This is a genomic window from Planotetraspora sp. A-T 1434 (assembly GCF_025420585.1).
Lineage (GTDB): Bacteria > Actinomycetota > Actinomycetes > Streptosporangiales > Streptosporangiaceae > JAOEGB01.
Window position 1 is genome coordinate 1 of record NZ_JAOEGB010000006.1, and the last position, 110,330, is coordinate 110,330.

118 protein-coding genes, 2 tRNA genes and 5 pseudogenes (1 of these 125 running past the window's edge) are annotated in these 110,330 nt (G+C 69.8%); 65 read left to right on the top strand and 60 right to left on the bottom strand.

What is annotated here, in order from left to right; translation table 11 throughout:
• On the top strand, window positions 1–1,050 hold a 1,050-nt coding region (locus tag N5079_RS09430), incomplete at its 5' end, for an integrase core domain-containing protein (protein ID WP_261583219.1).
• A gap of 36 nt (window positions 1,051–1,086) precedes the next feature.
• Here the strand turns inward: N5079_RS09430 and N5079_RS09435 are convergent.
• A tRNA-Ser gene (locus tag N5079_RS09435) sits at window positions 1,087–1,174 on the bottom strand.
• Between the two features lie 30 nt (window positions 1,175–1,204).
• Here N5079_RS09435 and N5079_RS09440 point away from each other — a divergent pair.
• Window positions 1,205–1,456: a hypothetical protein gene (locus N5079_RS09440; RefSeq protein WP_261583220.1), complete on the top strand. Its 252-nt coding sequence runs from the start codon at window positions 1,205–1,207 to the stop codon at window positions 1,454–1,456.
• Window positions 1,457–1,758: 302 nt separating this feature from the next.
• Here N5079_RS09440 and N5079_RS09445 read toward each other — a convergent pair.
• Window positions 1,759–1,832, bottom strand: a tRNA-Pro gene (locus tag N5079_RS09445).
• Between the two features lie 88 nt (window positions 1,833–1,920).
• Here N5079_RS09445 and N5079_RS09450 point away from each other — a divergent pair.
• Window positions 1,921–2,367, top strand: a complete 447-nt coding sequence (locus tag N5079_RS09450; RefSeq protein WP_261583221.1) for a hypothetical protein — start codon at window positions 1,921–1,923, stop codon at window positions 2,365–2,367.
• Window positions 2,368–2,425: 58 nt separating this feature from the next.
• Here the strand turns inward: N5079_RS09450 and N5079_RS09455 are convergent, their stop codons facing one another.
• Window positions 2,426–2,761 (bottom strand): DUF6458 family protein, encoded by a 336-nt coding sequence (locus N5079_RS09455; RefSeq protein ID WP_261583222.1) that lies wholly within the window; start codon window positions 2,759–2,761, stop codon window positions 2,426–2,428.
• 121 nt (window positions 2,762–2,882) lie between these two features.
• On the opposite strand from N5079_RS09455, the gene N5079_RS09460 reads away from it, so the two are divergent.
• The 4 genes from N5079_RS09460 (at window position 2,883) to N5079_RS09475 (ending at window position 5,414) form a co-directional block, all read left to right on the top strand.
• On the top strand, window positions 2,883–3,476 hold the full coding sequence (locus N5079_RS09460; RefSeq protein WP_261583223.1) for a hypothetical protein: 594 nt from the start codon (window positions 2,883–2,885) through the stop codon (window positions 3,474–3,476).
• Window positions 3,476–4,675: a hypothetical protein gene (locus tag N5079_RS09465; protein WP_261583224.1), complete on the top strand. Its 1,200-nt coding sequence runs from the start codon at window positions 3,476–3,478 to the stop codon at window positions 4,673–4,675. The genes N5079_RS09460 and N5079_RS09465 overlap by 1 nt, the downstream gene beginning before the upstream one ends.
• Before the next feature lie 7 nt (window positions 4,676–4,682).
• On the top strand, window positions 4,683–4,874 hold the full coding sequence (locus N5079_RS09470; RefSeq protein WP_261583225.1) for a hypothetical protein: 192 nt from the start codon (window positions 4,683–4,685) through the stop codon (window positions 4,872–4,874).
• A gap of 120 nt (window positions 4,875–4,994) precedes the next feature.
• A complete protein-coding gene (locus N5079_RS09475) occupies window positions 4,995–5,414 on the top strand; it encodes a CBS domain-containing protein (RefSeq protein WP_261583226.1) in 420 nt (139 codons plus the stop codon).
• A gap of 264 nt (window positions 5,415–5,678) precedes the next feature.
• Here N5079_RS09475 and N5079_RS09480 read toward each other — a convergent pair whose 3' ends face one another.
• The 3 genes from N5079_RS09480 to N5079_RS09490 all read right to left on the bottom strand — a co-directional run bounded on the left by N5079_RS09480 (window position 5,679) and on the right by N5079_RS09490 (window position 8,311).
• On the bottom strand, window positions 5,679–6,977 hold the full coding sequence (locus N5079_RS09480; RefSeq protein WP_261583227.1) for an NAD(P)/FAD-dependent oxidoreductase: 1,299 nt from the start codon (window positions 6,975–6,977) through the stop codon (window positions 5,679–5,681).
• An 18-nt stretch (window positions 6,978–6,995) separates the two neighbouring features.
• Window positions 6,996–7,409: an ATP-binding protein gene (locus N5079_RS09485; RefSeq protein ID WP_261583228.1), complete on the bottom strand. Its 414-nt coding sequence runs from the start codon at window positions 7,407–7,409 to the stop codon at window positions 6,996–6,998.
• Between the two features lie 122 nt (window positions 7,410–7,531).
• On the bottom strand, window positions 7,532–8,311 hold the full coding sequence (locus N5079_RS09490) for a SigB/SigF/SigG family RNA polymerase sigma factor (protein ID WP_261583229.1): 780 nt from the start codon (window positions 8,309–8,311) through the stop codon (window positions 7,532–7,534).
• Between the two features lie 185 nt (window positions 8,312–8,496).
• Between N5079_RS09490 and N5079_RS09495 the strand changes: the two genes are divergently transcribed.
• Window positions 8,497–8,853, top strand: coding sequence for an STAS domain-containing protein (locus N5079_RS09495; protein WP_261583230.1), 357 nt, complete (start codon window positions 8,497–8,499; stop codon window positions 8,851–8,853).
• Window positions 8,854–8,913: 60 nt separating this feature from the next.
• On the opposite strand, the gene N5079_RS09500 is transcribed toward N5079_RS09495, so the two are convergent.
• Complete coding sequence (locus N5079_RS09500) at window positions 8,914–9,621, bottom strand: GAF and ANTAR domain-containing protein (RefSeq protein WP_261583231.1); 708 nt, start codon at window positions 9,619–9,621, stop codon at window positions 8,914–8,916.
• Between the two features lie 98 nt (window positions 9,622–9,719).
• Between N5079_RS09500 and N5079_RS09505 the strand changes: the two genes are divergently transcribed.
• The 5 genes from N5079_RS09505 to N5079_RS09525 all read left to right on the top strand — a co-directional run bounded on the left by N5079_RS09505 (window position 9,720) and on the right by N5079_RS09525 (window position 15,831).
• Window positions 9,720–11,525: a SpoIIE family protein phosphatase gene (locus N5079_RS09505; RefSeq protein ID WP_261583232.1), complete on the top strand. Its 1,806-nt coding sequence runs from the start codon at window positions 9,720–9,722 to the stop codon at window positions 11,523–11,525.
• A 100-nt stretch (window positions 11,526–11,625) separates the two neighbouring features.
• Window positions 11,626–12,420, top strand: a complete 795-nt coding sequence (locus N5079_RS09510; RefSeq protein ID WP_261583233.1) for an MEDS domain-containing protein — start codon at window positions 11,626–11,628, stop codon at window positions 12,418–12,420.
• The gene (locus N5079_RS09515) at window positions 12,417–13,346 is read left to right on the top strand and encodes an MEDS domain-containing protein (RefSeq protein WP_261583234.1); all 930 of its coding nucleotides are present in this window, start codon (window positions 12,417–12,419) and stop codon (window positions 13,344–13,346) included. The genes N5079_RS09510 and N5079_RS09515 overlap by 4 nt, the downstream gene beginning before the upstream one ends.
• A gap of 111 nt (window positions 13,347–13,457) precedes the next feature.
• Window positions 13,458–14,504, top strand: coding sequence for a glycosyltransferase (locus tag N5079_RS09520; protein ID WP_261583235.1), 1,047 nt, complete (start codon window positions 13,458–13,460; stop codon window positions 14,502–14,504).
• A gap of 109 nt (window positions 14,505–14,613) precedes the next feature.
• Entirely contained in the window at window positions 14,614–15,831 is a 1,218-nt protein-coding gene (locus N5079_RS09525; RefSeq protein WP_261583236.1) for a glycoside hydrolase family 16 protein, read from the top strand.
• Here N5079_RS09525 and N5079_RS09530 read toward each other — a convergent pair.
• A complete protein-coding gene (locus tag N5079_RS09530; RefSeq protein ID WP_261583237.1) occupies window positions 15,785–16,966 on the bottom strand; it encodes a PucR family transcriptional regulator in 1,182 nt (393 codons plus the stop codon). The two genes, N5079_RS09525 and N5079_RS09530, sit on opposite strands and share 47 nt — an antisense overlap.
• Window positions 16,967–17,050: 84 nt before the next feature.
• On the opposite strand from N5079_RS09530, the gene N5079_RS09535 reads away from it, so the two are divergent.
• Window positions 17,051–17,962 (top strand): proline dehydrogenase family protein, encoded by a 912-nt coding sequence (locus tag N5079_RS09535; protein WP_261583238.1) that lies wholly within the window; start codon window positions 17,051–17,053, stop codon window positions 17,960–17,962.
• Window positions 17,963–19,588, top strand: coding sequence for an L-glutamate gamma-semialdehyde dehydrogenase (gene pruA / locus N5079_RS09540; RefSeq protein WP_261583239.1), 1,626 nt, complete (start codon window positions 17,963–17,965; stop codon window positions 19,586–19,588).
• Between the two features lie 207 nt (window positions 19,589–19,795).
• Here the strand turns inward: pruA and N5079_RS09545 are convergent, their stop codons facing one another.
• Window positions 19,796–20,242, bottom strand: coding sequence for a type II toxin-antitoxin system VapC family toxin (locus tag N5079_RS09545; RefSeq protein ID WP_261583240.1), 447 nt, complete (start codon window positions 20,240–20,242; stop codon window positions 19,796–19,798).
• Between N5079_RS09545 and N5079_RS09550 the strand changes: the two genes are divergently transcribed.
• Complete coding sequence (locus N5079_RS09550) at window positions 20,241–21,641, top strand: IS30 family transposase (RefSeq protein ID WP_261583241.1); 1,401 nt, start codon at window positions 20,241–20,243, stop codon at window positions 21,639–21,641. The two genes, N5079_RS09545 and N5079_RS09550, sit on opposite strands and share 2 nt — an antisense overlap.
• Before the next feature lie 36 nt (window positions 21,642–21,677).
• On the opposite strand, the gene N5079_RS09555 is transcribed toward N5079_RS09550, so the two are convergent.
• Complete coding sequence (locus N5079_RS09555; protein WP_261583242.1) at window positions 21,678–21,920, bottom strand: hypothetical protein; 243 nt, start codon at window positions 21,918–21,920, stop codon at window positions 21,678–21,680.
• Between the two features lie 236 nt (window positions 21,921–22,156).
• Between N5079_RS09555 and N5079_RS09560 the strand changes: the two genes are divergently transcribed.
• The 3 genes from N5079_RS09560 to N5079_RS35485 all read left to right on the top strand — a co-directional run bounded on the left by N5079_RS09560 (window position 22,157) and on the right by N5079_RS35485 (window position 22,756).
• Window positions 22,157–22,315 (top strand): hypothetical protein, encoded by a 159-nt coding sequence (locus tag N5079_RS09560; RefSeq protein WP_261583243.1) that lies wholly within the window; start codon window positions 22,157–22,159, stop codon window positions 22,313–22,315.
• Window positions 22,312–22,488: a hypothetical protein gene (locus N5079_RS09565; protein WP_261583244.1), complete on the top strand. Its 177-nt coding sequence runs from the start codon at window positions 22,312–22,314 to the stop codon at window positions 22,486–22,488. Before N5079_RS09560 ends, N5079_RS09565 begins: the two co-directional genes overlap by 4 nt.
• A gap of 118 nt (window positions 22,489–22,606) precedes the next feature.
• Window positions 22,607–22,756, top strand: a complete 150-nt coding sequence (locus N5079_RS35485; protein ID WP_410007761.1) for a type II toxin-antitoxin system RelE family toxin — start codon at window positions 22,607–22,609, stop codon at window positions 22,754–22,756.
• 95 nt (window positions 22,757–22,851) lie between these two features.
• Here the strand turns inward: N5079_RS35485 and N5079_RS09570 are convergent, their stop codons facing one another.
• The gene (locus N5079_RS09570) at window positions 22,852–23,721 is read right to left on the bottom strand and encodes an LLM class flavin-dependent oxidoreductase (RefSeq protein WP_261583245.1); all 870 of its coding nucleotides are present in this window, start codon (window positions 23,719–23,721) and stop codon (window positions 22,852–22,854) included.
• Window positions 23,722–23,729: 8 nt separating this feature from the next.
• Window positions 23,730–23,900 carry a hypothetical protein gene (locus N5079_RS09575; RefSeq protein ID WP_261583246.1) on the bottom strand — a complete coding sequence of 57 codons (171 nt, stop codon included), beginning with the start codon at window positions 23,898–23,900 and terminating at the stop codon, window positions 23,730–23,732.
• A gap of 120 nt (window positions 23,901–24,020) precedes the next feature.
• Here N5079_RS09575 and N5079_RS09580 point away from each other — a divergent pair, with 120 nt between their 5' ends.
• The gene (locus tag N5079_RS09580; protein WP_261583247.1) at window positions 24,021–24,641 is read left to right on the top strand and encodes a TetR/AcrR family transcriptional regulator; all 621 of its coding nucleotides are present in this window, start codon (window positions 24,021–24,023) and stop codon (window positions 24,639–24,641) included.
• Between the two features lie 128 nt (window positions 24,642–24,769).
• Here the strand turns inward: N5079_RS09580 and N5079_RS09585 are convergent, their stop codons facing one another.
• Window positions 24,770–25,183 (bottom strand): type II toxin-antitoxin system VapC family toxin, encoded by a 414-nt coding sequence (locus N5079_RS09585; protein ID WP_261583248.1) that lies wholly within the window; start codon window positions 25,181–25,183, stop codon window positions 24,770–24,772.
• The gene (locus tag N5079_RS09590) at window positions 25,180–25,404 is read right to left on the bottom strand and encodes a FitA-like ribbon-helix-helix domain-containing protein (protein WP_261583249.1); all 225 of its coding nucleotides are present in this window, start codon (window positions 25,402–25,404) and stop codon (window positions 25,180–25,182) included. The genes N5079_RS09585 and N5079_RS09590 overlap by 4 nt, the downstream gene beginning before the upstream one ends.
• Before the next feature lie 194 nt (window positions 25,405–25,598).
• Between N5079_RS09590 and N5079_RS09595 the strand changes: the two genes are divergently transcribed.
• Both N5079_RS09595 and N5079_RS09600 read left to right on the top strand, forming a co-directional pair.
• A complete protein-coding gene (locus N5079_RS09595) occupies window positions 25,599–26,180 on the top strand; it encodes an RNA polymerase sigma factor (RefSeq protein WP_261583250.1) in 582 nt (193 codons plus the stop codon).
• On the top strand, window positions 26,177–26,860 hold the full coding sequence (locus tag N5079_RS09600; protein WP_261583251.1) for a hypothetical protein: 684 nt from the start codon (window positions 26,177–26,179) through the stop codon (window positions 26,858–26,860). Before N5079_RS09595 ends, N5079_RS09600 begins: the two co-directional genes overlap by 4 nt.
• A gap of 100 nt (window positions 26,861–26,960) precedes the next feature.
• Here N5079_RS09600 and N5079_RS09605 read toward each other — a convergent pair whose 3' ends face one another.
• Window positions 26,961–27,932: an NAD(P)-dependent alcohol dehydrogenase gene (locus tag N5079_RS09605; protein ID WP_261583252.1), complete on the bottom strand. Its 972-nt coding sequence runs from the start codon at window positions 27,930–27,932 to the stop codon at window positions 26,961–26,963.
• Entirely contained in the window at window positions 27,929–28,201 is a 273-nt protein-coding gene (locus N5079_RS09610) for a helix-turn-helix transcriptional regulator (protein WP_410007762.1), read from the bottom strand. The genes N5079_RS09605 and N5079_RS09610 overlap by 4 nt, the downstream gene beginning before the upstream one ends.
• 264 nt (window positions 28,202–28,465) lie before the next feature.
• On the opposite strand from N5079_RS09610, the gene N5079_RS09615 reads away from it, so the two are divergent.
• On the top strand, window positions 28,466–29,560 hold the full coding sequence (locus tag N5079_RS09615) for a hypothetical protein (RefSeq protein ID WP_261583254.1): 1,095 nt from the start codon (window positions 28,466–28,468) through the stop codon (window positions 29,558–29,560).
• Between the two features lie 137 nt (window positions 29,561–29,697).
• Here the strand turns inward: N5079_RS09615 and N5079_RS09620 are convergent, their stop codons facing one another.
• From N5079_RS09620 to N5079_RS09630, 3 genes are all read right to left on the bottom strand, one after another.
• Window positions 29,698–30,030: a putative quinol monooxygenase gene (locus N5079_RS09620; RefSeq protein ID WP_261583255.1), complete on the bottom strand. Its 333-nt coding sequence runs from the start codon at window positions 30,028–30,030 to the stop codon at window positions 29,698–29,700.
• A gap of 117 nt (window positions 30,031–30,147) precedes the next feature.
• Complete coding sequence (locus N5079_RS09625) at window positions 30,148–31,011, bottom strand: LLM class F420-dependent oxidoreductase (RefSeq protein ID WP_261583256.1); 864 nt, start codon at window positions 31,009–31,011, stop codon at window positions 30,148–30,150.
• Window positions 31,012–31,264: 253 nt separating this feature from the next.
• Entirely contained in the window at window positions 31,265–31,690 is a 426-nt protein-coding gene (locus N5079_RS09630) for a PPOX class F420-dependent oxidoreductase (protein WP_261583257.1), read from the bottom strand.
• Window positions 31,691–31,707: 17 nt separating this feature from the next.
• On the opposite strand from N5079_RS09630, the gene N5079_RS35490 reads away from it, so the two are divergent.
• Window positions 31,708–31,824 (top strand): twin-arginine translocation signal domain-containing protein, encoded by a 117-nt coding sequence (locus N5079_RS35490; protein WP_410007768.1) that lies wholly within the window; start codon window positions 31,708–31,710, stop codon window positions 31,822–31,824.
• A 185-nt stretch (window positions 31,825–32,009) separates the two neighbouring features.
• On the opposite strand, the pseudogene N5079_RS35495 reads toward N5079_RS35490, so the two are convergent.
• The 4 genes and pseudogenes from N5079_RS35495 to N5079_RS09650 all read right to left on the bottom strand — a co-directional run.
• Window positions 32,010–32,447: pseudogene (locus N5079_RS35495) on the bottom strand (lysophospholipid acyltransferase family protein); the annotation flags it as partial.
• Between the two features lie 298 nt (window positions 32,448–32,745).
• Window positions 32,746–34,503: a thiamine pyrophosphate-binding protein gene (locus N5079_RS09640; protein WP_261583259.1), complete on the bottom strand. Its 1,758-nt coding sequence runs from the start codon at window positions 34,501–34,503 to the stop codon at window positions 32,746–32,748.
• Window positions 34,500–35,273 (bottom strand): cyclase family protein, encoded by a 774-nt coding sequence (locus tag N5079_RS09645; RefSeq protein WP_261583260.1) that lies wholly within the window; start codon window positions 35,271–35,273, stop codon window positions 34,500–34,502. The genes N5079_RS09640 and N5079_RS09645 overlap by 4 nt, the downstream gene beginning before the upstream one ends.
• Window positions 35,274–36,204: 931 nt before the next feature.
• Window positions 36,205–36,825: a hypothetical protein gene (locus tag N5079_RS09650; RefSeq protein ID WP_261583261.1), complete on the bottom strand. Its 621-nt coding sequence runs from the start codon at window positions 36,823–36,825 to the stop codon at window positions 36,205–36,207.
• Between the two features lie 115 nt (window positions 36,826–36,940).
• On the opposite strand from N5079_RS09650, the gene dhaK reads away from it, so the two are divergent.
• From dhaK to dhaM, 3 genes are read left to right on the top strand one after another with little or no spacing between them, the layout of a single operon-like run.
• Window positions 36,941–37,933 (top strand): dihydroxyacetone kinase subunit DhaK, encoded by a 993-nt coding sequence (gene dhaK / locus N5079_RS09655; protein ID WP_261583262.1) that lies wholly within the window; start codon window positions 36,941–36,943, stop codon window positions 37,931–37,933.
• Window positions 37,930–38,580 carry a dihydroxyacetone kinase subunit DhaL gene (gene dhaL / locus N5079_RS09660; protein WP_261583263.1) on the top strand — a complete coding sequence of 217 codons (651 nt, stop codon included), beginning with the start codon at window positions 37,930–37,932 and terminating at the stop codon, window positions 38,578–38,580. Before dhaK ends, dhaL begins: the two co-directional genes overlap by 4 nt.
• Window positions 38,581–38,594: 14 nt before the next feature.
• Window positions 38,595–38,969, top strand: a complete 375-nt coding sequence (gene dhaM, locus N5079_RS09665) for a dihydroxyacetone kinase phosphoryl donor subunit DhaM (protein ID WP_261583264.1) — start codon at window positions 38,595–38,597, stop codon at window positions 38,967–38,969.
• A 134-nt stretch (window positions 38,970–39,103) separates the two neighbouring features.
• Here the strand turns inward: dhaM and N5079_RS09670 are convergent, their stop codons facing one another.
• Window positions 39,104–39,355 carry a Smr/MutS family protein gene (locus N5079_RS09670; RefSeq protein ID WP_203880454.1) on the bottom strand — a complete coding sequence of 84 codons (252 nt, stop codon included), beginning with the start codon at window positions 39,353–39,355 and terminating at the stop codon, window positions 39,104–39,106.
• 237 nt (window positions 39,356–39,592) lie between these two features.
• Here N5079_RS09670 and N5079_RS35335 point away from each other — a divergent pair, with 237 nt between their 5' ends.
• Window positions 39,593–42,925 carry a S8 family serine peptidase gene (locus tag N5079_RS35335; protein ID WP_315967808.1) on the top strand — a complete coding sequence of 1,111 codons (3,333 nt, stop codon included), beginning with the start codon at window positions 39,593–39,595 and terminating at the stop codon, window positions 42,923–42,925.
• A gap of 169 nt (window positions 42,926–43,094) precedes the next feature.
• Here N5079_RS35335 and N5079_RS09685 read toward each other — a convergent pair whose 3' ends face one another.
• On the bottom strand, window positions 43,095–43,523 hold the full coding sequence (locus N5079_RS09685) for a CBS domain-containing protein (RefSeq protein ID WP_261583265.1): 429 nt from the start codon (window positions 43,521–43,523) through the stop codon (window positions 43,095–43,097).
• A gap of 313 nt (window positions 43,524–43,836) precedes the next feature.
• On the opposite strand from N5079_RS09685, the gene N5079_RS09690 reads away from it, so the two are divergent.
• From N5079_RS09690 to N5079_RS09735, 10 genes are all read left to right on the top strand, one after another.
• Window positions 43,837–44,658, top strand: coding sequence for an MlaE family ABC transporter permease (locus tag N5079_RS09690; protein ID WP_261583266.1), 822 nt, complete (start codon window positions 43,837–43,839; stop codon window positions 44,656–44,658).
• Window positions 44,658–45,521, top strand: a complete 864-nt coding sequence (locus N5079_RS09695; protein WP_261583267.1) for an ABC transporter permease — start codon at window positions 44,658–44,660, stop codon at window positions 45,519–45,521. Before N5079_RS09690 ends, N5079_RS09695 begins: the two co-directional genes overlap by 1 nt.
• Window positions 45,518–46,570 (top strand): MlaD family protein, encoded by a 1,053-nt coding sequence (locus N5079_RS09700; protein ID WP_261583268.1) that lies wholly within the window; start codon window positions 45,518–45,520, stop codon window positions 46,568–46,570. The genes N5079_RS09695 and N5079_RS09700 overlap by 4 nt, the downstream gene beginning before the upstream one ends.
• Before the next feature lie 73 nt (window positions 46,571–46,643).
• Entirely contained in the window at window positions 46,644–47,675 is a 1,032-nt protein-coding gene (locus N5079_RS09705; protein WP_261583269.1) for an MCE family protein, read from the top strand.
• Complete coding sequence (locus tag N5079_RS09710; protein ID WP_261583270.1) at window positions 47,676–48,689, top strand: MlaD family protein; 1,014 nt, start codon at window positions 47,676–47,678, stop codon at window positions 48,687–48,689.
• A 6-nt stretch (window positions 48,690–48,695) separates the two neighbouring features.
• Complete coding sequence (locus N5079_RS09715) at window positions 48,696–49,808, top strand: MCE family protein (protein WP_261583271.1); 1,113 nt, start codon at window positions 48,696–48,698, stop codon at window positions 49,806–49,808.
• A complete protein-coding gene (locus tag N5079_RS09720; protein ID WP_261583272.1) occupies window positions 49,805–50,968 on the top strand; it encodes an MCE family protein in 1,164 nt (387 codons plus the stop codon). The genes N5079_RS09715 and N5079_RS09720 overlap by 4 nt, the downstream gene beginning before the upstream one ends.
• 7 nt (window positions 50,969–50,975) lie before the next feature.
• Window positions 50,976–52,121, top strand: a complete 1,146-nt coding sequence (locus tag N5079_RS09725; protein WP_261583273.1) for an MCE family protein — start codon at window positions 50,976–50,978, stop codon at window positions 52,119–52,121.
• Complete coding sequence (locus N5079_RS09730) at window positions 52,118–52,735, top strand: hypothetical protein (protein WP_261583274.1); 618 nt, start codon at window positions 52,118–52,120, stop codon at window positions 52,733–52,735. The genes N5079_RS09725 and N5079_RS09730 overlap by 4 nt, the downstream gene beginning before the upstream one ends.
• Before the next feature lie 60 nt (window positions 52,736–52,795).
• A complete protein-coding gene (locus tag N5079_RS09735) occupies window positions 52,796–53,443 on the top strand; it encodes a 4'-phosphopantetheinyl transferase family protein (protein WP_261583275.1) in 648 nt (215 codons plus the stop codon).
• Here N5079_RS09735 and N5079_RS09740 read toward each other — a convergent pair.
• Window positions 53,423–54,376: a cation diffusion facilitator family transporter gene (locus N5079_RS09740; protein ID WP_261583276.1), complete on the bottom strand. Its 954-nt coding sequence runs from the start codon at window positions 54,374–54,376 to the stop codon at window positions 53,423–53,425. The two genes, N5079_RS09735 and N5079_RS09740, sit on opposite strands and share 21 nt — an antisense overlap.
• Window positions 54,377–54,424: 48 nt before the next feature.
• Between N5079_RS09740 and N5079_RS09745 the strand changes: the two genes are divergently transcribed.
• The 5 genes from N5079_RS09745 to N5079_RS09765 all read left to right on the top strand — a co-directional run bounded on the left by N5079_RS09745 (window position 54,425) and on the right by N5079_RS09765 (window position 59,686).
• A complete protein-coding gene (locus N5079_RS09745; RefSeq protein WP_261583277.1) occupies window positions 54,425–54,892 on the top strand; it encodes a MarR family winged helix-turn-helix transcriptional regulator in 468 nt (155 codons plus the stop codon).
• 83 nt (window positions 54,893–54,975) lie between these two features.
• Window positions 54,976–55,623 (top strand): LppX_LprAFG lipoprotein, encoded by a 648-nt coding sequence (locus N5079_RS09750; RefSeq protein WP_261583278.1) that lies wholly within the window; start codon window positions 54,976–54,978, stop codon window positions 55,621–55,623.
• Window positions 55,620–57,146 carry an MFS transporter gene (locus N5079_RS09755; RefSeq protein ID WP_261583279.1) on the top strand — a complete coding sequence of 509 codons (1,527 nt, stop codon included), beginning with the start codon at window positions 55,620–55,622 and terminating at the stop codon, window positions 57,144–57,146. Before N5079_RS09750 ends, N5079_RS09755 begins: the two co-directional genes overlap by 4 nt.
• A gap of 171 nt (window positions 57,147–57,317) precedes the next feature.
• Window positions 57,318–57,782, top strand: a complete 465-nt coding sequence (locus N5079_RS09760) for a DUF6220 domain-containing protein (RefSeq protein WP_261583280.1) — start codon at window positions 57,318–57,320, stop codon at window positions 57,780–57,782.
• Window positions 57,779–59,686, top strand: coding sequence for a multicopper oxidase family protein (locus N5079_RS09765; RefSeq protein WP_261583281.1), 1,908 nt, complete (start codon window positions 57,779–57,781; stop codon window positions 59,684–59,686). The genes N5079_RS09760 and N5079_RS09765 overlap by 4 nt, the downstream gene beginning before the upstream one ends.
• 41 nt (window positions 59,687–59,727) lie before the next feature.
• Here N5079_RS09765 and N5079_RS09770 read toward each other — a convergent pair whose 3' ends face one another.
• From N5079_RS09770 to N5079_RS09790, 5 genes are all read right to left on the bottom strand, one after another.
• Window positions 59,728–60,375, bottom strand: coding sequence for a response regulator (locus tag N5079_RS09770; protein WP_261583282.1), 648 nt, complete (start codon window positions 60,373–60,375; stop codon window positions 59,728–59,730).
• Complete coding sequence (locus tag N5079_RS09775) at window positions 60,366–61,616, bottom strand: sensor histidine kinase (protein ID WP_261583283.1); 1,251 nt, start codon at window positions 61,614–61,616, stop codon at window positions 60,366–60,368. Before N5079_RS09775 ends, N5079_RS09770 begins: the two co-directional genes overlap by 10 nt.
• 95 nt (window positions 61,617–61,711) lie before the next feature.
• Window positions 61,712–63,136, bottom strand: a complete 1,425-nt coding sequence (gene der / locus N5079_RS09780) for a ribosome biogenesis GTPase Der (protein WP_261583284.1) — start codon at window positions 63,134–63,136, stop codon at window positions 61,712–61,714.
• Window positions 63,137–63,163: 27 nt separating this feature from the next.
• Window positions 63,164–63,832, bottom strand: coding sequence for a (d)CMP kinase (gene cmk, locus N5079_RS09785; RefSeq protein ID WP_261583285.1), 669 nt, complete (start codon window positions 63,830–63,832; stop codon window positions 63,164–63,166).
• 88 nt (window positions 63,833–63,920) lie between these two features.
• Entirely contained in the window at window positions 63,921–64,190 is a 270-nt protein-coding gene (locus N5079_RS09790; protein WP_261583286.1) for a hypothetical protein, read from the bottom strand.
• A 221-nt stretch (window positions 64,191–64,411) separates the two neighbouring features.
• Here N5079_RS09790 and N5079_RS09795 point away from each other — a divergent pair, with 221 nt between their 5' ends.
• A complete protein-coding gene (locus tag N5079_RS09795; protein WP_261583287.1) occupies window positions 64,412–65,431 on the top strand; it encodes a TIGR03617 family F420-dependent LLM class oxidoreductase in 1,020 nt (339 codons plus the stop codon).
• Window positions 65,432–65,505: 74 nt separating this feature from the next.
• Here N5079_RS09795 and N5079_RS09800 read toward each other — a convergent pair whose 3' ends face one another.
• From N5079_RS09800 to N5079_RS09805, 3 genes and pseudogenes are all read right to left on the bottom strand, one after another.
• On the bottom strand, window positions 65,506–65,784 hold the full coding sequence (locus tag N5079_RS09800; protein ID WP_261583480.1) for an MMPL family transporter: 279 nt from the start codon (window positions 65,782–65,784) through the stop codon (window positions 65,506–65,508).
• A gap of 19 nt (window positions 65,785–65,803) precedes the next feature.
• Window positions 65,804–65,968 (bottom strand): annotated as a pseudogene (locus N5079_RS35500) (MMPL family transporter); the annotation flags it as partial.
• Window positions 65,969–65,994: 26 nt separating this feature from the next.
• Window positions 65,995–66,741, bottom strand: a complete 747-nt coding sequence (locus N5079_RS09805) for an MMPL family transporter (RefSeq protein ID WP_315967809.1) — start codon at window positions 66,739–66,741, stop codon at window positions 65,995–65,997.
• On the opposite strand from N5079_RS09805, the gene N5079_RS09810 reads away from it, so the two are divergent.
• Window positions 66,684–66,863 (top strand): hypothetical protein, encoded by a 180-nt coding sequence (locus tag N5079_RS09810; RefSeq protein ID WP_261583289.1) that lies wholly within the window; start codon window positions 66,684–66,686, stop codon window positions 66,861–66,863. The two genes, N5079_RS09805 and N5079_RS09810, sit on opposite strands and share 58 nt — an antisense overlap.
• Window positions 66,864–66,865: 2 nt before the next feature.
• Here N5079_RS09810 and N5079_RS35505 read toward each other — a convergent pair.
• From N5079_RS35505 to N5079_RS09840, 7 genes and pseudogenes are all read right to left on the bottom strand, one after another.
• Window positions 66,866–67,360: pseudogene (locus tag N5079_RS35505) on the bottom strand (substrate-binding domain-containing protein); the annotation flags it as partial.
• Window positions 67,361–67,373: 13 nt separating this feature from the next.
• Entirely contained in the window at window positions 67,374–67,541 is a 168-nt protein-coding gene (locus tag N5079_RS09815; RefSeq protein WP_261583290.1) for a hypothetical protein, read from the bottom strand.
• Window positions 67,538–69,127 carry a PQQ-binding-like beta-propeller repeat protein gene (locus N5079_RS09820; protein ID WP_261583291.1) on the bottom strand — a complete coding sequence of 530 codons (1,590 nt, stop codon included), beginning with the start codon at window positions 69,125–69,127 and terminating at the stop codon, window positions 67,538–67,540. The genes N5079_RS09815 and N5079_RS09820 overlap by 4 nt, the downstream gene beginning before the upstream one ends.
• Before the next feature lie 11 nt (window positions 69,128–69,138).
• Window positions 69,139–69,645 (bottom strand): ester cyclase, encoded by a 507-nt coding sequence (locus tag N5079_RS09825; protein WP_261583292.1) that lies wholly within the window; start codon window positions 69,643–69,645, stop codon window positions 69,139–69,141.
• Window positions 69,646–69,680: 35 nt separating this feature from the next.
• Window positions 69,681–70,385: an SDR family oxidoreductase gene (locus N5079_RS09830; protein WP_261583293.1), complete on the bottom strand. Its 705-nt coding sequence runs from the start codon at window positions 70,383–70,385 to the stop codon at window positions 69,681–69,683.
• Window positions 70,382–71,032 carry an HAD family hydrolase gene (locus tag N5079_RS09835; protein WP_261583294.1) on the bottom strand — a complete coding sequence of 217 codons (651 nt, stop codon included), beginning with the start codon at window positions 71,030–71,032 and terminating at the stop codon, window positions 70,382–70,384. The genes N5079_RS09830 and N5079_RS09835 overlap by 4 nt, the downstream gene beginning before the upstream one ends.
• Window positions 71,025–72,164: an AfsA-related hotdog domain-containing protein gene (locus tag N5079_RS09840; protein WP_261583481.1), complete on the bottom strand. Its 1,140-nt coding sequence runs from the start codon at window positions 72,162–72,164 to the stop codon at window positions 71,025–71,027. Before N5079_RS09840 ends, N5079_RS09835 begins: the two co-directional genes overlap by 8 nt.
• 180 nt (window positions 72,165–72,344) lie before the next feature.
• Between N5079_RS09840 and N5079_RS09845 the strand changes: the two genes are divergently transcribed.
• The 5 genes from N5079_RS09845 to N5079_RS09865 are packed head-to-tail and all read left to right on the top strand — an operon-like array spanning window position 72,345 to window position 75,789.
• Entirely contained in the window at window positions 72,345–72,593 is a 249-nt protein-coding gene (locus N5079_RS09845; protein ID WP_261583295.1) for an acyl carrier protein, read from the top strand.
• Complete coding sequence (locus tag N5079_RS09850) at window positions 72,586–73,803, top strand: beta-ketoacyl-[acyl-carrier-protein] synthase family protein (RefSeq protein ID WP_261583296.1); 1,218 nt, start codon at window positions 72,586–72,588, stop codon at window positions 73,801–73,803. The genes N5079_RS09845 and N5079_RS09850 overlap by 8 nt, the downstream gene beginning before the upstream one ends.
• The gene (locus tag N5079_RS09855; protein ID WP_261583297.1) at window positions 73,800–74,909 is read left to right on the top strand and encodes a beta-ketoacyl synthase N-terminal-like domain-containing protein; all 1,110 of its coding nucleotides are present in this window, start codon (window positions 73,800–73,802) and stop codon (window positions 74,907–74,909) included. Before N5079_RS09850 ends, N5079_RS09855 begins: the two co-directional genes overlap by 4 nt.
• Window positions 74,900–75,352 (top strand): MaoC family dehydratase N-terminal domain-containing protein, encoded by a 453-nt coding sequence (locus tag N5079_RS09860; RefSeq protein WP_261583298.1) that lies wholly within the window; start codon window positions 74,900–74,902, stop codon window positions 75,350–75,352. The genes N5079_RS09855 and N5079_RS09860 overlap by 10 nt, the downstream gene beginning before the upstream one ends.
• The gene (locus N5079_RS09865; protein WP_261583299.1) at window positions 75,349–75,789 is read left to right on the top strand and encodes a MaoC/PaaZ C-terminal domain-containing protein; all 441 of its coding nucleotides are present in this window, start codon (window positions 75,349–75,351) and stop codon (window positions 75,787–75,789) included. Before N5079_RS09860 ends, N5079_RS09865 begins: the two co-directional genes overlap by 4 nt.
• Window positions 75,790–75,796: 7 nt before the next feature.
• Here the strand turns inward: N5079_RS09865 and N5079_RS09870 are convergent, their stop codons facing one another.
• Window positions 75,797–76,555 carry an AfsR/SARP family transcriptional regulator gene (locus N5079_RS09870; protein ID WP_261583300.1) on the bottom strand — a complete coding sequence of 253 codons (759 nt, stop codon included), beginning with the start codon at window positions 76,553–76,555 and terminating at the stop codon, window positions 75,797–75,799.
• Between the two features lie 191 nt (window positions 76,556–76,746).
• Between N5079_RS09870 and N5079_RS09875 the strand changes: the two genes are divergently transcribed.
• Window positions 76,747–77,151, top strand: coding sequence for a MaoC family dehydratase N-terminal domain-containing protein (locus N5079_RS09875; protein ID WP_261583301.1), 405 nt, complete (start codon window positions 76,747–76,749; stop codon window positions 77,149–77,151).
• Entirely contained in the window at window positions 77,144–77,566 is a 423-nt protein-coding gene (locus N5079_RS09880; protein WP_261583302.1) for a MaoC/PaaZ C-terminal domain-containing protein, read from the top strand. The genes N5079_RS09875 and N5079_RS09880 overlap by 8 nt, the downstream gene beginning before the upstream one ends.
• Before the next feature lie 106 nt (window positions 77,567–77,672).
• Here the strand turns inward: N5079_RS09880 and N5079_RS09885 are convergent, their stop codons facing one another.
• Complete coding sequence (locus tag N5079_RS09885) at window positions 77,673–78,329, bottom strand: MerR family transcriptional regulator (protein ID WP_261583303.1); 657 nt, start codon at window positions 78,327–78,329, stop codon at window positions 77,673–77,675.
• A gap of 65 nt (window positions 78,330–78,394) precedes the next feature.
• Entirely contained in the window at window positions 78,395–79,816 is a 1,422-nt protein-coding gene (locus tag N5079_RS09890; protein WP_261583304.1) for an MFS transporter, read from the bottom strand.
• 105 nt (window positions 79,817–79,921) lie between these two features.
• Between N5079_RS09890 and N5079_RS09895 the strand changes: the two genes are divergently transcribed.
• Window positions 79,922–82,066 carry an MMPL family transporter gene (locus N5079_RS09895; RefSeq protein WP_261583305.1) on the top strand — a complete coding sequence of 715 codons (2,145 nt, stop codon included), beginning with the start codon at window positions 79,922–79,924 and terminating at the stop codon, window positions 82,064–82,066.
• 360 nt (window positions 82,067–82,426) lie between these two features.
• Complete coding sequence (locus N5079_RS09900) at window positions 82,427–83,380, top strand: hypothetical protein (protein WP_261583306.1); 954 nt, start codon at window positions 82,427–82,429, stop codon at window positions 83,378–83,380.
• Between the two features lie 94 nt (window positions 83,381–83,474).
• Here N5079_RS09900 and N5079_RS09905 read toward each other — a convergent pair.
• The 3 genes and pseudogenes from N5079_RS09905 to N5079_RS09915 form a co-directional block, all read right to left on the bottom strand.
• A pseudogene (locus N5079_RS09905) lies at window positions 83,475–84,791 on the bottom strand (biotin/lipoyl-containing protein); the annotation flags it as partial.
• Between the two features lie 13 nt (window positions 84,792–84,804).
• Window positions 84,805–84,990, bottom strand: coding sequence for an acyl-CoA carboxylase epsilon subunit (locus N5079_RS09910; protein WP_261583307.1), 186 nt, complete (start codon window positions 84,988–84,990; stop codon window positions 84,805–84,807).
• Window positions 84,987–86,502, bottom strand: a pseudogene (locus tag N5079_RS09915) (acyl-CoA carboxylase subunit beta). The gene N5079_RS09910 and the pseudogene N5079_RS09915 overlap by 4 nt, the downstream one beginning before the upstream one ends.
• Window positions 86,503–87,415: 913 nt before the next feature.
• Here N5079_RS09915 and N5079_RS09920 point away from each other — a divergent pair.
• From N5079_RS09920 to N5079_RS09945, 6 genes are all read left to right on the top strand, one after another.
• Complete coding sequence (locus N5079_RS09920) at window positions 87,416–88,471, top strand: lactonase family protein (RefSeq protein WP_261583308.1); 1,056 nt, start codon at window positions 87,416–87,418, stop codon at window positions 88,469–88,471.
• Window positions 88,472–89,015: 544 nt separating this feature from the next.
• Window positions 89,016–90,044, top strand: coding sequence for an aldo/keto reductase (locus tag N5079_RS09925; RefSeq protein WP_261583309.1), 1,029 nt, complete (start codon window positions 89,016–89,018; stop codon window positions 90,042–90,044).
• A 353-nt stretch (window positions 90,045–90,397) separates the two neighbouring features.
• Window positions 90,398–91,354: a sensor histidine kinase gene (locus tag N5079_RS09930; protein WP_261583310.1), complete on the top strand. Its 957-nt coding sequence runs from the start codon at window positions 90,398–90,400 to the stop codon at window positions 91,352–91,354.
• The gene (locus tag N5079_RS09935; protein WP_261583311.1) at window positions 91,344–92,066 is read left to right on the top strand and encodes a response regulator; all 723 of its coding nucleotides are present in this window, start codon (window positions 91,344–91,346) and stop codon (window positions 92,064–92,066) included. Before N5079_RS09930 ends, N5079_RS09935 begins: the two co-directional genes overlap by 11 nt.
• A 25-nt stretch (window positions 92,067–92,091) precedes the next feature.
• The gene (locus N5079_RS09940) at window positions 92,092–92,511 is read left to right on the top strand and encodes a hypothetical protein (RefSeq protein ID WP_261583312.1); all 420 of its coding nucleotides are present in this window, start codon (window positions 92,092–92,094) and stop codon (window positions 92,509–92,511) included.
• Entirely contained in the window at window positions 92,508–92,978 is a 471-nt protein-coding gene (locus tag N5079_RS09945; RefSeq protein ID WP_261583313.1) for an ABA4-like family protein, read from the top strand. Before N5079_RS09940 ends, N5079_RS09945 begins: the two co-directional genes overlap by 4 nt.
• A 59-nt stretch (window positions 92,979–93,037) precedes the next feature.
• On the opposite strand, the gene N5079_RS09950 is transcribed toward N5079_RS09945, so the two are convergent.
• The 10 genes from N5079_RS09950 to N5079_RS09995 form a co-directional block, all read right to left on the bottom strand.
• Window positions 93,038–94,126 (bottom strand): carbohydrate-binding protein, encoded by a 1,089-nt coding sequence (locus N5079_RS09950; protein ID WP_261583314.1) that lies wholly within the window; start codon window positions 94,124–94,126, stop codon window positions 93,038–93,040.
• 207 nt (window positions 94,127–94,333) lie between these two features.
• Window positions 94,334–95,428: a prephenate dehydrogenase gene (locus N5079_RS09955; protein ID WP_261583315.1), complete on the bottom strand. Its 1,095-nt coding sequence runs from the start codon at window positions 95,426–95,428 to the stop codon at window positions 94,334–94,336.
• 115 nt (window positions 95,429–95,543) lie between these two features.
• Window positions 95,544–95,903 carry a chorismate mutase gene (gene aroH, locus N5079_RS09960; RefSeq protein WP_261583316.1) on the bottom strand — a complete coding sequence of 120 codons (360 nt, stop codon included), beginning with the start codon at window positions 95,901–95,903 and terminating at the stop codon, window positions 95,544–95,546.
• Between the two features lie 110 nt (window positions 95,904–96,013).
• Window positions 96,014–97,999: a pseudouridine synthase gene (locus N5079_RS09965; protein WP_261583317.1), complete on the bottom strand. Its 1,986-nt coding sequence runs from the start codon at window positions 97,997–97,999 to the stop codon at window positions 96,014–96,016.
• Window positions 97,996–98,631: an SMC-Scp complex subunit ScpB gene (scpB, locus tag N5079_RS09970; RefSeq protein ID WP_261583318.1), complete on the bottom strand. Its 636-nt coding sequence runs from the start codon at window positions 98,629–98,631 to the stop codon at window positions 97,996–97,998. The genes N5079_RS09965 and scpB overlap by 4 nt, the downstream gene beginning before the upstream one ends.
• Window positions 98,632–98,685: 54 nt before the next feature.
• A complete protein-coding gene (locus N5079_RS09975; RefSeq protein WP_261583319.1) occupies window positions 98,686–99,621 on the bottom strand; it encodes a segregation and condensation protein A in 936 nt (311 codons plus the stop codon).
• A 29-nt stretch (window positions 99,622–99,650) separates the two neighbouring features.
• Window positions 99,651–100,544: a ParA family protein gene (locus N5079_RS09980; RefSeq protein WP_410007763.1), complete on the bottom strand. Its 894-nt coding sequence runs from the start codon at window positions 100,542–100,544 to the stop codon at window positions 99,651–99,653.
• A 110-nt stretch (window positions 100,545–100,654) separates the two neighbouring features.
• A complete protein-coding gene (locus tag N5079_RS09985; RefSeq protein WP_410007769.1) occupies window positions 100,655–101,599 on the bottom strand; it encodes a site-specific tyrosine recombinase XerD in 945 nt (314 codons plus the stop codon).
• 17 nt (window positions 101,600–101,616) lie between these two features.
• Window positions 101,617–102,228 (bottom strand): NUDIX domain-containing protein, encoded by a 612-nt coding sequence (locus N5079_RS09990; RefSeq protein WP_261583321.1) that lies wholly within the window; start codon window positions 102,226–102,228, stop codon window positions 101,617–101,619.
• A complete protein-coding gene (locus N5079_RS09995; protein ID WP_315967810.1) occupies window positions 102,225–103,910 on the bottom strand; it encodes a CTP synthase in 1,686 nt (561 codons plus the stop codon). The genes N5079_RS09990 and N5079_RS09995 overlap by 4 nt, the downstream gene beginning before the upstream one ends.
• Before the next feature lie 154 nt (window positions 103,911–104,064).
• Here N5079_RS09995 and N5079_RS10000 point away from each other — a divergent pair, with 154 nt between their 5' ends.
• From N5079_RS10000 to N5079_RS10020, 5 genes are all read left to right on the top strand, one after another.
• Complete coding sequence (locus N5079_RS10000) at window positions 104,065–104,715, top strand: acyltransferase (protein ID WP_261583322.1); 651 nt, start codon at window positions 104,065–104,067, stop codon at window positions 104,713–104,715.
• A 293-nt stretch (window positions 104,716–105,008) separates the two neighbouring features.
• Complete coding sequence (locus N5079_RS10005) at window positions 105,009–105,212, top strand: cellulose-binding domain-containing protein (protein WP_261583484.1); 204 nt, start codon at window positions 105,009–105,011, stop codon at window positions 105,210–105,212.
• Between the two features lie 8 nt (window positions 105,213–105,220).
• Entirely contained in the window at window positions 105,221–106,324 is a 1,104-nt protein-coding gene (locus N5079_RS10010) for a cellulose-binding domain-containing protein (protein ID WP_261583323.1), read from the top strand.
• A gap of 16 nt (window positions 106,325–106,340) precedes the next feature.
• Window positions 106,341–106,946: a DUF4126 domain-containing protein gene (locus tag N5079_RS10015; protein ID WP_261583324.1), complete on the top strand. Its 606-nt coding sequence runs from the start codon at window positions 106,341–106,343 to the stop codon at window positions 106,944–106,946.
• 76 nt (window positions 106,947–107,022) lie between these two features.
• The gene (locus N5079_RS10020) at window positions 107,023–107,601 is read left to right on the top strand and encodes a Uma2 family endonuclease (RefSeq protein ID WP_261583325.1); all 579 of its coding nucleotides are present in this window, start codon (window positions 107,023–107,025) and stop codon (window positions 107,599–107,601) included.
• Here N5079_RS10020 and N5079_RS10025 read toward each other — a convergent pair.
• The 3 genes from N5079_RS10025 to uvrB form a co-directional block, all read right to left on the bottom strand.
• Window positions 107,591–108,181, bottom strand: a complete 591-nt coding sequence (locus N5079_RS10025) for a hypothetical protein (protein ID WP_261583326.1) — start codon at window positions 108,179–108,181, stop codon at window positions 107,591–107,593. The genes N5079_RS10020 and N5079_RS10025 overlap by 11 nt on opposite strands.
• A gap of 17 nt (window positions 108,182–108,198) precedes the next feature.
• On the bottom strand, window positions 108,199–108,408 hold the full coding sequence (locus tag N5079_RS10030; protein WP_261583327.1) for a hypothetical protein: 210 nt from the start codon (window positions 108,406–108,408) through the stop codon (window positions 108,199–108,201).
• A 63-nt stretch (window positions 108,409–108,471) separates the two neighbouring features.
• Window positions 108,472–110,330: the 3' portion of an excinuclease ABC subunit UvrB gene (gene uvrB / locus N5079_RS10035; protein WP_261583328.1), read on the bottom strand. Its footprint extends 253 nt past the window's final position; the window shows 1,859 of its 2,112 coding nt (coding positions 254–2,112); the start codon falls outside the window, past its right edge — the gene reads right to left on this strand; the stop codon is at window positions 108,472–108,474.

The following is a 110,330-nucleotide window of genomic DNA, read 5'->3' on the forward strand; positions in this document are numbered from 1 at the left end:
GCGTTAGAGCCCCGATCCCGGCGACCGAAGATCTCACCCACCGCGATCGACGCCGCCACCGTCGAACTGATCGTCCGCCTCCGCAAGGAACTGTCCGGCCAGGGCCTGGACGCCGGGCCGGACACGATCGCCTGGCACCTTCGCCACCACCACCGGCAAACGGTGTCGCGAGCCACGATCAGCCGCTACCTGACCCGGGCCGGCCTGGTCACCCCCGAGCCGAAGAAACGACCGCGATCCTCCTACATCCGCTTCCAAGCCGAGCAGCCAAACGAGACTTGGCAGGCCGACTTCACCCACTACCGGCTCGCCGACGGCACCGACACCGAGATCCTCACATGGCTGGATGACCACTCCCGCTACGCCCTGCACGTGACCGCTTGGCCCCGCGTCACCGGCCCGATCGTGCGCGACACCTTCCGCCACGCGGTGGCCGCCCACGGCGTGCCCGCCTCCACCCTCACCGACAACGGCATGGTCTTCACCACCCGCCTGGCCGGCGGCCGCGGCGGGCGCAACGCCTTCGAACACGAACTGCGCCGCCTGCACGTGACCCAGAAGAACTCCACCCCCAACCACCCCACCACCTGCGGCAAGGTCGAACGCTTCCAGCAGACCATGAAGAAATGGCTGGCCGCGCAAGCCACCCAGCCGACCTCCGTCTCCGACCTGCAGGCCCTCCTCGAGACCTTCGTCGAGCTCTACAACCACCGCCGCCCGCACCGATCGTTGCCCCACCGCGCCACCCCCGCTGCGGTCTACCACAACCGGCCCAAGGCGCTGCCAGCCGGCAGCCGCGACAGCGACACCCACACCAGGGTCCGACACGACCGCGTCGACCACACCGGCGTCGTCACCCTCCGTGTGAACGGTCGGCTCCACCACATCGGCATCGGACGAACCCACGCCCGAACCCACGTCATCCTTCTCGTCGACGATCTCCACGTCCGCATCGTCGCCGCCACCACCGGAGAACTCCTCCGCGAGCTGATCATCGACCCCACACGCGACTACCAACCCCAGTACACAAAGAAACCCCCGAACCCGTAGGTTCGAGGGTTTCCGATGTCTTGCGACATCACAGAGCGGAGAGCGTGGGATTCGAACCCACGAGACCGGTCACCCGGCCTAGCGGTTTTCAAGAACGCTACGGTTGCGCGCTCCCCCGGTCTCCTTCGCTAACGCGGAACGACCCGATGGATCCATGCACCCGCATCAGCGGGACCTCCAGCCCGCCAAAGTACCCCGCGACTCCTTCGGCTGGCGCGGCCACCGCGTCGAGCAGACCATGAGCGTCAATGGCAAACGCGCCTCCGTCAGCACCCTGCTCCTCCTGCAACGCGGCCCCATCGTGCTCGCCCTGAACTACACCAACTACACGCCCACGACGCCCGAACAGACCCTGCGCGCCTACAACATGACCATTCTCCGCAAAATCCTCGCCCACCCTGCCTGATCACAAGCGCTGGACTTGCCTATCTGCTGGCGCACCACCTGACGAACCCTGGTCCCGAATGATCCACTTCGTGCCTGACGGGGCCGTCAGACGGGCGCCTTTACGCTGTAGATCTCTAATTCGTTTGAACACGGCCCGCACGACCACCCCAGGGAGCGGCGAATACGGTGACACGCTGGACAGACATGTGTCACCCGACGGCACCCAGCGGGAGGGCGACCTTTGATGACACCTGGGTGACACAAGAGAAAAGCCACAGTATCCGATCTTGGATACTGTGGCTCCGACCTGCGAAAACGCGGTCGGGACGACAGGATTTGAACCTGCGACCCCTTGACCCCCAGTCAAGTGCGCTACCAAGCTGCGCTACGTCCCGTTTCCCGGCTGGCCGGGCTTCACCAACCTTAGCGCAGTTTCGGGCCCGGTGCGTACACGGTTACCCCTCCGCGCCTAAGCTTTGGATCATGGGAAGGAAGCCTCGGGTCGATCAAGAGGAGCTCGGCCGCCTGACCGCCGAAGGATGGTCCAATGCCCAGCTGGCCGCGCACTTCGGCGTGACCGAATCCGGGATCCTTCAGGCCAAGCGGGCGGCGGGCCTGTCGAAGCAGATGACGGATCACAGCCGGGCCCTGCCCTGGAAGCTCAGGCGTGAGCACGGCCAGACCGGCCCGGCCACGAACCTCCGCAACCTCTCCGCCGTGGCGCAGGGCCGTACGATCACGAAAGAGAAGCTCAACACCGCCATCCGGTGGGCGGGCCGCCTGGTCGACAACAGCCTCGACATCACCTATGACCCTGATCAGGGCTTCCGGGAGGTTCCGGCTGAGGGGGCCTCACATGTCGCCCGGGTGCTCGCCGAGGCACGGGAGGCCCTCGGCCTCACCGACGGCCCTCAAGATCCCCCCGAATAGCCTTCCGATCCGCTCAACGGCCACGACCTACCGGTCCAAGCCCGAAGACAAGCGGGCGTCAGACGTCCTCGCGGCGAATGGGCGTGGTCTCCTCGCGGACGTGCACGTGCCGTTCGTTCGGGTGCACGGTCGTGTGCGACTCGGTCTCCTGGACATGGACATGCGGCTCGGCGGACGGGTCCACCGTGTACATAATGTCCGGTTCGATGGTCTCGACCGTGTCCTCGGCATGCGGACGGCGCGTGTAGAGGCCTGTCAGCAGCGCGCCCGCGACACCGACGGCCATCAGGATCCAGCCGATCATCTGCAGGTCGATTCCGGGAATGTCCCACTTCACAGCGAAGGCGAGGACTGCGCCGATCGCGATGAAGGCGAGACTGGCTCCGAAGCCCATGGTTACCTCCTGTGATGGTAATGACGGCCCCTACCCGTCAAACCGCTGATTACGCAGGCGTGAAGGGTGCTTTCGAGGGCAGTGCGAATGAACAACGCACATTCACCCCTGGGAGGCAGATATGTCCGCCGCAGCATGGGTGGTCGTCGTCATAGCCGCATTGGTGGTCATCCTGGCGATCGGCTACTTCGTCACGACTCAGAATCGCCGGCGTCACCTGCAGGAGCGCTTCGGGCCGGAGTACGACCGGACGGTGGAGGAGAGGGAGAGCCGCCGGGAGGCCGAGCAGGAGCTTCTCGCCCGTGAGGAGCGTCACGCCAAGCTCGACATCCGGCCGCTCGACCCCGAGACGCGGGAGACCTACGCGAAGAAGTGGACGGAGGTCCAGGAGCGGTTCGTCGACGCGCCGGGTTTCGCCGTCACCGAGGCCGACGCCCTGGTCAGCGCAGTCATGGCCGAGCGCGGATATCCCACGGACGAGTTCGAGCAGCGCCTGAGCGACCTGTCTGTGGCCCACGCCGCCACGCTCGACCACTATCGCCAGGCCCACGACATCAGCAGCCGCGCCGCCCGGCAGGACGCCAGCACCGAGGAGCTCCGCCAGGCGATGGTCCACTACCGCGCGCTCTTCCAGGAGTTGCTCGGCGAGACGGCCGGCGACCCCGGGAACGACCGGCACGCCGCACGCTCCACGGCCGAGGAGGCTGACCTCTGATGAAGAACAACCCTTATGACAACCGGTACGGCACGACCGAGCAGCCGACGCCGGAGACGCCCGAGCCTCTGGAGGAGGAGGCCCGCAGGGAGGAGGCCCTGGCCGGCAGCCGGCACGACGCGCACGAGGGCCCGGGCCCGGTCTACTCCGCCGGAGGCGCCGACCTGGACGACTCCCGCTACACCGGCGAGTCCGGCTACGCCGACGGCAGGGAGGACACCCGAAACGCCGAGTCCGACTCCCCCGGCACCTGGGTCGCCGGCAGCGGCGTCACCGCCCACACCGCCGACAGCCGGACCTCGCAGACCGCGGAACACACCGCCGACAGCCGGACCTCGAGCCGGACCTCGGAAGCCGCGGAAGACACGGCCGACATAGAGGACACTGCCGACACCGCCGACGGCCGTACGGTAGACCGTCGCTCCGGCGACGGAGCGTACGTCTCGGAGGCTCCGGGCGACCGGACCTTCGACGCCGGCACGGTTGAATCGGTCTCCGCCGACCGGACCTTCGACGCCGGCACGGTTGAATCGGTCTCCGCCGACCGGACCTTCGACGCCGAGGCGGTTGAATCGGTCCCCGCCCCACGGACTGGGGACAGTCCCGCGGCCCGCGAGTCGCTGGAGCCGGTGGACGCCCGCGACGACGTGCTCGCGCCGGATCTGGACGGGCGTACGGCCACGCAGCCGAAGGATGTCGAGTCCCCCAGCGCCGAATCAATAGCCGGCTCCACGGGACCCGGCGCCGAATCCACGACTGGCACAACGCGGCCCGACGCTGAACCAACGGCCGGCTCCACGCGCCCCGGCGCTGACCCGGCGACCGGAACCACACGGTCCGATGCCGAATCGACGACCGGCGACACGATCACCGGCGTCGAATCGACCGCCGCCCCCGGCATCGACGCCGAGACGGCGTCCAGCGAGAGCCTGGCCGCCGCTGAGGCCGCGCCCGCCATCGACTTCGACAGGCGGTGGCACGAGATCAAGGCGGGTTTCGTGGACGACCCGCGGAGCTCCGTCGAGCAGGCCGACGCGCTCGTCGAGGAGGCGGTGGCGGTCTTCACCACCCGCCGCCAGGCCCTGCTGGACCGGTGGAAGAACCGTGACCACAACGACAGCGACCACAACGACACGGAGGCGCTGCGGCTCGCCCTGCGCGACTACTACGCCCTCCTCCTTCAGCTGACCGGAAAGTGAGGCATCCATGCTCGCCATCGCCGCTGCGATCGTCTTCGGCATCGCCTTCCTGCTCGACCTGCTCAACGCCAGCATCGGCATCGGGCTGACCGCGCTGATCGCGCTCGGGCTGTGCCTGCTGGCACTGCACCAGGCCGGCATCGGCACGGCCGGTGTGAACTCGTGGCGCGGCAACTGGCGTGGCCGCGCCCGCCGCTGACCTCCTTGAGGCGGACCGGGTCGAAGACCCCAAAGCCTCTCGCCACAAGCCAGCCGATCCCCGCCGATCCCCCGCCGATCCCCGCCGATCCCCGCCGATCCCTACGCCAAGGAGAGCCACATGTCGCAGAGAGTCGAAGAGATCATGACTCCGGTCCCCGTCGCGCTGCCGGAGGAGGCTCCGATCGTCAAAGCCGCCAAGCTGATGCGCGACCAGGGCATCGGCGATGTCCTGGTGGTCAGGGGCGACCAGTTGTGCGGCCTGGTGACCGACCGGGACATCGTCGTCCGGGCGGTCGCCGAGGCGCGCGACGTCAGCGCCACCCCTGTCGGGACGCTGTGCACGTCCGAGCTGATCACGGTCACCCCTGACCAGGACGCCGACGAGGTGATCCGCCTCATGCGCCAGAAGGCCGTGCGGCGAGTCCCGGTCGTCGCCGATGGCCGTCCCATCGGCATCGTCACCCTCGGAGACATGGCGCTGGAGCGGGACCCCGCCTCCGCCCTGTCCGACATCTCCGCCGCTTCCCCGAACAGCTGAGCCGTACGGCCGGCCGTGATCGGGCGGACCGGAAGAAGCCGACCGTAAGAAAGGGGCGACCGGAAGAGGCCAATCGTAGGAAACGCGACCGTGGTGAACGCGACCGCCGACACGCCGGGACCCGCACCACGACCGTCGCGTGCGGCACCTGCGACGGGACGAAGACGAAGCCGCCGATGAGAGCCGCCCATGAGACACGAGCAAGCCGCGTGACCCTGGAGCCCGGGTCACGCGGCATCTCGCTAGGGAGGACGGAAAGCCTGATCACATCCGGGCGGCGAGCTTGAACTCCTCGCGCGGGCGCTGCAGGGCGCCCAGCGACACGATCTCCCTGGGGAAGAACAGCCCGAGGGTCCAGTCCATCAGGATGCGGGTCTTCTTGTTGACGGTCGGCATCCGGGTCAGGTGGTAGGTCCGGTGCATGAACCAGGCGGGGAACCCGCGCAGCTCACGGCCGTAGATCTGCGCCACTCCCTTGTAGAGCCCGAGGCTGGCCACCGATCCGGCGTTCTTGTGCCGGTACGGCTCTCGCGTGCCGCCCCTGATGGTCGCCAGGAGGTTGTCGGCCAGCCGCCTGGCCTGCCGTACGGCATGCTGGGCGTTGGGCGGGCACATCTCGCCCGGCCTGGTGAGGTCGGGGACGGCGGCCGCGTCCCCCGCGGTGAAGGCGAAGGGCGCCCCCTCGATCTGCAGGAACGCGTTGGCCTTGACCCGGCTCCTGTCGTCCAGGGGCAGGTCTCCGGCCTTGACGAGCGGGTTCGGCTTGACGCCCGCCGTCCACACGAGCGTCTCGGCGTCGAACTCGTCACCGTCGTCGAGCACGATGTGCCCGCCCTCCATCGACTTCAGGCGGGTGCCGGTGCGAACCTCGATGCCGCGTCTGCGCAGCTCCTGGGCGGTCCACCGGCCCATGTCGGCCCCGACCTCCGGCAGGATGCGGTCGGTGGCCTCGACGAGGATCCAGCGCATGTCCTCCCGGCGGAGACCCTCGAAGAACTTGAGGGCGTCGCTGGCCATGTCCTCCAGCTCGGCGAGCGCCTCGACGCCGGCGTATCCCCCGCCGACGAAGACGAAGGTCAGCGCCCGGCGCCGGACCTCCTCGACCGGGGTGGAGGCGGCGATGTCGAGCTTGCCGAGCACGTGGTTGCGGAGGTGGATGGCCTCCTCGACGGTCTTGAAGCCGATGCCGTGCTCGGCCAGCCCGGGAATCGGGAGGAGCCGGGACACCGAGCCGGGGGCGAAGACCAGGTAGTCGTAGTCGATCGTGAGGTCGGGGCCCTCATGGGGCTGGAACTCGGCCTTGCGGTCGGCCAGGCGCACGGAGGTGACCCGCCCGCTGAGGATCTGACACGAGGGCAGGACCCGCCTGAGCGGGACGACCACGTGGCGCGCCTCGATGTTCCCGGCGGCGGCCTCTGGGAGGAACGGCTGGTAGGTCATGTAGGAGTCGTAGTCGGCGACGGTGATGCGGGCCTCGCCGCGGTGGAGCTTGCGCTGCAGGCGGAGAGCCGTGTACATGCCGACGTACCCGCCGCCGACGATCAGGATCCGTGGGACAGCCATGGGTGTCCCCTACCCGGTCTAAACCAGGAAACGCATGGTGACTGTCGTCCCATTGGCCCCGGTTCGCGCGTCGAGGTCCGCGCTCAGCAGCCGGGCCACCCACAGCCCCATTCCGCTGGTGGCGTTCTCCCTCGGCGGTGTGTGCCCGGGAGTCCCCTCCGGATGCCACTGCCTGCCATCGTCGTGGACCTCGACCACGAGGGCCTCACCGTCGTCCCATATGCGCAGCCGCGCCTTGGTGGAACCGTGGGTCACGGCGTTCGTGGCGACCTCGTTGAGCGCCACGAGGAAGTCCCCGACGGCGTCCTCGCTCATGCCGCGCCGGCGTGCCTGGGCAGCGGCGAACTCCCGCACGTCGGGCAGATCGGCTAAGGAGAAGGTCAGGTCCTTGGCCGTCTCTGCGACGGGCGGCGGAACGCCGTCTTCATTCACCCGGTAACGCCTCCCACCGGATATCGCTCAGCCGTACGACCTGGAGGGTCGCGGCATACGGACGAAGATACCCCGGGGCACCGCCGCCGTGGCGGCGGTGCCCCGGGCACCGCTGTGCGCCGTCATCCCGCGACGAGCTCGGAACGCAGCTGGTCGAGGGTCTTGCGGAGGATCCGCGAGACGTGCATCTGAGATATGTCGAACTCCGCGGCGATCTCGGCCTGGGTCATGTTGCCATAGAACCGCAGCAGAAGGATGTTCTTCTCCCGCTCGGGGAGAAGGTCGATGAGGGGCTTCACGGCCTCGCGGTCCACGAGGGTGGCCAGTGCGTCGTCCTCATCGGGGAGGACGTCGCCGAGCGCGGCCGCGTCGTCGTCCGCGCCCAGCGGCGCGTCGAGGGAGAGCGTGCTGTACGCCGCGGAGGCGTCCATGGTGAGCAGCATGTCCTCTTCGGAGATGCGCATCTTCTTCGCGAGCTCGGCGACCGTGGGGAACCGGCCGAGCTCCTGGGTCATGTCGGCGACGAGCCGGTTCAGCTCGGAGCGCCGCTCCTGGTAGAGGCGGGGCACCCGGACGGCCCAGGTGCGGTCGCGGAAGTGCCGCTTGACCTCGCCCGTCATGGTGACCATCGCGTAGCCGCGGAAGCTGTGCCCCAGGCTGGGGTCGAAGCCGTTGATGGCCTTCATCAGACCCACGTAGGCGGCCTGGAGAAGGTCCTCCATGGGCTCGCCCCGGTTGAGGTACCGCCTGGCGATGTCCCTCGCCATGGGGCGGTGCATCTCGACGATCATTTCGCGGAGGCGTTCCCGCCGCTCCTCGGACAGGCCGTCCTCGGCCAGCTCGGCCAGAAGTTCCTCGGCGGTCGGATTGCTGATGGTCGCTACTCGGACCTCGGCAGCCATCTGCGCAGTCCCCTCGTATTTCTTGCGAGGCGCCGACGGCCGGGGGTCACCCACGCAGAAGGCATGCCTCGCTACAGTATCGAGACGAGGCCCTCTGCTGGACCTCTGGTTCAGTATATTGCCCCAAAATCGGGAGTATCACCACCCCTTCGGCACCAGTAATGTTGCCGCAGAGGAGGCGCGAGGTGTCTAACAACGGTCTGTTGTCCCTGAGCTCCACCACGGCCGGTGGCATCGTGGTGGTCCATATCGACGGCATTCTCGACGCCACGACTCGGGAGCAGTTCTCGGACTACCTGGACACGGTGGCGGAGGACCACGGCCCGGACATGATCCTCGACCTGGGCAAGGTCACGTTCATGGACTCCCGGGCACTCGGCCTTATCGTGCACCACTGGCAGCGCTCCACCACCGCCGGCGGTAACTTCGCGCTGGTCTCCGTGCAGTATCCGAGCTCCAAGGTGATGTGGGTGACCGGCCTGTCGCAGCGCCTGCCGCTCTTCGACACCCTCGACGAGGCGCTCGCGGCCTTCACCGCGTGAACAGCCGCCCAGCGTGAACAGCCGCTCGCCGCCTTCGCCGCGTAAAACAGTCCGCAGCCGCTACGGCGTGGCGCCCCCGTGCTTCTGCTGGTGCTCGGTCACGAGCAGCCTGGCCAGGTCGGCGACCTTGACCTGGTGGTGCTGGGACACCCTTCTGAGCTCCTCGAACGCCGCCTCGGCCGAGCATCCGCTCTTCGACATGATGATGCCCTTGGCCTGGTCGATGACCGACCGCCCGGCGAGCGCCTCCTGCATCTGGGCGGCCCCCGTGAGGACGTCGTCGTACTCCCAGATGTTCGCCAGGGCCACCGTGATCTGCTCGCGGAGCAGGCCCATCAGCGACTCCCCGTCTGTGAACACGCCGGGCCGCACGCCGTACAGGCCGACGATCACGACCGCGTGGTCCACCTCGATCGGCAGGACGAGCACCGACCGCACGCCGTGCCGTACGGCCGTCGCCGCGTAGCGGGGCCAGCGGGGGTCGCGCATGACGTCGGGGACGGCGACCTGCCGCCCGGAGGACAGCGCCTCCCTGGACGGGCCCTCGCGGAGGTCGCGCTCGCGGTCGGTCAGCGCGATGAGCTCGCTGTGGGAGGCCGCGAGCAGGACCCGTTCCTCCATCCACAGCTCGGCGGTCCCGCCCGCGCAGCCCGGCACGCCGTGCGCGACGGCCTCGGTGATGCCACGAAGGACGCTCTCGCAGGATGTTCCCTCGGTCACACGCCCCAGAGCGGCGAGGTCACGCGCGAGGATGGATGTTGTCTCCATGGTAGAAAGACCATTCCCATAGTTTCCGTGTTAATCCGGGCTGGATCGATTACATCCGGTCTTTGGCGTAGCGTCTACGTCGTGAGAGGGGGGCAGCGTTGGCCGACATAGCCGAGCTTGAGCGCGCGCTGAGCGGGCTCGCCGACCGCATCGCCACCCTACGGGACAAACCCGAGCCGGGTGCCGCCCTGCGCGAGCTGGAGGCGGCGGAGGAGCTGCTCAGGAGCGCGCTGGGCGAGCTGGTGCGCGGCCGCAGACGCAAGGACGGCGGCAACCAGAGGGAGCAGAAGCTCCTGCGGCAGGTCTTCCGCGCGCTCCCGGTGCCGGTGATCATCATGGACACGGGCGGCACGGTCCGGCGGATCAACAACGAGACCACGCGCCTCCTCGGCAGCCCCGCGGGCTACCTCATCGGCCGGGCCTTCCCGCTGCTGATCGACGTGGCCAGCCGGGCGGCGTTCCGCTCACACCTGACGGCCGTCCTGCGCAGCGAGGAGAGCGCGGCGTTCCAGACCCGCCTGGCCCACCAGGGCCGGACGCACACGGTCCGGCTGGTCCTCAGCAGGCTGCGCATGCCGGGCGAGCCGCAGGAGATGATCGCGGCGGTCGCGCTGCCCACGGAGGTGCAGCTCCTGGAGGCCCCCGATCCCGGCGGAGCCCCCGACGAGTCGGTGATCATGGCGGCGGCCCGGCGGCATGAGCTGCTCTCCCGGCTGACCAGGCTCCTGCTCGACGAGGAGAGCCTGCGCGAGCCGGTGGCGCTCATACGGGCCGCCCGCCTGCTCGCCGCGGAGACGGCCGACTGGGTGGTCGCCGACGTGATCAGGGACGGGGTCCTCCACCGGGCGACCGTCATCGGCCCCAGCGACCAGCCGATCACCCGCCTACAGCGGGCCATGGAGACGATGCCCCCGGCCGCCGCGCCGATCGTCGGCCAGGTCCTCGCCACGCAGAGCGGCATCGTGCACGAGATGCTGTCCGACGACTCGCTGCTGGGCGGCGACGTGCTGCAGGCCATGCGGGCCGGCTCGCTGCTCAGCGTGCCCATCCGCACCGACGACGAGGTCCGCGGCGTCCTCACGCTGGTACGGCTGCGCGACCGGCCGCCGTTCGGCCTGGCGGACCTCGGCCTCCTCGAGGAGATCGGCCTCCACCTGGGGCTGGCCATGCGGGCGCAGCGCAGCTTCCAGCGGAGGGCGCACGCCGCCGACACGTTGCAGACGGGCGTCCTCCCCCGCACGTTGCCGGACATCCCGGGCTTCGAGACGGCGGCGATCTACCACCCCGGGTCGGGGCTGCGGGCGATCGGCGGCGAGTTCTACGACGTGTTCCCGGTGAAGAACGGCTGGGGCTTCATGATCGGCAGCGCGGCCGGCAGGGGCGAGGAGGCCGCCGCCGTCACCGCGATGGTCCGCAACGGGCTGCGCGTGCTCAGCGTCTACGAGAGCGATCCGGGTGAGGCTCTGCGCAAGGTCAACGACGCGCTCGTCGCGCAGAACACGGGGCTGTTCGTGATGGCCGCCGCTGGCTTCGTGCGCGGCCGCAAGGTACGGCTGGCCTCCGCCGGGCACCACCCCGCGGCGTTGCTCCAGCCCGACGGCGGCGTCCGGTTCTCCGATGGCGGCGGCGTCCCCCTCGGGTTCGAGGAGGGCTCGGTGCCCGCCACGGAGGAGCTGACCCTGGCCGCCGGGGAGACCCTCGTCCTCTACTCCGACGGCCTGGTCGGCTCACAGAGCGCCGCCGGGGAGAACTACGGCGAGGACCGGCTCACCGAGGTCCTCGCCCGCTGCGTGGGCCAGCCGCCCGCCGGTGTGGTGAAGGCGATCGAGGAGGACCACCGGGCGTTCTGCGGCGCCCACGTCGTCGACGAGATCACCGTGCTGACCCTGCGACGGTCGCGATGACGATCGGGCAGAGCAGGGCGGTGACGTGGGATTTGCCGCCGGACTCGCTCGGATGGTGCACTTGGCTGTTGTGAAGATGCGGCCAGGAGACCATCGCTCGGTGACCTACTCGGACGAGGCCGAGCTCGAGCCGGTGCTCGCCCCTTTCGTTTCCGAAGGGCTGGCGGGATCCGACAAGGTCCTCTACTTCACCGACGTCACCCATCCGGCCATCGTGACCGGGCTGCTGCGGGCGTGGGGCGTCGGCCCCGACGCGTACATCGCGGACGGGCGGCTCGACGTGCGCCAGATGGAGACGACGGACCCCGATCTGCTGGTGGACCAGCTCGCCGACGCCGCCCGGCAGGCGCGGGCCCAGGGCTACCGGGCTCTGCGCGTCACCGGCGAGATGAGCTGGGCCGTCCGCGAGGGCACGGCCAGGCTGGCCGCCTACGAGACCAAGGTCCAGACCCTGTTCGACACCGGCCTCGCAATGGGGATCTGCCAATACGACCGGCGGCTCTTCCAGCCAGTCGTTTTGGCCGAATTACAGCGGATACATCAGGGAAGAGACATGGACCTGGAGTTCGACGGCGCGCTTCTGCGCATCCGGCGAACCGTCCATCCGCCCGGCATCCGCGTGGAAGGCGAAGTGGACGCGAACACGCTCGGAGAGCTGAACAAGGCACTCGCGTCGGCGGTGCTCCGACAGCCGGGCGACGTCCACGTGGACCTGGGCGAGGTCTCCTTCATCGATCTTTCCGGCCTGCGGGCGCTCGTCGACACCGCGGCCAGGATCGGCGACGGCCGGTCCCTCGTGCTGGACCCCGTTCCCGAGCACGTCCTCCAACTGATCAAGCTGATCGGCTGGGACGGCACACCCGGTTTGAGATTGCGTGGGGGCGATCCCCGATGAGCGAAATGATCCATCAGGCCAGTCTGTACGGCTCGGACGCGGAGTTCCTCGAGATGGCCGTGCCGTTCATCCGGGACGGCCTGGCGAACGGCGAGCCGGTCATGGTGACGACGACGTCGGGCAACCTCGAGCTTCTCGGCGAGGCCCTGGGCGACGACGCCAGGCACGTCGACTATGCCGAGACGGCATATTTCGGCCGAAGGACGGCGCAGCGGGCCACGGCGTTCCTCCGCTACTGGCAGCGCTACGCCGACCACAAGCGGGTGCGGATCCTCGCGGAGCCCGTCTGGTCGGGGAAGTCGGCCCGGGACGTGCTCGCGTGGAAGCGGATGGAGTCGGGCCTCAACCTGATCCTCGCCGGGACCGGCGTCTGGATGATCTGCCCGTACGACACCCGCACGGTCGGCGCCGACGTCGCCCGGGACGCCATGCGGACCCACCCGTCGCTGAGCTCGGACGGCAGGCAGATAGAGCCGTCACCGACCTACGCCGACCCGGTGGACTTCATCGGCCAGTGCGACGCGGCGCCGCTGCCCGAGGCCCCGCGGGGCTGCCTCACCGTAGCGATCGACGACCTGCAGGACGTGCGCCGCCTCGTGGCCGAGGAGGGGCGCCGGCGTGGCCTGACCGGCGAGCGGGCGACCATGCTGGCCGTGGCCGTCCACGAGGCGAGCCGCTACCTGGGCGTGCCGCTCAGTGCCCGCATCTGGGAGAGGTTCGGCGCTCTCGTCTGCGACCTGCGAGGACAGCGCGGCCCGATCTCCGACCCCCTTGCCGGGTTCCGGCCGCCGGGTCCGGAGGAGCGGCAGGAGGACGGCCTCTGGCTGGCCCGGCAGGTCTGCGAGTACGTCGACATCCGGTCGGACGACTCCGGCTGCACGATCAGGCTCCAGGCGGCCACGTCACGCCTGCAAGAGAGCGCATGATTTTCCCGATTAGGTGTTTAGCGGGAATCAGACTAAGGTAAACAGCATCATAGATCGTGCCTAAGACGCAGGCACACCCTTTCAAGCCTTTCCGTCTTGAGGTGTGCTGCCATGGATATCGCGATCGTTTCCGCTCACGAGCTGACCCCTGACACCCCGGCCATCGCGCGCGAACTGGCTCGGGGCCACCGGGTGACTGTCTACACGCGTTCCAAGGCCAAGGGGACCTCCGTCGAGCATGTCCCGGCCGGGCCCGACATGGAGCTCTCCGAGAGCGACCTTCTGCCCTACATCTCCGACTTCAGCGCGGGGCTGCGGCGGCGGTGGGCGAAGAACCGCCCCGACATCATCCACGCGCACTCGTGGACCAGCGGCCTCGCCGCCATCGCCGGCTCCGAGGGGCTCGGCGTTCCGGTCACCCAGACCTTCCACGCGCACGACACCGAGACGCCCGCGCCGGTCCGGCGGCTGGAGTGCGCGATCGGCCGCCGCGCCCGCGCCGTGATCGCCACCTGCGCGGACGAGGAGTCCGAGCTGATCCGGATGGGCGTCCCCCGGCGCAACATCTCCGTCGTCCCCCACGGGGTCGACATCGAGCGGTTCCGCCGCCAGGGCCCGGCGTTCCCCCGCGGGGAGCGGCCGCGCCTCCTCCACGTCGGGCACATCGGGGCCGCCAGCGCGGTGGACGCGCTGCTCACCGTCCCGGAGGCCGAGCTGGTGATCGCGGGCGGCGACGACCTCAGCATCGAGCGGCTGCGCGTCCGCGCCAAGGACCGCGGCGTGGCCGACCGGGTCGAACTGCTGGGCATGGTGCCCCACACGGCGATGCCGAAGCTCATGCGCAGCGCCGACCTCGTGCTGACGCTCCCGCCGGCCGTTCCGACCGGCACGGCGGCGCTGGAGGCCATGGCCTGCGGCATCCCGGTGATCGCCTCGGCCGCCGGAGCCCACCTCGACTCGGTCGTGGACGGCGTGACCGGCTTCCTGATCCGGCCGGACCGGCCGGCCGAGCTGTCCGTGCGGATCCGCCAGCTCCTGGGCGACCCGACGCTGCGCACGGCGATCGGCTACGCCGCCGCCGACCGCGCCCGCTCCCGCTACTCGGTGGAGCGCATCAGCATGGAGCTCCTCCGGGTCTACGAGAAGACCTGTGCCTGAGCGGACGGTCCTTAACGGGGTTACGGATGCGGAATTGGCGCGATTCCGTTATAGAAGTTAAATGACGTGATTTGATGCGTTCATGTCACTTCATGGACCTGGTTTAGCGGTGGCGGCGGCGATGATCATCGCCGCCGCCACCGCGTGTGCGGGCGGGGATTCCACGAAGGTCTTCACCGCCGCCGGCGAATCCGCCGCCGACGTGTCCTCCACCTCCGGCGGGGCGGCGGTGACGGCCACACTTACGGCCACAGTCACGGCGACGGTCACCGCCACGGTTCCGGCGGCGGCCCCGGCCACCCCGTTCAAGCGGCGGGTGACGCCGACGCCCCGGCCGACACCCCCGCCGGCCCACCGGCCGGCACCGCCGGCGCTGACCCTGGCCAAGCCCGCGAAACCGAAGCCCCGCGATGTGACCATGATTCCGCCGGAGCCCGCTCCGGACGACGGCTACACGCTCGCGGACCAGCCGTCCGCCAAGGAGGGAACCGTCGTCCCCGAGCAGCAGGGCGGCGGCGCCTACGGCACGCAGCCGCCGAGCCCGTCCGGCGCCGCCGGCTCGACGGGACGGCCGGGTTCCTCGGGCTCGTCAGGCGGCGCCAACGGTTCCACCGGCTGGGGCGGCGCCAACGATTCCGGTGGCTCTGGTGGCTCCGGTGGCTCGGGTGGCTCCACGACGGGGGCCGGATGGGGCAGCCCCATCCTGGTCGAGGACTTCAACGGCACGCAGATCGACCACGGCAAGTGGGGCGTCTACAACTCCCCCAGCGCGCGGACGAACCCCCGAACCTCGCAGGCGACCAGCGTCGGCGGCGGCATGCTGCGTCTCACCGACGGCTTCTACGGCGGCCGGGACATGTCGGGCGGCGTCTCCAGCTCGCTGAACCAGATGTACGGCCGGTGGGAGGTCCGCTTCAGGACCGAGCGGGGCGCCGGGTATTCCCCCGTCGTGCTGCTGTGGGGCGAGGAGCGCAAGGCGGAGTTCGCCGAGATCAACATCGCGGAGATCGGCGACCCGACCCGCCAGAAGGCCGGCATCTTCGTCCACGTGGGCCACCAGACCGTGGCGCAGAGCGTGATGCGGGCCGACTTCACCCAGTGGCACACCGTGGCCGTGGACTGGCTGCCCGACCGGCTGACGTTCTGGCTCGACGGCAGCCCGGTCTGGAACTACACCGGTCCCCGGATCCCCGGGAACCAGACCATGGGCCTGACGCTGCAGAACGACATCGTGTGCACCCAGTGGGCGCCGTGCCGCGACGCCACCACCCCCGACGCGGTCACGATGTACGTCGACTGGGTGCGGATCTACCGGGCTCCCCGGTGAGGGTGGCCGCCTTCAGGGACAGGTGAAGGAGCAGGCGGTCGCCGCCGTCGGCGAGGTCGAGCCCGGTGAGGTGCTCGGCCTTGCCCAGCCGGTAGTAGAGCGTCTGGCGGTGGACGCCGAGCCGGGTGGCCGTCTCCTGGGCGTGGCCGGCGTGGTCCAGGTACGCCTCGACCGTGCCGGCCAGCTCACCTCCGGCGATCGACAGCGGAGCCGACTCGGCCGCCAGCTCGGCCAGGTCGCGGGGCGACAGCTTGGCGAGCAGGCGGTAGACGCCAAGCTCGGGCCAGCTTGCGACGGGGGCGTGCCGTTCTACGTGCTCGGCGACCCGAAGGGCCACCAGCGCCTCCCGCCAGCTCTCCCACGCCTCCTCCGGGTCGTCGCGGGGTCCCCCGATTCCGGCGGCCCTGCCGTACAGGTCGTGCAGCCGTCCGGCGACCTCGGCGGCCTGCGGCGCGGGGGCGAGCACGGCGACGAGCGGCTCGTCGGGGCTGGGGTCGGTGAGCACGCCGCGCGGGAGCGTCCAGGGCGCGCCCGCGCGGTCCGGCGAGGTCCGTACGGCTATCGCCGCCACGGGGGCCTCGGCCGTCACGCCGGCGGCGGCCCGGATGCCGGGGTCGGCGGAGAAGAAGTCGCGGAGCCGGGCGTGCCGGCCGCGCGCCTCCCGTGCCAGGCGCGCCGCCGCGCGGGCCACCAGCGGCGCCACCGCGGCCAGCCGTTCGTCGGTCAGCCCCTTCGAGCCGGCGGAGCCGGAGTCGACGGAACCGGAGTCGCCAGGGCCCGCGCCAGGAGAGCCCGCGTCCGTTGGACCCGCGTCCGCTGAGCGCGAGTCCGCGGGGCCCGCGTCCAGCACCCAGAGGTAGCCGTAGTTGACCCCGCCGTGCCGCAGCGGCACGCACACCCGGCCGAGCATGCCCGGCAGACCGGGGATGCGGACCGGCCCGGCCGCCGTGGCGATGCCGTACGCCTCGAAATAGGCGCGCACCTCGTCGGTGGCCCGCCTGCGGAGGATCGACTCCTGCCGGACCGTGTCGATGGTGCCGCTCTGCGCGCCGTACGCCAGGAGGTTGAACGAGCGGTCCTCGATCGTGACCGACGCGTCGAGCAGCCGGGCGATCTCGTCGGCGATGTCCTGCATGCGGTCCATTGTTGTACATCTGTATGAAAACGCTGTGGCGGATGTCCGTGGACCAGCCGTGAGCTGCGGATTTAGCCTGTTGACATGCTCGGTTCACTGCTTCTCGCGGGCTCTCGGAGCCCGCTCGCCCGGAAGGCCGTCTCAGGGTTCCCGCTCACGCGCGGGGTCGTCGACCGGTTCGTCGCCGGGGAGTCCACCGCGGACGCCGTCGCCGCCACCCGCCGCCTGACCGGCTCGGGGCTGGCCGTGACGATCGACCACCTCGGCGAGGAGGTCCGCGACGCGGGGGCCGCGATCGGCACGGCGAAGGCGTACGTGACCCTGCTGGACGCGCTCCGGCCGCTCGGGCTGGGCCGCCGCGCCGAGGTGTCGGTGAAGCTCTCGGCCGTAGGGCAGGCGCTCGACGGCGCCATGGCGCTCGAACACGCCCGGCAGATCTGCTCGGCCGCCCGCGACTGCGGCTCCACCGTCACGCTGGACATGGAGGACCACACCACGGTCGACTCCACGCTGGAGATCCTCCGCGCGCTGCGCGAGGACTTCCCCGAGACCGGCGTCGCGATCCAGGCCTACCTCTTCCGCAGTGAGGCCGACTGCCGTGATCTCGCCGGGTCGCGGGTGCGCCTGGTCAAGGGGGCCTACCGCGAGCCCGCCTCGGTCGCCCACCAGAGCAAGACCGAGGTGGACAAGGCGTACGTCCGGTGCCTGCGCGTTCTCATGGCGGGCACGGGATATCCCATGGTGGCCACCCACGACGACCGGCTGATCGCCATCACGGAGCTGCTCGCGGACCGCAACGACCGCGAGCGGGACAGCTACGAGTACCAGATGCTCTACGGCATCCGGACCGACAAGCAGGAGGCGCTCGCCGGCGCCGGGTCGCGGGTCCGGGTCTACGTCCCCTACGGCGACGACTGGTACGGCTATTTCATGCGCCGCCTCGCCGAGCGCCCGGCCAACGTCGCCTTCTTCCTGCGTTCTCTGAGGGGTAAGTAAATGGATGCGATCACGAACGTCCCGGTGCCGGCGAACGAGCCGGTGTACGGCTACGCGCCCGGCAGTGCCGAGCGCTCCGCCCTGGAGAACCGGATCAAGGAGCTCCAGGGCGCCCAGCTCGACCTCACGATGACGGTCGGCGGCGAGCGGCGGATGGCGGGCGGCGCCCCCATCGACGTCGTCCAGCCGCACAACCACGCCTCGGTGCTCGGCCGGATGGCCGACGCCACCGCCGCCGACGTGCGGGCCGCGATCGACGCCTCCCTTAAGGCCGCCCCCGCCTGGCGGGCGCTGCCGTTCGAGGAGCGGGCGGCGATCTTCCTCAAGGCGGCCGACCTGCTGAGCGGCCCGTGGCGGGCCACTCTCAACGCCGCCACGGTCCTCGGGCAGTCGAAGTCGGCCCAGCAGGCCGAGATCGACGCGGCCTGCGAGCTGATCGACTTCCTGCGGTTCAACGTGTCGTACGGCCGGCAGCTGCTGAACGAGCAGCCCGTGTCGTCTCCCGGCGTGTGGAACCGCATGGAATATCGGCCGCTGGAGGGCTTCGTGCTCGCCATCACGCCATTCAACTTCACCGCCATCGCCGGAAATCTGCCGACTTCTGCGGCTTTGATGGGAAATGTCGTCGTATGGAAGCCGTCGCCGACGCAGCAGTTCGCGGCGCACTTCACGATGCGGCTGCTTGAGGCGGCCGGGCTGCCGCCGGGCGTCATCAACATGGTGACGGGCAACGGCGCCGCCGTCTCCGAGGTGGCGCTGGCGCATCCGGAGCTGGCGGGCATCCACTTCACCGGCTCCACGGCCACCTTCCAGCACCTGTGGCGCACGGTCGGCGAGAACATCGCCGGATACCGGGGCTACCCGAGGATCGTCGGCGAGACCGGGGGCAAGGACTTCGTGGTCGCCCATCCCTCGGCTTCCGCCGAGGTGCTGACGACGGCCCTGGTCCGGGGCGCGTTCGAGTATCAGGGCCAGAAGTGCTCGGCGGCCTCCCGGGCGTACGTGCCGAGGTCGCTCTGGGCGCGCATGCGGGACGACTTCGTCTCCGTGGCCGAGTCGCTTACGGTCGGCGACGTGGCGGCCGACCTGTCCACCTTCATGGGCGCCGTAATCGACGAGCGGGCGTTCGCCAAGCACAGGAAGGCCATCGACCGGGCCCGCTCGACCGGCTCCATCAACGTGCTCACCGGGTCGTACGACGACTCGACCGGATATTTCGTGAAGCCGACCATCCTGGAGTGCTCCGACCCCACGGACGAGGTCTTCGTGAAGGAGTACTTCGGCCCCATCCTCGCGGTCCACGTCTACGACGACTCGTCGTACGACGCGGTCCTCGACCAGATGGAGAGTGTCACGCCGTACGCGCTGACCGGCTCGGTCATCGCCCAGGACCGGTACGCCATCACGGCCGCCGCGGAACGGCTGCGCTTCGCGGCGGGCAACTTCTACATCAACGACAAGCCCACCGGGGCGGTGGTCGGCCAGCAGCCGTTCGGCGGCGCCCGGGCCTCCGGGACCAACGATAAGGCGGGGTCGATCTTCAACCTGATCCGCTGGGTCAACGCCCGCACTATCAAGGAGACCTTCGTCCCGCCCACCGACCACCGCTACCCCCACATGGGCTGACACCCCGCAGACGGGATGGCAGCAGCCGGATTTGAAGGACCTCGGCTACAAATAGCCTCCCGCCAAAAAGTAGCCGGACAATCGCGACGCCCCAGAACTCCTATTCGGGTTCCGGGGTGTCGGCCTCGACCTCGAATTGGTGGCACCCAGGTCCTTCCTGGCGAGTAGGAGTCCTGGGTCCAGGCTTGGTGACCGTCCTCGGCGGGTCTAGAGAGCCCGGGGAAGAAGCGTCAGCGCGGGAACATGACACGGCCGGATCACCGTGAAGTGTCGCCGGTCCACGGTCGCCACCTGATGAACTCCCAACCGTTCCGCGAGCGCCACCACCGACGCGTCCACCAGCCCCAGGCGAAGGTCGGCATACGTGCGCACCAATTCCGATGCCCGCCACAGATCAGCTGGGAGCAGTTCCGTCATCTCCAGCTCTCCCTCGGCCATCGACTCCAGGAACGCCGCCTCGGCCTTGGCCCCCAGATGCTTCTCAACGTGCCAGGAGGTCTCGGTCAGCACGGTGGTCGGCACCAGCAACCGGCCGCGAAGCATCGTCAACAGCCGAGCCGACTTCTCATGATGCGCATCCGACCGGTCGATGGCGGCATACAAGGCGGATTCAACCGATCGTCGCAACACTCCGTCCCTGGAGGTGTTGTGCATGGGCCTGGGCAACAAGCAGCGGGCTGTCCGGTTGTATCGCGGTCAGATTCCGTCACCGGGGCGGCCAACGGTCGCCTGGCGACAGGACCGCATCCGGTTCTGGCAAGCGATCGATCGAGGGTTGACTTCGGAGGACGCCGCAGCGGAGATCGGCGTGTCGCCAGCGGTCGGGACGCGCTGGTTTCGCCAGGCTGGCGGGGTGAATCCACGCCTTGCCCCGACCGTGTCGGGCCGCTACCTGTCGTTCGCCGAGCGGGAAGAGATCGCCTTGTGCCGCGCCCGGAAGGCCGGCGTGCGCGAGATCGCCCGGCGCCTGGGACGGTCGCCGTCGACGATCTCCCGCGAACTGCGGCGCAACGCCTCGACGCGGACGTATGACGTGGAATACCGGGCGACGGTCGCACAATGGCATGCCGAGCGCCGGGCTCGGCGGCCGAAGACCGCCAAACTGGCGGCTAACCAGCAACTGCGCGAGTACGTGCAGGAGCGGCTGGCCGGACAGGTCCGCCACCCGGACGGCACGCCGGTCGCGGGACCACAGACGGCACCCTGGAGGGGACGCAACAAACCCCGGCGGCAGGACCGTCGCTGGGCGAGATCCTGGAGTCCCGAACAGATCGCCCATCGGCTGAAGGCCGACTTTCCCGTGGATGACACCATGCGGATCTCGCACGAGGCTATCTACCAGGCCCTGTTCATCCAGGGGCGAGGAGCGCTCAAGCGGGAACTGGTCGCCTGCCTGCGCACCGGGCGGGCCCTGCGGGTCCCGCGCGCACGCACCCGGCGCAAGAACGGCGGCCACGTGACGCCTGAAGTTCTGATCAGCGAGCGGCCCGCCGAGGCCGACGACCGCGCGGTCCCGGGCCACTGGGAAGGTGATCTCATCATCGGCACCGGTCGCTCAGCGATCGGCACCCTGGTGGAACGTACGACCCGATTCACCCTGCTGTTGCACCTGCCACGGATGGAGGGCTACGGCGTTCAGGAGCGGGTGAAGAACGGTCCGGCATTGGCCGGCCGCGGCGCCGAGGCCGTGCGGGACGCGATCACCAAGGAGATCACCGGGTTGCCCGGACAGCTACTCCGCTCGCTGACCTGGGACCGGGGCACAGAACTGGCCCAGCACGCGCAGCTGCGCATCGACACCGGCGTGCAGGTCTATTTCGCCGACCCGCACAGCCCCTGGCAGCGAGGCACCAACGAAAACACGAACGGACTGCTGCGCCAGTACTTCCCCAAAGGCACCGACCTGTCTCGATGGAGCGCCGAGGACTTGGCGGCCGTGGCGTTCACGCTCAACACCAGGCCCCGAAAGACTCTCGGATGGAAGACACCGGCCGAAGCCTTCAGCGAGCATCTGACCTTGCTGATGAGCAGCAGTGTTGCGACGACCGATTGAGCCCAAGCAACACACCGGTGTCAATAAGGGTGACCGTCACAAGAGACGATCCAACCCCTCCCGGAGGATTTCGTCATGCCGTTCGGACACATCCGAGCGCCCAGAGGAACCGAGCCCGATGAACGAAAGGTCCCGGCCGTCGATCTCATCCTCGGCGGCGTCGACAAACCTGGCCAGCTCAGGATCGGACTCCACCAGCAGCCGCAACCGGCGCACCCCCGCAGGGGGCAGCAGGTCCACGAGATGATGCATCTCCTCGTAGTCATGGGCAGCCGTCATACCCGCCAGTGTACGTACACCGCACCCTAAGACCGCGAGGCACCGTGCCCCCGATTATCGGCGGACATTTAGGGAAATCCCACCCCGCGCGCCATCGAGACGAGAAACGCCGCCTCGGCCCTGCCACCGAGATTCTTCTCCGCATGCCAGGAGGTTTCGACCAGCACAGTGGCCGGCACGAGCAACCGGCCGGGACAGGACGCGTGAGAGAGCAACCGAGCCGACACTGCGTGATGATGGCCCAGGATCTGGCCGACATTCCGGCCAAATTAATAGCACTCATGGAGACAATCCCGATCAGCGAAGCGAAGGATCGGCTGACCGAGTTGGCCGACCGGGCCGCCCGGGAGCACGACCACTCACGCTCACCCGGAATGGACGACCACACGCCGTGATCGTGTCTGTGGCCGAGTGGGAGTCTTTTCAGGAGACTCTGGAGCTTCTCGCCGATTCAGAGATGCGCGCTGATCTGGTCGAGGCCGCAGCCGCCGAGGCACGAGGCGACGTGACCACCGAGGAGGAGATGGCCCCCGTCATGGCTGCCCGCCTCGGCAAGGCGAGCGCGTGAGCGACCGCTACACCGTCCTACTCGCCCCTCCGGCCCGACGCGCCCTTACTTCGGGTTTGCCCGAAGGCGTGGCCGCAGCGGCCTGGGAACTCATCAGCGGTGCGATCGCCCAGGAGCCATGGCGGGTAGGCAAGCCCCGCAAGAGCCGTACGAGGGGCTGTATGTCGCCCGTCGCAGGACCTATCGCCTGGTCTACCGCATTGACGAGGACAAACGTACCGTGACGATCCAAACCATCAAGCACCGGCGAGACACCAACCACCCATAACGGCTGATGGGTTGCTTTCGCCATGCGATGACCGCCGTCCGATCGTTCAGCCGCTGGCAGTTGGCGAAGTTCCGGCTTCCCGGTATTCGCGGCCCTCAGGCCAGGAGATGCCCCGCGAGTTCATGCCACTGGCGTGTCGGCGGTGTCCCGGGCGTGGCCGTGAGGACGTAGAGGCTTACATGGTCGGCCCCGGCCTCGATGTGTTCTTCGACCCGGTGCGCGATGTCGTCAGCGCTCCCGCGAACTATGAGCGCGTTGACAAGCCGCTCATCCAGTGAATCGACCTCCTCGAATCCGAGGTCGTGCAACAGCGCGCTCCGGTTGGGCAGCAGTGCGGCGGCATAGGAGCGGGCCAGGTCGGCGGAGTTCGACCGGCCCTGGTCCAGGATCACCAGCTGAGTGACCGCCAGCAAGGCGCCCGGCCCCAGCACAGCCCTGGCGTTCTTGGTGTGTTCGACCGGCATGCCCAGGGGGTTTGCACCCCATGCCAGTTCACCCGCGAGCTTGACCATTTCGGTGTCCAGCGCCACGAGCAACCGGCGCGGCACACCCGATAGCCGTGGCGGCCCGAACGGGGCCGCATCCATCGCTTCCAAATAGCGCCGCATGGTCGCCACCGGTACGCCGAAGTCGTGGCCGCGAACGTCTTCGGCGAGGCTGGGATGACTCTCCCAGAGTCCCAGGAGAAACCGTCCCGGAAAGGCCTCGTCCAAGGTACGTTGCGCGGCCGCGGTCGTCACGGCGTCCCGCGCGTAGATGTCGGCGGTGCCGGCGGCCACCACGATCCGGCGGGTGGCCGACAGCAGGATCCCGGCCTGCGCCATGGCCTCTCGCCCTGTCGTCTCGGGGAACCACAGCGTTCCGTAGCCACCGTCCTCGATCACCGCCACGGCCTCGCGGACTGCGGCCATGGGGTAGCTGTCGAGGTCGCCCGCCCAGATCCCGATGCGCCCGATGTCGGGCACGTGGCCGCTCACACGTCTCGCTTGGGAGCACGCTGAGCGGTCAGGTCGTCACCGGCCAGCTCGATCGCCCGCCCGATCCAGTCCTGCGGCCGGGCGAACGCCGGAGCGATGAAGGCTTCGACGTCATCGACGGCCACGATGTGCCGAGGCGCGACCACGATGGTCTTTCCCCTGTCCACGTCTCTCCTGAAGTTCAGGCGTGTGCGGCGGACCCATCCGATTAACTGGGGTGGCCCTCCGGTTCTTCGCGGTTACGATATGGAGGACCACCCCAATTCCGCAAGCCCACTGGAGCTCCAGTGCCTCGAGACAGCGCTACACCGGTTTCAGCCGGACGGCCGCTACGCGCCGACGCGCGCCGCAACTATGACCGGATCCTCGCTGCGGCGGGGGCGGCCATGGCACAGCACGGAGCCGAGGCGTCCCTGGAGGAGATCGCCCGACACGCGGGAGTCGGCTCGGCCACCCTGCACCGGCACTTCCCCTCCCGCCGAATGCTGCTGGAGGCCGTCTTCCGAGACCGGGTGAAGGCCCTGTGCGCGAAGGCACGCGATCTGGCCGCCGCACCTGATCCTGGGCCTGCGCTGGACATTTGGCTGCGCGCCGTCGGCGCACACGCCACCTCCAACCGGGGGCTGGCCGCGGCACTGATGCTCGGCGCCCGTGACGGCGACCCGAAGCTGGGCGTCACCTGCCACACGATGATCGTGGATGCCGGCGACCGGCTACTGGGTCGCGCCCGCCAGGCACACGCCGTACGCTCCGACGTCGCCATCACCGATCTGCTCAAACTCGTCAGCGCCATCTCGCTGGCCACCGAGAACGAGCCCGGTGGCGCGACCGAGACTGACCGGCTGCTCACACTCGCCCTCGACGGCGTAAGGCCTCAGCAAGGAACCGGTGCCCGCAGCAGGCGATGAGATCGCATCTGTCATGCGGGACCGCCGTGCAGCCCACCGCTACCCCCACATGGCTGACATACCGCACGTCCCGGGGTTCGCTAACGAACCCCGGGGCGCCGGCATCGCGGCTCCTGACGGCCTTTCGTCTAGGTCAAGGGGGGTGGGTAGCGGTGGATCTCCGCTCGGTGCCCTGTCGCGCCGGCGAATTTCGCGTCGTCGGTGAGCAGGGGCACCCCCAGCATTTCGGCGAGCGCAACATACATGCCGTCATAGGCGGTGAGGTTGTTCCGAAGCTCCAGCACGCGCGACTGCAAGGGGAGCATCCGATGCCGAATGATTTTGAGCTCGGCATAGCGCTCCAGCATGACACGGGCCCGCGCCTCGGAGATGCGCACCCCCGGCTTGCTGGTGATCACATGTCCGCGCACCACCGAAGCGACCTCGACATCGATCAACGCCGGAGCGTGCAGCTTCCGGGCCAGCCTCTGGCGGAGAAGATCGTCGCCTTTCACGTTCGCCAGCAGACGGAAAACGATCGAGGCGTCGACGACCAGACTCACCGGCGGCCCTCACGCATCGTCTCGCGAACGAAGTCGGGGTCGTACGGCACGGGCTCATCCGCGGCGATCTTCGCCATCACCTCATCCAGCGTGGGGGTGGCCGCCTCCTCATTCAGAAGGTCACGCACATAGGCCGTCAACGACTTGCCTTCGCGCTCGGCCCGAGCCTTCAGGGTCCGCTCAGTGGCGTCAGGGACATCCCGGATCTGCATGGTTCCCATGCAAGCACATTAGCATGCAAACCGCATGCAGCTCCCAGCCGCCGGGCTTCTCTCGCCGTCTCGCCCAGGCGTTGATCGCCGCAAGTGCGGGATCGTCCGTCATGCGCTCCCCCTGAGACCGGAACGGTCCTTGTAACGGTGGGTGAGGCTTCGTCCAAGTAGGGGTGTGTCCAGACCCGTGGCAAGGAGCGCTGATGCGCCCTAAACAGACGAGCCCGAAACAGACCAGCCTGGCGGACGTCGTCCGCGATCCCGAGGCGTTCGAAGCCTTCTACCGGCGTCACTTCGACGACGTGACCCGCTTCCTGGCCAGGCGGGTGGCCGACCCGCACACCGTGGCCGATCTCACCGCCGAGGTGTTCCTCGCCGTCCTCGACTCGGCGCACACCTACCGGGCGGGGCGTGGCAGCGAGACCGCCTGGCTGTACGGCGTGGCGCGCAACACCCTCCACGCCGAATGGCGGCGCTCGGCCAGGGAGTCGCGCGCGACCAGCCGGATGGCGGGGCATCGCCCGCTCGAGCCCGACGACGTGGTGCGCCTGGAGGACCGGATCGACGCCGAGGCACCGGCCCGCCGCGCCCTTGAGGCCATGGCCGAGCTGCCGGAGAGCGAACGCGCGCTGCTGGAGTTGGTGGCCGTCGACGGCCTCAGTCCCGCCGAGGCCGCCGCCGCGCTCGGCATTCGGCAGGGCACCGCCCGGGTCAGGCTTCACCGCGCCCGGCGCTTCATCCAGCAGGTTCCCGGTGTCGTGCCGGTGATGGGAGGAACAAAATGAACAGCACTTTCGAGGACCGGCTGCTCGCGGAGCTCAAGGCGGAGATCGCGGCACGGGCGGCACAGGGGCGCGCCCCGGCCGCGCGCCGGTTGACCGGCCGGCGGTTCCTGGCCGTGGCCGGAGTGGTCGCGGTCGCCGCGGGCACAGCGGTCGCCGCGCCCATGGTGATCGGGTCGCAGACCCGGGCCTACGCGGTGACGAAGAACGCGGACGGGTCGATCAACCTCTGGCTCAACGAGTTCAGGGATCCGCGGCAGGTCGAGAGGGACCTGGCAGAGCTGGGTGTGCGGGCCGACATCACCTACCTGTCGCTGGGCAAGCGGTGCGGGAACGCCCGCGCCCCCTTCGTGGCGGGCGATCACACCCCCACGACTCCAGAGGAACTGGCGAGCAAGGACCCGGCCGTCCAGGCGAGGATACGGAAGAGGGCGGAGAAAACGGCTTCCGCCAAAGCCATCCGCCCGGAGAACGGCATCACGATCTATCCCCGATACATCAAGCCCGGCCAGATCGTCCTCATCGAGGTGATGGAGAACCCGGTGGAGCCGACCGTGAAGCACCCGGGGGTCGCTTGGCAGTTCAGCGGCCGCCTGACGGACGGCCCGGTCGGACCCTGCCAGATCGTCGACGACCCCTCGGCGTTCGACATCGGAACCGGCACGCCACCAGCCGGCAGCTGATCCCCCGTGCCGTACGGATTCCGTGTGCCGTACGGCTCCGCGGGCCGTACGGCACGGCCGGACGCCGACGGCGAGGCCCGCGGGCCTGTGATGAGGGGCATCACACGGTGATGACGACCTTGCCGCGTGCGTGGCCGTTCCGCAGGTGCCGGACGGCGTCGGGGACCTCTTTCAAGGGGTACGTCCTGTCGATGACCGGCGTCACCTTGCCGGCCTCGATGAGCTCCCTCAGGAGCCGCAGGTCCTCCTTGGGCTGCGTCGCGAACAGCCCGCGCAGGTCGTGGCTCACGAGCGGCGACAGCATGAGCGCCTTGAGCAGGCGATCGGTGCCTCCGAACCACCGTCCTCCCCCTTCACCGCCGACGATGACGAGAGTCCCCCGGGGGGTGAGGGCACGCCGGAGGTGGGACAGCGAACGGCTGCCCGCGGTGTCGAGGATGAGGTCGTAGCGGCGCGCCCCGTCCGCGAAGTCGTCGCGCGTGTAGTCGATCACGTCGTCCGCGCCGATCGATCGGACCAGGTCCGCCTTACCCGTGCCGCACACTCCGGTGACCTCCGCGCCGAACGCCTTGGCCAGCTGCACCGCGAACGTTCCCACGCCCCCCGCCGCACCGATGATCAGGACCTTCTGTCCCGGCCGCACCCGTCCCTGGTCGCGAAGGCCCTGGAGGGCGGTGCAGGCGGATATGGGGACGGCAGCCGCCTGCTCGAAGGTGAGGTTCGCCGGCTTCGGCGCGAACCTCTCCTCGTGAGCACACGCGTACTCGGCGAAGGAGCCGTCGCAGGTGCCGAACACCTCGTCTCCCGGCCGGAACCGGGTCACGTTGGCGCCGACCGCCTCGACGCGCCCCGCGACGTCGGTGCCCCGGACGCGGACGTTGGGCGCGCGGAGCCCGTAGCCGAAGGCGCGGACGAGGTACGGCAGGCCGGTCATGAGGTGCCAGACGCTCGGATCGACGCCGGCCGCGTCCACCCGCACGAGCAGGTCGTTCTCCCCGGCCACCGGCTTGTCGACGTCCCTGAGCTCCAGGACGTCCGCTGAGCCGTACCTGTCTTGGACGATCGCCTTCATGGCGTCTCCTCTTCACTGTCCGGGTACTGGAACACGTCGTCGAGCGGGACCTTGAAGACCCGGGCGATCTGAAACGCCATTTCAAGGGAGGGCGAGTAGCGGCCCTGCTCGATGGCGATGACGGTCTGGCGGGTCACGCCGATGCGGTCCGCCAGATCCGCCTGCGTCATCTCCCCGTGCGCGAATCGGAGGGATCGGATGCTGTTCGTGACCCTGGTCGGCTTCACCACGGCAGTCCCCGGAGGTTGTCCGCGGCAGCGCGGCGTCACCCGCTTCTGATGTCGATGCGGCGTGGCGTACGGTCACCACTCTCACCGAGCTGCCCTCACTGCTCCGCGAAGCGGTGGGGAGGTGAACCCTGTGAACCGTATGGACGCTGTGAACCTATGAACGGTGTGACGCTGTGAACGGTGTGACGCTGTGAACCCTGTGGACCCTCTCAGCTCATCTCAGCTTCGCCACAGCATCTCCCACATAAATTGCGGAACATGAGGACGCGCCGCGTATCACGGAACCGCTCCGATGGTCCGATCATGACTGAAATCGCACGTACGGCGAACGTGTCACCACCTGGATGGCGGCGTCGGCGGTCGTCGTGGACCGGGTACGCGGCCTTCGGCTGGGCGGCGCTGTACGGAGGGTTCGGCCTGGTCTCGGCGCTGACCGGAACCGCGGTGTTCTACCGCGCCGCGGAGCCGCTGCCGGTCGGCCTGAACTGGGCCGTCGTGGCCGTGGCCGTCCTGGCGGCGATGGCGGCCCTGGCCACCGTACGGCCCTGGGGCCGGCGGATTCCCCGGCCGGTCGTTTCCGTCACGCTGGCCGGGCTGTGCGTGTTGAGCGGCGCGGCCGCGTTCGGCCTGCTGATGGACATGATCACTTTCGCCTTCAATCAGACCGTCGACAGTGAGATGGCGTTCGCCAACCGGGTGCTCGCGGCGGTTGGCGTGGTGCTGCTCATCGCCACGGCCCGCTCCCACCGTTCCTCCGCGTACGGCACCTGCCCGCGGTGCGGCGCCGTACATACCTCCTCCATCACACGGAGCAGGCCGGAGCCCACGCACGCTCCGCGGCGCGTCCGCGCACTGGCCTATGTGGGCGCCGTGGCGTTCCTGCCGTACGCGGCCATGAAGATGACGTGGGCGCTGGGCGGGACCTTCGCCGGTGTCAGCGGAGCACAGATGCTGGCGATAGCCGGGCGCAACGGCGCCTCGGGGGTGTGGCTCACCCTGGCACATTTGGGCATCGACGCCACGGTGCTGCTGGCCGCGCTCGGGGTGTTCCTCATCCTTGGTCTGGTACGGCCGTGGGGGCAGGTGTTCCCTCGGTGGACGCTCGCCCTGCGCGGCAGGCGGGTGCCGCGCTGGCTGCCGCTCACCCCCGCGCTGATCGGTGCCGCGACGCTCGCACCCTACGGAGCGGCCGGAACAGCCTACGCCGCGCTCGGCACGGCAGGTGTGGTGACCGTCTCCCGGGGGGACTTCCCCACTTCGGGAGACGCCCTGCTGGTGACCTGGTTCGGGGTCGGCGCCTTCGCCGCGTACGGCATCGCACTGGGCGCGGCTGCCTGGTCCTACCTGCGCCGCACCCAGCCGGTCTGCGTGAACACCAGAGCGGAGGTCCCGTCATGAAACACGTGGTCCGGTTGCGCTCGACGGTCAGCCGAGCCCGCCGGGGATCGGCGGACAGGTCGGGGGCTCGGGGACATGTCAGGCGGAGCCTTCCATACGGCGAGCCGGCCCGCGATCAGCGGCGCGTCGCCCGAGGGTCAGCCCCGCTCGGGGACGGCCATCTCGCCGAGGAGGGACCAGTCGTCCTGCGGAATCGTCATGTTGACGATGCGAGGCGTCTCGGCGAGGTGAGGCGGAAGGGTCCGCTGCGCCTTCTTGAAGTGCTCGGACTGGACGTGCGCCGCCCCGGCGTCCCCGTCCCTGAAAGCCTCGACCAGCACGTACTCGGCCGGGTCGTCGACGCTGCGGGACCAGTCGAACCAGAGGCAGCCGGGCTCGGCACGCGTCGCCTCGGTGAACTCACCGGCGATCTCGGGCCACCGGTCGGCGTCCTCCGGCAGCACCCGGAACTTCGCGGTAATGAAAATCATGAGATCTCTCTCGACGAATCAGCGGATACGCACCAACGATGCTAGTGACTCACCGATGAGCGCCTTCCCCGGAGGGATGGTCCGCGCCGATCGGCCCATGACCGCGAGGCGGGCTGGTCAGAGGGCGGCCACCGCGGGGATGACCTCGGCGCCCACCGTCTCCAGCGGCGTCAGCCGGTGGGCGTCCTTGACTTGGCCCAGCGCCTCGCTGAAGCCCAACTCGGCCAGGTGTCCCAGGTCGTCGACGATCTTCTGGGTGCCCTGGCCGACGTCGTACACGTAATAGACGGTCTTGACGATCTCGTCGTAGTCGCGGCCCTCGGCCTCGCAGTGGGCGCGCAGCACGTCGAGCTTCCTGGCCAGGTCGGGACCGGGGAACAGGTTGCACGCCTGCGCGTACCGCGCGACGAGGCGGAGGGTCTTCTTCTCCCCGCCGCCCCCGATCATGATCGGCGGATGCGGCCGGGACAGCGGCTGCGGCCGGTTCAGCGGGCGTTCCAGCTGATAGTGCCTGCCGTTGTAGGGGGTCTCGTCGCCCGCCCACATGCGCAGGCAGATCTGGACGGTCTCCTCCAGCCGCTCGAACCGCTCGGCGACCGGCGGGAAGGGGAACCCCAGCCCGCGGGACTCCTCGTCGTTCCACGCCGCGCCGACGCCGAGCCATGCCCGTCCGCCGGAAAGCACGTCGAGAGTAGAAATGATCTTGGCGAGGAGCCCGGGCTGACGATAAACGGTCCCGGTGACAAGCGTGAGCAGCTTGGCCCTGGACGTGTGGGCGGCCAGGTAGCCCAGGGTGGTGTACGCCTCCAGCATGTCGTTCTCCGGCGGGCCCACCACCCCGATCTGGAAGAAGTGGTCCATCACCGCGACCGTGGCGAAGCCGGCGTCGTCCGCCGCCTTCGCGATCGCCGCCAGATCGGCGCCGAGCGTCGCCGGCCCGCCGGGATACGTGAAATCAGGGATCTGCAGTCCGACCTTCATGAGAACCACCTCCGGGGGCGACGTTCATACCATTACATACTTACACGGAAACGCCCCCAAGTGGATCACGTCCCGAAGATCTCCCGCACGGCGGGCCGGCTTTCGGCTCGGCAGTAGACGGGGATGACGCCGATGAGGATATCGCGCGATGTCACGGCCCCTCCGGCGAGGGGAATCCGCGACCAGCGACCCTGCCGCCGTGTCGCGGAACCTCTGCACGTTCTACCCGTTCGTCTCAGGCGGAGACGTCGCGTCAGGCGGAGATCTCCCGCAGGGCGACGACATGATTCACGCGGAGCCGTACGAGCCACTCGCCGGGCACGCCGTTGCGCTCGCCGAACTCGGCGGCGCGGTCCTCCCCCATGTACCTGCCGCCGATCGCGGTGGCCCATTTGAGCAGCTCGTCGAGCTCGGACGACAGCGTGACCGTGCCCTCGATCATGACGTAGGAGTACGGCGGGAGCTGGTCGTCGACGCACAGGGTGGCCCGTGGGTCGCGCGCGAGCGCCTTGGCCTTGACGCTGGTCTCCCCCGTGTTGAACACCACGTCGTCGCCGTCGAGGACGAACCAGATCGGGGTCACGTGCGGCCTGCCGTCGGCCCGGGTGACCCCGAGCTTGCCCGTCCGCGTCCCCGCCATCACGAACTCGCGCCACTCGGCGTCGGTCATCCGTTCCATGGATCCAACGCTACGCGGTGGATCGGCGGGGCTTCCTCGCGGCGGCATCGAGTGCGGCGGCCTCTTCGGGCGTGGGGGCGGTCCCGCCGAGGTGGGCGGGCTGCCACCAGACCCCCTGCGAGGCCTCCGGGTAGTCTCGCTGCGCCCGGTCGAGGAGCTCCGCCATCCGCCGCCGCAGTTCCGTGGTGAGCGCGGCGATGTCGTCGCCCGGCTCCGGGTGCATGTGCTCGCCGATCAGGATGGTGATCGGCACATGCCGCTGGGTCAGCCTGCGCGGCCGTCCCTTGGTCCAGAGCCGCTGGCCGCCCCAGAGCGCGACGGGGATCAGAGGAACCCCGGCCTCGGCGGCCATCCGGATGGGGCCGCTCTTGATGTCCTTGACCGTGAAGGACCGGCTGATCGTGGCCTCGGCGAAGTTGCCGACGATCTCGCCCGACTTGAGAGCTTTCACCGCGGCGCCGAAGGCTCCCGCTCCCGCCGACCTGTCGACGGGGATGTGGTGCATGCCCCGCATCAGCGGCCCGGCGACCGGGTTGGCGAAGACCTCCTTCTTCGCCATGAACCGCACGAGACGCCCCGCGGGCCGCGCGGCGAAGCCGGCGAAGATGAAGTCGAGATAGCTGACATGGTTGCTCACCATGACCGCGCCACCCGTCCGCGGAACGCGTTCGGAGCCTTCGATGTGGAACTTGAGGTCCAGCAGCTTGAAGGCGGCCAGGGCGGTCCAGATGACCGGCGGGTACACGATCTCAGCCATGCCTGAAACCGTAACCTACGACCCAGTAACTTGCCCCCCACCCCGGGGCGTGATCATGCACACCTTCCCGAGTAACGGGTCCTGGCAGCCACAACCCCGCTCGTGATCATGCAAAGATTCCTCGCCACCCGGCCTGATCTGCTGCAACACGGTTCACGATCATGCATATGCCGTACTGCATGATCACGAATGCCCTCACGGCTGATCAGGGCTTGTGAGGAGGAATCTGCGCATGATCACGGAGTCCATGGCCCCTGCTTGACCAGCGTCTCCAGGAACCTGTGCATGATCACGGGGATCAGTGGCCTCGGAAGGCCTCCTCCAGCCACCATGAGGCGTGATCGGCGGTCACCTTGGCGTGGACGACGAGCGGCCTGTCGCGCGGGCCTTTCAGCCACTCGGCGACCCCCACCAGATCGCCTGTCTGCCGTACGGTCACCGCCTCGCAGCCGAAGCCGCGGGCGATCTCCGCGATGTCCACCGGCGCGAAGGTCACGGTCTCCAGCGGAAACCCGTCCGGCCCGAAGTGATGGACCTCGGCCCCATAGGCTTCATCGTCGTAGACCACGACCACCATGGGGATGCCCAGCCGTACGAGCGTCTCCAGCTCCGCGACGCTCATGAGCGCTCCGCCGTCGCCGAGGGCGGCCACCGGCAGGCGGTCCGGCCGGGCGAGGCCGGCGCCGATCGCGCTGGCCAGCCCGAGGCCGATGGACTGGAACGCCTGCGTGAAGCAGAACGACCCCTCGTCCGGCACCGACAGGAACATCGCCGGATATCCCATGTAATTGCCGGAGTCGACGGCGACGAGCCGTTCCTCCGGAAGCAGGTCGTCCAACTCGATCGAGAGCGTCCGCGGGTCGATCCGCCCGTTCCCGCTCCTGTCGTCGTACGGAACGTCCCGCCAGCGCGCCTCCCGCGCGATCCGTTCCGCGAGCTCCGGGCTCCGGTAACCGCGGCTCACCGCGTCATCGGAGTCAGGGAAGTCACCGGAGGCCCCCAGTGCGGCATGCACAGCCCGCGCGGTTTCCCGTACGTCGCCAACGACGCCGAGATCGGCCGGGCGGTTGGCGCCGATGGCGTCGGGATCGAGGTCCACCTGGACGACCTTGGTGTCCGGCCCGATCAGCCTGCCGTGCCGGGTGGTCCACATGGTGAGGGAGCAGCCCCAGGCGACGATGACGTCCGCTTCGCGGATCAGCTCCGCCGTCAGCGGCGACGAGAACCCGCCGCTCACGTCCAGGTCCCAGTGGCTGCCACGGAAGAGGCCCCTCATGACCGCCGATGTCGCCAGCAGGGCGCCCACCCGGCCGGCGAGGTCCTCCAGCTCGTGGCGGGCGCCCCTGGCCCCTCGCCCGGCCACGAACACGGGCCGCTCGGCCGCCGCCAGCAGCTCTCCGAGCCGGCCCACGGCCTCGGACGGCGAAGCGGGCGCGGCCGGCTCCTCCCCGGGGTCCTGGTCACTCGGGAAGGTGAGGCCCCACGGGGTGGCCGCCAACCGGCTCGCCGCCTCCTGGTGCCCGCGCCCGCGACCGGCCCGAAGTTCCTGTACGGCATGAGCGACCTCGTCGGGCAGGACCTCGGCCTGAACGTCTAGGGGCAGGTTGAGCAGCACGGTCCGGCGTCCCAGCAGCGCGGCGAGGAACGCCATCACCGTGTCGTCCACCACGGTCTCCGCGGAGGACACCCGGGCCCCGTGCGCGCCCACCGCCGACGCGAGAGCGGCCTGGTCGATCCGGAAGTTGGACCGCGGAGCGGTCGCCTCAGGGGCGAGCACGATCAGAGGGGTGCGGCTCTTGGCCGCCTCGGTGATGCCGGTCAGCGCGTTGGTGAGGCCGGGCCCCTGGTGGACGCTGAGCACGGCGACGGTGCCGCTCATCCGGGCGTAGGCGTCGGCCATCGTCGCCGCTCCGCCCTCGTGCCGGGCGGCGACGTACCGCACGCCGTGCTCGACGAGGGAGTTGGTGACGTGGAAGTTGCCGCTGCCGACGACGCCGAACGCCGCCCGGACGCCTAAGGAGGCGAGGACCGCGCCGACGGCCTCGGCGACGTTCACCGCTCCACCAGGGCGAGAACGCGGGCCGGGCTGCCCGAGCCGCCGACGATCGGCAGCGGGCCGGCGACGACGACCGACCCCGTGGGCGGCAGCCGGTCGAGGTTGCGGAGCTGGGTCAGGCCGTACTTACCCGCGCCGAGGAGGAACGAGTGGCAGGGAAAGGCCGGGTCGAACGAGTGCGCCGCCCCGGCGTCGGTCCCGACGGTCTCGACGCCGATGCCGGCGATCGGCGTCTGCTCAGCGAGGTAACGCGCACATTCGACCGAGATGCCGGGCGTGTGCGGGCCGGTGTCGTCGGCGTTCAGGAACTCGGCCTGGTCGTGGGCGCGGGAGTCCCAGCCGGTGCGGAAGAGCAGCCAGCCGCCCTCCGGCAGCGGGCCGTGCTCCTTCTCCCATGCGGTGACGTGGTCGATCTCAAGCAGGAAGTCGGGATTCTGTTTCGCTTGTTCGGTGAAGTCGAGCACCACCGCGGGTCCGATGAGCTTGGCGGCGGGGACCTGCGACACGTCCTCCCCGTCCCGCGCTGTCACCCAGTGGATCGGCGCGTCGAAGTGGGTGCCGGTGTGCTCTCCGGTCGAGATGTTGTTCCAGTACCACGCGGGGCCGCGGTCGTCGTACCGGCTGATCTCCTGGAGCGTGAACGGCACGGTCTGCCCGAACTGTTCGGGCAGCAGCAGGATCGGTGTCGTCTCGCTCAACGGCGCGGTCAGATCGAGCACCTCGATCCCCCCACTCCGGATGCCCTCCACCAGATCCCGCAACACCGACATGCGCGCCTCCAATCGTCTCCTGAACGCCCAAATCCTCCTACACCCCAGTGTCGAACGCCAGATCAGCCACGCTTCACAGTGCTGCGAATCCCATGAGGATCGCTCAGATCACGCCGCCGCGCCTGGCACAGCCCGCTTAAGTAGCCTGATCCGCCAAGGAGATATCGGCGACACGGACCGAAGCGACTTCGGGATTGTCGCAGAGGGATACGACATCCTTGGGCCACGCGCTGATAACCAACCCGGCATGGAGTTTTCCGGCAAGTCAAATTAGACGGCTCTAACCCATTCCAGAATCATAGATCAGCCACCTATCCGACGTCTTGTTCCGTCCAAGGTAGTAGCCCCAAGCTTGGCGTCCACTCGTCATTTCAGGGGAGTCTTGCTGTCGTTGCAGGTCGAATTTGACGCCCACGTAGACAACATCGCGAAATCTCCCGTGCGGGTCCGAATCCTTGAACACTCCGGTAACGATCACCGCTCGCACATGGTTCCACTCGCACAGAACACGGGCGGCCCCCGTTTGCTCCCGCCGCGCGAACGCGGGAGTGGAAACGGCGCTCATCTTCTCCGCGTCGTGGGCGTCGACTGCCGTCAAGTAAGCTACAACGGTCTTCGCGGGACGCTCCGCCGAAGTCGGAATTCGTACGTTCGAGGACGACTCAGAACAGTCCTTATCGTTCCCGCACCCTGCGACGCCGAGAATAAATACGAGAACCACTGCCATCCCGATTCGCCTAAAACGCAATGATCACCTCCACGGTGGGCCCTACCCTCGGACGGATTCAGCCGCACGAGGGCAGGGCACGGGCATGCTGTTGCTTGAAGCTGTTCGCCGTCGAGAGGTTGAGGGTAAGCTTCTCGACCGGAATGGCGACGGCATGCGAGCTTGCAGTGGAACACCATCACAACCGTGCGGTGTGCGGGCGGATCAGAGAACGCGTCCCGATCGGGCATCGCTCGCATACTGCTTAAGAGACGGGCTGATTTCCGGCCGGGCGCGTAAGAAGCCGTCGATGATGGCCTCGGTCTCGTCCGGGTAGTTCAGATGCCAGTGCCCCAGCCCGTGGAGACCGCTTTCGACGCAGGCGACGTTGTCACTGCCGAGGGTTTCGCGCATCACGTCGAGCAGGACGGAGTCAATTTCGCGGGACTCCGGCCGGTCCGGTCTTCCCCAGGTGGGGAAGACGTCCCACCACATGTAGCAGATGCTGTTGAGCGGCTCGTCGCCCGAGCGCCCCTGCCTGCCGTTGCTCAACACCTTCTGGCAGAGCGGCGCGAACAGTTGCCTATACAGCTGACGGATGGACTCGGCGCACCGGACCCTCAGCGACTCGTCCACCCCTTCGTTATAGAGCTCATGAAGCATGTCGCATTCACCGACCAGGAACCACAGCCCGGCGTTTATCTGCGCCGTCGAATACTTCTCGGTGAGCCGTCCAGCCGACGAGAACAGTTCCGTCAGCCCGCGAACGACGTCGAGAGGGCCGACATCATCGGCGTCCCCATCCTTGACGACGAGCACACGATGCGCCCACTGATCGAAATCCATCGCGACCTCATATGTCCGTTCCGGCCCCGTCGCTTGATCTTCCCAGCTGCCCGGGATTGCCGTATGGCAGATAGGGGCAGAAGTTGTCCTTAAGACCGATAAGGACGGCGGGGTCATGAAGAAGCTCATCAACGGCGTCGACACGGTGGTCATCGACGCGCTGCGCGGCATGGCGGCGGCGCACCCCTCGCTCCGGGTGGACCTCGACAACAAGGTGATCTTCCGGAGGGACGCCCCGCGCCGGGGCAAGGTCGGGCTGGTCTCCGGCGGAGGGTCCGGCCACGAGCCGCTGCACGGAGGTTTCGTCGGGTACGGCATGCTCGATGCCGCGTGTCCCGGGGAGGTCTTCACCTCGCCCGTCCCCGACCAGGTGATCGAGGCCAGCAAGGGAGTGGACGGCGGAGCCGGAGTGCTCCACATCGTCAAGAACTACACCGGCGACGTGCTCAACTTCGAGATGGCGGCCGAACTCTGCGCCGACGAGAGCATCGAGGTAGCGAGCGTGCTGGTCAACGACGACGTCGCCGTGCGGGACTCCCTCTACACCGCCGGTCGCCGGGGCACCGGCGCGACGCTGTTCGTCGAGAAGATCGCCGGGGCCCTCGCGGAGACCGGGGCGCCCCTGGCCGACGTCGCCCGGATCGGCCGGGAGGTCAACGAGCGCAGCCGGTCCTTCGGGGTCGCCCTCACGCCCTGCACCGTCCCCGCCGCCGGCAAGCCGACCTTCGAGCTGGGCGACACCGAGATCGAGCTCGGCATCGGCATCCACGGCGAGCCCGGACGCACGCGCACGTCGCACCGCGACGCACGCGAGATCGTACGGCTGGCCATGGACGCCATCTACGACGACCTTCCTTTGTCCGGCGAGACGCTCGTCCTGGTCAACGGGATGGGCGGCACTCCCCTCATGGAGCTGTACATCCTGTTCGCCGAGGTCTCCGCGTACCTCCACGAGAAGGGCGCGACAGCCGTACGCAGCCTGGTCGGAAACTACGTGACCAGTCTGGACATGCAGGGCTTCTCGGTCACGGTGTGCCGGTTGACCGACGAGCTCACCCGGCTCTGGGACGCGCCGGTGGAGACCCCCGGGCTCCGCTGGGGCCGATGACGACCGCCCACGAGGAGCCGCTGGTGGACACACCGTTCTTCCTGGCCTGGATCGAGGAGATGGCGACAGCCGTACAGGTCGAGCGCGACCGGCTCACCGAGCTCGACGCCGCGATCGGCGACGCCGACCACGGCGCGAACGTGGACCGCGGCTTCACGGCGGTACGGCAGGCGCTCGCGGACGGGCCGCCGGAGACGCCCCGAGCCGTGCTCGTGCTGGCCGGATCCACGCTGATCCGCAAGGTCGGCGGTGCTTCCGGCCCCTTGTACGGCACGGCCTTCCGGCAGATGGGACGAACGTTGCGCGACGCTCCCGAGGTGACCCTGGCCGAGCTGGCCGTGGCGTTCGACGCGGCGCTGGCCGGGGTTCAGAAGCTCGGCGGGGCCGCCGAGGGCGACAAGACCATGGTGGACGCGCTCGCCCCCGCCGTCCGGGCCCTGGCGCGGGCCGTACAGGACGGGTCGAAACCGGAGGACGCGATGGCCGCAGCGGCGGAAGCGGCGGCCGAGGGCGCGCGGGCGACGGTGCCGCTCCAGGCGCGGAAGGGGCGGGCCAGCTATCTGGGGCCGCGCAGCATCGGGCACGAGGATCCCGGCGCCGCCTCGACAGCACTGATCTTCGCGGCGCTGCGCAAGGCGGCCGGATAACGGGGAGCCAGGAGATGGTGGGAATCGTTCTGCTCTCTCACAGCGCCGGGCTGGCCGAGGAGGTGGTGGCTCTCGCCAGGCAGATCGCGGGCGCCGACGTGCCGGTCGCGGCGGCGGGTGGCACGGAGGACGGCGGCCTCGGGACGAGCCTGGACAAGGTCGGCGCAGCCGTCGAAAGCGTAGACCAGGGGGAAGGAGTCGTCCTCATCCCCGACCTCGGCAGCTCGGTGCTGACGGCCCGGCTGCTCGAGGAGCCGGGCTCAGTGATGATCGCGGATGTGCCGTTCGTCGAGGGTGCGATCGCCGCGGCGGTGGCGGCCGGAGGCGGCGCGTCCCTGGCAGCCGTCCTCGACGCGGCCGAAGAGGCCCGGACTTTCCGCAAGCTCTGACCAGCCGGCGTGCGGTCTCCCAAGGCGGTGAGTCGGTCACATCATGAGGGTGATCAAACACCCCCGTGCATGATCACAACCCTTCCCCCGCTTCCCTCTTCCCCGACCCTTCCCTTCGCTTCGTCCCTCTTCTCCTACCAGCGGAAGTAGACGAACAGGCGGCCGTGGTTCTTGGCGTCCTTGTCGATCCGGTGGTAGAGCGCCTTGATCTCCTTCTGCTCAAGAAAGCGGAGCACCTTTTTCTTGAGCTGGCCCGAGCCCTTGCCCGGGATTATCTCCACCTGGGTGGCCTTCTTCTGGACGGCCTCCTGGATGATGCCGCGCAGCGCCCGGTCGATCTCGCCGCCCTTGTTGTAGATGTCGTGGAGATCCAATTTGAGCTTCACGGACACGAGTCTAGAGCCCGCTCCCAACACAAAGCAGATGCCAAATCAACATAAAAGGCGATCTAGCTTTGAAAATGATCGTTAGTTAGACTCCCTGTCAGGTTCGGCCACCCGCACGGGTGGCCGTTCGCACGTCGCCCAAAGGGGGAGGGGCCGTACCTCCCATGCCAACTGGGCGGCACGACTTCTCCCTGCCCTGCGGGCGGCGGGTCCTCACCCGGTCTCCAGGGAGGTGTCGTGTCAAGGAAGCCCCCGCCTACCTACTTACGCACGGGCGCGGTCATCGCCGGTCTCGGCCTCATAACCGCGATGGTCCCCGCGGGATCCGCCGCCGCGGACCCGACCCCCACGCCGTCGCGGTCGTGGAACGCTACAGCGGTCACCGGCGCCGAGCGCGTCCAGGGCGCGAAGTCCCCGAGCGGTCAGCTCGCCAAGAGCGACGAGGCTCTGCTGAAGTCGCAGTCGGCGGCTCCGGCGAGCGTCGTGGTGAAGCTCGACTACGACTCGCTCGCCGCGTACAAGGGCGGCCTGCCCGGCCTGCCGGGCACGAGCCCGTCGGTCACCGGCAGGTCACTCGACGTCAAGAGCGCGGACGCCGCCAAATACACCAAGCACATCGAGGGCATCGAGAACACCTTCCTCAGCGAGCTGAGCAAGAAGGTCGCCGGGGCCAAGGTCGGGCAGAAGCTCCGCACGGTCTACGGCGGCGTGGCCCTCACCCTCCCCGCGAACAAGGCGGCCGACCTGCTCAAGCTGCCGGGCGTGGCCGCCGTCCAGGAGGACAAGAGGGAGCAGCCCCTCACCGACTCCAGCCCCGAGTTCATCGGCGCGGACACGATCTACAACCAGCTCGGCGGCGCGAATTCCTCGGGCAAGGGCGTCATCGTCGGCATTCTCGACTCGGGCGTGTGGCCGGAGCACCCGTCGTTCGCCGACCCGGGAACGCTGCCGGCTCCCCCGGCGAAGGCCGACGGCACCCCGCGGACCTGTAACTTCGGCGACAACCCTCTCACGCAGGCGAGCGACGTCTTCGCCTGCAACCACAAGCTGATCTCCGGCCAGCCGTTCCTCGCGACGTACAACGCGCTGGTGGGCGGCGAGACGTACCCCGACAGCGCCCGTGACTCCAACGGCCACGGCACGCACACCGCGAGCACGTCGGCGGGCGGCCCGGTGGAGCACGCCAACCCGCTCGGCATCGACCGCGGCGCGATCCACGGCATCGCGCCGGCCGCGCACGTCGCCGTCTACAAGGTCTGCGGCGCGGAGGGCTGCTACCAGTCCGACTCGGCCGCCGCGGTGGCGCAGGCCATCGCCGACGGAGTACGGGTGATCAACTTCTCGATCTCGGGCGGCTCGGACCCCTACAGCGACCCGGTCGAGCTGGCCTTCCTCGACGCGTACGCGGCGGGCGTGTTCGTCTCGGCCTCCGCGGGCAACTCGGGTCCCGGCGCGGGGACGACCGACCACCGCAGCCCGTGGGTGACCACGGTGGCCGCCTCCACCCAGTCTCGGACGTTCCAGTCGACGATCACGCTCACCGGCGGGCCGTCCATCAAGGGCGCGTCGATCACGCAGGGGATCTCCTCGCCGCTTCCCGTGGTGCTCGCGTCGGCTCCGCCGTACAACGACGCGCTGTGCGTCAGCACGCCGCCGGCGGGGCTGTTCACCGGCAAGATCGTCGCCTGCCGGCGCGGCCCGAACCGGGTGCTCAAGGGCGCCCAGGTCAAGAAGGGCGGCGCCGCGGGCATGATCCTTTACAACTCGACGGCGGCGGACATCATGACCGACAACCACTGGCTGCCGGCCGTGCACATCGACAAGCCGGAGACCGACGTCCTGCTGAGCTGGCTCAGCTCCCACCCGGGCGCGACGGCCACCTTCACCCAGGGCGAGAAGGCCACCTGGCAGGGCGACGTGATGACCACGTTCTCCTCGCGGGGACCGGGGGGCGACTTCCTCAAGCCTGACGTGACCGCGCCGGGCCTGCACATCCTCGCGGGCCAGACCCCCACTCCCGAGGCGGAGGTGGACGGTCCTCCGGGCAACCTGTTCCAGGCGATCGCGGGCACCTCGATGTCGTCGCCGCACGTCGCGGGCGCCGGCGCGCTGGTGTTCGCGCTGCACCCCGACTGGACTCCCGGCCAGGTGAAGTCGGCCCTGGAGACCACCGCGGTCACCAAGGTGACCAAGCCGGACCGGACCACGCCGGCCGACCCGTTCGACCTGGGCGGCGGCCGCATCGACCTGTCCAAGGCCGGTGACGCGGGCCTGACCCTCGACGAGACCGCGGCGAACTTCCTCGCCTCGGCCGCCGACCCGCTGAACCGGATCGACCTCAACGTGCCTTCGGTGAACGCGCCCACCATGCCGGGTGTGATCACCGCCAAGCGCACGCTGGTGAACGCGACCGGCAAGACGCTCACCTACTCCGCGTCGGGCACCACCGTCAGCGGGGCGAGCATCACCGTGCTGCCGCCGCTGTTCAGCGTGAAGCCCGGCAAGAGCGTCAAGGTCACCATCGTGATCGCCGCGCCGGACCTGCCCGACGGGCAGTACTTCGGCCAGGTGAACTTCAAGCAGATCGGCGGCACCAGGGAACAGCACCTCCCGGTGGCGTTCTTCCGTCAGGAGGGCGCGGTCCCGATCGACCAGACCTGCGCGCCGAGCACCATCCCCCTGAACACAGCGGAGTCCACCTGCACCGTGTCCGTCCAGAACAACACGCTGGAGAACTCCGAGGTCACCGCCGTCAGCACGCTCAACTCCAAGCTGCGGCTCACCGGTGTCACCGGAGCCACCCAGATCGGCTCGCAGATCGTTACGGCCAAGACGACCCTCGCGGCCAGACAACCGGACAAGCCGGGCATCGCGCCCGGCGAGAACCCCGCCGGCGGCTGGCTGTCACTCGCGGACTTCGGCATCGCGCCGCAGCCCATCGGTGACGAGGAGGCGCTGAACTTCAACGTCCCGGCGTACGTCTTCGCCGGCAAGACCTACAACAGGATCGGCATCGTCTCCAACGGCTACACGGTCGCGGGCGGCACCAACGGCTCGGCGGACATCGCGTTCGCGCCGCAGACGCTCCCCGACCAGGCGCCGCCGAACGGCGTGCTCGCGTCGTACTGGACCGACCTCAACGGCACCGGCGCGCCCGGCGTCTACGTCGGAACCCTCAGCGACGGGACCAACCGGTGGCTGGTCGTCGAGTGGCACGTCAACCTGTACGGCACGAGCGACCTCAAGATCTTCCAGCAGTGGATCGGGCTCAACGGCACCGAGGACATCACCTACGCCTACGACCCCGCCCACCTGCCGGGTGACCCCGGAGCGGCCTACGGCCTGACCGTGGGCGCCGAGAACGCCGAAGGCAACGCGGGCGGCCAGATCAGCGGTCCGCCCACGCAGGACTACCGGATCACCAGCACGCCGGGCGCCCCCGGCGGCACGCTCACCTACTCCTTCAAGGCGAAGGGCGTGTCCAAGGGCACCGGAACGGTCACGACCGGCACCTCCACCCCGCAGGTGAGAGGCATCACGGTCGAGGTCGACAAGATCACCGTCCAGTAGCGAAAGACAGGCGGGGCCCGGCGGATCGTCCGCCGGGCCCCCTGCGTCTGTCACCTCTGTCCGTGACCCCGGGCGGCGGAGTCCAGTCCGTCACCACTGCCCGTCACGCTCTGGCGGCCACCTCTGCCCGTCGCACTCGGGCGGCCACCTCTGCGGGTTACCTCTGCCGCTACCTCCTGAGGTAGCCGACGAGGGCGTCCTTCTCGGTTTCCAGCTCCTCGATGGCGACCTTCACGACGTCACCGATGCTCACGATGCCCGCGAGCCTGCCGTCCCGCACGACCGGGACGTGCCGCACGCGGTGATTGGTCATGGTGCGACGAAGCTCGTCCACGTTCGCGTCTGGACCGCAGGTACGGACCTCCGACGTCATGATGGACGACACCGGCTGGGTGAGAATGTCGGCCCCGCGCTCGTGCAGCCGCCGTACTATGTCACGTTCGGAGACGATTCCCGCGATGGTCACGCCGTCCTCCGACACCACCACCGCACCGATGTTGAGCTTGGCCAGCGTGGCCAGTAGTTCGGTGACCGTGGCATCAGGGGGGACCGTCGCCACACTGGTTCCCTTAGCCTGCAAGATCGAGCCGATGAGCAATCGACACCGCCTTTCCGGGGCTCCGGGGGGCGAACCCCGTCTCTCGCTCCGGCCGTACGGCGGGAGCGGCAAAGCCTGTTTTCCCAGGCAACAGTGCTTGCCCAACCCCGTCAAGTCCCCTGACCCAGGGCATGGAAAATATCACCCTTCCCTTGTCCGGAGCCCTGGCCGTCAACCGGCTCTCCCTTGATGGCCTTTGAACCGATATGCACTCTCCGTATCGTGTCCGTCGCACACAGTTTGCCAAAAGCGCCGACTTACTGGACAACACGTCAGTAAGGTGACTGCTTCATAGGCGACCTATGGGGTGGTCATGACGACACGGACGGCAACCGGCAGGACGGGCGGCAGGGCGGGCGGCAGGGCGGGCGGCAGGGCGGGCGGCCTCCTGTGGGTCGGCGACGTCTTCGTCCTCGCGCTGGAGGGATTCCGCCGCACCTGGGACGTCCGGAGCTGGTTCTGGGAGTTCGCCGAGCAGTGCTGGTTCCTGACCAGGGTCACGAGCGTCCCCGTCCTGCTGGTCTCGCTGCCGCTGGGCGCGACCGTCGCTCTCCAGGTGGGGGACCTCGCCTGGCAGCTCGGCGCCTCCTCCGTCACCGGGCAGGCCGTCTTCACCGGCACGGTCCGGGAGGTCGCCCCGATGGCGTCCGCGCTCCTCATCGCGGGAGCGGGCGGATCCGCGATGACGTCCGACATCGGGGCCAGGCACATCCGCGACGAACTGGCCGCGATGGAGGTCATGGCCGTCAACCCGATCCACCGGCTGGTCACCCCCCGGCTCTGGGCGTCCAGCACGGTCGCCGTCCTGCTGGTCCCGCTCGTCATCCTCGCGGCGGCCGCCGGCGGCTACTTCTTCAACGTCGTCGTCCAGGGCGTGACCCCGGGGGCGTACTTCGACGGCGCCACGCGGCTGCTCGTCCTGAGCGACCTGCTGGTCACGCTGTTCAAGGCGTGGGTCTTCGGGTTCGCCGCCGCGATCGTCTCCTGCCACATGGGCATGACCTGCGACACCAGCCCGGTCGGCGTGGGCCGCGCGGTCAACAGGGCGACCGTCCTGACGTTCCTGCTGGTCTTCACGCTGAACTATGTGATCTCGACCGTCTACTTCCTCGCCTACCCGCCGAGGGGGGTCTGATGGCGACGGTCCCCGGCGCGGAGACCGGGCCCGGTCCGTCCCGGCTGCCGCGCGAACTGCTCGAACGGCTGGCATCGCCGGCCGGCTGGACGCTGTTCGCGGGGAAGGTCGTGTTCTACAGCGCCCGCGACATCGTGCTGCGACTCAGGTTCCCCAAGGTCGTGCTCCGCCAGATCAGCGACGTGGTCGTCGGCGTCGGGGCCACGATCGTCGGCGGCGGCATGGTGCTCGTGGTCTTCACGATGGCCTTCTTCGTCGGCGCGACCGTCGGCCTCCAGGGCTACCAGGGCCTCCAGGCGATCGGGGCCGAGTCGTTCATGGGCCTGGTGAGCAGCTTCGCCAACGTCCGCGAGATCACGCCCATCATCGCCGCGACCGCGCTGGCGGCCCAGGTCGGCTCCGCGTACACCGCCGAGCTGGGCGCGATGCGGATCTCCGAGGAGATCGACGCTCTTGAGGTGATGGGGATCGACGCCTTCACCTATCTCGTCTGCACCCGGGTGGTCGCGGCGCTGGCGGCACTGATCCCGATCTACCTGATCGCCCTGTTCGCCAGTTTCTTCGCGACCCGTTTCATGTGCGTGGAGGTCTTCGGCATGGCCCCGGGCGGCTACGACTACTACTTCCACCTCTACCTGCCGGTGATCGACATCGTCTACAGCGTGACCAAGGTGGCGGTCTTCGCGTTCGCGGTGGTCGTCATCCACTGCTATCACGGGTTCCACGCCACCGGCGGGCCCGTGGGCGTGGGACTCGCGGCCGGTCGGGCCATCCGGCAGTCGATCATCACGATCGTCGTGCTGAACCTACTGCTCTCCACCCTGTTCTGGGGGAACGGCGGAAGCGTGAGGCTGACCGGATGACCGGCGGCCACCCCTCTCCCGGTGTACGGCTCGGCGTACGGCTCGGTGTGGCCGTCCTCACCGTCGCCGCGGTCGCCGCCGCCGGGGCCCTCGTCGTACGGAAGGTCACGGGCGCCGAGGGCGTCCGCTACACGGCCGAGTTCGGCCATGCCGGGCAGGGGCTGGACACCTCCTCCCCCGTCAAGATCCGCGGCGTCACCGTCGGCGGCGTGACCTCGGTCGACCTCGACGACAGGGGACGCGCGGTGCTGACCCTGCGCGTGGATCCCGGCGTCCGCGTGCCGGACTCGGCCGCCGCCTCGATCGAGCCGTCGTCGGTTTTCGGCCCCAAGTTCGTCAACCTCATCCCCGGTGGTCACGAGGGCTCCGGGCCGTACCTGCCGGATGGCGCGGCGATCACCAGGACCGAGGATCCCGCGGACCTGTCCGACTCGTTCGGCGACGCCTACAGCGCGCTGAGCGCGGTGAACCCACAGGAGGTGGCCGTCATCGCGCACACGCTCGGCCGCGGGCTCGACGGGAAGGGCGGCGAGCTGCGTGACCTGGTTGGCAACGCCGGGACGGTCCTGGACGTGGCCTACCGGCACAGGACGGACGCCGCGAAGTTCCTCCATGACGCGGGCGATCTCAGCACGGCCCTGGCGTCGAAGGGCGGCGACATCGTCGGGATCGCGGCCGACACGAACGCGGTGACGCCGGACCTGGTCGCCCGTGCCGATGAGGTCCGGGCGATTCTCGCCGAGCTGGACTCCATCTCGAGCTTGACGGCGCACGGTCTGAAGAAGCACGGCGGCGACCTCAGGGCGGCGGTCAGTTCGGGAGAGCGGGCCGTCCGCGTCGTCTACGACCAGCTCGGCATCGCCGGGGACGGCGTGCGCGGCCTGACGAGGTTGCTCGCCACGCTGAACCGGCTGATCGCGGCCCCCGGCCCGGACGGGACGAGGCAGCTCGGGGTCGAGGCGTACGTTCTCACCGATCCCTGTCAGCTCCTCGCCGGCCTCTGCGACCCGGGAGGGCCCTCCCCGCGAGACGAGGTGAGCGGCCGATGAGGCACCGGAGCGAACCGGGCGAGCGAGCGGCGCGCCGGACGTCCCCACACCCGCGAGACGAGGTGAGCGACCGATGAGGCGACGCGCGCTGGGGTGGTTCGCGGTGTTCGCCCTCGTCACGGCTGGGCTGCTCGGCCTGATCGGCGCACGCATCGCCCGCCTTCAGACCGGGCCGGTCTACCGGCTGGTGGCCGTGTTCGACGACGTGTCGGGGCTGCGCGAGGGCGACCAGGTGAAGATCGCCGGAGCTCCCGTGGGGCAGGTCGAGACGATCAAGGTCCTGGACGGCCGAGCCGAGGTCACGATGGCGGTCGAGCGGGCCGTCAGGGTCCCATCGGACAGCGAGGCCGCCGTGCGGTGGCGCGACGCGATCGGCCAGCGGGTCGTCTACCTGCTGCCCGGCACCGCGACCGGCCATCTGACGGACGGCGCGCGGATCACTCACACCGCCTCGGTCGTGGACATCGGCCGGCTGGTGCAGGACCTCGGCCCGCTGACCCGCAGCCTCGACCCCGGCCAGATCAACCGGCTCCTCACCGCCGCCGGTCAGGCGCTCGACGGCAACGAGAGGAACATCCCCCGGCTCGTCGCGGGCCTCGACGACGTCACCGCCACGATCGTCGAGCGGAAGAAGGTCATCGAGCGGATGCTCGGCGACTACGCCACCGTCACCGGCGTCGTCGCGCGCCGCGACAGGCAGATCGGCCGGCTGGTCCGCAATCTTGTGACCCTGAGCGACGCCTTCGCCGCTAACCAGAAGGCCGTCGACGACGCGCTGGTGGAGCTGTCCGCGACGGTCCACACCTCGGACCTCGTTCTCGGGTCCAACGCGGAGCAACTCGGCACGGTGATCGACCACCTCGGCGGGCTCACCGGCGGCCTGCGGCGGCACGTGGCCGACATCCGGTCGGCCATGACGAGGCTCCAGCCGCTCCTCGCCCGCGCCTACGCGACGACGAGCCGGGGACGGTTCGTCACCACGGCCGTTCCCTGCGTGGCGCTCGGGCCGCCGCCCTGCCCGTACGGCATGAGCACTCCGCCGCCGCTGCGCGGAAGCGCCAGGCTGACGGGCGCCGGCCTGCGCGCGCTCATGGTGGGTGAGTGAATGGCGCTCAAGTCGTTCCGCGACCGCGACAGGGTCGCCGTCGGCCTGGTCTCGCTCGGGGTCTTCGCCGCGATCCTGGCGGGAACCTTCCTCGTCGGCACACTGGGCGTCTTCGAGGGCGGCTACCGCATGTCGGGCGTCTTCGCCGACTCTGGTGGCCTGAAGGCGGGCAACGACGTGCGCGTCGCGGGTGTGGTCGTCGGCAGAGTGACCGAGGTCCGGCCGGACTACTCTCGCGGCGTCGTGGTGGTGACCTGGAAGGTGGATGACGGCGTCCACCTGGGGCGGCGAACCCGCGCGGAGATCACCCTGTCGAACCTGCTCGGTGGCCGCTACGTCAGGCTCAGCGGCCCGGCCGCCCCGCCGTACCTCGACCGGCTTCCGGAGTCGGGGCGCGTGGTGCCGCTGGAGCGGACCGGCACGCCGGTGCTGGTCACGGACGCGCTCAAGGACGCCACGGGGGTGGTGCGGCGGCTCGACACCAAGGCCGTGGACCGGCTCCTCGACGAGCTCGCCCGGATCGGACCGGGCAGGAAGGGCCGGATGACCCGGCTGCTCGCCGACATCGGCGAGCTGTCCGGCGTCATCAGCCGGAGCCGGCCGGAGCTGCGGAGGCTCATCGGCAACGGCACCAAGATCATGGATCTGGTCCGGCGCAAGGACAAGGAGCTGGGCCGGCTCGTCGACTCCATCCAGATCATGCTGGCCGAGCTGCGGCGGCGCCGCGGCGAGCTGCGCACCCTGCTGGGCGGCGGCAGCGATCTCGTGGCCCGCATGTCGGCTCTCATCGACAGGCACGAAAAGAGCCTGCTGGCGGTGATCGACGACGTGAGCGCGATCGGCGGCACGCTGGAACAGGGGGACGAAGACCTCAACGCCACGCTCGCGTGGGTCGGCCCGGCGTTCTCCGGCCTGTCCGGCATCGGCGGCCACGGCCCGTGGATCGAGGCCGTCACCACCGGCCTCGGGCCGATCGACCCCGGGGTCCTCGGCGGCCTCAGAGACGGCAGGTGAGCCGCGATGAACGCCAAAGGACCGCGACCCGCCGACACCGCGCCCGAGCGGCCGGTGAAGCGGAGACATCCGGTCAACCTGGGGATTGCGGCGGCCCTCGTCCTCGTGCTGCTGACCGGCGGGTGTTCGATTCTCCGGCTCACGGTCGTGTCCCGGGACGCGGGGCCGTACCGGGTCGTGGCCTATTTCGCGGCGGCGCCGTCCCTCTACGAGCAGGCCAAGGTGAAGGTCCTGGGAGTCGACGCGGGACGCGTCGACCGGATCCGGGTGGAGGGCCGGCGGGTCAGGGTCGAGATGACCGTGATCGGCGAGGTGCCGCTGCCGCCGGGCGTCAAGGCGGCGATCGCGCCGCAGAACACGCTGGGTGAGCGGAGCGTCGTCCTCTACCCGCCGTGGAAGCCGGGCGAGGCGAGGCTGAGGCCGGGCGCGATCATCCCCCTGGAGCGTACGGACCTCCCGGTGGAGATCGACGACGCGCTGGCCGCGTTCACGAAACTGACCGACGCGCTCGACCCCGGCAGGGTGGGCGCTGTGGCGGGTGACCTCGCCACGAGCCTCGACGGCCGGGGCAGGGAGATCAACCGGGCGCTGTCCGGCACCGCCGAACTGACCAGAACCCTCTCCGGGCAGGACGAGGAGCTCATCGAACTGGCCGCCGGGCTGCGCGACCTGGCGGCGTCCCTCAACCGCAGGGAGGGCCAGGTCCGTACGGCGATCGACGGGTTCGCCGGGGCCGCCGCGACGCTGGCCGAGGAGCGCGTGCGGATCCGGCGCTTCATCAGGGGACTCGCCGCCTTCGTGCGGAAGGGCGACGTGCTGGTCCAGGCCTACCAGGAGCGCCTGCCGGGCGGAGTCGCCTCGGTGGCCGAGCTGATCCTGACGTTGAAGGCCGACAGCGAGTCGGTCTCCCGGGCGATCTCCAGCGCGTCCCGCTTCGCCGACGTGGTGATCGACTCCTGGGACCGGACGAACCACCTGATGAAGATCCGCGTGGCGCTGAGCCCGATGACACGTGCGTGGCTGCGGCCGCTCTTCGACACGCTCGTCCTGCCGGGGAGGCTCGGCGAGGCGCGCTGCCTTCCCGGCCCGCTCGCCAACTGCGACAGGAGCACCCGATGAGGCCGCCCCTCACGCTGGCCGCCGCACTGCTGACGGCGGCGTGCTCGATCCAGACCGCGGGATCGATCCAGACTGCGGGCGCGCCGATGGGCGGCCACACGCTCAGCGCGACCTTCGACGACGTCCAGAGCCTGGTCGCGGGGCACGGCGTGCGGGTGTCGGGCGTGCCGATCGGCACGGTGACCGATGTCCGCCTCGACGGGTACCGGGCCAGGGTCACCATGTCGGTCCAGCGGAGGATGCCCGAAGGCACGACCGCGACCGTCGCCAAGACGTCGATCCTCGGCGAGAACTACGTCGCGCTCGACCCGCCGCCCGGCCGCGATCTGGCCACGGGGCCGTTCCTCGCCGATGGAGCGACGATCACGAGGACCTCCGTCCGGCCCGATATCGAGCAGGTGACCCAGAAGGCCGGGCCGCTGATCGACGCCCTCGGCGCGCAGGACGTCAACGCGATCCTTTCGGCCGCGTCCACCGCCTTCGGCGGGAAGGGCCGGGACCTCAACCGGCTGATCAGCCGGACGACCGAGGTGACCGCGAGCTACTCCGCCGCCCGGCACGACCTCGCCCGGACGATCGACGGGCTCGGCAGGCTGGGCCACGACCTGGCCAAGGGCGGCGGGGAGCTCGACCGGCTGCCCGGCACGCTGGAGCGGGCCACCGCGCGGCTCGCCCACGGCCGCCACCACATCAAGAAGACGATCGTGGCGCTGACCGGGCTCGCCCGCACGGGCAACGCGCTCTTCCACCCGCGTCACGCGGCGCGATTGCGGACGCTCCTGACCCGGCTCGACGCCGTGACGACCGCCATGCTGCGCGGCAGGGCGGACCTCAAGGAACTCGTGGCCGAGCTGCGGAAGTGGATCGACGCGCCGCCTGTCACCGCGAACGGCCGGCTGCTCGTCTACCTCTGGCTGAGGGGCCTCGCCGGGCCCGCCGCGCTCACCGGCCCGCTCGCGGACAAGCCGCGGAACACCGGGCTCCTCGGGGACACCCCGCTGCCGAACACCGGGCTCCTCGGGGACACCCCGCTGCGGATCACCGGACCCGGCGGCTTCGCGCTGCTCCTGCGGCCCCCGACCGAACCACCCAGTGAGCGGCCCAGTGAGCGGCCCAGTGAGCGGCAGGGCAAGCAGCAGGGCAGGGTGAGCGGGCGGTGAGCGGCCGATGAAGCCCCGCATCGCGGTCAACCTGGCGTTCTTCGCGCTGCTGGGCGTCGTCATGACGGTCTGGGCGTTCACCAGTGTCATCGAGCTGGACGCGCTGACCCGGCCCTACCGGGTGAGCGCCGAGTTCACCTCCTCCCCCGGCCTCGTCCCCGGGTTCGACGTGGCCTACCTCGGCGTCCGCGTGGGCAAGATCGGCGATGTACGGCTCGCGCCAGGCGAGATCGTGACGGGTCTCGACATCGACCGGGACGTCCGCCTGCCGCGCGACGTCACGGCCGAGGTCAGGCGGAAGTCCGCCGTCGGCGAGCCGTACGTCGAGCTGTCGCCCCCGGCCTCGGGGGCCGGCGGGGGGACGCTGGCGGCGGGCGACGTGATCCCGCTGAGCAGGACGTCGGTGCCGCCCGGCTACCGGAGGCTCTTCGACGGCGTGGGCAGGCTGCTCAGGGCGGTGCCGCCGGAGGACGCCCACACGATCGTCCACGAGCTGGCCACCGGGCTCGACGGCCGGGAGGGCTCCGTCCGGGACGTCATCGACGACGCCCACGACCTGACCGGGACCCTCGCCCGGAGCTCCGGCCTGCTCGACGACCTCTCGGCACAGCTCACCCGGCTGACCGGCACGCTCGCGAGCAAGCGGGGCGAGCTCGCCACGGGCCTCGCCGACCTGCACGAGGTGACCGCGTCGCTGCGGCGGTCGCGGGAGGACCTGAACGCGTTCCTCGACCGAGCTCCGGGCACGCTCCGGCGGATCGACCGCCTCCTCCGCGCCTCGCGGCCGGGGCTGTCCTGCGCCCTCACCGCGCTGGGGACGCACAACGGAATCGTCTTCACCAGGCGGAACGAGCGGTACATCCGCCATGTCCTCGGCGTCGTGCCGACCGCGCTCGCGCTGATGGACGACGTCGGCGACGTCCGCCCCGAGGGCACGTACGCCAGGGCCGCGTTCATCTTCAGCGTGCCCGGCGGGCCCCGGGAGCCGGAGGAATACCGGCGGCCCATCCGCCCGCCCGCCGTCCCTCCGCTCCGCCACTGCCCCGAGCCCCAGTCCCCGAAGCCCTCGAGTCCCCAAAACCCCCGAGTCCCCAAAACCCCCGAGTCCCCGAAACCCCCAGTCCCCGAAGCCCCGAGGAGGCGAGAACCATGACGACGAAGCTCCCTGAAGAGACCGCCGCGCCGGAGACGTCCCGTACGGCGACTTCCTGGCGGGCCAGGGCGATCGGGGCGCTGACCGCGCTGGCGCTGGCCGGGGCCGTGACGGCCGGGGTGCTGGAGTGGCGGCGGGCCGGAGCCCTGCAGGAGGAGGGGACGACGCGGCGGGAGGTGGCCACGGCGGCGAGCGCCTTCGGGCGGGCCCTGCTCAGCTACGACCACGCTGACCTGCAGGTCGCCCGCGACCGGGTGCTCGGGCTGGCGGGTGAGGACTTCGCCAAGACCTATGACGAGGCGTTCACCGGCGGGCTCGAGGGAGTGATCAGCAAGCTCAGGGCGACGGCCGTCGCGTCGGTGCGCGACGTTTACGTCGGTGAGATCGACGGGTCGCGGGCCAGGGCGATCGCGGTGTTCGACTCCCAGGTGACGAGCGACACGGGCACCCGGCGGATGCTCGGCACCTACCTGGAGATGAAGCTGGTGCGGAGCAGGGGCAGGTGGCTGGTCGACGACGTCAACGCGGTGGGCGCGGCCAGTGAGACCCTGACCAAGCCCGACGGCACGGTGGTCCCCTCGGGTCCGGGGGCCTCGCCGGAGCAGGGCCGGTAATCGGCCGTTCCCATGCCGCCAGTTCACCCGGTCGTCACATAGGTCCCATAGGGTGATCAGGTGCGCCCCCCACTGGCCGTGGCCGGCTACACCGACGAAGTGCTCGACGTCGTCGGAGGCACGCTCACCGAGGCGGAGCGCACCCGCGCGGAACGGTTCACCCGCAAGCAGGACCGCCTCGACTTCGTCGCGGCCCACCTGCTCGTACGGCACTGCGCGGCCGAGATCCTGGGCACCCGGGCCTGCATGCTCACGGTCGTCCAGCGGTGCGATCGCTGCGGCCAGGCCCACGGGCGGCCGTGGCTGGCCGAGGAGCCCGAGCTGTCGATCAGCCTGGCCCACACGTCCGGATACGTGTGCGCGGCCGCGGGCCCCGGCAGGATCGGCGTGGACGCCGAGCACGCGACGGGCGGCCCTGCGGACGAGAACCTCGCCGCGCTCGCGCTGACACCGGCCGAGTCGGCGCTGGTGGGGCGGGACAACCGCAAGCTCATCCGGCAGTGGGTGCGCAAGGAGGCGCTGGTGAAGCGCGGGGAGCTGGCCCTCGACCGGCTTCGGGACGTGGACCTGTCCGGGCTTCCCGTCGATGACCTCCCGTCCGGGAGCCTTGAATGGGAGGGGCGCCACCTGCTCGAATGGACGGCGGGCACGGTGATCGCCACCGCGATCACGGACGAGCCCGCGAAGCTACGCCTGCTGGGGGGCTGACCGGCCGGGCGTCGGGTCGAGGAACACCTGCCTGATCTCCGGGAACCGCTCGGTCAGGCACCGCTCCAACTGGTCGGAGGCCAGCTCCAGCCGCTCGCCGGTGGTCTCGTCCAGAAAGTCGATCTTGGCCGCGACCATGATCTGGTTGGGCCCGATCATCAGCGTCACGAGCTCGACCACCGCCTCGACCTCCGGCTGCGCCACGAGCACGGCCCGGATCTCCTCCTGCAGCATCGCGGGGGCCGCCTGACCGATGAGGAGCGAGGCGTTGGTCCTGATGAGGACGAGCGCCACCACGAGCAGCAGCAGGCCGATGGCGATCGACGCGATCCCGTCCCAGACGGACGAGCCGGTGAGCTGCGCCGTCCCGAGACCGGCGCCCGCGATCGCGATGCCGACCAGCGCGGCGATGTCCTCGTAGATGACCGCCTTGAGCATGGTGTCGGCCGTCCGCCTGAGCAGCCGCCCGGAGCTCACCTGCCACCGGCCGGCCTCCTTGCGGAGCTGCGACAGGCCCTTCCACAGGGAGACCGACTCGATGGCGAAGGACACGGCGAGCACGATGTAGGAGATCCCGATGTCGCCCAGGTCCTCGCCATGAGTGATCGTGTGCCACCCGTGCGTGAGCGAGAAGCCGGCGCCGCCCACCAGGGTGAACCCGGCCGCGACGATGGCCCACAGATAGCTGGCCGAGCCGTGCCCCAGCGGGTGCCGCCGGTCGGCGGGGCGCTCGCCGTGCCGGATCGCGGTGAAGAGCAGCACCTCGGTGATGGTGTCCGCGGCCGAGTGGGCGGCCTCGGAGAGCATCGACGACGACCCGCTGATGAGGCCGGCGACCAGCTTCGCCAGCGCGATGGCGAGGTTGGCCGCGCCCGCCACCAGAACCGTGCCGAGACTCTCGCCGTTCCCGTTCCCGTTCCCGTTCTCGCCCATCGCCACTCCGTCCGCTCTGCCCGGCCCCTGCGATCTTATGCTTTGCACATGGAAGACCCCCGCTGGCTCAGCCCGCAGGAGCAGCGCGCGTGGCGCGCTCACCTCGCCGCCCACCGGCTGCTGTCCCACCAGCTCGACCGGGAGCTGCAGGAGTTCGGGCTGTCACTCAGCGACTACGAGATCCTCGTCAACCTATCCGAGAGTCCCGATCATCGAATGCGCATGAGCGAGCTCGCCGACGCCACCATCCAGTCCCGCAGCAGGCTGTCGCACCAGATCTCCCGCATGGAGGCGGCCGGCCTGGTGATCAGGGAGCACTGCGAGGACGACCGGCGCGGCACGTTCGCCGTCCTGACCGGCTACGGCTGGGACACCATCCGGCGGGTGGCCCCCGACCACGTGGCCAGTGTCCGCGGTCACTTCATCGACCTCCTCACCCCGGCTCAGGTGGCCACCGTGGAGGAGATCTACACGCAGGTCGTCGACCACCTCCAGGAGATCCGCTCCGCCAGGTGAGGCCCTCGTCCGATCGGGCGGGTGCGCCAAACCGATACGCGCACAAACGCGTGCCGCCGTGGACCGATCGCTACGATCCGCGTGTGAGAAGAATCGTCTGGCTGGTCATGGCCGCTCTCCTGCTCGCGACGGCCTGCAGCTCCAAGAGCGAGGCCGCGATCCCCAGCGGCGCAGACCTGCTGAAGAGGTCCGCGGAGGCGATGAAGACCGTCAAGACCGTCGCCTTCACGATCGAGACCAAGGACCGCCCCGCCGTCCCCGTCAGGCACGCCGAGGGCAGCCTGACCAAGGAGGGCGACGCCAAGGGCACGCTGCAGATCGACTTCGGCGGGCTGCAGGAGTTCGAGTTCGTGCTGGCCGGTGACACGGTGCACTTCAAGGGCCCGACCGGCGGCTTCCAGACGATGACCCGCCAGCAACTCGCCGCCATCTACGACCCGTCGGCGGTGCTGACCGGCGTGCCCGAGCTGCTGTCCACGGCGAAGGACCCCCGGTCGGAGGCGGTCGAGAAGGTCGGCGGCGCGGACGCCTACCGCGTGGCGGTGACGCTGGCCCAGCAGGTCCTGGCCAAGCTCATCCCCGGTGTCCAGCAGGGCGTCAACGGAACCCTGTGGATAGACAAGGCCACCAGCAGGCTCGTCAAGATCGACCTTCCGCTCAACGGCGGCTCGGTCGCCGTCACCCTCTCGGACTACGACGCGCCCGTGACGATCACGCCGCCCGCGTCATGACCGCCCCCGAAATGACCGTGGAGAGCCGCCGCGTCGCGCTCGGCGTCGGCGGCACCGCCGTGCTTCTCGCCGCCCTCGACGCGTACGTGGTCGTGACCGTCCTCGTCGACCTCGCCAAGGACGTCGGCGTCCCGCTGAACCACCTGGAGCGCGCGACGCCGACCGTCACGGGCTTCCTGCTCGGCTACGTCGCGGCGATGCCACTGCTCGGCCAGCTCTCCGACCGGTACGGCAGGCGCCCGCTCATCCACGCCTGCCTGGGCGGGTTCGCCGCCGGGTCGTTGGTCACGGCGCTGGCCCAGGACGTGCCGGGCCTGGTGGCGGGCCGTACGCTCCAGGGCGTGGCGGGCGGCGCGCTGCTGCCGATCACGATGGCGCTCGTCGGCGACCTGTGGGACGAGCGCTCCCGCCCGGTGGCGCTCGGGACCATCGGGGCGGCGCAGGAACTCGGCAGCGTGCTCGGCCCCGTCTACGGAGCCGGCCTGGCCGCACTCGCCGGCTGGCGGGGCATCTTCTGGATCAACGTGCCGCTCGCCCTGCTCGCCGCCGTGGCGGTGCACCGCAGCGTGCCCGCGAGGCGGGAGCCGTACGGCACGGCCCGGGTCGACGTGGGCGGCGGGGTGCTGCTCGCCCTCGCGCTGGGCCTGCTGGTGGCGGGGCTCTACAACCCGTCGCCGGACCGGTCGGTGCTGCCGCCGTGGGGCCTGCCGTGCGTGGCGGCGGGGGTGGTGGCGGCGGTGCTGTTCGTGGCGTGGGAGGTCCGCTCGCCGGTGCGCCTGCTCGACCTGACGGGCGTGCCCCGGCTGCCGCTGCTCGGGACGCTCGCGGTGAGCTTCCTCGCCGGAGCGGCGCTGCTGGTCACGCTCGTGGACGTGCAACTGGCCGCGCAGACGCTCCTGGACAAGGACACCGTGGGCGGCGCGCTCGTCCTGACCCGCTTCCTGGCCGCGCTGGCCGTCGCGGCGTTCCTCGGCGGGGCGCTGACCCGGCGCTTCGGCGAGCGGCCGGTGGCCGTGGCCGGGATGGCGGTCGCCGCCGCCGGCTACCTCCTGATCTCCCGCTGGCCCGCCGACCTGGCCGCGGCCGGCTGGCGGGTGGACGCCGACCTGGTCGTCGCCGGGCTCGGGCTGGGCGCCGTCATCGCGCCGGTCTCGTCGGCGGTGCTGCGGGTCGTGCCCGCCGTACAGCACGGGGTGGCGTCGGCGGCGGTCGTGGTGGCGCGGATGATGGGCATGCTGCTCGGCGTGGCGGCCCTGTCGGCCTGGGGCTTCCACCGCTTCCAGTCACTCACGGCGAAGCTCGACACGCCGCTGCCGATCGGTGTGGACGCGGTGGAGTACGCCAGGAGGCTGGCCGACTACACCGCCAGGGTCCGGGCGGCTCTTCACCTCGAATACTCCGAGATCTTCCTGATCACGGCGGGTCTGTGCGCCATCGGCGCGGTGACGGCCCTCACCCTCCCGCGGCGCGAGCGTGACAAGAGCATGGTCGGCGGTCCCGTCGCGGATGCCCACCCGTCCTGACCGGCAGGCGCCGACGCCGAACCGGGCGGCGGTGCGGATTTCCCGGTCCGGCAGGGACGACTGTCCCATGCGCCCGGGACGCCCGGCGCTCCACCATGGCCCCGTAAGACGCAAGTCCGTACGGCCCCGCAGAACCCCCGGGGCTTTCCGCTCGCTTCTGAGGAGCCCCCCATGCGCAAGGCCTACTTCGTGCTGACGGTGCTGCAGCTCGTCGCCGTGCTCGCCCAGTTCTACTTCGCCACCTTCGGCGCGTTCGAGATCCCTCATCCGGCGCCCGGCGATCCCAACGCCGCCATCGGCTACCACATCATCAACGGCACGATGATCATCCCGGTGATCTCGATAATCGTCACCATCGCCGCCGCGCTCGCCAAGGCCGGCGGCAGGCTCGTCGGCCTGTCGATCGTGCCGTTCGTGCTCGTCGCGGTACAGCTGTTCGTCATCTTCCCGCTGGCCGAGATCGCCGGCGCGACGGAGACGAAGACGACCACCGCCGCCCTCGCCGTCATGGGCTTCCACGCTCTCGACGGGGTGGCGATCCTCGCCGTGGCCGTTATCTTGGTCCGCAAGGCCCGCGCCCTGGCGAAGGACACCGTCCTCACGCGGTCCGGCACCGAGGTGACCACCCCAGCGTGACGACTGCCCAGCTGATCGCCCTCGATCAGATCCTGTTCATCCTGGTCGCGGCAGTGTGGGCCGCGGCCGGGGGCGTGGCCCTGACCGCGGCGCGGCAGCCTCGCGAGGCCGCCCGCCGCACCTTTCTGGCCGCCGCGGCGCTGTGCGCCGCGGCGATCGCCGTGACCGCCCTCCGCGTGCTCGTCACCGTGGGCCTCGCCCGCGCCGGCTGGTGGTTCGCCGCCGAGAAGGTGACCCTCGCCCTGCCGCTGGTCGTCGTCCCGGCGCTCGCCTCGGCCGTGATCAGCCTGCCCCGGCTGCTGCGGCCTGGCCCGGAACCGTCCGCCCGGCGCGTCGCGTTCCCCCTCCTGGTGACCGCCTACGGAGCCGCCGCCGGGATCGTCTGCGGCATCGCCATCTCCTACCCCGTCACGGCCGGCGGGGTCGTGGCCGTCCTCGTCCTCTTCACAGCCGCCTCCGCCCTCACGTGGCGGCTCCTCGCTCCCGGGCGTCCCTCTGCCGGGCGCCGGTCCGGCGGCCGGTGGCGGCTCGCCGGGGTGAGCGTGCTCCTCGTCGCCTTGATCTGGGCGGTGTCGGGTAGCTGGTCCGGCGGCGGCCACCTGCACGCCGGGCACGACGCGACGGCCTTCGGCGTCCCCATCGACCAGCTGCTCGGCCCCTCCGGCAAGGACGCCCGCCGGTTCACGCTCACCGCGCAGCCCGCCACGGTCCGGCTGCCGTCCGGGCGGACGGTCGAGGCGTGGTCGTTCAACGGCCAGGTGCCCGGCCCGGTGTTACGCGTCCGCCAGGGCGACCTGGTGGAGGTCACCCTGCTCAACCGGCTGCCCGGCCGGCCGGTCACCATCCACTGGCACGGCTACGACGTGCCGGGCGGCGAGGACGGCGTCCCAGGCGTGACGCAGGACGCGGTGAAGCCCGGCCAGTCGCACGTCTACCGGTTCCGGGCGACCGATCCCGGCACGTACTGGTACCACAGCCACCAGGACTCCAGCCTGGCCGTGCCGCGCGGCCTGTTCGGGATGCTCATCGTCGATCCCGCCCAGCCGCTGAAGGAGGACCACACGGTCGCGCTGCACACGTTCGGCGACCGCCTCACGATGTCGGTCGACGGCTCCGCGCCCACCGACGAGCGCGCCACGGCGAGCATCCCCCCTGGCAGCCCCGTACGGCTCCGGATCGTGGACACCGACTCCCTGCCGCTGACCCTCGGGCTGAGCGGCGTGCCGTACCGGATCGCGGCGGTGGACGGCGGCGACGTGCCGGGGGCGACGGACCTGACCGGGCAGCGCCTGCACCTGGCGGCGGGCGGGCGCTACGACCTGACGTTCACCATGCCGTCCCGTCCGGTGCTGCTGTCCGCCGAGGGCCACCCCGGCCTGCTGATCAAGACCCCGGGCCCCGACGCCCCGGCCCCCGACGCCGCCTCGGGGCCGGTCGTCGACATCACGCGGTACGGCTCGCGCGTCCCGGTGCCCGGTCGGTTCGACCAGGAGGTCACCTGGGTGCTCGACAAGACGCTGGCCCTCGTGAACGGCGTGCCGAAGCTCGGCTACACGGTCAACGGCAAGGCCTGGCCCAACATCCCCACCCCGCTCGTACGGCAGGGCCAGACCATCAAGATCACGGTCGTGAACCGGGGCAGGGACACCCATCCCATGCACCCGCACGGCCATCACGTCCAGATCCTGTCCCGCGACGGCGTTCCGGCCAACGGGCTGCTGATGGACACCTTCGACGTCGCTCCCGGCGAGGTCTGGGAGGTCGCCCTCGTAGCGGACAATCCAGGCATCTGGATGTCGCACTGCCACGACCTCAACCACGCCGCCCAGGGCATGGAGTTCCACCTGGCCTACGAGGGGATCACCACCCCCTTCGACGTCTCCGCGGGCAACCACCCCGCCTGACGCCCGCCTGACGCCCGCCTGACCAGAGCCTCAGGAGCGCATCAGGAGCGGAGGTAGGCGAGCACCGCCAGGACGCGGCGGTGCTGGTCGCCGTCCTCGGCGTGGAGGCCGAGCTTCGCGAAGATGCCGCGGATGTGCTTCTCCACCGCGCCGTCGGTGACGACGAGCCGGCGACCGATGGCCGGGTTGGACTTGCCCTCGGCCATCAGCGCCAGGACCTCCCGCTCGCGCGGCGTCAGCGAGGCGAGGGGGTCGTCGCGGCGGCGCCGTACCATCAGCTGCGCGACCACCTGAGGGTCGAAGACGGTCCCTCCGGCCGCCACGCGGCGCAGGCCGTCCATGAACTCCTCGACGTCGACGACGCGGTCCTTGAGCAGGTAGCCGACCCCGCCGCGGGCGTCCGCCAGCAGGTCTTCGGCGTAGGACACCTCGACATACTGCGAGAGGATCAGCACGGGAGTGCCCGGGACCTTCTCCCTGGCCTCGACCGCGGCCTTGAGCCCCTCGTCGGTGAAGGTCGGCGGCATCCGCACGTCCACCACCGACACGTCGGGCCGGTGCCCGGCGACGGCCTCGACGAGCTCCCTCCCGGTCCCGACCGCCGCGACGACCTCGCAGCCGAACTCCTCCAGGAGCCGGACCAGGCCCTCCCTGATCAGGACGGCGTCATCGGCCACCACTACCCGCACGGAACCTCCGCCACGATCATCGTCGGCCCGCCGGCCGGAGACCGCACGGCCAGCTCGCCCTCCACCGCCCGCAGCCGGTCTGCCAGGCCGGACAGGCCGTGCCCCTTGGCGACGTGCGCGCCGCCCACCCCATCATCGCCGATCGTCAGCAGCAGCGAGTCGCCGATCCTCGCGAGGGTGACCGAGCACGACGTGGCCCGGCTGTGCTTGGCCACGTTGGCGAGCGCCTCCGCGGTGACGAAGTAGACCGTGTTCTCCACCAGCGCGGGGAACCGCTCCGCGACCTGGACGTCGAGCTCCACCGGGACCGTGCAGCGGCTCGCCAGGGCGGCCAGTGCCGGGGCGAGGCCGCGGTCGGCCAGGATGGGCGGGGCGATGCCGCGTGACAGGGCGCGGAGCTCGTCGAGCGTCTCGCGGGTCGCGGTGATGGCCTGCCCGATGGTGGCATGGGCCGCCGAGGCGTCCCTCTTCAGCTCGCGCTGGGCCCGGGACAGCTCCATTGCCAGGTGGACGAGGCGCTGCTGCGGGCCGTCGTGGATGTCCCGCTCCAGCCTGCGCAGCGCGTCCGCTTCCGCGTGGGCGGCGGCGTTGCGCCCCTCGGTCAGGTCGTCGATGCGCTCGCGCAGCTCCGCCACGCCGGTCAGCAGCGCCTTCCCCAGGGACGCCTGCAGTACGGCACAGCCGCGGACGACCGGAAAGAGGGTGAGCCCAGCCAGCGCGCCCAGCACAACGTAGAACACGCTGTCCACGACATAGCCCCGGCCGAAGCCCAGCAGCTCGGGGAGCTGGTGGTTGCCGGGGATATTCGAGGTGATCCACCCGAAGAGGGGATATGTCAGCCCGAAGACCGTCACCGACCACCACGTCACCGTCACGCAGAACGTCGCGATGGCGACCGGGAACGCGACCACGGCGTGGAGCACGTCCAGCCACGGCTGGCCGCCCGTCAGCGGCGTGACCATCCGGCGGAGCCAGCCGGCGTCCGGGGGCGCGGCCGGGTAGCGGGGACGGGCCACGTCCCTGCCGAGGACCGCGCGCAACCGCACCCGCTCCACGTCGCCGAACCCCCGCGCCACGAGCATCGTGAGGGCGAGGACCGGCACCCCCACCCAGACCACCAGCAGCCCCGCGCCCGCCGACATCCCGGCGATGACGAGGCAGAACGCGATGATCGCGAGGGGCAGCCGGAGCAGCAGGTAGGCGGTGTCGCCGGCCAGGCGGCGGGGGAGCAGTCTTCGCATGGTCCCAACGCTATTTCCCGCGGCCCCGCCCGATCGATCCCGTGGCCGAGAGTCTCCCTGGTAGGGCAGGCCCTACCCCGCGCGGCGGGGAGCCGCTACTTCTTCTTGCGCTTCTCGCGGATCTTCATCGTCACCTCGATCGGGGAGCCGGCGAAGCCGAACTCCTCACGGATGCGCCGCTCGAGGAAGCGCCGGTAGGTCTCCTCCAGGAATCCCGAGGTGAACAGCACGAACTTGGGCGGCTCGGTCGACGCCTGCGTGGCGAAAAGGATCTTCGGCTGCTTGCCGCCGCGCACCGGCGGCGGCGTGGCCTGCACCAGCTCGGTGAGGAACTGGTTGAGCCGGGCCGTCGGCACCCGCGTGCCCCAGGATTCCAGCGCCCGCTCGATCGCCGGGGTCAGCTTCTCGAGGTGGCGGCCGGTCTTCGCGGAGACGTTGACCCGGAGCGCCCACGGCGTGCGGACGAGCTGGCGGTCGATCTCCTTCTCCAGGTAGTAGCGCCGGTCCTCGTCGACGAGGTCCCACTTGTTGAACGCCACGACCATGGCGCGACCCGACTCGATGACCAGGCTGATGATCCGCAGGTCCTGCTCGGTCAGCACGTCGGAGGCATCGATCAGGACGACGGCGACCTCCGAGCGCTCCAGGGCGGCCCGTGTGCGCATGGCCGCGTAGAAATCGGCGCCCTTCAGCTCCCTGTCGCGGCGCCGAATGCCGGCGGTGTCGATGAAGCGGTAGGTCTTGCCGCCGAGCTCCACCAGCTCGTCGACCGGGTCGCGGGTCGTGCCGGCCATGGGGTCGACGAGCACCCGCTCCTCCCCCGCCACCTTGTTCAGCAGCGACGACTTCCCCACGTTGGGCTTGCCCAGCAGGGCGACCCGGCGCGGGCCGCGCTGGACGCCGAAGGTCTGCGGCGGCGTCTCGGGCAGCGCGTCGAGCACCACGTCGAGCAGGTCGCCGCTGGACCGGCCGTGCAGGGCGGAGACGGGCTGCGGCTCGCCGAGGCCCAGCGACCAGAGACCGCCCGCCTCCAGCTCCATCTGCTGGTTGTCGACCTTGTTGGCCGCCAGCACGACGGGCTTGCCGGAGCGGCGCAGCACGGTCCCGACGGCCTCGTCGGAGTCGGTCACGCCCACGCTGGCGTCCACCACGAACAGGATCACGTCGGCCAGCTCGGCCGCGATCTGAGCCTGCTCCGCGATGCGCAGCGCCATGCCGGTGGCGTCCGGGTCCCAGCCGCCGGTGTCCACCAGCGTGAAGCGGCGGCCCCGCCAGGTCGCCTCGTAGGTGACGCGGTCGCGGGTCACGCCCGGCACGTCCTCCACGACGGCCTCGCGGCGGCCGATGATGCGGTTGACCAGTGTGGACTTGCCCACATTGGGGCGGCCCACCACGGCGACGACCGGAAGGGGGCCCGCGTCGGGCTCCTCCTTCTCCTCGTCACCGGATAGCTCGGCGAGTTCGGCCTCGATCCAGCCGCCCTCGTCGCCGTATTCTTCCCCCGTCACGTCCCTGCCCATCGCTTCCTCTCCCGATCCCGGAGAGGATCAGGCTCGCTCCTTGACGAGCCGCAGAACCTCGGCGATCACATCGTCCAGGGTCAGCGGCGTGGTGTCCAGCTCGATCGCGTCGGCCGCCGGTGTCAGTGGGTCGGCCTTGCGCGTGGAGTCCAGCCTGTCGCGGCGCGCCATGTCGGCCTTCTGCGCCTCTACGGTCGTGCCGTCCAGCTCGGCCGTACGGCGCTGGGCGCGGGCTTCGGCGCTCGCGGTCAGGTAGATCTTGACTGCGGCGTCCGGGGCGACGACCGTGCCGATGTCCCGGCCCTCCACCACGACCCCGCCGCCCGGGAGGGACTCCGCGATGATCTCCCGCTGCAGGGCCACCAGGCGGCGGCGCACCTCGGGGACCGCGCTCACAGCCGACACGGCGCTCGTCACCTCCGCGCCACGGATCGGCCCCGAGACGTCGACACCGTCCACGGTGATGCCGGGGGCGTCCGGGTCGGTGCTCACAGCAAGCGAGGGCTCGGCCGACCGGGCGGCGATCGCCGCGGGATCGGCCGGGTCGACGCCCCGCTGCAGCATCCACCACGTGATCGCGCGGTACATCGCGCCGGTGTCGAGATAGCGCAGGCTCAGCGCCCGCGCGACCCCGCGCGAGGCGCTCGACTTGCCCGACCCCGAGGGACCGTCCATGGCGACGACCAGACCTGACACCGGTCTCTCCTTCTCCCCTGCGGCTCACCTTCGAGCTGTCGCCCTTGAGGCTACCGGGAGTCGGCGCGGGGCCGCGCATCGGAAGGGGTCAAGGTGTGATCTTCCGCAGGGACCTGTAGGACGATCGGCGGCCCTCCGGGCGGAGCCCGGCGCAGTCCTCGATCTGCTGCCCGATGTCGGGAGAGGCCTTGAGGAGATAGACGCGCCCGGGCTCGACCTCCAGCGCGAGCGGGGCATGCAGCGTGCGCCGGGTGTGGGGCCGCGGTGCCGAGGACCTGCAGGCGCATCGGGGACTCCCTCCATACGGTTGCCGTTCCAGCTCCACCACGCGGGCGCGCATCGACGTCTTCGTGGACACGCCGGCATCGAGTTCCCGTCCTCGAGAATGGTCATACGGGTCGCCTCCAGCGCAGCGGATGTCGCCGATGCGGCAAGCTGGAAGTCGCCGCCGAAAGGGTTGTCCGTCCTAAGTGGCAGGCCCTCGTCCGCCTAAAGAAACATGTTTCTCCGGCCCTCTGGCCCCGATATTGCCGGGGTGTTCTGATCGTGCCGAAATAGCGTTCGACGAGGAGGTCATCCATGCGAATTGATTTCCACGGCATCACGGCCGGGCCGGAGATATTCGGGGACTGGGCGGAGGAGGCGGAAGAGCTCGGCTACGACTCGATTTGGATGTCGGAGACCCAGCACGATCCTTTCGTCGGCCTCACCGCCGCGGCCCTGCGCACCAGCCGGCCGGCCATCCGCACGGGGCTGGCCGTGGTGTTCGCCAGGAACCCGATGACGACCGCGATGCTGGCCAACGATTTGCAGCTGGTGTCCGGAGGGCGTTTCGCGCTCGGCATCGGCTCGCAGCTGCAGACGCACATCACCAAGCGTTTCAACATGCCCTGGTCCAACCCGGCGCCGAGGATGCGGGAGTACATCCTGGCGCTGCGGGCGATCTGGGAGTGCTTCGCGACCGACGGGCGGCTGCGCTTCCGCGGCGAGTTCTACCGGCACACGCTCATGAGCCCGTTCTTCAACCCCGGGCCCAACCCGTACGGCCCGCCGCCGATCTTGCTGGCCGGGGTGGGGCCGATGATGACGCGCGTGGCCGGCGAGCTGGCGGACGGGTTCCTGGCCCACATCATGACCACGCGTGAGCTGCTGGAAGGTGTCACCCTGCCCGCGCTGCGCGCGGCACGCGAGGCGGTCGGCAAGTCCATGGACGGCTTCGAGATCCACGTCACGCCGATCGTGGCCGTGACCGACGACGAGCGGGAGCTGCACGCGGCGATCCGGCGGGCCAAAGAGTCGATCGCCTACTACGCCTCCATTCCGAGCTACGCGCCCGTGCTCGAGCTGCACGGCCTGGGCGGGCTGAAAGACGAGCTCTACCGGCTGGCCGGGTCCGGGCGGGCGGCCGAGATGCCGGACGCCATCGACGACTCGGTGCTGGAGACCTTCGCGATCGTCGGCGGCTCAAAAGAGGCGGCCATCAAGATCTACGAGCGGTTCGGCGGGCTGGCCACCAGCGTCGCCTTCTTCCAGTCGATCGAGCGCTCCCCCGAGGAGATCCAGCCGTTGCACGAAGCGCTCCGCCGGCAGGTGTCCTGACCCCGGCCGACGGGATGGCGCGAGCGGTAGCCGGTTCCGGCTACCGCTCGCTTCTCATCTGCCTGCCGTACTGCTCACTTCTCGGACGGCACCGCCGCCGGCGGGAAGAACTCCGGCAGGTCCGCGCGCTCACCGAGCCGGCGCCGCTCCCACCATCGGGCCAGCGGCGCGGGCGACCACCACGCCCGCCGTCCCAGCAGCCGCATCGTGGCCGGGACGAGTAGGGCGCGCACGACGGTGACGTCGACCACGATCGCGATCACCAGCCCGATGCCGATCATCTTCATGAGCGTGATCTGGGAGCCGACGAACCCGCCTACGACCACGATGAGCAGCAGCGCCGCGCTGGTGATGGATCATCGCCGTACGCTGCACGCCGAGCGCCACCGCCTGCACCGCGTCGCCGCCGCGGTCCCACTCCTCGCGTATCCGCGACAGGAGGAACACCTCGTAATCCATGGACAGGGCGAAGGCGACGGCCAACATGAAAACGGGGAAGTTCACGTCGATCGCGCCCACGGGGACAAACCCCAGCACGCCAGAGAACCAGCCGTCCTGGAAGATCAGCTGATCGCCCCGAACGACGCCGACAGCGAGAGCAGGTTGAACCGGGACGGGAACACCGTCAGGCCGAGGAAGCAGATGGCGACCTTCGCGCCGGAGAAGGCGATCGTCCGGCCAGCCGTGGCCATCGTCCGCTCCACGGCATCGTCGGCCGGCAGGCACTTGGCCAGTTCCTCCCGGAAGCGGTTGACGATGAGCAGCCCGTAGTCGATGGCCAGCCCGAGGCCGAGGATGGTCACCACCTGGACGGCGAAGGTGTACAGGTCGGCGAAGGAGCTCACCACCCGCAGCACCGCGAGTGACCCGACGGCCGCGACCACACCGACCACCAGCGGAAGTGCCGCGGCGACGGCGCTGCGGAAGACGAACACCAGCAGGATCAGCCGGACCGGCATCGCGATCATCTCGGCCCGCACGATGTCGCGGGTGGACCGGGTGTTGACTTGATCGATCATCGCGGTGAAGCCGCCGAACCGGGTATCGATAGTGATGCTTTTGAAATGGGCTGCGCATGGCTCCTCCGGTACGCCGCATACCCCCCTCCGGCAACGGCAGGAAGCCGTGGTCCGCGACCTCTTCCCGGGCTCCGGGATCGTGGCAGAGCCAGCTGTGGGGCCCCACGGAGAGGCGCGTCTGGCGGTACGGCAGGCGGCCCGCCGCGTCACGCTTGACCACGACGAACTGTCGCGTGAGGAAGGCACCGGGGAAGGAAGGCACCGCGGCGACCTGGCCGGCGTTGATCTCACGCCGGCCGCTCTCCGGATTCACGACCGTGGGCTCCAGCTCCGAGATCGCCTGGAGCGCCAGTGAGCCGTGCACGTCGTCGTGGTGGTACTCCGTCTGCGCCAGGTACTTCCCGATCGAGTAGAACACCAGCGCGTCCGGATTGCCGTCGATCCGGGGATCCGTGCCGTCATCCTGGTTGACTCCCTGATAGACGCAGGAGCCGATCTCCGACACGCCCAACGCCAGCCGCAGGAACGTGCGGATGCCCGGGCCGACCTGGGGGAGCATGGGCTGGATCGGGCCCTTTCCCGTTCCCCCCACCTGCTCCCAGGTGGTGACCCGGCACTCGTAGATGGCCGCCAACTGCGCCGGCGTCAGTGACGCCGGCGCGTTGGTGACTTCGTTGGCCGCCCACGTCACCCCGTCGCCGGCGAAAGGCAGGAAGACCAGCCCCGGGTCGTCGCCGGGGAGCCTCGGCCGGGTGCCGCGGGCGAAGTCCAGGCAGGGTCGCCCGCCAGGCAGGACCTGGCGGGCGGCCAGCGCCGCGATGCCGGCGGAGGACCCGTCGGGCCGGGCGATCGGATCGCAGCCCCGCTTGGGCGTGATCGGGCTGGTGCCGCTCGAGCCCCAGCTGTACAGCCGTACGCCGTTATCACCGAGAAGCTGTTCGACTACCGGCTCTCGGCCCGCTACGCCCGCCCACGCCCACGACGTCGTGCGCCTTCAGCACCCGGCCGGGAGACGGGTCGGCGAGAGCCTGCCCGGCAGGCAGCAGTGCCGTGATCAGGAAGGCCGCGACGACCAGTGACAGGGGTCTCATCGCGCGTCGACCGAGAAGGCGTAGAACGTCCTGCTGCCCTTGCCCTGGATGAACCGGTTGTTGTACCCGTTGCCCCAGTAGAGCGTGCCGTTGACGATGGCCGGTCCCGCGTTCGAGGACCCCTCGCCGAGGAAGTCCCACAGGATCCTGCCGGTGGCGCCGTCGATGGCGTACATGTGGCCGCTCATCGAACCGGCGAACATGACCCCATTGGCCGTGGTCACCGCGCCCATGGTCTCGGCGTTGGACGGATCGGCGCGTTCCCACAGGATCCTGCCGGTGACCGCGTCAAGGGCGAAGAAGATGCCGTTGGTCGTGACCGTCCCGTCTGGAAGCGTGTGGGCCACGTGATTGGTGTTGGCGTTGCTGACGTAGATCCGGCGCCCGTCGGTGGCGCTGCCCCATTCGATGCCGCCGTGCACCCCGCCGGGCCCCACCTGTGTCTTCCAGACGGTGTCCCCAGTCCCGGCGTCGAGCAGCCAGTACTCTCCGCTCTTCTGACCCGCGCCGACCACCAGGCGGGGCAGGCCGTTGGCGCCGGGAATGGTGAACAGGTGGCCGCCCTCGCCGAAGTCGAAGTCCCCACCGTGGTTCGGCGGGCAGTTCTCCGGCGGGAAACCGGGCTCGCAGGCGACGGTCCAGGCGTCGAACTCCTTGTCGCCGGCCGTCCATTTGATCGCCCCGGTGCGCAGGTCCAGCGCGAGCAACTGGTCGATGTGGTTGTCGTCGGGCAGGCACTGTTCGGGCGTGCCGCCGGCCGTCTGGCACTGGGTGACGCTCAGCGGCACGGTCAGGTTCTGGCCGGCCCCGACGATAACGGTGCGGTGGACGATGTCGATGACCGGGGAGGTACCCCACACCCCGCCGCCGCTGAAGCCGCCCGGCTTGCCGCCGTTGTCGGGCACGGTGTAGGTCTTCCAAAGCACGCGGCCCGTCGAGGCGTCCACGGCGTTGACGCTGCCGCGGAAGGTGCAGCAGGGATAGCCGGGCAGGCCGGCCACCGCGGCCTCCTTGGAGGAGACACCCTGGTAGACGACCCCGTCGAAGATCACGGGCGAGCCGGTGAGCACGGCCGCGAAGTGCTCGTCCAGGGTGGTCTTCCAGATCAGGTCCCCCGTCGCGGCGTCCACGGCCATCAGGTGCGCGCCCACACCGCCTCTGGGGCCGTTCTGGTCGCCGAAGTACAGCCGGCCGCCCGAGTAGGCCGGGCTGGCCCGGACGATGCTGCCGGGGATGCCGTTCCAGTCCGACACCTTGCGCTGCCAGATCACCCTGCCGGTCGCGGCGTCGAGCTTGGAGAAGGAGCCGCCCCAGTCGGGCACGTAGACGGCGCCGCCGACCACGGTCGGGATCGCGGAGGTGTCACCGGCGGCGGTGAAGGTCCATTTGACGGCAAGCCGGTCGGCGTTGCCCGGGCGGATGCGCCACTCCAGGGGATTGGACTTGGTGTTGAGGTAATCGTGGCCGCCCATCCGCCAGTCCAGCGGTGATCCGAAGGTCTCGCCCGAGGCCGCGGCCTCGGTGGGAGCCGTGCTCGCGCCCAGGACCAGGGCCGTGACCGCGGCGACGGCCGTGCGCCACCTCATCGTCCTCCTCATCACAGCCCCTCGGCCGCGGCAGCGTCGGCGGGCGTGCGGTTCTCGGGGGTGAACACCCCGATCTGTCGCAACAGAGTGAGCTCGTCCCGCGCGCCCCAGTGCTCGACCGCCTGCCCGTTGGCGATCCGATAGAAGTGCAGGTGCTGGACCTGCACCTCCTGGCCCGTCGGCGCCACGCCGAGGAAGTCACCCGTGTGCCGGCCGCTGAAGGTCACCCGGCAGACGAACTTGTCGCCTTCTGCGATGAAGTCGTCCACCTGCCACCTCGCCTCGGAGAAGGCGCGGCGCATGTAGCGGGCCGTCGCCAGGTACCCCTCCGGGCCGCCGCCCACGCCCGGCGAGGCCTCGTGATCCACGAAATCCGGCGCCACGAACTTCCTGGCCGCCTCCTCGTCCAGCTCGCCGAACACCTTGGCGATGCCGATGGCCACCTCGACCAGCTCCTGCGACGCCCCGGGCGGCGGGGCCTGCACCGAAGCCAGCATCTCTTCCACTTCGTCAGCCATGATCAGTTCCTCTCTTTTGCGGTTCGGTTGCCGGTTCAGTGGCCCAGGCCGGATCCGCCGCTGATCGGGATCGCGGCGCCGGTGATGAACGAGGCTCCGTCCGAGGCCAGGAAACGTACGGTTGGCGCCACCTCCTCGGGCGTCCCCGACCTGCGCAACGCGGTGATGCTGTGCAGGTAGGCGCGGTGCTCCTCGCTGAGGCCCGCCACCATGTCGGTTTCGATGAGGCCTGGCATGACCACGTTCACGGTGACCTTGCGCGGGCCCAGCTCCCAGGCGAGAGAGCGGGCGAAGCCCACGAGGGCCGCCTTGGAGGCGGCATAGTTCGTCACGCCGGGCGAGCCCCAGAAGGCCGTGGTGGAGCCAATGAAGATCATCCGCCCCCACCTGGCCTTGACCATGTCGGTGACGGTCGCCCGGGCCACCCGCATGGCCCCGAGCAGGTTGGTGTCCACGACCTCGGCGAAGTCCCGCTCCTTCATCGCCATGAACAGGTTGTCCCTGGTGGTGCCCGCATTGGCGACCAGGACCTGGACGGGGCCGTGCTGAGCGCGCACCTCGTCGACGGCCGCCTCGACCGAGGCGCTGTCGGTCACGTCGCACCGCACTCCGAACAATCCCGCGGGGGGCTCCCCCGAACGGTAGGTGACGGCGACCTTGTCGCCGGCATCGGCGAAGGCGCGGGCGATGGCCAGTCCGATGCCGCGGTTGCCTCCGGTGACCAGGACGGAACGGCTCACGGAGTCCTCACTCTCAGGTACTCGCCCAGCGCGGCGATCGCCTGGGCGGTGTCGGTGAACGGGACGGCGCGCCATCCGGCGGCCACGGCGCCCTCGCAGTTCTTGGCCAGGTCGTCGATGAAGACCGAACGGGCGGCGGGGATTCCGGAGCGCCGGACGGCCAGGTCGAAGATCTCTCTGTCGGGTTTGCGGCGCCCGACCTCGAAGGAGAGCACCACGTCGTCGAAGTACGCCGCGGGGTCGATCATGCGACGCCAGTGGGCGTCCCACGCGGGCACCATGTTGGAGAGCAGGCCGACGAAGAAGCCCTGCTCGCGGAGCGCGCGCAGGTGTTCGGCCCACTCGAGGTTCGCCTCGCGGCCGTCGAACCACGCGTCGGCCAGGCTCGTCAGACGCTGCTCGATCCCATGATCGGCGCGGAGGACCTCCCCGATCTGAGCCAGCCATTCGCTCTCGCTCACCAGGGGGGTGTCGATCGGCAGCATGATGTCATCGGTGCCGTAGGTCGCGGTGACCTTGAGCACGGCGTCGATCACCGCCTCCATGGGGAGGTCGTGCTTGGCGCAGAAGGTGGCCAGGGTGTGGCTGATGGGTGGGGTGAGGACGCCGCCGAAATCCGTCCAGATCGCCTCGACCGGCTCAGTCATGCTGCACCATCACCAGCGTCGACTCAGCGATCGGCGATCCGTCCTGGAGGAAGGAGACGGCCACCCGGGTGCGCCTCCGCCGGGCCTCGTCGCTGTTTGGAGCGCCATCGCCGTTCCGGGAGCCGTCGACGCTTCGGGCCGCGTCTCCATTGAGAGCCGCGTCCGCGTTTCCGGCACCGGCGTCGGCCCCATCTCCTGCATCGCCCGCCTTTCCGGCCTTTCCGGCCGAGGCGGGCGCGGCGGGGACGAGCTCGGTGCAGAGCGCAGAAGCGTGGACCGGCAGGTCGAGCTCGGCGAAGCGGCGGAACTCACCCGTCACCGACGCCGGCCAGGCTGCCGTGTCGCCGCAGGCCACCAGAGCGAGCTGGCGTGCCGCCTCGGTCAGGGCCATGGCCGGCAGGTGGTCGTAGTGGTGGTCGAACAGGGACCGGTTGCCGAACCGAGGCTTGACGACCGCCTGCACGGTTGCCTCCCCGGGCTCGACCTGAGCGAGCACGACGTTGAGAGGGTTGACCCGCCCCACCATGGCGGGTGGCGCCTGGAGCGGGTCGGTGACGTCCGCCATGTCGCGGGTGGAGGGAGCGGGGGTGCCGCGGACGACGGTGCGCAACGCCGCCAACTCGTCGTGCGAGACGATCTGGACCTGCATCAGGTGGGTGCCGACATGCCGGGCGCCGAGCCGCAGGTCCTGGCGGACCACGCCCTGGCGCACGCGGCCCCGCCGGACGCGCGTGACCTCGAAGCGGCTGTCGATGAGCAGCTCGCCGGGCAGGTGGCCGATCCGCAAGGCGGAAATATCAGACAAATCCAGCTCGAACCTGTCAACCATCATGATCGTGTCGGGCGGGAAGCCCAGCAGATGTCCACCGGCTATCCCGGCCTGGCGGCTCGCCTCCAAGATCAGCAGCGGATCGAACAGAGGCGGACCGCCCAGATGGTCGCTGTAGTAGCCGTGGCTGAGCGGCAACTGTGCGGCCACCAGCAGCCGCTGCGGCCCGGCCGGCACCACGTCGGTCACGAACACCTCGGCGACCGCGGTCCGGTGCACCAGTGCGCGCTCCACGGTGCGGGTGAAACTCAATTCAGCCATGCGCGCCGGATTATCAGCGACTTCCAGTTCTACCGTCATCATCACCTCCACTGAAGGGGAATGGAGCGAGGGCGACTGTGGCACACGCAGATGAAATGGAAATAGAAAGCAGATAAAAGCTGCCCGCCGCGTACCACTTTCGGATAACTCACCTTGCCGGTCTCCCGCTCGCCTGGTTAACGTCGCGCCACAGGCAGGCATCACGTGCGAAGGGATCAGCAGATGGATATTCGCGAAAAGGTGCGCGACATTATTTCGCAGGAGCTGGAACTGGAGGCCGGCGAGCTGACGGAGACTGGTCATTTCATCGACGAATACGACGCCGACTCCCTCTCCCTCATCACGATCCTGGCTCGCATCGAGAAGGAGCTGGGGCTGATCCTCCCGCAGGACGAGCTGCCCAACATGCCGAACCTGCAGGGCGTGTACGAGGTCATGGACAAGCTCGTGGGGAAGACCAGCGGTGTCTGAGACCCGCCGCGTGGTCATCACCGGGCTCGGCGCGGTGAGCTGCATCGGCATCGGGGTCGAGGCGTTCATCGAAGGGATACGCGAGGGCCGCACCGGCTTCTCGCCCATCGAGAGCTTCGACGCCTCGGAGTTCCCGGCGGTCATCGCCGCGGAGGTGCACGACTTCGACCCCGCCGCCATCGTCGAGCGACTGGCCCCCGAGCACTGGGGGCGCAGCGGTCAGTTCGCCGCGGCCGCCGCGCGGCTCGCCGTACGGGACGCCGGCATCGACCCCGAGCTGCTGTCCACGCACCGGACGGGCTCGATCATGGGCACAACCGCCGGTGAGGCGCAGGTGCTCCAGGCCACGGTGGAGCAGTGGGTCGCCAACGGGCTGAAGAACGTCGATCCGCGGCTGCCGGGAATGACGCCCGTCAGCCAGATAGCGAACGCGGTCAGCTACGAGCTCCGGCTTTCGGGCGACTCCCAGACGATCCCCACGGCGTGCTCGGCGAGCAACATGGCGCTGGGATACGCCTTCGACCTCGTGCGTGCCGGGCGGGCGGACTTCATGCTGGCCGGGGGCGCCGACGCGGTGAACCGGGCCTGTCACGCGGGCTTCTACCGCCTGGGCGCGCTGGCCGAGAAGGTCTGCCGGCCGTTCGATGCGAACCGGTCGGGCATCATCACCGGCGAGGGCGGCGCGGTGCTGCTGCTGGAGCCGCTCGACCACGCGGTGGCGCGGGGTGCGCGGATCTACGCCGAGGTCCTGGGCTACGGCGTCAACTGCGACGCCAAGCACATGGTCAACCCGGACGCCGACAGCATCGCCGAGTGCATCAGGATCGCCCACCGATACGCGGGAGTGCGTGCCGAGGAGATCGACTACATCTGCGCGCACGGCACGGGCACCCCGACCAACGATGTCACCGAGGTGAAGGCGGCGCGCGAGGTGTTCGGCGAGCAGGTGCCGCCTATCAGCTCGATCAAGTCGATGATCGGCCACACGATGGGCGCGGCCAGCGCGTTCGGCGCGATCGCCTGCAGCAAGGCCATCGAGGAAGGGTTCCTGCCTCCGACGGCGACCGTCGAGAAGCTGGATCCCGCGTTCGGCGAGGGGCTGGACGTGGTCCCCGGCGCGGCGCGGCCGGCGACTGTGGAGCTGGCGCAGAACCAGGGGCTGGCCTTCGGCGGGAACAACGTCGTGACGATCTTCGGGAAGGTGCGATGAGCCTCGTTCTCACCGAGACGCCGCTGGCGATCACCTCGTGCGGCGTCGTCTCCCCCGCCGGGCTCGGGCTGGAGGCCCTCGAGCGGGCCCTGCGGCACGGGCTGGAGACCCCCGCCGAACCGAAGGAGTCGCCGGACGGCTACCCGCCGCGCCCGCTGTGGGCGATCCCCGACCTCGGGGTCGCCGAGCTTCTGGGCCGCAAGGGGCTGCGGCACGTCGACCGCTTGACCAAGCTCGGGCTGGTGGCCTGCAAGCTGGCCCTGGAGGGGGCCGGCGAGGAGCTCGACGCGGACGCACGGGCCCACACCGGCGTGGTGCTCGCCACCAACACCGGGAGCCTTACCAGCATGGTCGAGGTCGGCATCGACACGCTCGTGCAGAAAAAGCCCTACCTGGTCAATCCCGGCAACTTCCCCAACGTGGTGACCAACGCATGCACCGGGCAGATCGCCATCCGCAACTCGCTGCGTGCCGTCAACTCCGTCGTGTCCAGCGGCCAGGCCGCCAGCCTGGCCGCCATCCGGTTCGCCCGCACGGCGATCGAGCAGGGCAGGGCGAGCAGGCTCCTGGTCGGCGGCGTGGAGGAGCTGTCGCCCGCCGCCGCCTGGGGCTGGCACCTGTCCGGGGCGCTGACGGAGGACGCGCCGATCGGCGAGGGCTGCGCGCTCTTCCTCGTCGAGGACGCGGAGGCTGTCAGGTCGTCAGGCCGGACCGCCCTGGCCGAACTGCTGGCCTGCGAGGTCGCCTACCAGGGTCTGGGTACGGCCCGTGAGCAGGGCGAAGGGCTGCGGCACTGCGTCGAACGCGCGCTCGAGCGCAGCGGCGTGAGCCCTGGCGAGGTCGACGCCGTCTGCCTGAGCGCGACCAACCACTGGGTCCGCGACCAGCTGGAGGAATGGGCCGTGGGGGAGGAGCTGGGCCGCCCCGTCCCGCAGGTTCAGGTGGGCGAGGTCCTGGGCGAGCTCTACAGCGCCAGCGGCGCGATGCAGGTGGCGGCCCTGCTCGCACGGTGGCGTGAGCCGGCCCGGCAGCCGCGGATCGGGCTGGTCACCTCGATGGGCGAAGACGGCAACGTCGGCTGTCTGGTGGTGCGGGAGTGGCGCTGAATCTATCCTGCGTCGGCAAGCTCTACCCCCCGAGCGAGCCCTACGAGGTCAGCAGGGAGAAGATCAAGGAGTTCGCCCAGGCTCTGCGTGACGGGCACGCGGCCTACCTGGATCCGGAGGCGGCGCGGGCGCTGGGCTACCCCGATGTGATCGCGCCGCCGAGCTTCCCCATGGTGGTCACGCTGGACGCGGAATATCGGGCGGTCCTCGACCCCGAGCTCGGGGCGGACGGCCAGGACCGCTTCGTCCACCGCGAGCAGCGCTTCGCCTACGAGCGCCCCATCCACGCGGGCGACGTCATCACCGTGACCGTGCGCCTGGCCGCGGTGGAGAGGCTGACCCGGGGTGACGTGGTCAGCTACGAGAGCCGGGTGACCGGCCGGGGCGGGGACCATATCTGCACCGGACGGTCGATCTTCGTCGTCTTCGAAGAGGGTTCATGAGCGTCCAGAGCCTCACACTGCCGCGCTACGAGCTGCTGGAGCCGGGTTTCCAGCTGCCCCGCCGCGCCTTCCAGGTGCAACGCAAGGACCTGGTCAGGTACGGCGGGGCCGCCCGCGACTACAACCCCATCCACTGGGATGATCGCACGGCCACCGAGTTCGGCCTGCCCGGGCCCATCGCCCAGGGAATGCTGACCATGGGCCTGGCCCTGGGCTACCTCGTCGAGTGGGCGGGCGATCCCGGCGCCGTGGTCGACTTCGGCGGGCGATTCCCCCGGCTGGTGCCTGTGCCCAATGACGGCGTCGGGGTCGAGCTGAGCCTGGAGGCCACGGTGGCGGAGAAGCTGGAGCCGCCGAGGGTGCGGGTGAACCTCGCCGTGCGGCTCGACGGGGCTAAGGTGCTGGTCATGCCCCGCGTGATCGTGGTGCTCAGGTGAGCGGAGGCTAGCTGGCCTGCGCCAGCACGGCCAGCTGCAGCCGCCGCACCTCGTCGGAGGGTTCCACGCCCAATTCGTCGTGGAGCACCCGGCGCAGGCTCTGCACCGCGTGCAGGGCGTCCCCCCGGCGCCCCGACCGGTGCAGTGCCTCGATCAGCCGGGCGTGGAACCACTCGTTCAGCGCGTGTGCGGCGACCAGCTCACGCAGGTCGGCGATGAGCTCCCGATGCCGGCCCAGGCGCATGCCCGCGTCGATCCACAGCTCCAGCCCTCGGATGCGTATCTCCTCCAGATAGGCGACGTGCTGCGCGAGGACCGGGCCGAGCGGCACGTCCGTCAGGGGCGAGCCTCGCCACAGGTCCAGGGCCTCGCGCAGGACCCCGGCCGCCGCGGCCGGATCGTCCTGTTCGAGATGTGCGCGCCCTTGGCCGATCAGCTGGCGGAACCTTCCCACGTCACCCTGGTCGGCCGACACCCGCAGCAGGTAACCGGTCGGCTCGGTCACCAGCAGATCGGCCGCTTCCGGCAGCCCCACCTCCCGTCCCAGCATGGTGCGGAGACGGTAGACGTGCGTGCGGATGGTCTGCACCGCGGTGCGCGGCGGGCCACCGTCCCACAACTCTTCGACGAGCGTGTCGAGGCTGACCGTCTGCGAGGGCCGCATCAGGAGCAGCGACAACAGCTGCCTGGCTTTTGGTCCACGCGGAAACCATTTTTCGTCCCCCTGGCTCAGCTGAACAACTCCTAGCAGGGAAAATGTCAACATTTCGCCTCCCAGTTTGCATGCCGATACATCGTAAATTGTCCATTTGGGGGCGGGATTCCTACATGGCACATAAGGGGTATGGCATGCCTCTCCCGAGGTACCGCGTACCCCCAAAGGGGAATGCCGCCGGGCCGGTCGCGGAAATACATTCGCCAGTGATCACCACATCCCCGCACGCATGGAGGGTCGCGATGCCCCTGGATACCGCCCTGGCCGGCCGGGTCTATCCGGCCACCGAGCCATACCTGGTCAGCCGTGAGAAGATCCGGGAATTCGCCCGGGCCATCGGCGACTCCAGTGAGGCAGCGCAGGCCCCGCCCACCTTCGCGGTCGTGGTCACCATGCAGGCCGAGCTGCGCGTCGTCTTCGACCCCGAGCTGCGCTTCGACACCGCCAGGCTGCTCCATCGGGAGCAGCGCTTCGAGCACCGGCGGCCCATCGAGCCCGGTGACGAGCTGACCGTGACCGTCACGGTCGCCGAGGTCGACCACGTGGGCGGCACGGATGTGCTCGCCCTCACCAGCGAAGTGCGCACCACCGAGGGTGAGCTGATCTGCACCGGCATCTCCACGCTGATCGCGAGATCCGATGGCTGAGCCGCGTTACGAGGAGGTCGCCGTCGGCACCCGCCTGCCGCGGCTGACCCACGTCCTGCGTCGTGGCGATCTGGTCATCTACGCGGGCGCGTCGGGCGACTTCAACCCCATCCACTGGAGCGAGCGTGCGGCGGCCCAGGCAGGCCTGCCGACCGTCATCGCGCACGGCATGCTCACGCTCGGCGTCGCCCTGCGGGCGGTGACCGAGTGGGCGGGCCGCGAGGCGGTGCTGGAGTGCGGCGCCAGGTTCGCCGCGGCCGTGCCGGTTCCCGACACGGACGAGGGCGTCGAGATCGTGGCCGACGGGATCGTGGCGGAGAAGCTGGGCGAGGGCCGGGTGCGGGTCGACCTCACGGTCCGGTGCGCCGGAGAGAAGGTTCTGGCGCGGCCGCGTGCCATGGTCAGACTGAGCTGAGGGAGCTTGGGCATCCACATGTTTCGTCGACGGCCACTCCTGGACTGAGACCCCGCCCGCGGCGTAAACGTGCCGAACGCCGCGTTCCTGCGCTTCGGCTGATCCCTCAGGCCTGCTGCTCGGCTTCGGCCGCGAAGACGGTCTCGCCGAACCTTCGGACGGTCTCGGCCTCCTGGGCCAGCCGGCGCAGCGAGATCAGCACCGAGTCGCCGATCGCCGTCCAAATGACGATCGCCTCGGCCATGCCGTCCAGGTTCCTGCGAGCCAGGACCGCGTCCACGTCCATCGTGGCCACCCGTCCGGCCGTGTCGGCGTACCGGTCGAGCAGGGCGAGGTAGTCGTCCTGCCCGAGGCGGTGCAGCGTCGCCAGCGCCTCGGCCAGTTGGAGCCGTGCCGGGTTGCGCGGCGAGACCTGCCAGCCGTGCTTGGCGAGGAGCTCGCCCACCTGCTCGTCGGCCCACTCCCACGCCTCGTCCGGCTCGTGCTCCTTGCGCGTGGTGAGGGCGTACTGGGCCTTGCCCAGGCGCGCCAGGTCGCTCGTCTGTGCGTCCATCAGGGTCAGCACTTCACGGGTCGCGGCGATGGACAGCCCCCCGACCTCCACCAGCGCTTTGACGAGCTTGAGCCGGCGCAGGTGCGTCGCCTCGTACTGCGCCTGGTTGAACTTGGTGCGCTCACCGGCGGGCAGCAGGCCTTCGCGGACGTAGTACTTGATCGTGGGAATGGGCACGCCGCTCTGCGCGCTGAGCTCACCTATGCGCACGTTGCCTCCCTCTCCGTAGTGAATCACCCGGCGAACGCTCTAAGAATAGATAGCGGAGCTTACGTTTATCCACTCACCGTGGGGGTCAGCGGAGCCGCCTCCGCGTGTTCACCGGCCGTCACGTGGACGGGACGCGGCACCAGCATCGCGGCGACGGCGCCCAGCAGCACGATCGCGGTCCCGACCCACAGAGCCGGGTGCAGACCGGCCACGAAGGGCTCCGGCGAGCCGTAGCTCCCCGTCCGAGCGAAGACCGCCGACAGCACGGCCACGCCCAGCACCACGCCGAACTGCCGCATCGCGTTGTTGACGCCGGAGGCCAGCCCCTCCTCGGCGGTGGAGACGAAGTCCATGGTCACGCGGGCGGCCAGGGCGAAGAACAGCCCCATGCCGATGCCGGCCACCACCATCCCGGGGAGCAGCATGCCGTACGCGACGTCCTTCGCGGAGACCAGCGCGAACCAGGCCAGCGCCGCGGCCTGGAGCAATGCCCCCGCCGTCAGCAACCGTCGCGGCCCGATCCGATCACCGAACACGCCCGCCAGGGGCGCGACCAGCAGCGGCATCATGGTCCACGGCAGGGTCATCGCACCGGCCCGCAGCGGCGAGTGGCCCAGGGCGTTCTGCAGGAACTGGGTCAGCAGGAAGACCGCGCCGAACATACCGCCCTGGACCAGTAGCGCGAGCGCGTTGGACAGAGTGAAGCCGCGGCTGCGGAACAGACGCGGCGGGATGATGGGGAAGGCGGCGCGCTGCTCCCACCACACGAAGGCGACCAGAACCGCGAACCCTGCCAGGATGGACAGCTCCACCTGCGGGTGCAGCCAGCCGAGCTGGACGCTGCGGATCAGCCCGTAGACGACGCCGAACAGTCCGGCCGTGACGAGCAACGTGCCTCGGACGTCCAGGCGGTCGTGCGGGCCCCTGCTCAGGCCCAGCAGCCGTACGGCCAGCGGCGCCAGCACCAGCCCGATCGGCACGTTGATCCAGAACACCCACTGCCAGTCGCCGTACTCGACCACCAGCCCGCCGATCCAGGGGCCCAGCGCAATGCCAAGGCCGCTCATGCCGCCGAAGCCCGCGATCGCCAGGCCGCGTTTGGCCGGCGACACCGCCGTCACGACAAGGGTGAGCGCGAGCGGAAAGATCAGCGCGGCACCGATGCCCTGGACAGCGCGGGCCGCGATCAGCATGCCGACGGAGCCGGCCGAGGCTGCGGTGGCCGAGGCGGCGGTGAACACCAGCAGCCCGGTCACGAAGACCCGCCGCCGCCCGAAACGGTCGCCGAGGACTGCCGCGGTGAGCAGGCAGACCGCGTAGGTGAGGGTGTAGGAGTTCACCGTCCAGTCCAGGCCCTCAAGGGAGGTTCGGAACTGCCGTTGAATCGTGGGCAGCGCCGTGGTGACGACGAGGTTGTCCAGGGCGGTCATGAAAGCCGCCACTCCCGCGATCAGGAATGTGGCGCCGCCGCCGCTGCGTGAGCTCATGAAGCCTCCCGGGGCCGTTGCGTACCGAAGATGGATAGTGGATAGTTGTACTTACGGTAATTATAGATAGCGGAACTTTCTACTCTTGACAGACAGGGGCGGTTCATGTTCAGCACTCTGGGCAACTTCGTGGTACGACGGCGCCTCTGGATCGTGATAGGCGCCCTGATATTCGCGATCGGCGCGGGCGGCTGGGGCTCTGGTGTCTTCGGCGCACTGGGCGGTGGTGCGGGCTTCGACGATCCGGCCAGCGAGTCCGTCCATGCGGACAATCTGCTGGCCGGGCCGCTCGGCCGGTACGCGAACGACGTGGTGGTCCTCTACGAGGGCGGCACCCTGACAGTGGACGATCCGAAGTTCGCCGAGCCCGTCCAGCGGGCGATCGCCTCCGTGCCCCGTGACGACGTCGTGCGGCTGGATTCCTTCTGGTCCACCCATTCCGAGAGCTTCGTGTCGAAGGACCGGCATGCCACCTACGTCACGGTGCAGCTGAATTCCAGCGTCGACCAGGAGCGCGTGCTGATGCTCCGGGCGATCCAGAACAAGTTCAAGGTGGACGGGCTCACCGTCCGCTTCGGCGGCATCACCTCGATGACCGACCAGGTCAACCGCCAGACAATGCGGGATCTGCTCTTCGCCGAGGCGCTGTCCATCCCGATCCTCCTGATCCTGCTATTGATCATCTTCCGGAGCCTGCTGGCCGCCACTCTTCCCCTGATCATCGGCATCGTCGCGGCGCTGGGCTCGCTCGCCGTGCTGCGGGTGGTCACGTTCTTCGCCGACATCTCCACCTTCGCCATCCAGGTGGTCACCATCCTGGGGCTGGGCCTGGCCATCGACTACGCGCTGCTCATGGTCACCCGCTTCCGGGAAGAGCTGGGCCGGGGCCAGTCCCTGGACGAGGCGGTCCAGCGGACCATGGCCGCGGCCGGGCGTACGATCATGTTCTCCGGCCTGGTCGTGGCGATCTCGCTGGCCGGGTTGACCCTCTTCCCTTCCAGGTTCCTGCTGTCGATGGGTTATGCGGGAGCCGGCGTGACGCTGCTGGCCGTGCTTGCTTCGCTGACCGTGCTGCCCGCGCTACTCCGCCTCGGCGGTCACCGGCTGAACTCGCGCCGCGCACAGGTGCTTCCCGCGCCGCCCGAGCAGGGGCGCTGGTACCGGGTCGCCCACGCGGTGATGCGACGCCCGCTGGTGAGCACGCTCGGCATCGTGGCCCTGCTCGTGGGGCTCGGCCTGCCGTTCCTCGGTGTCAACTGGGCGCGGCCGGCCGATTGGGTGCTGCCCGCCTCCGCCGACGCCCGCGTGGTCACCCAGCAGATGGCGGCCAGGTTCGACGCCGACCCGGGCAAGCTGATGACCGTGGTCGTGGAGTCGGCGCCCGGCCGCGCGGCGCTCGATGACTACGCCAAGCGGCTGGACGCGGTGGCGGGCGTCAACAGCGCGAGCGTCACCGGGGTCCAGGGGACGCAGGCGCGCGTGACGCTGAGCTACTCGCTTGACCCGATGTCGCGTGAGGCCCGCCGGATGGTGGAGGACCTGCGTGCCGTCGCCTCGCCGCCGGGCGCGAAGAGCTCGGTCACCGGTATGCCCGCCTCGCGGGTGGACATCGTCAACATGGTCACTTCGCGGATGCCGTGGATGGCGCTGTTCGTCGCGGTGGTCTCCTTCGTGGTGCTCTTCCTGGCCTTCGGCTCGGTCCTGCTGCCGCTGAAGTCCGTGGTGCTCAACCTGCTGTCGCTGTCGGCCTCCTTCGGCGCCATCAAGCTGATCTTCCAGGACGGCTGGCTCTCCGGGGTGCTGGGGTTCGTCCCGATCGGCGCGGTGGACGTGAACTTCCCCGTGCTGATCGTGGCCATCGCCTTCGGCCTGGCCATGGACTACGAGGTCTTTCTGCTCTCGCGGATCCGCGAGCAGTGGGTGCTGACGGGTGATCCCGTCGAGTCGGTGGCGGTCGGCCTGCAGCGCACCGCAAAGATCATCACGAGCGCGGCGCTCCTGGTCGTGGTCGTCGTCGGCGGCTTCGCCATCTCCGGCATCGCCTTCATGAAGATGGCCGGGATCGGCCTGGTCATCGCGGTGGTCGTGGACGCCACCATCGTCCGCAGCCTGCTGGTGCCCGCGACCATGCGGCTCTTGGGCCGGTGGGCCTGGTGGTCGCCACCGAGCCTGGCGCGGCTGTGGAACAGGTACGGCGTGGGGGAAGGCGAGGTGACTCCGCACAACGGGCAGGTTCCAGCGGAAGTTTAGGGGCTGGAAATCTACGGGGGCGATTCCGCTGACATGAGGATTCGGCATTCAGGTCCGAATAATGCTCTGTCGTTATCGGGTGAATATGATGAAACTAATTGAAAGCCGAGCACTTCCCAGTCCGGGCGAGATTCTCGCCTGTCGCCGGACCGGCATGGCAGCCAATCCAGCTGATCCCATCAGGGTGCCTATCGCAGGTGATCACGCGTTGCTCCGGCATGCCCTACGGGAAATGCCGCAACCGCCAGATCGCCACCCTGCTGTCCAAGGCGGGCAAGCTGGCCACCGCCTCGTCCAACCCCGTCCCACCGCAGCCGCACCGGGCGAAGCCCTGGACACAGAGCCATGACAGGAGGTCACATGCGATCACTTCTCCGCAGCGTGCTCGGCCTGCACCGGATGCTCCTGATCTTCTCCGGTGCGCTCACTGTGCTCGCCGTGGTGTGCCTCGTCGGCCTGATCGTCGATGATCGCACTCTGCTCGGCGCGCCCGTTTGGCTGAAGCCGTTCAAGTTCGCCGTCTCGTTCTGCGTCTACTCCCTGACGCTGGCCTGGCTACTGACCCTGCTCAGCCAGGCCTCGGCCCTGGCCAAACGGCTCGGCGACCTGATCGCGTGCCTCAGCATGGTGGGGGTCGGCCTCATCACCTTCCAGGCGGCGCGGGGGCGGCAGAGCCACTTCAACGTGAGCACCTCGGAAGATGCGGCGATCTTCGGCCTCATGGGAGTCCTGGTGACCGCCCTGTGGCTGCTCACCATCGCCGTCACCGGGCTGGTGCTCCTGCAGCGAGTCGGCGACCGGCCCACGACCTCAGCGCTCCGCCTCGGGCTCGTGCTGTGCGTAATGGGCATGGCAGAGGCCTATCTCATGGTGGGATCCACTTCCAACGCCGGTGGCATCTCCGGCGCGCACAGCGTCGGAGTCCCCGACGGCGGGCCGGGGCTGCCCCTCCTCGGCTGGAGCACCACGGGTGGCGACCTGCGCGTGGCGCACTTCGTCGGGCTGCACGCCATGCAGGCTGTGCCTCTCCTGCTGGTGGGCTTGCGGGCGCTGAGCGTGAGGCTGCCCGTCCTCGGCGACGAGGGCGTGCGCCTGGGCCTGGTCAGGGTGGCGGGCGCCGGATTCGGCGCGATGATCGTGCTGCTCACCTGGCAGGCGCTCAAGGGCCAGCCGTTGATCTACCCCGACTCGACCACCGTCGCCGCCTTCACCGCACTGGTGGCGGTCGTGGCGCTGACCGCCTCAGCAGTTATCGTCGCGGGCGCCCGGCGCGTCCGGACCCGCCCCCGCCCCCGCCTGAACGCCCTTACGTGAGGCCGTTGGCGAAGGCCGGCACCCACGACGAGCGGCTGCGACCTGTGATGAACGCAGTCCCTGAGAAAGGGCTACACCCTCGTGACATCGCAGATTATGCGTCGAGCGTGCACAGGACCTCGCCGTTGGCGACGGCCTGGCCCACCTGGACGGCCAGACCGGCGACACGGCCGGCGCGGTGCGCGAACAGCGGCTGCTCCATCTTCATGGCCTCGAGCACGAAGAGCAACTCCCCCTCCTCGGCCATCTCGCCGTCCTCCTTGGCGATCTTCACAATGGTGCCCTTCATGGGGCTGACGACCGCGCCCTCGGCGGCGGGCGCGCCGCGGGTCCTCGCGGCCCTGTGCCGCGGCCCCGTCAGGGCCCGCTGTGGCGAGGGCGCCGCGAGGCCCGCCGGCATCACGATCTGGACCCGGCGGCCGTCCACCTCGAGGACGAAAGGCCTCGGTCCCCGCGCCCGGCTCCGGCTCCGCCACGGCGCCCCCGAACGGCTCGATGCCGCCGGCGAACTCCGTCTCGATCCACTGCGTGTGGACCTCCAGGCTGGAGGCGAACGCCGGGTCGTTGACGACGGCCCGGTGGAACGGCAGCGTGGTCGGCAGCCCGTCGACCTCGAACTCGGCGAGCGCCCGGCGGGCGCGGGCCAGCGCCTCGTCCCGGTCTCGCCCGGTGACGATCAGCTTGGCCAGCAGCGAGTCGAACGTCTGGCCGACCACCGTGCCCTCGACGACCCCGGCGTCCAGGCGGACACCCGGGCCGGCGGGGGGCCGCCAGCGCGTGACGGTGCCGGGAGCGGGCAGGAAGCCGCGGCCCGGGTCCTCCCCGTTGACGCGGAACTCGATGGAGTGGCCGCGTATCTCCGGGTCCCCGTACCCGATCCTGTCCCCTGCGGCGATCCGGAACATCTCGCGGACCAGGTCGATCCCGGTGACCTCCTCGCTCACCGGGTGCTCCACCTGCAGGCGGGTGTTGACCTCGAGGAACGACACCAGCCCGTCACCGGCGACGAGAAACTCGCAGGTGCCCGCCCCCACGTAGCCGGCCTCGCGGAGGATGGCCTAGGAGCTCTCGTACAGCACGGAGCGCTGCTCGTCGGTCAGGAACGGCGCCGGGGCCTCCTCGACGAGCTTCTGGTGGCGGCGCTGCAGCGAGCAGTCGCGCGTCGAGACCACCACCACCTCGCCGTACTCGTCGGCAAGGCACTGGGTCTCCACGTGGCGAGGCCGGTCGAGGTATCGCTCGGCGAAGCACTCGCCCCGGCCAAGGCGGTGACCGCCTCCCGCACGGCGCTCTCGTAGAGCTCCGGGATCTCCTCCAGTGTCCTAGCGACCTTCAGGCCCCGGCCGCCCCCGCCGAACGCCGCCTTGATCGCGACGGGCAGGCCGCCCCGGACCAGCCGTACGGCGACCTCTCCCCGGTTGGCTTCAGAACCTTGCGCACCGTGTCTCCTTCTCCAGCCGCCATCCGGTCTCCACCGACCACCGGGGCGGTGTGGCCGGGGGCGTCGCTTCCCGTTGCTCCCGTGCCCGCGCGGCCGCCGTCAGGACGGCGAGCACCGCTGCGAGCTGCTCGTCCGTCGGCGCTCCCCGCACGACCGCCACCGGCGTCATGCGGGCGCGTTGGCGTGCTTGCGGTGCGGCAGGACGGCCTGCTTGCCCCGGAGCGTGGCGAGGGCACCGGCGAACACCTTCCTGGTGTCCCTCGGGTCGATCACGTCGTCCACCAGGCCGCGCTCGACGGCGTAGTAGGGGTGCATGAGCTCGGCCCGGTACTCCCCGATCCGCTTGGCGCGGGTGGTCTCGGGGTCGGCGGAGGCGGCGATCTCCTTGCGGAAGATGACGTTCGCGGCGGCGTCCGCGCCCATGACGGCGATCTCGTTGGTCGGCCAGGCGAACGACAGGTCGGCGCCGATCGAGCGGGAGTCCATGACGATGTAGGCGCCGCCGTACGCCTTGCGGACGATCATCTGGATGCGCGGGACGCTTGCGGCGCAGTAGGCGTGCAGGAGCTTCGCACCGTGCCGGATCACCCCGCTGTGCTCCTGGTCGGTGCCCGGCAGGAAGCCCGGCACGTCGACGAACGTCAGCAGCGGGATGTTGAACGCGTCGCACATCTGCACGAAGCGGGCCGCCTTTTCCGAGGCGTGGATGTCGAGCACGCCCGCCATCGACAGCGGCTGGTTGGCGATGATGCCGACGACGTGGCCGTCGAGCCGGGCGAGCGCGCAGATGATGTTGGTCGCCCACCGCTCGGCGAACTCCAGGTACTCCCCGTCGTCGACGACCTCACCGATGACCTCGCGCATGTCGTACGGCCTGCCGGGCTCGGCGGGCACGATGTCGAGCAGGGCCTCGCAGCGCCGGTCGGCGGGGTCCAGGGTGGGCACGACCGGCGGGCTCTCCAGGTTGTTCGCCGGCAGCAGGGAGACGAGGTAGCGCACGTCCTCAAGGCAGCTCACCTCGTCGTCGTGGACGAATGCCGCCACGCCGGAGCGGGTGGCGTGCACGTCGGCGCCGCCGAGCCCGTCCTGGGTGATCCGCTCCCCGGTCACGGCCTCGACTACGTCGGGACCCGTGATGAACATCTGCGAGGTGCCCCGCACCATGAACACGACGTCGGTGAGCGCCGGAGCGTAGGACGCCCCGCCGGCGCACGGCCCGAGCATCACGCTGATCTGGGGGATCACGCCCGATGCCCGGACGGTCATGCTGGAAGATGCCGCCGTAGCCCGCGAGGCCGGTCACGCCCTCCTGGATCCGGGCGCCCGCGCCGTCGTTCAGGCTGATCAGGGGCGCCCGCGCGGCGTAGGCCAGGTCCATCACCTTGTGGATCTTCTGCGCGTGCGCCTCGCCCAGCGATCCGCCAAACAGGCGGAAGTCGTGGGCGTAGACGAACACCTGACGCCCGTCAATCGTCCCCCAGCCGGTCACGACGCCGTCGCCGTACGGCCGCCGCTGCTCCATGCCGAACCCGGTCGCCCGGTGCCGGCGGAAGCCCTCGATCTCGGTGAACGAGCCCGGGTCTAGCAGGATCTCCAGGCGCTCGTGCGCGGTGAGCTTCCCCTGGGCGTGCTGCTGCTCGGTGGCGCGCGCGCCCGGCCCCTCGGCCAGCCGTTCGCGCATCCGGTCCAGCTCGGCCACCCGGTCCCGCATCGACGTGGGCGGATCTTCGGCAACGACTTTCCTGTCGTCGAGCAGTGTCATTCGCGAAGGCCTTTCGACAATTCATCCGGCATTCGGTGGAATGATTTCAAGACGGGCCACCGAGGCAAAGGACGATTACCCTTAGGAGGCACGGCCGTATGTCTTAGGTGACATGGTCCGGGGGCTCCGCCGAATGATGGGATCGACGATGTGGAGCACACCGCCCGCAATACAGGAGGAGTCTCCTCGTGAGGGCCTCCCCTGAGCGGGCTCATCGACGACGAGGTGCTCGACACGTTCGCCGTCGCCGGGCAGCGGAAGACCGCGGCCGGAGGATCTACGACTGTTCGCCGACGTGGCGACCAGCGTCGCGTTCTCCCAGCGCGACGCCGAGAAGGCTCCCGAGGGGTGGCGGCCGCTCTGTGACGAGCTGCGGCACCTACTCGGGACTTGAGGGGAGAAACAGAGGGGCCGCGGCGATCCCGGGGCCCCTCACCTTTCGCCGTACTCACCGTGGTGCCGATCTCACTATCACCGCCTTCGGCCAGATGGCCCTTGTAGCCCTCGAACCGCCGCTGAAAGGCCGATAAATGCAGGATAAAAGCAACGTGATACCACTTTCGATTCGTTGCCCTGTTCCGCCCACCCGGCGCGTGGTAAGCGTCGTCGGCGGGGACGGTCCGTGAATTCGAGAGGGCATCCACGGATGACTGTCCATGTCGTCTCCCGCAGTTCACAAGCCCGTCCACCGAGCCGGGTCGTGGAGGGCGTGGCCGGGCAGCCGCCGGGCTCCAGTACGGCACTGCGGCGAGAAGGTCCTCCCAGGCCGCGCGCCGTGATCACCCTTGACGACCAGCCACCCGATCAGGAACGACGAGGAAGGCCCACTAGAATGCGACTGTTCGTCGGCGGATACTCCTGGACCGAGACCCTTGCTACAGGGGTCCGCGTCGTGATGTCCGACCCCGCGTCAGGCGAGCTGGTGCTCACCGGCTCGTTCACCGGCATCCCCAACCCGTTCCACCTGCTGCTCTCGCCCACCGGGCGGACACTCTACGTCGCCTCCAACGTACCCGACGGGCGCGTGCACGTCCTCGGCGTGGGACGGCGCGGCTCGCTGGAGCACCGGGGTGAGCAGTCTGCCCAGGGGGCCGGCACCGTGCACCTGTCCCTGCACCCCTCGGGGCGGCACCTGCTGGCGGTCAACCACGACTCGGGCGAGGTGGTGGTCTTCCCCGTGGGGCCCGACGAGCTGCTCGGCCCGCCGGTCGAAGTGGTGCGCCACGCCGGCAAGGGCCCCGACCCGCTCAACCAGGCGGGTCCCCATCCCCACATGACCGTGTCCGACGGGACCGGCGCCTTCGTCCTCGTGCCCGACAAGGGCGACGACCAGGTCCACGTCTACCGGTTCGACGCCGGGAGCGGCGGGCTGTCGCCGGTCGGCAGGACGCACCTGGGCGAGGGGGTCGGCCCCCGGCACCTCGTCTTCCACCCGTCCGGCCGCTACGTCTACGTCGTATGCGAGCTCCAGCCCGTCATCAGCGTCTGCGGCTTCGACACCTCGGGCGCCCTGTGGCCGCTCGGCACGGTCCGTACCGTGCCGGACGAGGCGGACGGCTGGATCGCGCCCTCGGGGATCACGATCTCGGCCGACGGGCGGTACGTCTACGCGGCCAACCGCGGCTACGAGAGCGTCGCCGTCTTCGAGGTGGCGGCGGGCGGCGCGGTCCTGAAGCGCATCGGGGAGCACCGCGCGGGCGACTCGCTCACCACGATGCCGTGGGACCTCGTGCTCGATCCCACCGGCTCGGTCATGTACGTCGCCAACCAGATGGCGGGGACCCTCGTCACGCTCTCCGTCGATCCCGAGTCGGGCCTGCTCGACCGGCGGGGCGCGCCGCTGGCGGTGCCCGACGCCGCCTGCGTGGTGCTCGCGCCCGCCGACTGACGGGGTCCTTTTACGCGACGAGGCTCTCCGGCGGCGATCGCCCGGAGACATCACAGATTTCGATGCGTCCCCGGACCTGTTAAGAACTCACCGAACACACGGGTTGACACGGCCTCCTGGGCCAGCCGGCGCAGCGAGGAGAGCACGGTCTCCCCCATCGCCGTCCAGACGACGACGCCCTCGACGCCTCGGCGTGGGAGCCGAGGACCTCAGCCGCCCCGCGGCGCGGCCCCGCATGCCGGAGATGAACGACATAGAAAGGTGGGGATCACTCCGCCCTGAGCGCTCTTGTCCGGTTTCCAGTGATGCCCTCTTGTGTTCCATGCATGATAGTGGATAGCATTACTATCCAAAAATATCGATAGTAATGGTGACCGCTATCTACGGGTGTCTTCAGGCCGCCTCCGCGGCGCCACACTCCCACCCTCGACGCGCGTGGCACCGGGTCGCCCCGCTCGGCCTGTGAGCCTGGTGGGCTCCGGCTCCGGCGCCGCGGAAGTCGCGCCGCGGCCTGCCTGAACCCCAACCTTAGGGAGACAGATAAATGCAATACGAAGTGCTCGGCCGCACGGGCGTCACGGTGAGCCGCATGTGTCTGGGTGCGATGATGTTCGGCTCGTGGGGCAACCCCGATCACGACGACTCGATCAAGATCATCCACCGCGCCCTCGAGGCCGGCATCAACTTCATCGACACGTCGGACAACTACTCCGCCGGCGAGTCGGAGGAGATCGTCGGCGAGGCCCTCGCCCAAGCGGGCGTCAGGGACCGCGTTGTGCTCGCCACCAAGTGTCACTTCCCGATGGGAAGCGACCCCAACATGCGCGGCAACTCGCGCCGCTGGATCACGCAGGAGGTGGACAACAGCCTGCGCCGCCTCGGCACCGACTGGATCGATCTGTACCAGATCCACCGGCCCGACCCGTCCACAGATATCGATGAGACCCTCGGCGCTCTCACCGACCTGGTACGCGCCGGCAAGATCAGGTACTTCGGCACGTCCACCTTCCCCGCCCACCTCATCGTGGAAGCACAGCTCGTGGCCGCCCGCGGCTTCCGGGAGCGCTTCGCCGCGGAGCAAGCGCCGTACTCCATCCTCGCGCGCGGGATCGAGCGCGACGTGCTGCCGGTCTGCCAGCAACACCGGGTCGGCGTCCTGACCTGGAGCCCCCTGGCGGGCGGATGGCTCACCGGTAGGTACCGCAAGAACCAGGAGATCCCCTTTAGCATGCGCAGCTTCGTCGTGCCCGGCAGGTATGACATGGAGCTGGAGGCCAACCAGCGCAAGCTGGAGGCCGTCGAGGAGCTCTCCCTTCTGGCCGAACGGACCGGGATCACCCTTGTCGAGCTGGCGCTGGCCTTCGCGCTCCGGCACCCCGCGGTCACGTCGGTCATCATAGGCCCGCGCACCTTGGAGCACCTTGACAGCCAGCTTGGCGCGACGTCAGTGGAGCTGCCCGACGAGGTGCTGGACGAGATCGACCGGATCGTCCCTCCCGGCACGACTTTGAACGCGCACGACGAGGGGTGGCAGCACCCCGCCCTGGTCGACAGCGGCCTGCGCCGACGGTGACGTAGGCGGAGAGGGGAAGCGCTTCTCACATCGCGATTAACACGTTTTCTATAGACACGACTCGCATGGCATAGATATTAACAAGGTTCCTTACTATTGGTCATGAATCGAGAAACCCTCGTTGTCACCATTGCCTCCAATCTCCTCAATTGCACATAATGGCGGCGTTCGATGCCTGCGGAATGAGCGGGCGGGCACCATGTGGTTCATATCGCGGCCACTCCTACTGGATCCGCGGTCCAATGTTCGGGGGCAAACGGTGCAGGGGATCGGATATGTCGCAAAGCTCGTCGCCGGATCAACTCTTACCGAATCCGGCGCTACTTCGATCGTATGAATCTCGCCTGAGGGAGTTGGCGAGTCCCATCGTCCAGGATCCGCTGGTATGGGCCGAGTGGCGCAAGCAGACGGAGTTCCTTCTCAGGGCCTGTACGGGAACGAGATCGGGGCACGTCGAGCAGGCGGTGGCCGCGTTGCCGAGCTCGACAGTGCGTGACGTCGGCCTCGTCGCGGCCACCACGGCCTGGTCGGAACTGTTCGACACGGTGTGTAACCACCTGGCGCAGGCCGTATCGGACGACGGTGACTGGGCACGTCTTCAGGACCGCGTGCTGCCCGAGCTCAACCGCGGCATCCTGGCACTCGTGGGGGCCTTCGGCGCGCGGGCCGAGGTGGAGACGCTGGACCGGATCGAGACCGCGCAGGAGAGACTCCGCGCGTTCTTAAGCAGGGACATCCACGACTGGATAGGAAGTGGCGTGAACCTCGCACTCCGCCGCCTGGACCTCTACGAGCTGCGCCTGGGCTCCCCGGAGGGGCAGGACGACCTCCAGCGGGTACGGCAGGCCCTGAACGACACGTGGGACACCGTGCGGCGGCTGGTCGCCGGATTGCGCCCCCATGCTCCCGAAACCGGGCTTGAACACTCGCTGCGCGCCTTCGCCGAGGCCGTCAAACCGGCACGGGTCCACCTGAGCGTCACAGTGCGGGGGGAGGAGACGTCGCTGCCCGCGGACATCAGGGGCGAGTTGTACGCGGTCGTCCGCGAAGCCCTGCGGAACGCGCTCACTCACGCGCGAGCCAACGCGGTGTCCGCACACGCCACGATCGAGCCCCGGAAGGTGGTGGTAGTCGTCGAGGACGACGGCACCGGCGTGCGCTCCGCCCAGCTGTCCGGCGGAACCGGCCTCGCCTCGATGCGCGAACGGACCGAACTCTTGGGGGGCGATTTCCGCATGACCAGTCACGGCTCGACGGGGACGAGAATCGACATCTCCGTCCCGCTTGCCGAGTGCGGCCATGAGCAGTGACCGCATCCGCATCGTCGTGGCGGACGACCACACGCTGCTGCGGGAGGCGCTGTGCGAGCTCCTTCGCGCCGAACCCGACTTCCAGGTCGTCGGCCAGGCCGGAGACGCCCGCAACGTCGTCTCGGCGGCGGCGAAGACGCAGCCCGACGTCGTGCTTCTCGACATCGAGATGCCCGGCCGCCCGCCCGCGTACACGACCATGCAGCTTGGGCACGTGTCACCCAGAAGCACGGTCGTCGTGCTGACGATGCACGACGACCCGCGGATCGTGCAGGAGATGCTGGCGGCGGGCGCGAGGGGTTACCTGCACAAGGGCATCAGCCGGCAGGATCTCGCGACAGCCATTCGCAGCGTCCACAGGAGCACTCACCGGGTCATCGTCGCGCCGCGCCCCCAGAACGGCGTCGCGCCCTCCGGGCCCCGGCCCCTGCTCACCGAACGGGAGGAAGAGGTCCTCGTCCTCGTCGCCTGGGCCCTCAGCAACCGGCAGATCGCCGTACGGCTGTCGATAACCGAGGGCACCGTCAAGCGGCACCTGCGGAACATCTTCGGCAAGCTGGGGGCGGTTTCGCGGCTGGATGCCGTGAACCGGGCCAAGGCGACATCGGGCTCGTTCGCCCAGCTCCTCTTGGCGGGGCCGTCCCGTCTGCACGTACCGTTCCCCGCCTCTTGCCAACCGGCCGAACAGTACGGATCCTTGAACTATCGATAGTTGTGCTGTCAACGGGAGGACCCGCATGCCGCTTCGATGGCACCGGCCGCTCATGCTCTTGTGCGGGGCGCTCGGCGTGCTCGCCCTGATGTGCGTCATTGGACTGATCGCCAACGACCGCATGCTCCTGGGCGAGCCGATCTGGTTGAAACCACTCAAGTTCTGCGTGTCGTTCATAGCGTTCGGCACGGTGATCGCCTGGATGCTGCCGACTCTCCGTGCTGGGGGGCAGGGCGTGCGCGTCGGCCCCATCCGGATCGCCGTGGCCGGCTACGGAGCCCTCATGGCCCTGCTCACCTGGCAGGCTCTGCGCGGCCAGCCGCTGCCCCGTCCCGACGCGGCGGAGCTGGGCGGCCTGGGCCTGATCGCGATCGCCGTCGGCCGGCGAGGGCAGGCGGCGCAGCCCGTCCTCCGCACGTCCGCGCCCGAGGTCGCCGTCCGATGACCGAGACGCTGTTCCGGCTCACGTTCCCGCTGGCCGTGCCGTTCTGGGCGCTCATGATCTTCGCTCCCGGATGGACGTGGACCCGGCGGATCGTCTCCTCGCCTCTGATCATCGTGCCGCCGCTGCTCGTCTACCTGGCTCTGGCGATCCCCAACTTCGCCGGACTCTGGGCGGCCGTCAGCCGCCCAGATCTGGAGGTTCTCGGAGATTTCTTCGGCAGCCCGGCCGGTGCCGCGGCGCTGTGGGCACATCTGATCGGCTTCGACCTGTTCGTCGGCAGATGGATGTACCTGGACTCGCGCGACAAGGGGACCTCCCCGTTGGTCACGGGTCCCATCCTGGCGCTGACGATCCTGCTCTCCCCGATCGGGACGCTGATCTACCTCGCCGTCCGCACCCTGTCCCCCGCCAGGGCGGACGGCCGCCGAGCGGTCATCGCACCGCAAACCCAGGGGAAGATCATGTAGCCATTAGCCCGGCCGGCGGCGAGACCGGCCGGGCGTGGCTCATGGGCCGCGGTAATGGATCAGACCTTCTGCCAGAGGGCGGGCACGTTCGGCGGCTCCCAGCCGACCTGGGCGGTGTGCGCCTGCAGGCACTTGTACGTCACGCCGTTGTAGGTGACGAGGGCGCCCACGGCGTAGCTCGTGCCGGCCTTCCACGACGTGACCCCCGTCGGGGTGGGGGACGGGGTCGGGGTCTTGGTGGGAGTGGGGGACGGGGTCGGCGTCTTGGTCGGAGTCGGAGTCGGGGTGGGGGTCGGCGTCTTGGTGGGGGTGGGAGTAGGCGTCGGCGTCTTCGTCGGCGTCGGGGAGGGGCTCGGGGCGGGGCCGTCGGCCCACTCGTAGCCGCGCATGTTGCGGAGCAGCAGGTAGGTGTCCTGCAGCGACCCCGAGGTGTCGCCGAGGGAGCGGTAGATGCCCCACTTCGGCCGGACCCGGTCGGCGAGGAAGGTGTCGACACCGGTCTTCTTGGCGTCGACGATCGTGACGCCGCCGCTGCGGATGACCCAGCGAACCGACCCGGCCGTGCCGTCGCCGATCTTGATCTCGTACTCGACGTCGATCCACTTGTTCTGCAGTGGCACGAGGTCGGTCCGCCCGACCAGGACGTCGCCCTCGATGACCCGGTTCTCGATCGTCTGCACGCCGTTCACCCGGCGGAGCGACGTGACCGCGATGGGGGAGCTCCCGGTGCCGGGCTCCTTCATCTGCATGATGTGGGTGAAGGACGTAGTGGCCTTCAGCGAACTCGGGATGTACATCGAGTAGGTGACCCGCCAGGTTTCGCCGAGGTTCCACTGGAGATACGACGTCGAGCTGGTGCGCATGCCGGTGACCTCGTGACGCTGACGGTCCGTCATGCTGTCCCGGTCGACCATGTGCATGTCGAACCGGTAGTCGTTGCCCGACACCTTGATGTGCGGGGCGCCTGCGGGGTGGGAGTCGGCCCGGTCGTCCTCGACGGTCTCGAAGGCGTTCAGGCCCGTGGTGGACGCCTCCGGCGCCCAGCGGAGCTGCCAGCCCATGACGGCCTGAGCCGCGGGCTGGGGGATGGCGAGGGTCGTCAGGGCGAGGGCTGCGACGGAAAGGAGGGCGGTGCGTGGACGTATCACTTGCGGTCACCTCGGGGGGCGAGTGTTTCGAGTGACGCCCATCTTGCTGCATCGCCGAATGTTAGGAAAGGTTCTTAACGATTACTTAATATTAAGGCCGCGTCCTCGCCAAGGTCATCGAGGAGACTCGCCCGCGCAACCTCCCGGGGCGGGCCCCGCCGGTGTCACCGGCCCGCCCCGGGAGGTGCGCCCAGGAAGCGTCAGGACTCAGCTCGGGACGTGCCACCCGCGTTCGCGGAGGCCGTCCACCAGGACCGTCGCGGCGTCCGGCTGGACGTACAGCTCGGCCGCGCCGAGGGGCAGCCCAGGAGCGTGTTCCAGACGGATGTCCTCGATGTTGACCCCGGTCTCGCCGGCGGCCTGAACGAGCCGGGCCAGCTCGCCCGGACGGTCGCCGATGACGACCTGGACCACCGCGTAGGTGCGGGCCGGGCCGCCGTGCTTGCCGGGGATCCGGTTGGTCCCCCGGACACCGCGTTCGAGCAGTTCGGTGACGCCCGAGACCGCCGTGCCGTCACCCGCGAACGCGCGCAGGGCCCGGGCCGCCGCCGCGAGGTCGGCCACGACGGCCTCCAGCACCTCGGCCACGGGAGCGGCGTTACCCGACAGGATCCCCGTCCACAGCGCCGGATCTCCCGCCGCGATGCGGGTCACGTCGCGCACGCCCTGGCCGGAGAGGCCCAGCGCCGTGTCCGACGCCTCCGCCAGCCGTGCCGCCACCGCGGCCGCGGTCACGTGCGGCGCGTGCGAGATGACCGCCACGGCGCTGTCGTGCTCCCCCGGGTCCACCCTGACGGGGTTTCCGCCGCACAGCCCGATCAGCTCCAGAACCGCCTCGACGGCCTCGCCGGACGCCTCGCCCGTGGGGCACAGCGCCCATGGACGCCCGAGGAACAGGTCGGCCCTCGCCGCCGCCGGTCCCGACCGCTCCCGCCCGGCGAGCGGATGACCCGCGACGTAGGTCGACAGATCACACCCGAGCTGTACGGCCTGGGCCAGCGGCAGCACCTTGACGCTGGCGACGTCGGTGTAGAACCGGGCGGCCTCGTTCTTCTGCAGGTCGAGCAGTTGCTGGGCGACGAACTGCGGAGGAACCGCGATGACCGCCAGGTCCGCGGTCCGGTCGGACGGCCACTCCTCCCCCGCGCCCAGCTCCCTCGCTAACCGTACGGCTGCCGCGTCCCGGTCGGCCAGGTAGACCCGCACGCCGCGCTGGCGCAGGGCGAGGGCGATCGAGGTGCCGATCAGACCCGTTCCGACAACGACAACACTGCCGATCGTCACGCCCTCGATGGGAGTCATCGTCTCGTCCTATGCCGTATCTTCCGGGGCCGACCGGCGCGCGCCCGCCGTTCCCGCTTGTCCGTGCGACCGTGTGGGCCCGCCGCTGGGCCTGTGCGGGCTCTCTACCGGGCTGTCACTGGGCGATGTCCACGCGGAGCGCCACCGCGCCCCGCAGGTACACGTGCTGGATCTCATGACGCGGCCGGTCGATGTTCACGTGCGCCATCAGGCGCACCACGCGCGGCAGCGCGCCGGGCACGTCGATCTCGCTGGCGCACAGCAGCGGAACATCGTGAAAACCCAGCTTGCGCGCCGCCAGCGCGGGAAACTCCGCGGTCAGGTCCGGCGTGGCGGTGAAAATCACGCTGATCACGTCGTCTGTCGTGATCTTGTTGCGCTCCATCACCTCGGTCACCAGCTCGGTCGTCCCGGTGACGATCGAGTCGCGATCGTCACCGTCGACCTGAATGGCTCCACGGATGGCCCGCACCATGTCGTTCCCCTCTCACCCGATGGGAGGGATGGGCATGCTCCGCCGCCCATCGTTGTGGCCTCTCAGTCATTGTGCCCGGCTTGCGAAGTTTGCTTACCGGAGCGGCAAGGCTACAGGCCGACGGCCGCGTAGAGGTCGCCGACTTCCTGAAGCGTCAGCGTCCGCACCGTGCCCGGCTTCAGCCGGCCCAGCTTGACCGGGCCGAACTCGATGCGCGCCAGGTCGATCACCCGGTGGCCGGACGACTCCAGCAGCCGCCTGACGATGTGCTTGCGCCCCTCGTGCAGGACGACCTCCACCAGCGCCTGCTGGCCGTGCTCCTGCACGATGTGGAACTCGTCGACCTTGGCCAGGCCGTCCTCCAGCTCGATGCCCTTGCGGAGGACCCGGTGCAGGTCACGCGGCACGGGACCGGGCACCTTGGCCCAGTACTTCTTCCGCACGCCGTAGCTCGGGTGGGTCAGCCGGTGCGCCAGCTCGCCGTCGTTGGTGAACAGCAGCAGGCCCTCGGTCTCGGTGTCCAGACGGCCGACGTGGAAGAGCCGGGGCGCGAGATCCTGGACGAAGTCCTGAAGGCACGGTCGGCCGTCCGGGTCGTCCATCGTGCTGACCACGCCGATCGGCTTGTTGAGCGCGTAGTAGACCAGCTCCGACGACGTCGGGATGCGCTTGCCGTCGACGTGGATGACCTGCTTGACCGGATCCACGCGCGCGCCGAACCGGCGGACGACCTGACCGTCCACCGTCACCCGGCCATCGCCGATCATCTCCTCGCAGGCCCGGCGGCTGGCCACGCCCGCCTGGGCGAGGACCTTCTGCAGCCGCTCGCCGCCCGGCACCTCGGTGGTGTCGCGCTCATCGGTGTAGTCCTCGTCGTAGAAGTCCGGGTCGCGCAGCGGCTGCCGTGAGCTCTTGAACGGGTTCCCACCGGGATTGCGGTTCGCGACGGGATTCCGGCCCGCGGCGGGATTGCCGCCGCCACGGCCGCCGGACGACGTGCGGGCCTGGTCGCCGCCACGGGACGCGCCGGCGCCACCGCGCAGCTCGCGCCGCGAGCTGTCCTTGCCGAACCGGCCGCGGGAACCGCCCCGGTCGTTGCCGCCGCCGATCCGGCCGATCGTCTGCACGTCATCGCGCCGGTCACTCCTGGCGCGCGCTCCCCCGCGCTCGGCGCGGAACCCGGGGCGGTCGCCCGTCGAGGTACGGCGGTCGCCGCCCGGCCGTTCGTCACGGTCGAACCCGCGCTCCGACCGGTCGTAGCCACGGTCGGCCCCACGGGGACGGTCGCCGCCCGGCCTGCCGTACCCGCCACGCGAGCCGCCACCATCCGCTCGGGAGGAGTCCCGGTCGCGGTACGGAGCACCGTCGCGGTCCCGGTCACGGTACGGAGCACTGTCGCGGTCGGGAGCCCCGCCGGGCCTGCCGTACCGGCTGCGTGAATCGCCGGCGCGGTCGGCGCGGAAGGGAGCACGGTCACCGTCACGGAACCCGCCCCCGCCACGGGCAGCGCCACGGCCGCCGTCACGGAACGAGCCGCCGTCACGGAACGAGCCGCCGCCCCGAGATGCGCCGCGGTCACCGAACGAGCCACGCGAACCACCATCGCGGGAGGCACCGCGGTCACCGAAGGAACCACGCGAACCGCCGTCACGGAAGGAGCCGCCGCCCCGAGATGCGCCGCGGTCACCGAACGAGCCACGCGAACCACCATCGCGGGAGGCGCCGCGGTCACCGAAGGAACCACGCGAACCACCGTCACGGGCGGAGCCGCCGCGCGAGTAGCGGTCGTCACCGCCGCGGCCGGTGGAGCGATCCCTGTCCCGGTCCCGGTCACGCTCTGGGGCGCGGTCGTCCGAGCCGTACTGAGACCGGTAGTCGGGCCTGGCCCGGTCGCCTGAGTCCGAACTCCGGGAACCCCCGCGCCGGTCGTCCCGGGATCCGCCGCGGAACGGGCCGCCCGACCCGCCGCCGAACCCACCGCCGGATCCGCCACGGGACCCGCCGCGAGATCCACCTCGGGGGCTGCCGCCCTGCTGACCGGTGCTCCGGCTTCGACCGCGTCCATCACCGGACGGGGTGCCACGCCTGCTGTTCACTTCTGCTCCTCTAGGGTTTCCACGTCGTCCGGAAGGAAGGGGGCCAGCTCGGGAAGCTCACCGAGATCCCGCAGCCCCAGCCTCTCCAGGAAGTAACTCGTCGTCCGGTAGAGCACTGCCTGGCTCTCCGGGTCGGTTCCGGCCTCTTCCACGAGGCCTCGGGCGACCAGCGTCCGCATGACGCCGTCGCTGTTCACGCCGCGCACCGCCGCCACGCGGGCCCGGCTGACCGGTTGCCGGTAGGCGACCACGGCCAGGGTCTCCAGCGCCGCCTGCGTGAGCCGCGCCTGCTGGCCGTCCCTGACGAACCGCTCCACCAGCTGGGCGCATTCCGCCCGGGTGTAGAAGCGCCAGCCGCCGGCGACCTCCCGAAGGTCGAAACCCCGTCCGGCGGCGGTGTATTCCGCGGAGAGATCACGAAGGGCCGCGGCGACCTCGTTGGTGGGGCGCTCCAGGACCTGAGCCAGCGTGATCTCCGCGACCGGCTCGTCCACCACCATCAGGATCGCCTCCAGAGCCGCGTTGAGGCTCGGTCCCGCCTCGGGCGTCTCCCCGGAGCCGTTCAACCCCGCGGACGTCTCGGAGGCGTCCTCAGGGGCCGGCTGGAAGCCGGTGCCCTCGCTGCGTTCCATAACTCCTCGTCGGTCGTGCTGCACGGCGGAGCCGCCGCTCGGTCACCGCGCGGATCACCGCCCGGGCTGGTCCGCGGGCGTTCCGGCGGCCTTGCCTCCCCCGCCGCGGCCCTCGTCCCCGCCGTCGTTCCGGGGCTCGTTCCCGCCCGCGTCCCTGACGCTCTCGTCGTAGTCGTCACCGACGGCTACGTCACCGTCCGCGGCGCCCGTCCACGTCACGTACAGGTCCCCGAGTGGCTCCAGCTGCTCGAACGAGACGGCGGCCTCCCTGAAAAGCTCCAGGACGGCCAGGAAGCGGGCGACGATCTCGAAGGTGCCCGCGCAGTCGGCGGTGAGCACCCGGAAGGTGGCCTTCTGGAGCCGCCTCAGCCGTTGGACAAGGATAGCGGCCTGTTCGCGCACACTGGCGAGCGGTTGGTAGATGTGGGTCACGGAAACGGACGGCGGGACCTTCGGTGTGAAGGCCTTGGCGGCGATCTTGGCGAGCTGCTCGGGGCCGATGCCGAGCACCAGCTCGGGCAGCAGGTCCGCGAACCGCTTCTCCATGGGCACGGACCTGGGGAAGCGCAGCGCCTCCTCCGCTATCCGGCCGGAGAAGACCTTGGCGGCCTCCTTGTAGGCGCGGTATTGCAGGAGCCGGGCGAAGAGCAGGTCGCGTGCTTCTAGCAGCGCGAGGTCCTCCTCGTCCTCGACCTCTCCGGTGGGCAGCAACCTGGCCGCCTTGAGATCGAGGAGAGTCGCCGCGACCAGCAGGAAGTGGCTCGTCTGGTCGAGGTCCCATTCGGGTCCCCGGGAGCGGATGTACGCGATGAACTCGTCGGTGACCTTGTGCAGGGAGACCTCGGTGATGTCCAGCTTGTGCTTGGAGATCAGGCCGAGCAGCAGGTCGAACGGCCCCTCGAAGTTGTCCAGGTGCACCTGGAAGCCACCCGTGGGCCCGCTGTCCCGCCCAGTCTCCTCGCCGGTCTCCTGCTGGGTCACGCCTCCCATTGTCTCTCCTCGGGGAGGAGGAAAGGCAATCAAACCCGCGAGGGCCACCTGGCGAGGAGCTCCCGGGCGAGCTCGCGGTAGGCGGTGGCGCCCATCGATCCGGGGTCGAACTGCGTGATCGGCTCGCCGGCGAGGGTGGCGTCGGGGAACCGTACCGTCCGGTTGATGACGGTGTGGAAGACCTTGTCGCCGAAGCCCTGCATGATCGTCTGGAGGACCTCGCGGGCGTGCAGCGTCCGCGGGTCGTACATGGTGGCGAGCAGGCCGTCGATCTCGAGGTTCTTGTTCAGGCGCTCCTGGACCTTGCTGATCGACTCCATCAGCAGCGCGACGCCGCGCAGGGCGAAGAACTCGCACTCCAGCGGGATCATCACGCTGTGCGCGCAGGTCAGCGCGTTGACGGTGAGCAGCCCCAGCGAGGGCTGGCAGTCGATCAGGCAGATGTCGTAGTGCGGCAGAAGGGGCTCCAGCACCCGCTGCAGCGCGTACTCCCGCGCGACCTCGTTGACGAGCCTGATCTCCGCGCCGGACAGGAAGATGTTGCTCGGGAGCAGGTCCATGCCCTCGACGGTGGTGTTGAGCAGCACGTCCTCAACGGTGACGTCCGGCTCCTCCATGAGGAGGTCGTAGACGGTCGACTCGAGCGGCCGGGGGTCGATCCCGAGCCCGACGGACAGCGCGCCCTGCGGGTCGAAGTCCACCAGCAGCACCCGCTGCCCCACCTCGGCCAGCGCGGCGCCCAGGTTGATCGTGGTGGTCGTCTTGCCGACGCCGCCCTTCTGGTTGACCATCGCGACGATCCGCGCCGGTCCGTGCTTCTCCGGCGGCGTCGGCTCCGGGAACACCGGGCGGGGACGGCCGGTCGGCCCGATCGCACCGCCGGGGGTCCCCGCGGTCCACGTCGCATCTGTGGTCGCAGTCACCTGTTGAACCTCCCTGACGGCCCCGAACCTGATCGAATTTAAAGGGTTGGCACGTATGCGGCAAGGCGCCGCGCCCAGGGCCGCGATATCGGCGCCCCCTGGAAGTGCCTTCAGCGCAGGGCCCGCGGATGGGCCGCCGCGTAGACCTCGCGGAGCTTGTCGACCGTCACCAGGGTGTACACCTGGGTCGTGGTCACCGAGGCGTGGCCGAGCAACTCCTGCACAACCCTAACGTCGGCGCCGCCGTCCAGGAGGTGGGTTGCGAACGAATGCCGCAACATATGCGGAGAAACACCGGAAAGGCCCGCCCGGTCCGCCGCCGCCTGGAGCACCTCCCAGGCGCCCTGACGGGTCAGCCTGCCGCCCCTCGCGTTGAGGAACAGGGCGGGAGTCCCCCGGCCGTGAGCGGCGATCCGGGGCCTCGCCCGCACCATGTACGCGTCGAGGGCCTGCCGGGCGAACCGGCCGAGCGGGACGATCCTCGACCTGCCGCCCTTGCCCCGCAGCCGCACCTGGTCGTGATCCTCCCCGTGATCAGTGTCGTCCCTGGAGGGCACGTCATCCACGGCCAGCCCCACGGCCTCGGAGATCCGGGCGCCCGTGCCGTACAGGACCTCGAGGAGCGCGCGGTTGCGGAGGGTCAGCGGCGCGTCCTCGGGGCCGGAGGCGGCGATGAGGCGCTCGACCTCGGCCACGGTGATCGCCTTGGGGAGCCTGCGGAGCTGCCGCGGCGGGCGCACCTCGTGCGCGGGGTCGTGCCCCGAGACGCCCTCGCGAAGGGCGAACCGGTGCAGGCCGCGTACGGCGGAGACCGCGCGGGCCGCCGAACTGGCGACCAGCGCCTGATGCTCGTCGTCGCCCTCCCGAAGCGAGGTCAGGAAGGCGACGACGTCGGACTCCGCGATCTGGGCGAAGGTGTCGAGCCCGCGCGCCGCCAGGTGGTCGATATATCGGCGCAGGTCACGGCGGTAAGACGCGAGCGTGTTGGCAGCCAGCCCCCGCTCCACCGCCAGATGGGCGAGGTAGCTGGACAGCACCGCCTCGGGCTCGGTCAGGACGTCCCCCTACGGTCTCATGCCTCCGGCGCGTCGGCGGGTCGCAGGCCCTTGAAACCGTCGGCGGAAGCGGCGTATGCGGCGAGAATACCGGCGACGGCCACAGAATTGTGGATCATTCCTGACAGCGCCTTGCCGACCGCCGCCGCCAGGGGGATCCACATCACCGGCATGTCGATCTCCTCGTGCTGGTGGACGAACACGTTCTCCTCGTCGGGGATCGGCTCGAGGTCACGCGCGAGGAAGATCCGGATGCTCTCACTGCTCATGCCGGGCGAGGTGTGGATGTCGAGCAGCGTGTGCCAGGTGCGGGCGCGGTAGGCGGCCTCCTCGGCCAGTTCCCTGGCCGCGCAGTCGACCAGGGGCTCGCCGGGCACGTCCCGGATGCCGGCCGGGAGCTCCCAGAGCAGGCGCCGGACGGGATGCCGGTACTGGCGGATCAGCAGCACGCGGTCGTCGTCGTCGAGGGCGACGACCCCCACCGAGCCGGGGTGGACGACGTAGTCCCGGTCGGCCACCACGCCGCCCGGCATCTTCACCGTGTCGGTCCGCACGGAGATCACCCGCCCGGCGAACCGCTCCGCCGAGCCGGTGACCTCCCAGGACTCCGCCAGGTCTTCGATGTTCACTTGGTACGGCCTGCCTTCGCGACATTCTCACGGGTGTCGGCGTACACCAGGGCGGCCTGCACGAGCCCCTTGAAGAGCGGGTGCGCCCGGGTGGGGCGGGACCGGAACTCGGGGTGCGCCTGGGTGCCGATGAAGAAGGGATGCTGCTCGGCGGCCAGCTCGGCGTACTCCACCAGCCGGCCGTCGGGCGACAGCCCGGAGAACACCATACCGATCTTCTCGAGCCGCTCGCGGAAGGAGTTGTTCACCTCGTAGCGGTGGCGGTGCCGCTCCTCCACCTTGGCCTTGCCGTACAGCTGGCGGGCGAGGGTGCCGTCGGTGAGCTTGGCCGGGTACAGGCCGAGCCGCATGGTGCCGCCCATGTCGCGGTCGCCGGAGACGACGTCCTCCTGGTCGGCCATCGTGGAGATCACCGGGTCGGCCGTGCCGGGGTCGAACTCGGTGCTGTCGGCGTCGGCGATCCCGGCGAGGTTGCGGGCGGCCTCGATGACCATGCACTGCATGCCGAGGCAGATGCCCAGCAGCGGCACCTTCTCCTCGCGGGCGTGCCGTACCGCGCCGACCTTGCCCTCGATGCCGCGGACCCCGAAGCCGCCGGGAATGAGCACGCCGTCGGCGCCGTCCAGCTCGCGGGCGGCGCCCTCGGGGGTCTCGCAGTCGTCGCTCTTGACCCAGCGGATGTTGACGCGGGCGTCGTTGGCGAAGCCGCCGGCGCGGAGCGCCTCGGTGACCGACAGGTACGCGTCGGGCAGGTCGATGTACTTGCCGACCAGCGCGATCGTGACCTCCTTGGCGGGCCGGTGCACGCGCCGCAGGAGCTGGTCCCACTCCTTCCAGTCCACGTCGCGGAACGGCAGGCCGAGCCTTCTGACGACGTACGCGTCGAGCCCCTCGGAGTGCAGGACCTTGGGGATGTCGTAGATCGAGGCCGCGTCGACCGCGGACACGACGGCGTCCTCGTCCACGTCGCACATCAGGCTGATCTTGCGCTTGAGGGAGGTGGTGATGGGCCGGTCGGACCGGCAGACGATGGCGTCCGGCTGGATGCCGATGCTGCGCAGGGCGGCCACGGAGTGCTGGGTCGGCTTGGTCTTCAGCTCCCCGCTCGGGCCGATGTACGGCAGGAGCGAGACGTGGAGGAAGAAGACGTTGTCGCGGCCCACCTCGTGGCGGACCTGGCGCACGGCCTCGAGGAACGGCAGCGACTCGATGTCACCCACGGTGCCGCCCACCTCGGTGATCACCACGTCGACGTCGGGGCCGGCCATCCCCTGGATGCGGTCCTTGATCTCGTTGGTGATGTGCGGGATGACCTGCACGGTGTCGCCCAGGTACTCGCCCCGGCGCTCCTTGGCGATCACGTTCGAGTAGACCTGGCCGGTCGTGACGTTGGCCGAGCCGTGCAGCTCGGTGTCCAGGAACCGCTCGTAGTGGCCCACGTCCAGGTCGGTCTCGGCCCCGTCGTCGGTGACGAACACCTCGCCGTGCTGGAACGGGTTCATCGTCCCGGGGTCCACGTTGAGGTAGGGGTCGAGCTTCTGCATCGTGACCCGCAGGCCACGCAGCTTCAGGAGGCGCCCGAGGCTGGAGGCGGTGAGCCCCTTGCCCAGACTGGAGGCGACGCCACCGGTGACGAACAGATGCTTGGTCAGTGTTTGCTTGCTCTGGGTGGCGCTGCGCAAGAAAGGCTCCCGTGGTTCGATCCTCGGCCGCCCAAGTTGGCGACCCCCAATGCCCACGGGCTCTCAGAATATCAAACGCTTGGCATGAATGGGCCCGCTACGTGCATGAACCCGCCATAGCGACGTATGCGACCAACCGGTAACTTGTCGCGCTATGTCGATTGTGAAGCGTGCCGTCGGCCGGGTGGTCCACCGCGGATGGGCCTACCTGCGGGAGGCGGCCACCCTCAGCCCCGGCTCCACCGGCGGGTATCGGTTCCGCCGTCTCGGCGAAGGGGCCTGCGTCTCCTTCCCCGTCGGCGCGATCTTCGGCGAGGCCTGGATCGAGATCGGCGACCACACGCTCGTCGGGGAGCGCGTCTCGATCTCGGCCGGGATGGGCCCCGGCGTGGACCTCGGCCCCGACTCCATCGTGCGGATCGGCAAGGGCTGCTCGATCGGCAGGGGCAGCCACATCGTCGGGCACCAGTCGATCGACATCGGCGACGACGTGTTCACCGGGCCATACGTCTACATCACCGATCAGAACCACGTCTACGACGACCCCGAGACGCCCATCGGGCGCCAGTGGCCGCGCAACAACCCCGTCGTGATCGGCTCGGGATCGTGGCTCGGCACCGGGGCGATCATCCTGCCCGGGACGCGCATCGGGCGGCAGTCCGTGGTCGCGGGCGGCGCCGTCGTGCGCGGCGAGTTCCCCGACCACTCCGTGATCGCGGGTGTCCCGGCCAAGGTGGTCCGCCGGCACTCCGCCGAGCTCGGCTGGCACGCTCCAGGCGTGGTCCGGCTCTCGTCGTCCGCGTGAGCTGAGAGTTTCGGGCTCCGTCGTCCGCGTGAGCTGAAAGTATCCGCGTTTCGGCCTCCTGACCTGGCTGAAAGTATCCGCGTTTCGGCCTCCTGACCTGGCTGAAAGTATCCGCGTTTCGACCTCCTGACCCGGGCTGACGGACGGACCCTCCCCACGGGAGCCCGGCGCAAGCTCGGTATGCCCCGGGCGGGGATGGGGGTGGTACATTCACGGCAAACGTGACGATCACTAACACGGGCACGACCGCCAGCAACGGGTGGACCTGCGGTTGTCCTTAACGGGTGACCCAAATGGTCATCCAGCCGGACTGGCCGGCGACCTGGACCCAGGCGGGGGTCCAGGTGAGCGCCGTCAACCTGAGCTGGAACCAGACCATCAACCCGGGACAGCCGACGCAGATCGGCTCCAACACCACCTGCGGCGGCGTCGGCGCTCCGCCGTCGTCGTTCACGTTGAGCACCGCACGTGCGCCTGACCGCCAATCTCAGAGATGAGGTATCTCGTGCGCCGACTCACCCCCCTCGCCTGGCTGGGTCTCGTCGCGGCCTTACTGGCCGCGCTCGTGGTGGGAGCCGCGACCGCCCCCGCCATGGGGGCCGCCCTCGCGACCCCGGCCCCGTCGCCCTCCCCGTCGGGCTCCCCCGGCCCGCAGCCCCTCCAGCCGGCCTGGAACCCGAACTGCCCTCCCCCGCCGCTCCCGGCCGGCGGCCAGGGCTACGCGCCGCTGTGCTGGTTCGCCCCGTCCGCCTTCCCCGCGGCGGGCTACGACGTCTACGTGCTCCAGGCGGCCGGTTTCACCAAGGTCGCGTCCACCACGTACACCTCGGCCATACTCGGCGGCTTCACCTTCGGCCGGACCTACACGTTCTACGTGATCGCCAAGGACACGTCCGGAAACCTCAGCCGCCCCTCTCTGCCGCGCAACGTCGTCGCGGTGTCGGGCGTGGCGCCGACGCCGACGCCCACCCCGACGGGTGACACGACACCCCCGAGCACCCCGGCGGGCCTGCGGGACAACTGCGTCGCCGACTTCCCGGGGACGGCCTTCTGCTGGACGCCCTCCACCGACAACTTCGGCGTGACCGGCTACCTCGTGTTCCGCCAGACCGCGACCGGCTACGTCAAGGCGGGCACGTCGAGCCACCCCGCCTTCATGGAGGGCGGCCTGGTCACGGGACAGTACTACTCGTACTTCGTGGTGGCCGTGGACGCCGCCGGCAACCTAAGCCCGGCCTCCGACCTGGTCGCCGTGCTGGCCCGTGAGGGCCTGCCCGTCCCCACCCCGTCGTGCAAGGTCGCGTACACGCAGTCGGTCTGGGAGACCGGCATGTCGGTGACCGTGACCATCACGAACACGGACACGAAGCCGATCAACGGCTGGAAGCTCGCCTTCACCTTCCCCAACGCCGGCGAACGCCTGACCCCGCCCGGCTGGTCGGCCGTCTGGACGCAGACCGGCTCGACGGTGACCGCGACCAACGTCGGCTGGAACCAGACCCTCAGCCCGGGGCAGTCCACGCAGATCGGCTTCGACGGCACTCACACCGGCTCGGCCGCGAAGCCGGCCGCGTTCACTCTGAACGGAGCCGCCTGCGCCGTCGCCTGATGGGTAGGTTGAGCCCATGTTCGCTGCGCTGACAGGACTGGGTCTGTCGACGGCGGCTGGGCTCAACGCCTACATCCCGCTGATGGTCGTCGGCCTGCTCGCCAACTTCACCGACGCCGTACGGCTCCCGCACGGCTACGAGTGGCTGTCCAACGGCTGGGTCCTGGCGATCGTCGGGGTGCTGCTGGTCGCCGAGTTCGTGCTGGACAAGGTGCCCGTGGTCGACCACGTGAACGACATCATCCAGACGGCGGTACGGCCCGCGGCCGGGGGCGTCGTCTTCAGTGCCACCGCGGCGGCGGCACAGCTGGACAACTCCACCTGGATGGCCGAGCACCCGGCGGTGGGCTGGATTCTCGGCATCGTCAGCGCCCTGGTCGTCCACCTGCTCAAAGCGGGCGCCCGGCCGGTCGTCAACGCCACGACGGCCGGCATGGGCGCCCCCGTCGTCAGCACCATCGAAGACGCCGGTTCCCTCAGCCTCTCCCTGGTTGCGATCTTCCTTCCGCTCCTGGTCGTCGTCGCCGTGGCCTTGCTGGCGTACATCCTCTGGCGCCTCACCCGCCGGGCCCGCCGCTTCCGCGCCGGCCGCCGTGCCCGCACGACGGCCCCGCCCGCCTGAAGGCGTCGCGGCCCGGCTACTTTCCGTGGCACCATGGTGATGTCGAGTGACACCCCATGGCTAAGGAGGACAGCGGATGACCACGGCTCTCCCCGAGTGGTTCTATCCCGGACCGCCAGGTGGGTGGACCGCCGACATGCTCGATCATCTCCCCCCCGACGCGCCCCGGCACGTCGAGCTGATCGATGGGTCCCTCATCATGATGTCCCCGCAGACCGCTTTTCATATGCTCATGCTGCGGCTCCTGGAACGCGAGCTCGCGCCACCACCGGATCTGCTGGTCGTCCGCGAGATGACCGTGACCTTGGGACTACGGCAGCGTCCCGAACCTGACATTCTCGTGGTGAAGAGCGCCGCGCTGAAGAATCTCAAAACGACGTCGTTCAAGCCCGACGACGTGCACCTTGTCGTCGAAGTCACGTCTCCCGAATCTCTGGACCGCGACCGGGTCACCAAGCCCATCAAGTACTCCGACGCCGGAATCAGGTATCTCTGGCGCGTCGAGCAGGAAGACGAGGGGCCCGTCGTCTACACCTTCGAACTGGAGCCGAGTGTGAAGGCCTACGTGCCGACGGGGATCCACCGCAAGCGGCTGCAGACCGACATCGGGTTCGAGGTGGACATCGACCTGGACCTGGGCCAGTTCACCCGTTGAGTGTGGCTTCGGTGTCACCTACCAGGGCGCCGACAAGCGAGATCCAGTCCTCCTCAGTGGCGCCCTTCTTCGCGCGGGCTCCCATCCGCTGGGCCTCCTCCGTCGTCGGGAGGAACCCGACGAGCAATGCGGGCAGCAGCATCCGCCGGGCGAGCAACTCGGGCGCCGATATGCCGTACGGCCGGCGGACGATGGCCACGTTGACGCGGATCGCGTGTTCGTTGCCCGGAGGGACGCCCGGGCGGTCGATCTCGACGGCGGAGAAGCGGAAGCCGTGGGCGAGGTCGCAGGGGCCGCAGCCCACCGGCCCGCCACCGAGGCGTGATCCGCACTCGGCGCACGTCAGCCGGTCCAGCGCGGCGTCGACCACACGCCAGTCGTGCCGGTCCGGCTCGTCGGCGACCATCTCCGCGATCGCACGCTCGCCCTCAGGACCGGCCGCGCCGAACTCGCCGGCGACGAACTCCCGCCAGCCCTCCTCGACGATGTCGTCCACGAGGTCGCGGCAGCGGGCGCAGTCAGGGGCTCCGCCGTACTCCCAGCCGCCGCAGGCGGGGCACCGCCTCAGCGCCTCACCCACCGCCGGCCGCGGCCGTCCTACCACCACGGCACGATGCGGGGGTTGACGTAGAGGACCAGCAGGAGCGCGATCATCAGGCAGCCCGCGCCGAACATGAGAAGAGCGGAACGGGTGCCCCGCCCGCGCTCCTCCGGCGGGCGGGACACGTGCACCACGATCAGCCACACCATGGACCAGCCGATGAGGGCGAATCCGAGCAGAGGCAGCAGCACCACGATCAGCGACACGCAGCGGACCCTACCCCCACCGAAGGCCGCGTGCCGCGGTTCCTCTCCTCTCGCCGGCGACGGCTACTTGACGCCCGCCTCGCGCATGTCGCGGACCTCGCGCTTGAGCTCCTTGATCTCGTCGCGCAGCCGGGCGGCCACCTCGAACTGGAGGTCGGCGGCCGCCCCGTGCATCTGCTCGGTGAGCGACTCGATCAGTGACTCCAGCTGGGCCCGGGGCATCTCCCCGGCGATGGACTTGGCGTGCTGCCCCACCGTCCGGGAGGCAAGGCCGGGGACGGGCGCCTTGCCGCGCGACTGCTGACGCCCTCCGCCGCCGATGAGCTGGGCGGTGTCCTCGTCCTCCCGGGCGAGGCTGTCCAGGATGTCGGCGATCTTCTTGCGGAGCGGCTTCGGGTCGATGCCGTTGGCCTGGTTGTAGGCGATCTGCTTGGCGCGGCGCCGGTTCGTCTCGTCGATCGCCCGCTCCATGCTGGGGGTGATCTTGTCGGCGTACATGTGCACCTGGCCGGAGACGTTTCGCGCGGCCCGGCCGATGGTCTGGATCAGCGACGTCTCCGACCGGAGGAAGCCCTCCTTGTCGGCGTCGAGGATCGACACCAGCGACACCTCGGGCAGGTCGAGGCCCTCGCGGAGCAGGTTGATGCCGACGAGCACGTCGAACTCGCCCATCCGCAGCTCGCGCAGCAGCTCGATCCGGCGCAGGGTGTCGACCTCGCTGTGCAGGTAGCGGACCCGGATGCCGTTCTCCAGCAGGTAGTCGGTCAGGTCCTCCGACATCTTCTTGGTCAGCGTGGTGACCAGGACCCGCTCGTCCCTCTCCGTGCGGGCCCTGATCTCCTCCATGAGGTCGTCGATCTGGCCCTTGGTGGGCTTGACGACGACCTCCGGGTCGACCAGACCGGTCGGGCGGATGACCTGCTCGACCACCTCGCCCTTACTGCGGCCCAGCTCGTAGGGCCCCGGAGTGGCCGACAGGTAGACGGTCTGGCCGATCCGCTCCAGGAACTCCTCCCACTTCAGCGGGCGGTTGTCCATCGCGGACGGCAGGCGGAAGCCGTGCTCGACCAGGGTCCGCTTGCGTGAGGCGTCGCCCTCGTACATGGCCCCGATCTGCGGCACCGTCTGGTGCGACTCGTCGAGCACGAGCAGGAAGTCCTCGGGGAAGAAGTCGAGCAGCGTGTGCGGCGCGGTGCCGGGATCGCGGCCGTCGATGTGGCGCGAGTAGTTCTCGATGCCGGCGCAGGTGCCGATCTGGCGCATCATCTCGATGTCGTAGGTGGTGCGCATGCGGAGCCGCTGCGCCTCCAGCAGCTTGCCCTGCCGCTCCAGGTCGGCGAGGCGGTCCACCAGCTCGGCCTCGATGCCGGCGATCGCCCGCTCCATCCGCTCGGGCCCCGCGACGTAGTGGGAGGCCGGGAAGATGTGGAGCTCCTCGTCCTCGCTGATGACCTCGCCGGTCAGCGGGTGGAGGGTGGCCAGCTTCTCGATCTCGTCGCCGAACATCTCGATCCGGACGGCGAGCTCCTGGTACACCGGGATGACCTCGATCGTGTCCCCCCGCACCCGGAACGTGCCGCGGGTGAAGGCCAGGTCGTTCCGCGCGTACTGCATGTCGACGAGCCTGCGCAGGAGCTGGTCGCGCTCGACCTCCTGACCGACCTTGAGGCCGACCATCCGGTCCACGTACTCCTGCGGGGTGCCCAGGCCGTAAATACACGAGACGGAGGCGACCACGACCACGTCGCGCCGGGACACCAGCGACCACGTGGCCGAGTGGCGCAGCCGCTCGACCTCCTCGTTGATCGAGGAGTCCTTCTCGATGTAGGTGTCGCTCTGCGGGACGTACGCCTCGGGCTGGTAGTAGTCGTAGTACGACACGAAGTACTCGACCGCGTTGTTGGGGAGCATCTCGCGCAGCT

Bases quoted from the DNA above. Each gene is read 5' to 3' on its own strand.
- N5079_RS09620 (WP_261583255.1), bottom strand. From the start codon at position 30,030: ATGATTTTCATTACCGCGAAGTTCCGGGTGCTGCCGGAGGACGCCGAC.
- N5079_RS09890 (WP_261583304.1), bottom strand. From the start codon at position 79,816: ATGAGCTCACGCAGCGGCGGCGGCGCCACATTCCTGATCGCGGGAGTG.
- N5079_RS09645 (WP_261583260.1), bottom strand. From the start codon at position 35,273: ATGTCGGTGTTGCGGGATCTGGTGGAGGGCATCCGGAGTGGGGGGATC.
- scpB (WP_261583318.1), bottom strand. From the start codon at position 98,631: ATGGAACGCAGCGAGGGCACCGGCTTCCAGCCGGCCCCTGAGGACGCC.
- N5079_RS09835 (WP_261583294.1), bottom strand. From the start codon at position 71,032: ATGACTGAGCCGGTCGAGGCGATCTGGACGGATTTCGGCGGCGTCCTC.
- N5079_RS09840 (WP_261583481.1), bottom strand. From the start codon at position 72,164: ATGATGACGGTAGAACTGGAAGTCGCTGATAATCCGGCGCGCATGGCT.
- N5079_RS10000 (WP_261583322.1), top strand. From the start codon at position 104,065: ATGTCGATTGTGAAGCGTGCCGTCGGCCGGGTGGTCCACCGCGGATGG.
- N5079_RS09650 (WP_261583261.1), bottom strand. From the start codon at position 36,825: ATGGATTTCGATCAGTGGGCGCATCGTGTGCTCGTCGTCAAGGATGGG.
- N5079_RS09875 (WP_261583301.1), top strand. From the start codon at position 76,747: ATGCCCCTGGATACCGCCCTGGCCGGCCGGGTCTATCCGGCCACCGAG.
- N5079_RS09515 (WP_261583234.1), top strand. From the start codon at position 12,417: ATGAGCGAAATGATCCATCAGGCCAGTCTGTACGGCTCGGACGCGGAG.
- N5079_RS09820 (WP_261583291.1), bottom strand. From the start codon at position 69,127: ATGAGGTGGCGCACGGCCGTCGCCGCGGTCACGGCCCTGGTCCTGGGC.
- N5079_RS09755 (WP_261583279.1), top strand. From the start codon at position 55,620: ATGACCGCCCCCGAAATGACCGTGGAGAGCCGCCGCGTCGCGCTCGGC.
- N5079_RS09595 (WP_261583250.1), top strand. From the start codon at position 25,599: ATGCGCCCTAAACAGACGAGCCCGAAACAGACCAGCCTGGCGGACGTC.
- N5079_RS09500 (WP_261583231.1), bottom strand. From the start codon at position 9,621: ATGGAGACAACATCCATCCTCGCGCGTGACCTCGCCGCTCTGGGGCGT.
- N5079_RS09910 (WP_261583307.1), bottom strand. From the start codon at position 84,990: ATGACGCCGGTGGCGGTCGTGCGGGGAGCGCCGACGGACGAGCAGCTC.
- N5079_RS09555 (WP_261583242.1), bottom strand. From the start codon at position 21,920: ATGACGGCTGCCCATGACTACGAGGAGATGCATCATCTCGTGGACCTG.
- N5079_RS10020 (WP_261583325.1), top strand. From the start codon at position 107,023: ATGACCACGGCTCTCCCCGAGTGGTTCTATCCCGGACCGCCAGGTGGG.
- N5079_RS09795 (WP_261583287.1), top strand. From the start codon at position 64,412: ATGCGAATTGATTTCCACGGCATCACGGCCGGGCCGGAGATATTCGGG.
- N5079_RS09440 (WP_261583220.1), top strand. From the start codon at position 1,205: ATGCACCCGCATCAGCGGGACCTCCAGCCCGCCAAAGTACCCCGCGAC.
- N5079_RS09455 (WP_261583222.1), bottom strand. From the start codon at position 2,761: ATGGGCTTCGGAGCCAGTCTCGCCTTCATCGCGATCGGCGCAGTCCTC.
- N5079_RS09920 (WP_261583308.1), top strand. From the start codon at position 87,416: ATGCGACTGTTCGTCGGCGGATACTCCTGGACCGAGACCCTTGCTACA.
- N5079_RS09695 (WP_261583267.1), top strand. From the start codon at position 44,658: ATGGCGACGGTCCCCGGCGCGGAGACCGGGCCCGGTCCGTCCCGGCTG.
- N5079_RS35485 (WP_410007761.1), top strand. From the start codon at position 22,607: ATGGCGGGTAGGCAAGCCCCGCAAGAGCCGTACGAGGGGCTGTATGTC.
- N5079_RS09530 (WP_261583237.1), bottom strand. From the start codon at position 16,966: ATGCAGGACATCGCCGACGAGATCGCCCGGCTGCTCGACGCGTCGGTC.
- N5079_RS09690 (WP_261583266.1), top strand. From the start codon at position 43,837: ATGACGACACGGACGGCAACCGGCAGGACGGGCGGCAGGGCGGGCGGC.
- aroH (WP_261583316.1), bottom strand. From the start codon at position 95,903: ATGGTGCGGGCCATCCGTGGAGCCATTCAGGTCGACGGTGACGATCGC.
- pruA (WP_261583239.1), top strand. From the start codon at position 17,963: ATGGATGCGATCACGAACGTCCCGGTGCCGGCGAACGAGCCGGTGTAC.
- N5079_RS09475 (WP_261583226.1), top strand. From the start codon at position 4,995: ATGTCGCAGAGAGTCGAAGAGATCATGACTCCGGTCCCCGTCGCGCTG.
- N5079_RS09490 (WP_261583229.1), bottom strand. From the start codon at position 8,311: ATGGCTGCCGAGGTCCGAGTAGCGACCATCAGCAATCCGACCGCCGAG.
- N5079_RS09760 (WP_261583280.1), top strand. From the start codon at position 57,318: ATGCGCAAGGCCTACTTCGTGCTGACGGTGCTGCAGCTCGTCGCCGTG.
- N5079_RS09740 (WP_261583276.1), bottom strand. From the start codon at position 54,376: ATGGGCGAGAACGGGAACGGGAACGGGAACGGCGAGAGTCTCGGCACG.
- N5079_RS09480 (WP_261583227.1), bottom strand. From the start codon at position 6,977: ATGGCTGTCCCACGGATCCTGATCGTCGGCGGCGGGTACGTCGGCATG.
- N5079_RS10005 (WP_261583484.1), top strand. From the start codon at position 105,009: ATGGTCATCCAGCCGGACTGGCCGGCGACCTGGACCCAGGCGGGGGTC.
- N5079_RS09845 (WP_261583295.1), top strand. From the start codon at position 72,345: ATGGATATTCGCGAAAAGGTGCGCGACATTATTTCGCAGGAGCTGGAA.
- N5079_RS09825 (WP_261583292.1), bottom strand. From the start codon at position 69,645: ATGGCTGACGAAGTGGAAGAGATGCTGGCTTCGGTGCAGGCCCCGCCG.
- N5079_RS09520 (WP_261583235.1), top strand. From the start codon at position 13,458: ATGGATATCGCGATCGTTTCCGCTCACGAGCTGACCCCTGACACCCCG.
- N5079_RS09925 (WP_261583309.1), top strand. From the start codon at position 89,016: ATGCAATACGAAGTGCTCGGCCGCACGGGCGTCACGGTGAGCCGCATG.
- N5079_RS09815 (WP_261583290.1), bottom strand. From the start codon at position 67,541: ATGAGACCCCTGTCACTGGTCGTCGCGGCCTTCCTGATCACGGCACTG.
- N5079_RS09945 (WP_261583313.1), top strand. From the start codon at position 92,508: ATGACCGAGACGCTGTTCCGGCTCACGTTCCCGCTGGCCGTGCCGTTC.
- N5079_RS10015 (WP_261583324.1), top strand. From the start codon at position 106,341: ATGTTCGCTGCGCTGACAGGACTGGGTCTGTCGACGGCGGCTGGGCTC.
- N5079_RS09710 (WP_261583270.1), top strand. From the start codon at position 47,676: ATGGCGCTCAAGTCGTTCCGCGACCGCGACAGGGTCGCCGTCGGCCTG.
- N5079_RS09545 (WP_261583240.1), bottom strand. From the start codon at position 20,242: ATGCACAACACCTCCAGGGACGGAGTGTTGCGACGATCGGTTGAATCC.
- N5079_RS09865 (WP_261583299.1), top strand. From the start codon at position 75,349: ATGAGCGTCCAGAGCCTCACACTGCCGCGCTACGAGCTGCTGGAGCCG.
- N5079_RS09935 (WP_261583311.1), top strand. From the start codon at position 91,344: ATGAGCAGTGACCGCATCCGCATCGTCGTGGCGGACGACCACACGCTG.
- N5079_RS09940 (WP_261583312.1), top strand. From the start codon at position 92,092: ATGCCGCTTCGATGGCACCGGCCGCTCATGCTCTTGTGCGGGGCGCTC.
- N5079_RS09880 (WP_261583302.1), top strand. From the start codon at position 77,144: ATGGCTGAGCCGCGTTACGAGGAGGTCGCCGTCGGCACCCGCCTGCCG.
- N5079_RS09535 (WP_261583238.1), top strand. From the start codon at position 17,051: ATGCTCGGTTCACTGCTTCTCGCGGGCTCTCGGAGCCCGCTCGCCCGG.
- N5079_RS09725 (WP_261583273.1), top strand. From the start codon at position 50,976: ATGAAGCCCCGCATCGCGGTCAACCTGGCGTTCTTCGCGCTGCTGGGC.
- der (WP_261583284.1), bottom strand. From the start codon at position 63,136: ATGGGCAGGGACGTGACGGGGGAAGAATACGGCGACGAGGGCGGCTGG.
- N5079_RS09550 (WP_261583241.1), top strand. From the start codon at position 20,241: ATGGGCCTGGGCAACAAGCAGCGGGCTGTCCGGTTGTATCGCGGTCAG.
- N5079_RS09615 (WP_261583254.1), top strand. From the start codon at position 28,466: ATGACTGAAATCGCACGTACGGCGAACGTGTCACCACCTGGATGGCGG.
- N5079_RS09895 (WP_261583305.1), top strand. From the start codon at position 79,922: ATGTTCAGCACTCTGGGCAACTTCGTGGTACGACGGCGCCTCTGGATC.
- N5079_RS09730 (WP_261583274.1), top strand. From the start codon at position 52,118: ATGACGACGAAGCTCCCTGAAGAGACCGCCGCGCCGGAGACGTCCCGT.
- dhaL (WP_261583263.1), top strand. From the start codon at position 37,930: ATGACGACCGCCCACGAGGAGCCGCTGGTGGACACACCGTTCTTCCTG.
- N5079_RS09775 (WP_261583283.1), bottom strand. From the start codon at position 61,616: ATGCGAAGACTGCTCCCCCGCCGCCTGGCCGGCGACACCGCCTACCTG.
- N5079_RS09630 (WP_261583257.1), bottom strand. From the start codon at position 31,690: ATGGAACGGATGACCGACGCCGAGTGGCGCGAGTTCGTGATGGCGGGG.
- N5079_RS09625 (WP_261583256.1), bottom strand. From the start codon at position 31,011: ATGAAGGTCGGACTGCAGATCCCTGATTTCACGTATCCCGGCGGGCCG.
- N5079_RS09720 (WP_261583272.1), top strand. From the start codon at position 49,805: ATGAGGCCGCCCCTCACGCTGGCCGCCGCACTGCTGACGGCGGCGTGC.
- dhaK (WP_261583262.1), top strand. From the start codon at position 36,941: ATGAAGAAGCTCATCAACGGCGTCGACACGGTGGTCATCGACGCGCTG.
- N5079_RS09465 (WP_261583224.1), top strand. From the start codon at position 3,476: ATGAAGAACAACCCTTATGACAACCGGTACGGCACGACCGAGCAGCCG.
- N5079_RS09605 (WP_261583252.1), bottom strand. From the start codon at position 27,932: ATGAAGGCGATCGTCCAAGACAGGTACGGCTCAGCGGACGTCCTGGAG.
- N5079_RS09855 (WP_261583297.1), top strand. From the start codon at position 73,800: ATGAGCCTCGTTCTCACCGAGACGCCGCTGGCGATCACCTCGTGCGGC.
- dhaM (WP_261583264.1), top strand. From the start codon at position 38,595: ATGGTGGGAATCGTTCTGCTCTCTCACAGCGCCGGGCTGGCCGAGGAG.
- N5079_RS09715 (WP_261583271.1), top strand. From the start codon at position 48,696: ATGAACGCCAAAGGACCGCGACCCGCCGACACCGCGCCCGAGCGGCCG.
- N5079_RS09590 (WP_261583249.1), bottom strand. From the start codon at position 25,404: ATGGGAACCATGCAGATCCGGGATGTCCCTGACGCCACTGAGCGGACC.
- N5079_RS09460 (WP_261583223.1), top strand. From the start codon at position 2,883: ATGTCCGCCGCAGCATGGGTGGTCGTCGTCATAGCCGCATTGGTGGTC.
- N5079_RS09560 (WP_261583243.1), top strand. From the start codon at position 22,157: ATGGCCCAGGATCTGGCCGACATTCCGGCCAAATTAATAGCACTCATG.
- N5079_RS09955 (WP_261583315.1), bottom strand. From the start codon at position 95,428: ATGACTCCCATCGAGGGCGTGACGATCGGCAGTGTTGTCGTTGTCGGA.
- N5079_RS09700 (WP_261583268.1), top strand. From the start codon at position 45,518: ATGACCGGCGGCCACCCCTCTCCCGGTGTACGGCTCGGCGTACGGCTC.
- N5079_RS09470 (WP_261583225.1), top strand. From the start codon at position 4,683: ATGCTCGCCATCGCCGCTGCGATCGTCTTCGGCATCGCCTTCCTGCTC.
- N5079_RS09870 (WP_261583300.1), bottom strand. From the start codon at position 76,555: ATGTTGACATTTTCCCTGCTAGGAGTTGTTCAGCTGAGCCAGGGGGAC.
- N5079_RS09705 (WP_261583269.1), top strand. From the start codon at position 46,644: ATGAGGCGACGCGCGCTGGGGTGGTTCGCGGTGTTCGCCCTCGTCACG.
- N5079_RS09600 (WP_261583251.1), top strand. From the start codon at position 26,177: ATGAACAGCACTTTCGAGGACCGGCTGCTCGCGGAGCTCAAGGCGGAG.
- N5079_RS09745 (WP_261583277.1), top strand. From the start codon at position 54,425: ATGGAAGACCCCCGCTGGCTCAGCCCGCAGGAGCAGCGCGCGTGGCGC.
- N5079_RS09900 (WP_261583306.1), top strand. From the start codon at position 82,427: ATGCGATCACTTCTCCGCAGCGTGCTCGGCCTGCACCGGATGCTCCTG.
- N5079_RS09975 (WP_261583319.1), bottom strand. From the start codon at position 99,621: ATGGGAGGCGTGACCCAGCAGGAGACCGGCGAGGAGACTGGGCGGGAC.
- N5079_RS09450 (WP_261583221.1), top strand. From the start codon at position 1,921: ATGGGAAGGAAGCCTCGGGTCGATCAAGAGGAGCTCGGCCGCCTGACC.